This is a genomic window from Pedobacter sp. 01N310, assembly GCF_056399805.1.
In genome coordinates, this window is sequence record NZ_JBFTSB010000004.1 from 346030 (window position 1) to 436533 (window position 90504).

87 protein-coding genes are annotated in these 90504 nt (G+C 38.5%); 57 read left to right on the top strand and 30 right to left on the bottom strand.

Features of this window, described 5'->3' with window-relative positions:
• Nucleotides 1-343: 343 nt before the first annotated feature.
• On the bottom strand, nt 344-1933 hold the full coding sequence (locus AC1DNH_RS11440; protein ID WP_477578288.1) for a pseudouridine synthase: 1590 nt from the start codon (nt 1931-1933) through the stop codon (nt 344-346).
• 263 nt (nt 1934-2196) lie between these two features.
• Here AC1DNH_RS11440 and AC1DNH_RS11445 point away from each other — a divergent pair, with 263 nt between their 5' ends.
• From AC1DNH_RS11445 to AC1DNH_RS11475, 7 genes are all read left to right on the top strand, one after another.
• The gene (locus AC1DNH_RS11445) at nt 2197-2979 is read left to right on the top strand and encodes a lytic transglycosylase domain-containing protein (protein ID WP_057931183.1); all 783 of its coding nucleotides are present in this window, start codon (nt 2197-2199) and stop codon (nt 2977-2979) included.
• A 342-nt stretch (nt 2980-3321) separates the two neighbouring features.
• The gene (locus AC1DNH_RS11450) at nt 3322-4368 is read left to right on the top strand and encodes a 2Fe-2S iron-sulfur cluster-binding protein (protein ID WP_477578290.1); all 1047 of its coding nucleotides are present in this window, start codon (nt 3322-3324) and stop codon (nt 4366-4368) included.
• A 391-nt stretch (nt 4369-4759) separates the two neighbouring features.
• Nucleotides 4760-7657 (top strand): excinuclease ABC subunit UvrA, encoded by a 2898-nt coding sequence (uvrA, locus tag AC1DNH_RS11455; RefSeq protein WP_477578292.1) that lies wholly within the window; start codon nt 4760-4762, stop codon nt 7655-7657.
• 179 nt (nt 7658-7836) lie between these two features.
• The gene (locus AC1DNH_RS11460; RefSeq protein WP_477607658.1) at nt 7837-8604 is read left to right on the top strand and encodes a TatD family hydrolase; all 768 of its coding nucleotides are present in this window, start codon (nt 7837-7839) and stop codon (nt 8602-8604) included.
• A gap of 342 nt (nt 8605-8946) precedes the next feature.
• Nucleotides 8947-9966, top strand: coding sequence for an asparaginase (locus AC1DNH_RS11465; protein WP_477578341.1), 1020 nt, complete (start codon nt 8947-8949; stop codon nt 9964-9966).
• A 584-nt stretch (nt 9967-10550) separates the two neighbouring features.
• The gene (locus AC1DNH_RS11470; RefSeq protein ID WP_477578339.1) at nt 10551-11963 is read left to right on the top strand and encodes an MBL fold metallo-hydrolase; all 1413 of its coding nucleotides are present in this window, start codon (nt 10551-10553) and stop codon (nt 11961-11963) included.
• Between the two features lie 126 nt (nt 11964-12089).
• Nucleotides 12090-13058 (top strand): YpdA family putative bacillithiol disulfide reductase, encoded by a 969-nt coding sequence (locus tag AC1DNH_RS11475; protein WP_477578337.1) that lies wholly within the window; start codon nt 12090-12092, stop codon nt 13056-13058.
• A gap of 97 nt (nt 13059-13155) precedes the next feature.
• On the opposite strand, the gene AC1DNH_RS11480 is transcribed toward AC1DNH_RS11475, so the two are convergent.
• From AC1DNH_RS11480 to AC1DNH_RS11490, 3 genes are all read right to left on the bottom strand, one after another.
• Nucleotides 13156-13677: a hypothetical protein gene (locus AC1DNH_RS11480; protein ID WP_477578335.1), complete on the bottom strand. Its 522-nt coding sequence runs from the start codon at nt 13675-13677 to the stop codon at nt 13156-13158.
• Between the two features lie 120 nt (nt 13678-13797).
• Nucleotides 13798-14493, bottom strand: coding sequence for a hypothetical protein (locus AC1DNH_RS11485; RefSeq protein WP_477625388.1), 696 nt, complete (start codon nt 14491-14493; stop codon nt 13798-13800).
• 9 nt (nt 14494-14502) lie between these two features.
• Nucleotides 14503-15498 (bottom strand): alpha/beta hydrolase, encoded by a 996-nt coding sequence (locus AC1DNH_RS11490; protein ID WP_477609186.1) that lies wholly within the window; start codon nt 15496-15498, stop codon nt 14503-14505.
• A gap of 287 nt (nt 15499-15785) precedes the next feature.
• Here AC1DNH_RS11490 and AC1DNH_RS11495 point away from each other — a divergent pair, with 287 nt between their 5' ends.
• The 5 genes from AC1DNH_RS11495 to AC1DNH_RS11515 all read left to right on the top strand — a co-directional run bounded on the left by AC1DNH_RS11495 (nt 15786) and on the right by AC1DNH_RS11515 (nt 21579).
• Nucleotides 15786-16757: a polyprenyl synthetase family protein gene (locus tag AC1DNH_RS11495; protein WP_477578330.1), complete on the top strand. Its 972-nt coding sequence runs from the start codon at nt 15786-15788 to the stop codon at nt 16755-16757.
• Nucleotides 16757-17812, top strand: a complete 1056-nt coding sequence (locus tag AC1DNH_RS11500; RefSeq protein ID WP_477578328.1) for a TerC family protein — start codon at nt 16757-16759, stop codon at nt 17810-17812. Before AC1DNH_RS11495 ends, AC1DNH_RS11500 begins: the two co-directional genes overlap by 1 nt.
• Nucleotides 17813-18304: 492 nt before the next feature.
• Nucleotides 18305-19753 carry a M20/M25/M40 family metallo-hydrolase gene (locus AC1DNH_RS11505; RefSeq protein ID WP_477578327.1) on the top strand — a complete coding sequence of 483 codons (1449 nt, stop codon included), beginning with the start codon at nt 18305-18307 and terminating at the stop codon, nt 19751-19753.
• Nucleotides 19754-20347: 594 nt separating this feature from the next.
• Entirely contained in the window at nt 20348-21184 is an 837-nt protein-coding gene (locus AC1DNH_RS11510) for a M23 family metallopeptidase (RefSeq protein WP_215125341.1), read from the top strand.
• A gap of 5 nt (nt 21185-21189) precedes the next feature.
• Nucleotides 21190-21579 carry a bactofilin family protein gene (locus AC1DNH_RS11515; protein ID WP_477578325.1) on the top strand — a complete coding sequence of 130 codons (390 nt, stop codon included), beginning with the start codon at nt 21190-21192 and terminating at the stop codon, nt 21577-21579.
• Nucleotides 21580-21629: 50 nt separating this feature from the next.
• Here AC1DNH_RS11515 and AC1DNH_RS11520 read toward each other — a convergent pair whose 3' ends face one another.
• Complete coding sequence (locus AC1DNH_RS11520; protein ID WP_116252700.1) at nt 21630-22058, bottom strand: CBS domain-containing protein; 429 nt, start codon at nt 22056-22058, stop codon at nt 21630-21632.
• A gap of 361 nt (nt 22059-22419) precedes the next feature.
• Between AC1DNH_RS11520 and ahcY the strand changes: the two genes are divergently transcribed.
• The gene (gene ahcY, locus AC1DNH_RS11525; RefSeq protein ID WP_029277793.1) at nt 22420-23736 is read left to right on the top strand and encodes an adenosylhomocysteinase; all 1317 of its coding nucleotides are present in this window, start codon (nt 22420-22422) and stop codon (nt 23734-23736) included.
• Between the two features lie 308 nt (nt 23737-24044).
• A complete protein-coding gene (locus AC1DNH_RS11530) occupies nt 24045-24386 on the top strand; it encodes a DUF6370 family protein (protein WP_477578322.1) in 342 nt (113 codons plus the stop codon).
• 290 nt (nt 24387-24676) lie between these two features.
• Here AC1DNH_RS11530 and AC1DNH_RS11535 read toward each other — a convergent pair whose 3' ends face one another.
• Entirely contained in the window at nt 24677-25657 is a 981-nt protein-coding gene (locus AC1DNH_RS11535) for a polysaccharide deacetylase family protein (protein ID WP_477578320.1), read from the bottom strand.
• 60 nt (nt 25658-25717) lie between these two features.
• Here AC1DNH_RS11535 and AC1DNH_RS11540 point away from each other — a divergent pair, with 60 nt between their 5' ends.
• Nucleotides 25718-25840, top strand: coding sequence for a hypothetical protein (locus AC1DNH_RS11540; RefSeq protein WP_262890336.1), 123 nt, complete (start codon nt 25718-25720; stop codon nt 25838-25840).
• Between the two features lie 139 nt (nt 25841-25979).
• Here AC1DNH_RS11540 and AC1DNH_RS11545 read toward each other — a convergent pair whose 3' ends face one another.
• The gene (locus tag AC1DNH_RS11545) at nt 25980-26360 is read right to left on the bottom strand and encodes a GtrA family protein (protein ID WP_029277767.1); all 381 of its coding nucleotides are present in this window, start codon (nt 26358-26360) and stop codon (nt 25980-25982) included.
• Between the two features lies 1 nt (nt 26361).
• Nucleotides 26362-28002 (bottom strand): ArnT family glycosyltransferase, encoded by a 1641-nt coding sequence (locus tag AC1DNH_RS11550; protein WP_477578317.1) that lies wholly within the window; start codon nt 28000-28002, stop codon nt 26362-26364.
• 83 nt (nt 28003-28085) lie between these two features.
• On the opposite strand from AC1DNH_RS11550, the gene AC1DNH_RS11555 reads away from it, so the two are divergent.
• The 3 genes from AC1DNH_RS11555 to AC1DNH_RS11565 all read left to right on the top strand — a co-directional run bounded on the left by AC1DNH_RS11555 (nt 28086) and on the right by AC1DNH_RS11565 (nt 30710).
• On the top strand, nt 28086-28802 hold the full coding sequence (locus AC1DNH_RS11555) for a pyridoxine 5'-phosphate synthase (RefSeq protein WP_477578315.1): 717 nt from the start codon (nt 28086-28088) through the stop codon (nt 28800-28802).
• A 97-nt stretch (nt 28803-28899) separates the two neighbouring features.
• Nucleotides 28900-29790 carry an EamA family transporter gene (locus AC1DNH_RS11560; RefSeq protein WP_477578314.1) on the top strand — a complete coding sequence of 297 codons (891 nt, stop codon included), beginning with the start codon at nt 28900-28902 and terminating at the stop codon, nt 29788-29790.
• A gap of 356 nt (nt 29791-30146) precedes the next feature.
• Nucleotides 30147-30710, top strand: a complete 564-nt coding sequence (locus AC1DNH_RS11565; protein WP_477578312.1) for a hypothetical protein — start codon at nt 30147-30149, stop codon at nt 30708-30710.
• 223 nt (nt 30711-30933) lie between these two features.
• Here AC1DNH_RS11565 and AC1DNH_RS11570 read toward each other — a convergent pair whose 3' ends face one another.
• Nucleotides 30934-31782, bottom strand: coding sequence for a hypothetical protein (locus AC1DNH_RS11570; RefSeq protein ID WP_477578310.1), 849 nt, complete (start codon nt 31780-31782; stop codon nt 30934-30936).
• Between the two features lie 343 nt (nt 31783-32125).
• Here AC1DNH_RS11570 and gcvP point away from each other — a divergent pair, with 343 nt between their 5' ends.
• Nucleotides 32126-35002 carry an aminomethyl-transferring glycine dehydrogenase gene (gcvP, locus tag AC1DNH_RS11575; protein ID WP_477578308.1) on the top strand — a complete coding sequence of 959 codons (2877 nt, stop codon included), beginning with the start codon at nt 32126-32128 and terminating at the stop codon, nt 35000-35002.
• Nucleotides 35003-35542: 540 nt separating this feature from the next.
• Here the strand turns inward: gcvP and AC1DNH_RS11580 are convergent.
• The gene (locus AC1DNH_RS11580; protein WP_477578306.1) at nt 35543-35797 is read right to left on the bottom strand and encodes an eCIS core domain-containing protein; all 255 of its coding nucleotides are present in this window, start codon (nt 35795-35797) and stop codon (nt 35543-35545) included.
• Between the two features lie 107 nt (nt 35798-35904).
• The gene (locus AC1DNH_RS11585) at nt 35905-36354 is read right to left on the bottom strand and encodes a hypothetical protein (protein ID WP_477578304.1); all 450 of its coding nucleotides are present in this window, start codon (nt 36352-36354) and stop codon (nt 35905-35907) included.
• 318 nt (nt 36355-36672) lie between these two features.
• Between AC1DNH_RS11585 and AC1DNH_RS11590 the strand changes: the two genes are divergently transcribed.
• The gene (locus AC1DNH_RS11590) at nt 36673-37260 is read left to right on the top strand and encodes a YceI family protein (protein ID WP_477578302.1); all 588 of its coding nucleotides are present in this window, start codon (nt 36673-36675) and stop codon (nt 37258-37260) included.
• Between the two features lie 265 nt (nt 37261-37525).
• Here AC1DNH_RS11590 and AC1DNH_RS11595 read toward each other — a convergent pair whose 3' ends face one another.
• Nucleotides 37526-38293 carry an MBL fold metallo-hydrolase gene (locus tag AC1DNH_RS11595; protein ID WP_477578300.1) on the bottom strand — a complete coding sequence of 256 codons (768 nt, stop codon included), beginning with the start codon at nt 38291-38293 and terminating at the stop codon, nt 37526-37528.
• Nucleotides 38294-38305: 12 nt separating this feature from the next.
• The gene (locus tag AC1DNH_RS11600; protein ID WP_477625389.1) at nt 38306-39652 is read right to left on the bottom strand and encodes a Fic family protein; all 1347 of its coding nucleotides are present in this window, start codon (nt 39650-39652) and stop codon (nt 38306-38308) included.
• 141 nt (nt 39653-39793) lie between these two features.
• Here AC1DNH_RS11600 and AC1DNH_RS11605 point away from each other — a divergent pair, with 141 nt between their 5' ends.
• The 10 genes from AC1DNH_RS11605 (at nt 39794) to AC1DNH_RS11650 (ending at nt 48893) form a co-directional block, all read left to right on the top strand.
• A complete protein-coding gene (locus tag AC1DNH_RS11605; protein ID WP_477578296.1) occupies nt 39794-41119 on the top strand; it encodes a sulfatase-like hydrolase/transferase in 1326 nt (441 codons plus the stop codon).
• 102 nt (nt 41120-41221) lie between these two features.
• Nucleotides 41222-42922: a single-stranded-DNA-specific exonuclease RecJ gene (gene recJ / locus AC1DNH_RS11610; protein ID WP_477609594.1), complete on the top strand. Its 1701-nt coding sequence runs from the start codon at nt 41222-41224 to the stop codon at nt 42920-42922.
• Nucleotides 42923-43010: 88 nt separating this feature from the next.
• Nucleotides 43011-43751: an LPS export ABC transporter ATP-binding protein gene (lptB, locus tag AC1DNH_RS11615; RefSeq protein ID WP_057931148.1), complete on the top strand. Its 741-nt coding sequence runs from the start codon at nt 43011-43013 to the stop codon at nt 43749-43751.
• Nucleotides 43752-43909: 158 nt separating this feature from the next.
• Nucleotides 43910-45433: a GH3 auxin-responsive promoter family protein gene (locus AC1DNH_RS11620; protein WP_477581721.1), complete on the top strand. Its 1524-nt coding sequence runs from the start codon at nt 43910-43912 to the stop codon at nt 45431-45433.
• 165 nt (nt 45434-45598) lie between these two features.
• The gene (locus AC1DNH_RS11625) at nt 45599-46225 is read left to right on the top strand and encodes a DUF2306 domain-containing protein (protein ID WP_477581719.1); all 627 of its coding nucleotides are present in this window, start codon (nt 45599-45601) and stop codon (nt 46223-46225) included.
• Nucleotides 46226-46245: 20 nt separating this feature from the next.
• On the top strand, nt 46246-47130 hold the full coding sequence (locus tag AC1DNH_RS11630; protein ID WP_477581717.1) for a YARHG domain-containing protein: 885 nt from the start codon (nt 46246-46248) through the stop codon (nt 47128-47130).
• An 18-nt stretch (nt 47131-47148) separates the two neighbouring features.
• The gene (locus AC1DNH_RS11635; RefSeq protein WP_477625390.1) at nt 47149-47583 is read left to right on the top strand and encodes a YkvA family protein; all 435 of its coding nucleotides are present in this window, start codon (nt 47149-47151) and stop codon (nt 47581-47583) included.
• Nucleotides 47564-47884, top strand: coding sequence for a DUF2752 domain-containing protein (locus AC1DNH_RS11640; RefSeq protein ID WP_477581713.1), 321 nt, complete (start codon nt 47564-47566; stop codon nt 47882-47884). Before AC1DNH_RS11635 ends, AC1DNH_RS11640 begins: the two co-directional genes overlap by 20 nt.
• 8 nt (nt 47885-47892) lie before the next feature.
• Nucleotides 47893-48381 carry a CCC motif membrane protein gene (locus AC1DNH_RS11645; protein WP_477581711.1) on the top strand — a complete coding sequence of 163 codons (489 nt, stop codon included), beginning with the start codon at nt 47893-47895 and terminating at the stop codon, nt 48379-48381.
• A gap of 101 nt (nt 48382-48482) precedes the next feature.
• Nucleotides 48483-48893: a BrxA/BrxB family bacilliredoxin gene (locus tag AC1DNH_RS11650; RefSeq protein ID WP_029275606.1), complete on the top strand. Its 411-nt coding sequence runs from the start codon at nt 48483-48485 to the stop codon at nt 48891-48893.
• A 233-nt stretch (nt 48894-49126) separates the two neighbouring features.
• On the opposite strand, the gene cdaA is transcribed toward AC1DNH_RS11650, so the two are convergent.
• Nucleotides 49127-49918 (bottom strand): diadenylate cyclase CdaA, encoded by a 792-nt coding sequence (gene cdaA / locus AC1DNH_RS11655; protein ID WP_029275607.1) that lies wholly within the window; start codon nt 49916-49918, stop codon nt 49127-49129.
• Nucleotides 49919-50191: 273 nt separating this feature from the next.
• Nucleotides 50192-51046 (bottom strand): dihydropteroate synthase, encoded by an 855-nt coding sequence (gene folP, locus AC1DNH_RS11660; protein WP_477608294.1) that lies wholly within the window; start codon nt 51044-51046, stop codon nt 50192-50194.
• 99 nt (nt 51047-51145) lie between these two features.
• On the opposite strand from folP, the gene AC1DNH_RS11665 reads away from it, so the two are divergent.
• The 5 genes from AC1DNH_RS11665 to AC1DNH_RS11685 are packed head-to-tail and all read left to right on the top strand — an operon-like array spanning nt 51146 to nt 54912.
• A complete protein-coding gene (locus tag AC1DNH_RS11665; protein ID WP_477608292.1) occupies nt 51146-51691 on the top strand; it encodes a DUF1599 domain-containing protein in 546 nt (181 codons plus the stop codon).
• 37 nt (nt 51692-51728) lie between these two features.
• Nucleotides 51729-52880 carry a BT_3928 family protein gene (locus AC1DNH_RS11670; protein ID WP_477625391.1) on the top strand — a complete coding sequence of 384 codons (1152 nt, stop codon included), beginning with the start codon at nt 51729-51731 and terminating at the stop codon, nt 52878-52880.
• A 2-nt stretch (nt 52881-52882) separates the two neighbouring features.
• Nucleotides 52883-53938 carry an ABC transporter permease gene (locus AC1DNH_RS11675; protein ID WP_477608288.1) on the top strand — a complete coding sequence of 352 codons (1056 nt, stop codon included), beginning with the start codon at nt 52883-52885 and terminating at the stop codon, nt 53936-53938.
• A gap of 3 nt (nt 53939-53941) precedes the next feature.
• On the top strand, nt 53942-54388 hold the full coding sequence (locus AC1DNH_RS11680; RefSeq protein ID WP_477583962.1) for a DinB family protein: 447 nt from the start codon (nt 53942-53944) through the stop codon (nt 54386-54388).
• 20 nt (nt 54389-54408) lie between these two features.
• On the top strand, nt 54409-54912 hold the full coding sequence (locus tag AC1DNH_RS11685) for a shikimate kinase (RefSeq protein ID WP_477583960.1): 504 nt from the start codon (nt 54409-54411) through the stop codon (nt 54910-54912).
• 50 nt (nt 54913-54962) lie between these two features.
• Here AC1DNH_RS11685 and crtD read toward each other — a convergent pair whose 3' ends face one another.
• Genes crtD through AC1DNH_RS11700 form a run of 3 tightly spaced genes read right to left on the bottom strand, consistent with a single transcriptional unit; the run spans nt 54963 to nt 58652 of the window.
• Entirely contained in the window at nt 54963-56441 is a 1479-nt protein-coding gene (gene crtD, locus AC1DNH_RS11690; RefSeq protein ID WP_477583958.1) for a 1-hydroxycarotenoid 3,4-desaturase CrtD, read from the bottom strand.
• A 4-nt stretch (nt 56442-56445) separates the two neighbouring features.
• Nucleotides 56446-58149, bottom strand: a complete 1704-nt coding sequence (locus AC1DNH_RS11695) for a M28 family peptidase (RefSeq protein ID WP_477583956.1) — start codon at nt 58147-58149, stop codon at nt 56446-56448.
• A 44-nt stretch (nt 58150-58193) separates the two neighbouring features.
• Entirely contained in the window at nt 58194-58652 is a 459-nt protein-coding gene (locus AC1DNH_RS11700; protein ID WP_057931136.1) for a DoxX family protein, read from the bottom strand.
• Nucleotides 58653-58865: 213 nt separating this feature from the next.
• Between AC1DNH_RS11700 and AC1DNH_RS11705 the strand changes: the two genes are divergently transcribed.
• The 3 genes from AC1DNH_RS11705 (at nt 58866) to AC1DNH_RS11715 (ending at nt 61034) form a co-directional block, all read left to right on the top strand.
• Complete coding sequence (locus AC1DNH_RS11705; protein ID WP_029275619.1) at nt 58866-58976, top strand: hypothetical protein; 111 nt, start codon at nt 58866-58868, stop codon at nt 58974-58976.
• A gap of 140 nt (nt 58977-59116) precedes the next feature.
• Nucleotides 59117-60526 carry a 23S rRNA (uracil(1939)-C(5))-methyltransferase RlmD gene (gene rlmD / locus AC1DNH_RS11710; RefSeq protein ID WP_477625392.1) on the top strand — a complete coding sequence of 470 codons (1410 nt, stop codon included), beginning with the start codon at nt 59117-59119 and terminating at the stop codon, nt 60524-60526.
• A gap of 100 nt (nt 60527-60626) precedes the next feature.
• Nucleotides 60627-61034, top strand: coding sequence for a hypothetical protein (locus AC1DNH_RS11715; protein ID WP_215125380.1), 408 nt, complete (start codon nt 60627-60629; stop codon nt 61032-61034).
• A 149-nt stretch (nt 61035-61183) separates the two neighbouring features.
• On the opposite strand, the gene AC1DNH_RS11720 is transcribed toward AC1DNH_RS11715, so the two are convergent.
• Nucleotides 61184-61888, bottom strand: coding sequence for a head GIN domain-containing protein (locus AC1DNH_RS11720; protein ID WP_477585358.1), 705 nt, complete (start codon nt 61886-61888; stop codon nt 61184-61186).
• Nucleotides 61889-62080: 192 nt separating this feature from the next.
• On the opposite strand from AC1DNH_RS11720, the gene AC1DNH_RS11725 reads away from it, so the two are divergent.
• The gene (locus AC1DNH_RS11725) at nt 62081-62587 is read left to right on the top strand and encodes a phosphoribosyltransferase family protein (RefSeq protein ID WP_029275623.1); all 507 of its coding nucleotides are present in this window, start codon (nt 62081-62083) and stop codon (nt 62585-62587) included.
• A 133-nt stretch (nt 62588-62720) separates the two neighbouring features.
• On the opposite strand, the gene AC1DNH_RS11730 is transcribed toward AC1DNH_RS11725, so the two are convergent.
• Nucleotides 62721-63266: an REP-associated tyrosine transposase gene (locus AC1DNH_RS11730; RefSeq protein WP_477585356.1), complete on the bottom strand. Its 546-nt coding sequence runs from the start codon at nt 63264-63266 to the stop codon at nt 62721-62723.
• A 207-nt stretch (nt 63267-63473) separates the two neighbouring features.
• Between AC1DNH_RS11730 and AC1DNH_RS11735 the strand changes: the two genes are divergently transcribed.
• The 7 genes from AC1DNH_RS11735 (at nt 63474) to AC1DNH_RS11765 (ending at nt 69456) form a co-directional block, all read left to right on the top strand.
• Nucleotides 63474-64193: a 1-acyl-sn-glycerol-3-phosphate acyltransferase gene (locus tag AC1DNH_RS11735; RefSeq protein ID WP_477625393.1), complete on the top strand. Its 720-nt coding sequence runs from the start codon at nt 63474-63476 to the stop codon at nt 64191-64193.
• The gene (locus AC1DNH_RS11740) at nt 64190-65287 is read left to right on the top strand and encodes a glycosyltransferase family 2 protein (protein WP_477585267.1); all 1098 of its coding nucleotides are present in this window, start codon (nt 64190-64192) and stop codon (nt 65285-65287) included. The genes AC1DNH_RS11735 and AC1DNH_RS11740 overlap by 4 nt, the downstream gene beginning before the upstream one ends.
• Nucleotides 65257-65931 (top strand): carotenoid biosynthesis protein, encoded by a 675-nt coding sequence (locus AC1DNH_RS11745; RefSeq protein ID WP_477585266.1) that lies wholly within the window; start codon nt 65257-65259, stop codon nt 65929-65931. Before AC1DNH_RS11740 ends, AC1DNH_RS11745 begins: the two co-directional genes overlap by 31 nt.
• Nucleotides 65932-65943: 12 nt before the next feature.
• Nucleotides 65944-66792: a 4-hydroxy-3-methylbut-2-enyl diphosphate reductase gene (locus AC1DNH_RS11750; RefSeq protein WP_057931126.1), complete on the top strand. Its 849-nt coding sequence runs from the start codon at nt 65944-65946 to the stop codon at nt 66790-66792.
• Between the two features lie 158 nt (nt 66793-66950).
• On the top strand, nt 66951-67625 hold the full coding sequence (locus AC1DNH_RS11755; RefSeq protein WP_477611515.1) for a fatty acid desaturase: 675 nt from the start codon (nt 66951-66953) through the stop codon (nt 67623-67625).
• Nucleotides 67626-67931: 306 nt separating this feature from the next.
• Nucleotides 67932-68942: a ferrochelatase gene (hemH, locus tag AC1DNH_RS11760; protein WP_477625394.1), complete on the top strand. Its 1011-nt coding sequence runs from the start codon at nt 67932-67934 to the stop codon at nt 68940-68942.
• Between the two features lie 7 nt (nt 68943-68949).
• A complete protein-coding gene (locus tag AC1DNH_RS11765; protein WP_477608276.1) occupies nt 68950-69456 on the top strand; it encodes a gluconokinase in 507 nt (168 codons plus the stop codon).
• On the opposite strand, the gene AC1DNH_RS11770 is transcribed toward AC1DNH_RS11765, so the two are convergent.
• The gene (locus AC1DNH_RS11770; RefSeq protein WP_477582445.1) at nt 69434-70681 is read right to left on the bottom strand and encodes a 3-deoxy-D-manno-octulosonic acid transferase; all 1248 of its coding nucleotides are present in this window, start codon (nt 70679-70681) and stop codon (nt 69434-69436) included. The genes AC1DNH_RS11765 and AC1DNH_RS11770 overlap by 23 nt on opposite strands.
• A 205-nt stretch (nt 70682-70886) precedes the next feature.
• Between AC1DNH_RS11770 and AC1DNH_RS11775 the strand changes: the two genes are divergently transcribed.
• Genes AC1DNH_RS11775 through AC1DNH_RS11795 form a run of 5 tightly spaced genes read left to right on the top strand, consistent with a single transcriptional unit; the run spans nt 70887 to nt 75525 of the window.
• Complete coding sequence (locus AC1DNH_RS11775; RefSeq protein WP_477608278.1) at nt 70887-72197, top strand: UDP-glucose dehydrogenase family protein; 1311 nt, start codon at nt 70887-70889, stop codon at nt 72195-72197.
• A gap of 1 nt (nt 72198) precedes the next feature.
• A complete protein-coding gene (locus AC1DNH_RS11780) occupies nt 72199-73188 on the top strand; it encodes a UDP-glucuronic acid decarboxylase family protein (protein WP_108197729.1) in 990 nt (329 codons plus the stop codon).
• A 1-nt stretch (nt 73189) separates the two neighbouring features.
• On the top strand, nt 73190-74212 hold the full coding sequence (galE, locus tag AC1DNH_RS11785; protein WP_477582449.1) for a UDP-glucose 4-epimerase GalE: 1023 nt from the start codon (nt 73190-73192) through the stop codon (nt 74210-74212).
• Complete coding sequence (locus AC1DNH_RS11790; protein WP_131032079.1) at nt 74213-74770, top strand: hypothetical protein; 558 nt, start codon at nt 74213-74215, stop codon at nt 74768-74770. It abuts the gene before it with no gap.
• 17 nt (nt 74771-74787) lie between these two features.
• The gene (locus tag AC1DNH_RS11795; protein WP_477581189.1) at nt 74788-75525 is read left to right on the top strand and encodes a tyrosine-protein phosphatase; all 738 of its coding nucleotides are present in this window, start codon (nt 74788-74790) and stop codon (nt 75523-75525) included.
• Between the two features lie 256 nt (nt 75526-75781).
• Here AC1DNH_RS11795 and AC1DNH_RS11800 read toward each other — a convergent pair whose 3' ends face one another.
• Entirely contained in the window at nt 75782-77011 is a 1230-nt protein-coding gene (locus AC1DNH_RS11800) for an ABC transporter permease (protein ID WP_477608282.1), read from the bottom strand.
• 102 nt (nt 77012-77113) lie between these two features.
• A complete protein-coding gene (locus AC1DNH_RS11805; protein ID WP_477581186.1) occupies nt 77114-77467 on the bottom strand; it encodes a HesB/IscA family protein in 354 nt (117 codons plus the stop codon).
• 92 nt (nt 77468-77559) lie between these two features.
• Here AC1DNH_RS11805 and AC1DNH_RS11810 point away from each other — a divergent pair, with 92 nt between their 5' ends.
• The 3 genes from AC1DNH_RS11810 (at nt 77560) to dnaA (ending at nt 81731) form a co-directional block, all read left to right on the top strand.
• A complete protein-coding gene (locus tag AC1DNH_RS11810; protein ID WP_477581184.1) occupies nt 77560-78090 on the top strand; it encodes a DUF7935 family protein in 531 nt (176 codons plus the stop codon).
• A 109-nt stretch (nt 78091-78199) separates the two neighbouring features.
• Nucleotides 78200-79747 (top strand): acyl-CoA mutase large subunit family protein, encoded by a 1548-nt coding sequence (locus AC1DNH_RS11815; RefSeq protein WP_477608284.1) that lies wholly within the window; start codon nt 78200-78202, stop codon nt 79745-79747.
• Nucleotides 79748-80300: 553 nt separating this feature from the next.
• Nucleotides 80301-81731 (top strand): chromosomal replication initiator protein DnaA, encoded by a 1431-nt coding sequence (gene dnaA, locus AC1DNH_RS11820; protein ID WP_029275646.1) that lies wholly within the window; start codon nt 80301-80303, stop codon nt 81729-81731.
• 129 nt (nt 81732-81860) lie between these two features.
• Here dnaA and AC1DNH_RS11825 read toward each other — a convergent pair whose 3' ends face one another.
• The 5 genes from AC1DNH_RS11825 to AC1DNH_RS11845 all read right to left on the bottom strand — a co-directional run bounded on the left by AC1DNH_RS11825 (nt 81861) and on the right by AC1DNH_RS11845 (nt 84855).
• Complete coding sequence (locus AC1DNH_RS11825; RefSeq protein ID WP_477581178.1) at nt 81861-82409, bottom strand: NUDIX hydrolase; 549 nt, start codon at nt 82407-82409, stop codon at nt 81861-81863.
• A 39-nt stretch (nt 82410-82448) separates the two neighbouring features.
• The gene (locus AC1DNH_RS11830; protein WP_477581176.1) at nt 82449-82838 is read right to left on the bottom strand and encodes a hypothetical protein; all 390 of its coding nucleotides are present in this window, start codon (nt 82836-82838) and stop codon (nt 82449-82451) included.
• A gap of 125 nt (nt 82839-82963) precedes the next feature.
• Nucleotides 82964-83743: a TPM domain-containing protein gene (locus AC1DNH_RS11835; RefSeq protein ID WP_215125400.1), complete on the bottom strand. Its 780-nt coding sequence runs from the start codon at nt 83741-83743 to the stop codon at nt 82964-82966.
• 3 nt (nt 83744-83746) lie between these two features.
• Nucleotides 83747-84190, bottom strand: coding sequence for a TPM domain-containing protein (locus AC1DNH_RS11840; protein WP_477581172.1), 444 nt, complete (start codon nt 84188-84190; stop codon nt 83747-83749).
• Between the two features lie 83 nt (nt 84191-84273).
• Entirely contained in the window at nt 84274-84855 is a 582-nt protein-coding gene (locus tag AC1DNH_RS11845) for a LemA family protein (RefSeq protein WP_039480897.1), read from the bottom strand.
• Between the two features lie 457 nt (nt 84856-85312).
• On the opposite strand from AC1DNH_RS11845, the gene AC1DNH_RS11850 reads away from it, so the two are divergent.
• Genes AC1DNH_RS11850 through AC1DNH_RS11860 form a run of 3 tightly spaced genes read left to right on the top strand, consistent with a single transcriptional unit; the run spans nt 85313 to nt 87759 of the window.
• Nucleotides 85313-86854 carry an NAD(P)/FAD-dependent oxidoreductase gene (locus AC1DNH_RS11850; protein ID WP_477581169.1) on the top strand — a complete coding sequence of 514 codons (1542 nt, stop codon included), beginning with the start codon at nt 85313-85315 and terminating at the stop codon, nt 86852-86854.
• 33 nt (nt 86855-86887) lie between these two features.
• On the top strand, nt 86888-87355 hold the full coding sequence (locus tag AC1DNH_RS11855) for a DinB family protein (protein WP_477581167.1): 468 nt from the start codon (nt 86888-86890) through the stop codon (nt 87353-87355).
• 44 nt (nt 87356-87399) lie between these two features.
• Nucleotides 87400-87759 carry a CoA-binding protein gene (locus AC1DNH_RS11860; RefSeq protein WP_477581165.1) on the top strand — a complete coding sequence of 120 codons (360 nt, stop codon included), beginning with the start codon at nt 87400-87402 and terminating at the stop codon, nt 87757-87759.
• On the opposite strand, the gene AC1DNH_RS11865 is transcribed toward AC1DNH_RS11860, so the two are convergent.
• Together AC1DNH_RS11865 and AC1DNH_RS11870 are read right to left on the bottom strand one after the other, a co-directional pair.
• Nucleotides 87756-88865 carry an acyloxyacyl hydrolase gene (locus tag AC1DNH_RS11865; protein WP_477625395.1) on the bottom strand — a complete coding sequence of 370 codons (1110 nt, stop codon included), beginning with the start codon at nt 88863-88865 and terminating at the stop codon, nt 87756-87758. The genes AC1DNH_RS11860 and AC1DNH_RS11865 overlap by 4 nt on opposite strands.
• Nucleotides 88865-89830, bottom strand: coding sequence for a lipid A deacylase LpxR family protein (locus AC1DNH_RS11870; RefSeq protein WP_477625396.1), 966 nt, complete (start codon nt 89828-89830; stop codon nt 88865-88867). The genes AC1DNH_RS11865 and AC1DNH_RS11870 overlap by 1 nt, the downstream gene beginning before the upstream one ends.
• Nucleotides 89831-90504 lie beyond the last annotated feature (674 nt).

Below are 90504 nucleotides of genomic sequence, written 5' to 3' on the forward strand. Positions count from 1 at the left end.
AAATTAATTTCCATTTAATAAACCGTTTTCATTGTTCTTAATTTACTTTGGAATCGTAAAATGTAATTTGCAATTGAGATGCAATAATGTTGGGCTATCCTCAAATTGGACTATACTACCATTGATGGATTCCAAAGAACGGTCGTCTTTCCCGCGCAGGCGGGAATCTTAATGCAACCTACAAACCCAACTAAGGCATTACGATTCCCAATCAAGTTGAGAATGACGATGCGTGGTACCTGTAATATCCACTCCAATGTTTTTCTGAAAAAATTGATTGCTCAGGATAACAATTTTTTTTAATAAGCAACAAAAAAGGCAACCATTGGTTGCCTTTTACGTATTATTTTATCAGATGTTTAATCTGGATCAATTCATGATCTTCAAGATAGCGCCATCTGCCACGTGGTAAATCTTTCTTAGTCAGATTACCATATACTACACGGTCTAATTTTTCTACATTGTAACCCAGGTGTTCGAAAATACGACGAACAATTCTGTTTTTACCACTATGGATCTGGATGCCGATTTCTTTTTTGGTTCCACCCGCAACGTAAGAAATGTTATCGGGTTTAATCAATCCGTCTTCCAGCTCTAAACCAAAAGCAATTTTGTTTAAATCGCCTTGTGATAAAGCTTTATCCAGCTCAATATTATAAATTTTGGTGATACCGTTTTTAGGATGCGATAATTTATCTGCTAAATCACCATCGTTTGTCATCAACAATAAACCTGTTGTATTACGGTCTAAACGGCCAACTGGGTAAATACGCTCGCGGCTCGCCTTGTCAACCAATTGCATTACGGTACGGCGTTCTTGTGGATCGTCGGTAGTGGTGATGTAATCTTTTGGTTTGTTTAATAAAACGTAAACTTTTTTCTCGCGTTTCAATAGCTCGCCGTTATAACGTACTAAATCTTTCGCTGGATCAACTTTATGTCCTAATTCGGTAATGGCTTCTCCGTTTACGGTAATAATGCCGGCAGCAATTAGCTCATCAGCTTTACGGCGAGAGCAGATACCTGCATTTGAAATATATCTGTTAAGGCGAATTAAGCCTTTCTCTTCATTTGTTTTGCGGCCTTGGGCAATTACAGTGCGCTCTGGGCGGTTAAACTCTGTATCTCTTGGCTGAGCATCCTCGCGTTTTCTAAACGGACGGGTATCGCCTTCTCTCGGTTCTCTAGGTTTTACATCTCTTGAACTTCCAGCACTTGGCTTGAAATCATCAGATTTGCCTCTTGATTTGTAATCTTTATAGCCACCTTCTCTCGGTTTGAAATCTCTTGGTCCACCATCTTTCGATTTGAAATCACGGTCTCCCGTTCTTGGCTTGTAATCTCTTGATCCGCCTTCTCTAGGTTTAAAGTCGCGGTCGCCAGTTCTCGGTTTAAAATCTCTCGAATCTCCATCCTTAGATTTGAAATCGCGTTCTCCTGTTCTTGGCTTATAATCTCTTGCACCACCTTCTCTTGGTTTAAAATCTCTGTCTCCTGTTCTCGGTTTGTAATCTCTTGATCCTCCCTCTCTCGATTTGAAATCACGATCTCCAGTTCTTGGCTTGTAATCTCTCGATCCACCTTCTCTTGGCTTGAAACTGCGGTCTTCTGATTTTGAGTTGTTATCTTTTGATTTAAACTCGCGGTCTCCAAATTTGAAACCTGTTGATTCTCCATCTTTCGATTTAAAATTACGGTCTCCTGTTCTTGGCCTGAAGTCTTTTTTGTCTCCGAAAGATTTTGATTTGAAATCTTTACCCTCTGAGCTTCTAGGTTTGAAGCCGTCTTTAGAATCGGATGATTTTTTGAATTTGCTGTCTTTGTCGTCTGATCTTCTTCTCTCAGACCCGGCCGAACTACTTCTGCCTTCTGTTTTCCGACTGCCTGGTTTGGACTTGTCATCCCGACTGTTCCTGTTGTTTTTATTTATCATGATACGCTTTTAGCCGCATTAAAAATGCGGGTTGCAAATTTATGAAAAATTGATGAACATAACAATTTTAAGAGCGAAAAAATTAGATAAAAAAATAGCCTCTAAAATAGGAAAATTACGCTGAAAATCAAAATTTAAAATCCACGTTTAAAGTGCTTTAGGGGCTGATTTTTGGGGTTAGTTTTGTAACTATTTGATAATGTGCTTATTATTTTTTACCTTTGCCAACGTTTTTATATAAGTTCACCAAAAAAAGGAGGAAAATGTTAAAGAAACACATCGTACCATTTGCGGTAGTGGCAACACTATTTATCTTGGCAAAAGTGTTCGCTTACCAAATGCCCTTAGCACAAAAAAGTCTTTTAAAAGAAGAAAAATTAAACACTACAATACCCAAATCTGATAGCCTGGAAGTTGAAAATGCGGAAAAGCCGCTATCTTTAATGGCACAGTTAAATTTTGCCGAAGAAACCCTGCCGTTAGGCGATAAAAAGGTAGAACGCAAAATGAAAAAAATCCTTGCAGCACACACTTACGGAAATACCCAAACCAATAAATTGCATGCAAAAGCAGCAAAATGGTTTCCTGTAATTGAGCCTATTCTTGCTGCCTACGGAATTCCAAACGATTTTAAGTATTTGGCCCTGGTCGAATCTGGAATGGCGGAAGGAGTTTCTCCAAAAGGTGCAGCCGGAATCTGGCAGTTTATGCCTGGCACAGCCCGTACCTATGGATTAAGAGTAAACGGAAATGTTGATGAACGCTATAATTTGCGTAAATCGACCATCGCTGCCTGCAAATACATTAAAGAAATGTATAAAGGTTTAGAAAGCTGGACATTGGTAGCTGCGGCTTACAATGTTGGCGACGGACGTCTGCGCAAGCAGATCAATAATCAAAATCAAGACAATTACTACAAAATGAAGCTGAACCGCGAAACCGGAGGCTATGTTTATAAAGTGATTTCTATGAAACAGATTATGGAACATCCGAAACGTTACGGTTACGAAAAACCGAGAGTATTATTGGCCTACAACGCCGAATAATATAATTAAGATAAAGACAAGCATTTGGTAAGGCGTCCCGGTTTTAAATCGGGACGCTTTTTTTATGAAGGCGATTGCACAGATGTTGGATTACACAAATTTGTTTTGCTAACCAATGAACCAATGGCAAATAAACCAATGAACTTTATTGCCACGGAAACACCGAAACCACGGAGTTGTTTTTCTGCACGGTGCTAACTAATGAACAAACGGCAATTGAACCAATAAACATTTAGCCACGGAAACACAGATTAGCACGGAGATACTTCTGCATTATGCTAACCAATGAACTAATGACCAATGAACGATTGAACTAATAAATCAATTTCCTTTCTTTGTATTATGTTCAAACTGCGCATCAATAAAATCATAAATCAGCCTGGTGATAATATTACTTTTCAGTTTGAGGAGGTAGATCAACAATATCCAAAGTATTTGGCAGGTCAGTTTATTTCATTGATTTTTCAGGGAAAACATAAGGAAATAAGGCGGTCGTATTCTTTTAACAGCTCGCCAGATGTGGATGAGCCTTTGGCTATTACAGTAAAAAGGGTAGAAAATGGAGAGATTTCGAGATTTTTACACCATAAAACTTCGGTAAATGATATTCTATTGGCGCAAGAGCCTCAAGGGATGTTCTGCTACTTGCCAGAAGAAAACCTGAAACGCGATCTTTTTCTGTTCGCTGCAGGAGTGGGGATTACTCCATTATTCTCGATTTTGAAAACAGCATTGGTGCGTGAGAAAAAATCGTTGGTTACACTGGTATATAGTAACCGATCAATGGAGGATGCATTATTTTATGATGAGCTGAACGAATGGCAAAAGAAATATCCGGATAGGTTAAAGATTGTTTGGGTTTTCAGCAATAGCAAAAACCTAATGACGGCCCGCCTAAACAAATTCTATATCGAAAAGCTACTCAAAGAACATTTGCATTTTGATCGGAATGATGCGCTGTTTTACAGCTGTGGCCCGATAATTTATATGGATTTATGCCGGATTACTTTGCTGGGCATGGGTTTCGATATCAAACAGATTAAAAGAGAAACCTTTGTATTGCCAGAAGATGAGGTGGATGAGGATGATGGTTCGGCAGAAAAGCTTGTCGATAAAAACACTTATTCGGTAATTTTAAACTTTAGAGGGGAAACTTATAACCTTGAAGTGCCCTGGCCAAAAAGAATTTTAGATGTTGCGCTGGAAAATAAAATCAAACTCCCTTATAGTTGTCGCGGGGGTGTATGTAGTACCTGTGTGGCCAATTGCACCAAAGGTGGGGTAAGGATGGATTACAATGAGGTGCTTACTGATGATGAGTTGGAAAGAGGCAGGGTTTTGGTTTGTACCGGACATCCGACAGAGAATGGAACGACGATAGAGTGGTAGGTTGGTTTATTAGCCATTGGTTCATTGGTTCGCATGGTGCCCACAGGTGTGTCGTCATCTCGAGCGGAGAGCAGCGGAGTCGAGAGATCTTTTTTAAGATGCTTATTAGGTTGCATTGGGTAAGGAGCTTAAAATTTTAAAAGTTCTCTAAAAATACAAAACCATTGTATCGTTTACAGCGTTTGTGAAGTATGGCGAAAACTTTTTTTAGCCTTTTAATCTGTATCTTCTGTTTACGTCTGATTTCCTACGAAATAGAAGTCGACATTATGACAATTAATCCTTAATCAAGATTGCATTAGACTTTCATTTTGATAAAATTTTTAGCATTTTTGCGGATTGAAATTTTGTCTTTTGAAAGGCTCAATTTTGCCTCCAACTTTTAATAAATATGAGCAATAAATCTATCGACCTCGGCGAGCAAAAAGATGTAGAAGTATATGGTGCGAGGGTACATAATTTAAAGAATATAGATGTCAGTTTTCCACGCAACCAACTTGTTGTAATAACAGGGTTAAGCGGAAGCGGTAAATCTTCGTTGGCTTTTGATACCATTTACGCGGAAGGACAGCGCCGCTATATGGAAACATTTAGTGCCTATAGCCGCCAGTTTATGGGCGGGATGGAGCGCCCTGATGTAGATAAGGTTTCGGGATTGAGCCCGGTTATTGCCATTGAGCAAAAAACCACCAGTAAAAACCCGCGCTCTACCGTAGGTACCATTACCGAGATTTACGATTTTATGCGTTTACTTTATGCACGTGTTGCCGATGCCTATTCGTACAATACTGGCGAGAAGATGGAGCGCATGAGCGAAGACCAGATCCTGCAGAATATCTTTAATAAATTTGATGGTGTTGCAGTAAATATTCTTGCGCCTGTTGTTAAAGGTAGAAAGGGGCATTACCGCGAGCTTTTCGAGCAGATCCGTAAACAAGGCTATGTAAAGGTTCGTGTAGATGGAGAAATAAAGGATATTTCTGCTAAAATGCAGGTAGACCGTTATAAAATTCACGATATCGAAGTGGTGATTGACCGTTTGATCATTGATGTGAAGGATAAAAAACGCTTGCTAGATTCGTTGCAGATTGCGATGAAAATGGGTAAAGGTGTGATCAAAATCAGCGATAAAGATAATAACGTTGCGCATTTCAGTAAGTTTTTGATGTGCCCAACCACAGGTATTTCTTACGATGAACCTCAACCGAACAGTTTTTCATTCAACTCACCATATGGTGCCTGCGAACGTTGTGACGGTTTAGGTTATATCTTCGTGGTGGATAAAGAATCAGTGATTCCAAACCCAAAGCTGAGTATTTTAAACGGTGGTTTGGCTCCATTAGGCGAATATCGTGATATCTGGATGTTCCAGGTATTAAAAGCGCTGGCCAAAAAATATAATTTCTCGCTTTCTACCCCAATTGAAAAACTGGGTGATGATATCATCAATATTATCCTAAACGGTACACACGATCTGATCAATGTGGCTGTTGAGTACAATAAATGGAACGTTCAGAATTATAATATCACTTTCGATGGTATTATTAAAATGCTCGAAGAGCAGAACGAAAAACGGGGTGAGGCTGCGGTTGATGATATGGAAACTTTCCGTAAACTGAAAACCTGTCCGGAGTGTAACGGCGCACGACTTAAAAAAGAAAGCCTGCATTTCAAAGTTGATGGCAAGAACATTTTCGAACTGTCATCAATGGATATTTTCAACCTGAATATCTGGTTCGAAAAAGTAGATGAACGACTTACCGACCGTCAGAATATTATTGCAAAGGAAATTTTAAAAGAGATTAAAGCCAGGATCGGTTTCTTAACAGATGTTGGTTTAACCTATTTAACGCTCGATAGGACAGCCCGTACGCTTTCAGGCGGTGAGGCACAACGGATCCGTTTGGCTACGCAGATCGGTTCTCAATTGATGAATGTAATGTACATCCTCGATGAGCCAAGTATCGGTTTGCACCAGCGCGATAACGAACGTTTAATCAATGCGCTTAAAAATCTCCGTGATCTTGGAAATACCGTTTTGGTGGTAGAACACGATAAGGACATGATTCTGGAGGCCGATTGGGTAATTGATGTTGGTCCTGGAGCAGGTATCCACGGCGGAACGGTAGTTGCAGAAGGAACTGCCGCACAGATCCTGAAGTCGAATACCTTAACTGCCGATTACCTGAACGGCAAAAAGAAAATTGAAACGCCAAAAGTCCGTAGAAAAGGAAATGGACATAAATTGTCTATCATAAAAGCTACCGGGCATAATTTAAAAGAAGTTTCAGTAGATTTTCCTTTGGGTAAATTTATTGCCGTAACCGGAGTTTCGGGTAGTGGTAAATCGAGTTTGATTACCGAGACTTTATATCCGATTTTAAATCACCATTTCTTTAGGGCGAAAAAACAACCTTTGCCTTACGAGAAAATTAACGGATTGAAAGAAATTGATAAGGTAATTGAAATCGATCAGGCACCTATCGGCAGAACACCTCGTTCTAATCCATCTACTTATACCGGAGTCTTCTCCGACATCAGAAACTTGTTTGTACAGCTGCCCGAGGCCAAAATCCGTGGTTACAAACCCGGCCGTTTTTCTTTTAACGTAAAAGGTGGCCGTTGCGAAACCTGTCAAGGTGCTGGTTTAAAGGTGATTGAGATGAATTTCTTGCCTGATGTACAGGTGCCTTGTGAAGAATGTGGTGGAAAAAGATATAATAGAGAAACCTTAGAAGTTCGTTTCAGGGGAAAATCGATCAGTGATGTGCTGGATATGAGTATCGAAGATGCCTGTAATTTCTTCGAAAATATCCCGATCATCTATAGGAAGATCAAAACATTGAAAGATGTTGGTTTAGGTTATATCACTTTAGGACAATCATCGGTTACTTTATCGGGTGGCGAGGCGCAGCGGGTTAAATTGGCTACAGAGCTTTCTAAAAAAGATACCGGAAAAACCTTCTATATTTTAGATGAGCCTACAACAGGGCTCCACTTCGAAGATATTAATGTGCTTTTAGGCGTATTGCAAGAACTGGTTGATAAAGGAAATACGATTTTGGTAATTGAACACAATTTAGATGTGGTTAAAGTTGCCGATTGGGTGATCGATTTAGGCGAGGAAGGCGGTGCTGGTGGCGGAAGGATTTTATTCGAAGGTACACCAGAAGGTTTAATCCAGAACCCGATCAGTTTAACCGGAAAGTTTTTGAAAAAGGAAATGGCTTTAGAGTCCGAGGTCGGCAGTTTGAAGTCTGAGGTCAAAGCGTCTAAGAAGAAGAAATAGTCTGAGGTTGGAGGTCAGAAAGACCGAGATTACAGGTTTTAAGCGATCGTCACCCTGATCCGATAGCTATCGGATTTGTTTCAGGGTCTTTATGTACAAATAGATGCTGAATCAAGTTCAGCATGACGAACAACTTAAGCCCCATTTCAATCGTACATTACCCATTTTACATTATAAACATGCTTTTTACCGATACCCATACCCATTTATATTACGAGCAGGATGCCGAGAAACAAGCGCAGTTAATGGAACGCTGTTTCGAGAATAACGTTAACCGTTTATTTTTGCCTAATGTTGATGTAAAATCAATTGCCATGATAGATGATCTGGTGGCGAAATATCCGGCAAATTGTTTTGCAATGGCAGGTTTACATCCTTGTGATGTGAAGGAAGATTATCTTGCTCAATTGGACGAAATTTACAATAGCATTTCCGGTCGGAAAATTTATGCCATTGGTGAGATCGGGATCGATCTGTATTGGGATAAAACTACCTTGGCCATTCAGCAAGATGCTTTTCGCAAACAGATTGGCTGGGCAAAAGATTTAGGTTTGCCGATTGTGATCCATTGTCGCGAGGCTTTTGATGAGGTTTTCGAGTTACTGGAAAGTGAAAGGGACGAAAAACTGCGCGGTATTTTTCATTGTTTTACTGGTAATTTAGCGCAGGCTAAACAGGCCATCGACTTAAATTTTTATTTAGGCATTGGTGGTGTAGTTACCTATAAAAAAGCTGGATTGGATCTGGTATTATCAGAAATTCCTTTAGCTAATGTAGTTTTAGAGACTGATTCACCTTATTTGGCGCCAGTTCCTTTCCGTGGAAAGCCTAATGAAAGCAGTTATTTGATTTATATTGCCCAAAAACTGGCCGATATTTATGGCACTCCTATTGAAGAAATTGCGGATGTAACCACAGAGAATTCGAAGAAAATTTTTGGGGTTTAAATGTTATTATCCTTATTCGGCAAATTTTAGCGGTTCGTCATTCCCAACTTGATTGGGAATCGTAATGCAATAGCTTTAAGATTCCCGCATGCGCGGGAATGACGCTTAAGTTTTAGATTCTGTCGTTGTAATTTTTATTTTAGCATCTTTCTTTCTGGATCCTGAAACAAGTTCAGGATGACGACAATATTGTATTTCTTTTATTTTAAAATAAGCACATAAAATTTATCATTTTGACAATTTTTTAGCGTTTTTTAGCTTTTTTGTTGCTAATTTAAAAATATCGTCCGATCATTTGTAAATTTTTAGTTTCTTTGCGGTGAGCAACCTTCACCCAACCAAATGACCAAAATACTTATAATTTATACCGGCGGTACTATCGGTATGGTTAACGATCCTACAAATGGGATGTTAATTCCATTTGATTTTCAGCAGATAAAAGAAAACGTTCCTGAGTTAAACCGTTTAGACTACGATTTAGATGTGCATTCCTTCAATCCGGTATTGGATTCTTCAAACATGGATCCTGAAATATGGAAAACATTAGCCGAACTCGTTTATCATAAATACGATCAGTACGATGGTTTTGTTATTCTCCACGGATCTGATACCATGGCCTTCACCGCATCGGCATTGAGTTTTATGCTCGAAAATCTAGCTAAACCAGTTGTTTTAACCGGTTCGCAACTCCCTATTGGCGAAATCAGGACTGACGCCAAAGAGAATTTAATTACCGCTCTAGAGATTGCAGCAACCAAAGAAGATGGAAAAGCACTTTTTCCAGAGGTTTGCATTTATTTTGATTCCCAGTTATTTAGGGGCAATCGCTCTATAAAGTACAACAGCGAAAAGTTCGAAGCTTTCCGTTCGCCAAATTACCCGATACTTGCCGAAGCGGGCGTTCACCTGCAGTTTTACAGAAATTATATTCTTAAAGCACCGAAAGGAGAATTAAAATTACACACCAATTTTAATTCTAATATCGGGGTGCTGAAATTATACCCTGGAATAACGCCACAGGCGGTTCAGGCGATTACAGATTCTAAGGTAGACGCCATTATTTTAGAAACTTTTGGCTCAGGTAATACAACAACCGCACAATGGTTTTTAGATAGTTTGCGTCAGGCTATTTTGAATGGAAAGATAATCATCGATATCTCTCAGTGTAAAAAAGGATCTGTACAATTGGGACGTTACGAAACCAGTAGAGAATTGTTGAAAATGGGCATTTTAAGTGGCTACGACTTAACTTTCGAGGCTACAGTTACAAAGCTAATGTTTGTAATGGGCTTGGGCTTGTCAATAGAAGAAAGCCGAAAATTAATGGAAGAATCGCTAAGGGGTGAATTGACTAAAGATTAGTGCTAGTCGGGATTTGTAATCCCGTTTACAGAACTACGGATTTAATCCTGAAGTGTAGGGTTATTTTCATCGTTTTTGGAAATGATGGGTTCTGTTATAATGGCACGCTTAGTCCTGCTACCGCTTCAAGCCCTTCCCGATGAATCGGGATACCTCAGTCCGGGCTTTACGCTTTATCAGGTTTAGCAACATGGGTCGTTGCATAAATTCTGAAATTGCGATAGATCCGCGTTAGGGATTGTAAGGGTTTAGTACCGATTAAGCATCTGTTTTTATTTAATCACGGTATGCTTGCTTGTTTCACAGGTCTTCATCGGTACCGGAGCGAAGCGCAGCCCTGAAAAAGCCCGACCCTTTCCCGATTCATCGGGATTAGGGTAACGCCCAAATCAATTGCAGTTGACAATTCTCAGTTAGCAGTTTTGCATTACAGTAAGTAAAACTTCTGCAATTATGACCGACATCATTTCGGTTATAAGTATTTAGCGCTATTTTTGCTGTAATAGATCCGTCATGCTGAACTTGTTTCAGCATCTTTCTGGTAAGACCCTGAAATAAATTCAGGGTGACGTTGCGAAGAAAACATGAAAATAGAACAAATATATACAGGTTGCCTGGCAGAAGCCGCTTATTACATCGAAAGTAATGGCGAAGCTGCAATTATTGATCCGCTAAGAGAGGTTGGAACGTATTTAAAGAAAGCTGAAAAAGCAGGAGCCACCATTAAATATATTTTTGAAACGCATTTTCATGCCGATTTTGTTTCCGGACATGTAGATCTGGCAGAGAAATCTGGTGCCGAAATTATCTATGGCCCAACCGCTAAAACCGGGTTTAAATCGCACATTGCCAAAGATGGTGAGCAGTTTAAAATTGGAAACGTAACCATTACCGCTTTACATACTCCCGGGCATACTTTAGAATCGACTACTTATCTGCTAAGAGATGAAAATGGGAAAGATCACTGCATTTTTAGTGGCGATACCTTATTTATTGGCGATGTTGGTCGACCTGATTTAGCGCAAAAAGGCCATTTAACCATGGAAGATTTAGCGGGAATGCTTTACGATTCGTTAAATGAAAAAATAAAGCCCTTAGCTGATGATGTAATTGTTTACCCGGCGCATGGTGCAGGTTCTGCCTGTGGCAAAAGCATGAGTAAAGAAACTTTCGATACTTTAGGGCACCAAAAGGAAGTAAATTACGCTTTAAAAGCCGAAACAAAAGAGCAATTCATTGCAGAAGTAACAGATGGCATTTTGCCACCACCACAATATTTTGCTAAAAATGCTGCCATTAATAAAGGTGGGGTGGAAAGTATTGATGAGGTTTACGAGAAAGGATTAAACGCTTTAACCCCGCAAGCTTTTGAAGATACTGTAAACCAAACAGGGGCAATTATGCTCGATACCCGCGATCCGCAGGTTTTTGCAAAAGGTTTTATTCCAAATTCGATCAATATTGGCCTTAACGGACAGTTTGCACCCTGGGTTGGTGCTTTGATTACCGATTTACAGCAGCCAATTTTACTGATTACCGATCAGGGTAAAGAAGAAGAAACCATTACCCGCTTAACCCGCGTAGGATACGATAGTACCATAGGCTATTTAGATGGTGGTTTCGAAAGGTGGACAGATGCTGGTAAGGAAATCGATACTATTGAATCAATCTCTGCCGAAGCATTTGAAACAGCTAGTCTTAACGGCGAAATTACAGCACTTGATGTACGCAAACCAGGTGAATATGAAGCAGAACATCTGGAATTTACGCTGAGCCGGCCGTTAGATTTTATTAACGACTGGACTGGCGAGATTAATCCAAAATCTACCTATTATATTCACTGTGCAGGTGGCTACCGATCAATGATTGCTGCTTCCATCTTAAAATCACGTGGAGTAGAAAATGTGATTGATGTTGCAGGCGGTTACGGCGCAATTAAAAATACCGGTTTAAAAAGAACCGATTTCGCCTGCCCAAGCAAAGCAATGAAAGTTTAATAAATAAAAGAGATCGTCATTTCGAACGGAACACAGTGCAGTCGAGAAATCTATGCTAACAGATATCTCCATTCCGCGGTGCTGCAGTCGAGATGACGACCACTCTTTAAGCGAAATAAAAACTGGATGTCTGAAAATCAAAATCATTACGACGTATTAATTATCGGTGCTGGCCCAATAGGGATGGCCTGTGCAATAGAGGCGCAAAAAGCAAACTTAAGCTATGTAATTGTAGAGAAGGGTGCTTTGGTGAACAGTTTGTTTAACTATCCGGTGTTTATGACCTTCTTTTCTACTTCTCAAAAGTTAGAAATTGGAGGAGTTCCTTTCGTAACCATCAGTCCGAAACCTAACAGAAATGAAGCGGTTGAGTATTACCGTCGTGTGGCCGAAAAATTTGATTTAAATATCCATCTTTTTGAAAGCGTAAAACAAGTTGTTAAAAAGGATCATGATGTTTTCGAAATTAATACCACTAAAACTAATTATACGGCCAATAATGTAATTGTGGCTACTGGTTTTTATGATGTGCCATTGTTGATGAATGTTCCAGGAGAGGATTTGCCAAAAGTAACGCATTATTATAAGGACCCGCATTTATATGCATTTCAAAATGTGGTAGTGGTTGGCGCCAATAACTCGGGCGTAGATGCTGCTTTAGAAACGTATCGGAAAGGTGCAAATGTAACTATGGTTGTACGCAGCTGCGATCTTGGCCCTCATGTGAAATATTGGGTGCGCCCGGATATACAGAACAGGATTAAAGAAGGAGAAGTTAAAGCACTTTTTAACTCCGAATTGATTGAAATAAGGGAAGGCGAGGTAGACATTAAAACACCCGAAGGAATAAAAACCATCCCGAACGATTTTGTAATTGCAATGACCGGTTACCAACCGGATTTCGGAATGCTGAGGAAATTCGGCATCGAACTGCCCGAAACACTTTGCCCGGTTTATAACGAAGAAACCATGGAAACGAATGTGAGAGGTTTGTATTTGGCTGGTGTAGTTTGCGGCGGACTAGATACCCACAAACTTTTTATCGAAAATTCTAGGGTACACGCCGAAATGATTGTAAAAAATATTTTGAGTTAAATTTCTTACGAAGTTTAGCCAGGGGATAAGCGATGGAATAACTTCGTAAGTCTTACATCCACGTAAAAACTTCCGAAGTCTTCTGCACTCTAGGCTTTTAGACTTCTGAAGTTAATTGATTATTTTTTGAGCTTCCCCATTTATAGGTTACAGATAGCATCATAGAAACTACTATAATTTGAAGTATAAGCACAGCTTTAGATACGATCGTTAAAATAGTGAAGTTTTGTTCATATTGATTGATTTCTGGTTGTGCAGACAATGGCGGGTAAATCGTCCAGCCGTTAATATTGTGGTATGGATTAAAGAAAGGCAGAAGTTGTACTGCTATGGAAGCTAGCAGGATTAAAATAAAGCCTAAAAAGAAAATAAATGAGCGTTGAATTTTTCTGCAAAATGAGTGTTTAAGCTCTTTAAAATAGTAAACGAAAAAAGAAATAATAATGAAAAAGAATATCAATAAATGCTGTTTTTTAATCACGAAATAGGTGTCGTGAAGATTGATGTCAATGGAATTGCTAAAAAGGGTTTTTCCAAATATGCAGAAGCCGATAATTATGCTAATTGCAATGCAAGCTAAGAGCCATAAAATTTCCTGCAATAATGGTTTGTTTTTCATAATGAGCGAGATTTAGATTTGTTTAATAAATATACAATATTAGCCGTCATGCTGAATTTATTTCAGCATCTATATAGTAGTAAATAGCCCGATCTGAATTAAATCAGGAAATGGTGGCGATTATTGTTCTAAATATTTTTGCAACTCATATTTATCTCCAGAATATGACTCCATTAATTTTTGAACATTTTGAAATATTTTTTTTGCTGGTTCTTCATGATCATGGATCAATCTGAATACATTTCCACGTTTGTTAACGGCGATATAGTTTCCGTCTTCCATATCTAAAATGGTGTAATAATATTTTTCGTCGAGCTCAATTTCTATAGTATCTTCAATTTCTAATAAGTTTTTTTGCTCTTCGCTAACATTAGAAAGGATTTTTTTAAGTTTTTTTTCGTCCGTGTTTTTTAAGATGAAATCTTCTTTATACAAGTTATTAATCCTGAGTTCTGATAATTCATACTCACTTCTTAGTGTTGTGTTAAGTGGTAGGGAGATATCTTGAATGAGATTATAGGAAATTGTTAATCTTATTGGAATATAAGTTCCTGTTTGTTTGTTTAACACTTCAACCCCTGTTAAAAAGAAATGTTTTTTATGTTTCGCTCTGTTTCGCTCATAATAGAAATTATCCGTGCTTTGATGTAAAATATATATTGTTTTATCTGCAAGCTGCCCTGCTGTGCTGAATGTCCAATGCAGATAATTGTCTGCCATCTCAGGAAAATCGTTTGCTAGCAACATTACGATATTCTCTTCCAATTTTTGTATGTCTTTCTTAAATCTTCGCGCCTTTAAAAAGTTGATTATCATTTCTCAAATTTAATGATGAACAGTTATTGCCAACGTACTCCCCACAAAACTTTCAATAGCCTTTTCTACACTTGGTAAATCCTTCGAAGTAATATACGATCCCATTACGTGATTCCCTGCGTTTGGTATGGCTTGTTTTCTTTTTAAATTATTAGGTGTACCCAGTTCATCGAACATTTTCAGCATAGCATCTACACGGACTACAGGATCTTGTTCGAGTTCATTTTTGTAATAATAGAGCATTAAAACAGGTTGTTTTACTTTTTGGAAAGTCGTTTTTACCATACTGCTCTCAATAAACTCTTCCAGCTCTACCAGAGATTCGAGGCGGTAATTGGTATACCAGTATTTTTTATATTCGTCAGTGCGATCGTCTACTTTGCGTTCATCGCCACCCACCACTTTTCGGGCAATCTGTAAACCCCATGGGTTATTCAAAAGCCATGCATTTTTATCGTTAATGGCCACATTTGGCGACAATAAAATTAAACTGTTAATTTCAGGATAGGTGGCCGCTAGTTTTAAAGCGACAGTTCCTCCGGTAGAAGTACCCACTAAAATCACCTTTTTGCCTAATTTTTTACCGATGGCATAAGCCTGTTTACTGGTTTCCCAAAGGCGGTCGGCAGTGAAATATTGCATAGGTGCAAGTGTATCAATGCCATGGTCGGCCAAACGCGCTAAGTATAAATTGGCATTTAATTCTTTGGCCAGATTTAGGTAAACGGGGTTTCCTTCTGTTTTTGATGCCGAAAAACCATGCAGGTAAACAATGGCATACTCGGTTTGCTTGTGGAGGGGATCGGCCCAGATGATTTCGGCTTCGTTACCCGGTTTTATTTTGTGCATCGATTCTATGCTGGCCACATAACGGTCTAAATCTTCCAGATCGGGCACCTGTGTGAGTTCTTTGTTATAAACCGGCTTTTTGGGTTTTGGCCCCAATAAGTAGCCTGCAACAATTAATGCCGAAAGGCCGATAAGTACTTTGTAGCGTTTTTTCATCTATGGCTCAGCTAATATTAGTTTAAATGTAAAATTTGAAATTAAATAAAGCTAATCTTTTTGAGGAATTAGTTATGATACTGAGTGGCTATTACCTGCACTAACCCATAATGTTAAACCTGATGGCGCCAAATAGCCCACAGCCTGAAGGCGAGGACTATGGGCTATAGCAGGAGCAAAAGATGTTAAAGATTAAGCTATTGCTTTTCAAATCCTTAATAATACGATTGTACATTACCTTTTTATGGGAAATTAGCTTAAGTTTGCAATCAAAATTTTTCGACTTAATGCCGGGAATCGAACAGATAAAAACACCTATTGCTACTGATATTAAAGCGTTTGAAAAAACCTTTAAAGAATCTATGCATAGCGACGCACCGTTGCTGGATAGGATTACCCATTATATTGTAAAGCAAAAAGGCAAACAAATGCGGCCGATGTTCGTATTTTTTGCGGCTAAACTATGCGGTGGCATTACAGAATCAACCCATCGCGGGGCTGCTTTGGTAGAGCTTTTACATACGGCTACTTTGGTGCATGATGATGTGGTAGACAATGCTTACGAACGCCGCGGCTTTTTCTCTATCAATGCTTTATGGAAAAACAAGATTGCCGTTTTGGTTGGCGACTACCTGTTGGCTAAAGGATTGTTGCTTTCAGTAAACAATAACGAACACCGTTTGTTACAAATTGTATCGGAAGCGGTGAAACAGATGAGCGAGGGTGAACTGTTGCAGGTAGAAAAGGTGCGGAGGATGGATATTTCGGAAGATTTATATTTTGATGTGATCCGACAGAAAACCGCTTCTTTAATTGCTTCTTGTTGTGCTGCGGGTGCTGCTTCGGCAGGTGCTGATGATGAAACGATAGAAAAAATGCGTCTGTTTGGCGAAAAAGTAGGGATTGCCTTTCAGATTAAAGACGATACCTTCGATTTCGGTACTGATGATGTAGGCAAACCTTTAGGTATTGATATTAAAGAGAAGAAAGTAACGCTGCCTTTAATTTATGCACTGAATAAAGCTGAAAAAACTGAGCGTAAAAAAATAATTAACCTGGTGAAAAACCACCAGGACGATCCGGTTAAAATTCAGCAGATTATAGATTTCGTAAATGCCCACGAAGGTGTGTATTACGCGAACCAGAAAATGCTGGAGTACCAAAAGGAAGCATTTGATATTTTGCACAGTTTTGAGGCAGGCGAAGCACGAACTGGTTTAGAACAACTTGTACTGTACACCACTGAACGTAAAAAATAATGGGTAACGAATTACTTTTTAGCTTAGGTTTTCTTCTTTTTATTGTGTTGATTCTTGCTTTAGACCTTGGTCTATTTAGCAGAAAAGAACATGTGGTGAGCTTAAAACAGGCTGGAGTAATGAGTTTGATTATGGTGGCTTTGGCTATCGGTTTTTACTTTATCCTGTTAACCGAGGGGCATCAGCTACATGGAATAAAAGATTTTGCACACCTGCAAGAAATTGTAACGCGACACCAGCATCACATTAAATTAATCCCTGATGATTTTGAAGGAAGTTTAGCGATTTATAGGCAAAACCTCGGCTTAGAATTTTTAACCGGCTATGTAATTGAATATGCACTTTCTGTAGATAATATCTTTGTGATCGTACTCGTTTTTTCAGCCTTTGCCGTTGAAGAAAAATATTATCACCGTGTATTGTTCTGGGGTATTTTGGGTGCCATTATTATGCGTTTCATCTTCATTTTTGTTGGTGCAGCATTAATTGCAAAATTTGCCTGGATACTCTATTTGTTTGGCGCTTTCCTTGTTTTTACTGGGGTAAAAATGTTCTTTAGCAAAGATGAAGATGATAAGATTGATCCGGAAAATCATCCAGTGGTTAAATGGGCCTCGAAAATATTTTCTATCCATCCAAAGTATGAGGGCAAAAAATTCTTCGTAAAAATTAACCATAAAACACTGGTGACACCTTTATTTTTGGTACTGCTGATTGTTGAGTTTACTGATCTTTTATTCGCTGTCGATTCTATCCCTGCTATTTTTGCGGTAACAAAAGATCCCTACATTGTATTTTTCTCTAATATTTTTGCCATCATGGGTTTACGTTCCATGTTCTTCCTGTTGGTGAATATCATCCATAAATTTCACTATTTAAAAACCGGATTGGCCGTATTATTGGCCTTTATCGGGGTTAAAATGTTGGGGCATACTTATCTGGAGAAATGGGGTTTCACTACTGAGCATTCGCTTATCATCATATTGAGTATCTTAGTGATGAGTATTGTAGCTTCATTGGTGTTTCCTAAGAAAAAGGCGCATGTGCAATCTTAGTTTACCATTAAAGGTTTTTCCCAAAATTATTCTGATCACCTGAGTCACCTGAGGGCATTTAAGCTTTTTGTGGTGTAAAGTGCTAAGTGGCATAACTGCACTTTGCTGTGCGGCCTAGCAGATTTTCGTAGGAAAAAGAACAAAAATCTTTGCAGTTTCACCAATACTTCCACAGGCCAAGGCAGTGTTAAGCGAGTGTGGTGGCAACGAAGTTAGGAAAGAGCCTATAGACTGCCGCAATTGAGATTTTTGTAGTTTTTTACAAGAAAGGATGCAAGCCTTGATCTTTTGTTTCTTTTCTATCAAGAGAAAAGAAAGAGCCCATCGGCGGCGGTGAGCCGAAGCACGGTTGTGCATGGGGAAAAGACTGCTAATCCTTTGTCTTAGGATAAAAAATATACTTATCTGCTATTACTCAAAAGCAAAATATACGTTACAGCTAGTAATCTCTAGCTAAAATTTGTACTTTCAACAACTAAACTATTATTCCTAATGAAATATCTTTTCGCTGCAGCGCTTCTTTGTACCGCTTTATTTGTAAATGCCCAGGATAAATTCGGTGATGTTTTTGCCAAAATCAATGCTGATGTACAGCAAAATTCAAAAGCTTATCAAACACTTAAATATGAAACCGAAACTATCGGTCATCGTTTAACAGGTTCTACAAACGGCGCAAAAGCAGAGCAATATGCTTTCGATTTATTAAAATCTTACGGTTGTGAAGTGAAGTTTCAACCTTTCGAAGTAGAAAGCTGGGCAAGAAAAACAATCAGTGTAGAAATTGGTGCTGATAAAAACAGTCTAACCAAAATGAAGGCTGTTACTTTAGCACATTCACCGGTTAGTGCAGACGTTACTGGCGAGATAGTAGATGCAGGTAATGGATTGGAGGCAGATTATCAAGGCAGTCCTGAGAAGTTTAAAGGTAAAATTGCATTGATTTATCTTGGTGTATTACCAGGCTCTTCGGCTGGAACAAAGTCATTACACCGCTCAGAAAAGACGGCCATTGCCACAAAATATGGCGCAATAGGTGTCATCATCATCAATACCGTAAAAGATGGCGTACTTTTAACTGGAACAGCTTCGGTAACGGGTAAATTGATCTCTATTCCTGCTATTTGTATTGGACTGGAAGACGGTACAGCTTTGAAGGAAAAAATTAAATCACAGCCACAGATCGCGCATATTGCCATGACCAATTTCTCGGGTTTGATTAAAGCGAGAAACGTAGTGGCAACTTTTAAAGGAACTGAATTGCCTAAGGACAAAATTGTAGTCGGTGGACATTTAGATAGCTGGGATTTAGCAACCGGTGCAATCGACAATGGAATTGGCTCTTTTGCTATTATGGATATGGCACGTACCTTTAAAAAGCTGCATTTAAAAACCAAACGTACCGTAGAGTTTGTACTGTTTATGGGCGAGGAGCAAGGTTTGTTGGGTTCCAAAGCATACATCGATCAGGCTAAAAAAGACAAAACATTAAACCAGGTTAAGTTTATGTTGAACTATGACATGACCAACGATCCGAAAGGTTTTTCTACCTCACGATCAGAAATGAAAGATTTGTTTACGGCCTGGGGAGCTGATATTGTAAAAATTGATACCGGTTTTAAAAACTTGTTTAATGCTGGTGCAGGTTTACACAGCGATCACCAACCGTTTATGCTGGAGGGGATTCCTACTGGCGGTGGTTTTGGTGGTAAACTGCCAAACAATTCTGGTCCATTTTATCACTCAGACGGCGATAGTTTTAAACTGGTTGATGAGCAGGAGCTTAAAAATACAGTGCGTTACAGCGCCATGTTAACTTACGCTTTAGCCAATACACCGAAAATTCCAGTTGGTGTTCAGGGCGAAGAAGAATTGAGGGCTTTCTTAGAATCGCAGAACCTAAAGGAGCCTTTGAGTATTGCCGGTGAGTGGAGGTGGAAATAATTTCATAGATTTTCCTGCCTCTTTCCTTACGGGGTGATTACACTGATGTTGCCTGCGGGTTGATTACACAGATGTAGGGATTACACAGATTTTTTACATAGTTAACTTACGTAAGATAATTCGTCATTTCGACCGTAGTATTCCAAAGGAACTCCTTCGGAGGAGAACCCGAAGGCTCTGCGAAGCAAAATCTTTGTGAGAACTGCCTTAAAAGATTTCTCGACTTCGCTGCGCTCGAAATGACGGAAATAAGTTACCTGTAGAGTTGTCATTTCGACTGATGGTCATCGATTTAAGCATTTGTTTTTATTATTTATGGTATGCTTGCTTCACAGGTTTCATCGGTAGCGAAATGGAAGAATCTTTCTTTGTGTTAGCGCTCGTTTTGAACCATTGCTAAATAGTTGTACGGCGAAAGCCACTTAAATGTTACACATCCGGCTTTATTCGTTTAAGCTATATAGTAACTGTTAATTTAACGTTTAAAACATGTGTTTTTACGGTATAGCTAATGTTAAACTTCAACTTTGTGTTTGACTATGTGGTTGTTAATCATATATTTGTTTTAGTCCCAAACAAAAAATCTGAGTAAAAATGAACAGAAAACGGAACAAAACAACCGTAATTTTTGTAAATAATAATCAAAGTTCAAGCAAGCCAATCCAAGTTCCAACAGGATACATTGTACATTGGAAAAAGTATATTTTAGGCGTTTTAGGATTATTCTTAATACTTATATCCAGCATATTTTACCTGATCCGTAGTAATTCGAGTGTAGAATTAGCCAAGAGTAAACTCGAACTGGCGCTTTTAAAAAGTAAAGACAAACTATCTGTTATCGATACTTCTTCCCTAAAAAAGCATTACCAATCAATCGATAAAAAACTGCTTACCATCAATAAATACCTAAAAGCAAGAGGATTAAAGCCAATTTTAACGGGCAATGAAGGGGGAGAGCAAAGTGATGATATTTTATCGGCTGAAGAGATCGGCGAGTTTTACGACAACTACCTGAGTAAAATTGCCTATAACGTGGCCTATACGCCTATGGGTTATCCACATTTAGGTACAATCACATCCGGGTATGGGCACCGCGAAAACCCTTTTAGTGGTGAAAATGTGGAGACACATAAAGGACTTGATATCAGGGCCAATTATGGCGACATTGTTAAATGTACAGCGAACGGTAAGGTGATTTTTGCTGGAAGGCGTGGTGGTTATGGCAATTGCATCGTAATTAAACATGGTAATGGTTTTGAAACCTACTATGGTCACCTTTCTAAAATTTTGGTAAAGGTAGATGAGGATGTGATTGCTGGCAATAACATTGGCAAAGCGGGTTCAACCGGGCGGTCAACTGGCCCTCATTTACATTATGAAGTGCATAAAAATGGTAAAGTTATAAATCCAAGATCCTTTTTAACCTTATAAGAAACATGTTCAAGAAAAACAATCAGATTAAAGACTTAAATCAACAAGAGATTTCGACTATCATAGGCCTCGGCTTTACCATTACAGGCGAACTAAAAGGAAAAGCAGTTATAAGGATCGATGGAACTGTAATTGGCAATGTAAATGTTGAAGGCGGTGTTGTTTTAGGTGAAAAAGGGATGATTAAAGGCGACATTCAAACAGGTTCAGCCATTATTTATGGAACCGTTAACGGAAATGTTAAAGCCCAAAACCTGGAAATAAAAAAGACAGGTAGGGTTAATGGCGATATTAAAACAGAGGCCATTGAGATTGAGCTAGGCGCACAATACAATGGAAAACTCGAAATGCACCAATCAGGCAAAACTGAAGATAAAGTAGCTGTAAAAGCGTAGGCCTCATTTATTGGTTGGTGTCTCACCAACCAACATAATCCAACTCAGCATTAACCACTAATGTAGCTTTCCAATTGCGAAATGGTCTGTTTTTGATCTGCAATGATAAACTTTACCACATCACCGATTGAAACCATTCCTTTTACTTCGTCGTTTTCTACAACTGGTAAATGACGGATGTGTTTATCGGTCATCAGCTCCATGCAGTAATCAATACTGTCGCTTAAATTAATGGTGATCGGACTGGCCGTCATCGCTTCTTTAATCAAGGTATCTTTTGATGATTTGCCTTGAAGGATGATTTTCCTGGCATAATCGCGTTCCGTAAAAATGCCATGAAGCCGATCATTTTCCATGACCAATACCGCACTGATGTTCTTTTCTGTCATTACTTTTAAGGCATCTAAAACAGAAATATTTTCTGATACCGAGATAATCCGTACCTGTTTGGTATCTAACAAGTGTTTTACGCTTTTCATAAAACTTAATTTGGTTATAACAATTTAAGAAATAATTAGCTGTAAATCAAAGTTTTATTTTATGTTGTTCTCAGCTTTACAAACAACGCACAGTTTTATATATGCTAAACCTGGCAGGAATGGCAGCCTCCGTCCCGATTTTACATCGGGATTCATTGGAGCTATGATATATGGCAGGACCGAAGCTGAGCTAAGAACTATAGGACTTGCTTTTCAAAAAATAGCTAAGACATGAAGTATTGGGACTTGTAGTGAAAATAGAAGTACTATTTTACAATCTGTAAACTTGCTTGTACTTTTAATTATTTGGCTTTCACAAAGGGATGTGGTAACTTTGCATTTCATTTTAAAACAAATAATTATGTCATCAGTAGAGACTTCTTATATCCCTTACAAAGTTAAGGACATTTCACTGGCAGAATGGGGCCGTAAAGAAATCGGATTAGCCGAAGCAGAAATGCCAGGTTTAATGAGTTTACGTAAAGAATTCGGTCCAACACAACCGTTAAAAGGTGCGCGCATTGCAGGTTGTCTGCACATGACCATCCAAACGGCTGTATTAATCGAAACATTAACTGCACTGGGTGCTGAAGTTACCTGGTCATCTTGCAATATTTTTTCTACTCAGGATCACGCTGCTGCTGCAATTGCTGCTGCTGGTATTCAGGTTTATGCCTGGAAAGGTTTAAACGAAGAAGAATTCGATTGGTGTATTGAGCAAACTTTACACTTCGGTCCGGAGCAACAACCATTAAACATGATTTTGGATGATGGTGGCGATTTAACCAATATGGTTTTTGACAAATACCCTGAGCTGATTGCAGCTATTAAGGGTTTGTCAGAAGAAACTACAACTGGTGTTCACCGTTTGTACGAAAGAATGAAAAACGGAACATTGCACTTACCTGCAATTAACGTTAACGATTCGGTTACTAAATCTAAATTCGATAACAAATACGGATGTCGTGAGTCATTGGTTGATGCGATCCGTCGTGCAACTGATGTAATGATGGCTGGTAAAGTGGCTGTTGTTTGTGGTTATGGCGATGTGGGTAAAGGTTCTGCAGAATCTTTAAGCTCGCAAGGTGTACGTGTTATTGTTACCGAAATTGATCCGATCTGTGCTTTACAGGCTGCAATGGAAGGTTACGAAGTTAAAAAATTAGCTACTGCAATTAAAGAAGCTGATATCGTAGTAACCACTACCGGTAATTGTGATATCGTTCGCGAGCAACATTTCAGAGCATTAAAAGATAAAGCGATTGTTTGTAACATCGGTCACTTCGATAACGAAATTGATATGGCTTGGTTAAATGGCAATTATGGCGATACCAAAGTGGAGATTAAACCTCAGGTTGATAAATACACCATTGATGGTAAAGATGTAATCATCCTGGCCGAAGGTCGTTTGGTTAACTTAGGTTGCGCAACTGGTCACCCAAGTTTTGTAATGAGTAACTCATTCACCAACCAAACTTTGGCTCAATTGGAGCTTTGGACCAACACTGGTGCTTACGAAAACAAGGTTTATACTTTGCCTAAACATTTAGATGAAAAAGTAGCACGTTTACACTTAGAAAAAATCGGTGTAGAATTAGATGTTTTGGATCAACACCAGGCTGATTATATCGGTGTACCGGTAGAAGGTCCTTTCAAAGCAGATACATACAGGTACTAGTTCAGTTTACAGTTTTCAGTTCGCAGTAACTGAAATTTAATAATATCAAAGGGATGTGCAAATTGCATGTCCCTTTTTTTATTCCCTCCGATTCATTGGAGGAGTGCCTGCAAGGCGGGGTGTCACTAAGTCTGGGTGAGTCTCCTATTTTTTGAAAACGTTGGTTCCTGTTCTCTTCGGAGGTTTCAGTCCTGCTGTACACTTTATCCCGATAGAAGAATCGGGATGTTCGTTTCCATCAGGTTTATTTTACAAAGAATTGTGGTTCTTTCGCCCTTGAAAACTTACATTTGAAAAAAGAAGAAATGATGAAAAAGTTAATATTTGCTTTAATTCTTTGTGTATTTGCGTTTTCTGTAAATGCCCAAACCACGCCTCAAAAAGCTGCATCAGCAAAAGTAATCACCAAACAAACGGTAGATATTGCTTGCGGCGAATGCCAGTTTAAAATGAAAGGTAAAGACTGCGAGTTAGCAGTAAAAATAGATGGTAAATCTTATTTTGTTGATGGAAAAGGGATTGATGATTTTGGCGATGCCCATGGCGAACATGGTTTTTGCAACGCCGTGAGCAAAGCGGAAGTTACTGGCGAAATCGTGAACAACCGCTTTAAGGCGAAAGAAATAAAGTTATTGCCGGTTAAGAAATAGTTTTACCGCAAAGAAGGCAAAGTTTTTCGCAAAGATGCGCTAAGGATGATTTAAAACTATTTGAACCTAGCTTTGTGTTCTTTGTGCCTTTTTGTGTGCGCTTTGTGTTTAAAAATGCAGTAGATGTTTTAAGGTGAAAGAAATAAAGTTATTGCCAGTTAAGAAGTAGGTTTACCGCAAAGAACGCAAAGCTTTTCGCAAAGAGGCGCTAAGAATGATTTAAAACTATCTGAACCCAGCTTTGTGTTCTTTGTGCCTTTTCTTTGTGCTCTTTGCGGTTAAAAAGCAGGCTATTCAAATTCCTTTTCTAGCCCCTCTCTTAAATCGAAAAGTAGCCATTGTTTGCTTTTCACATCTGCCTGTCTGGTTTTTAGCAACTGGATGAAATCTTTCACCCCGATTTCTTCATTCCCGTTGCCGTGGATCAATACAATACTGCCCGTATTCGGCTGTTGTCCTTTTGCCAGCCAGGCATCACTGCCAATAGGAATTAATCCGTAGGCCTCGATCTTTTCTACAATGGTCTTATCCGATACCAAGCCGGGGAAACGGAAAAATACAGATGGCGTTAAACCATTTTTGAGCATCAGTTTTTCATTCTCCAATACCTCGACATCTAAATTGGTTCCAGAGGCCAATAGAAAGTTTTCAGCTAAGGGTAACTTATTTACTTCGTGGTTGTAGGTATGGTTTACCCAGGTGATATTTAGTTCCTTTTTCTCTACCAGACTTTTCAGCCAGTTCAAGTCATCTTGATGTTTCAGCATCCATTTGCCAGAAACAGAAATCGCGAGTGGCGCAGGCTGTTCTATCTTTTTAAATTCATCAAAAACAGATTGAAAAATAATCCTGTCTAAAGCCTTGTGCGAGGGACAAAGGTCGATCGTTAAGGTAATCCCCTTTTCGTTCGGGATGGCATGATCTATCCCTGCATTTTGAAGCTGTAGATCTTTAGCTGCCGCTGCTTCTATTGATTTAATATAAGCTGTGTTTTTGAAAATCGCCAATACATTTTGAAACTGTAAGCTGCTTGTGGTATAATTACTGGCCAGATCTACTTTGTTATCTAAAGTTTCTGGATTCACCAGCAATAAATATTTTTGATTATTTGCGGAAAAACTTCTAACTGCAATCAGCTTTTCGTTATCGCGGGCGGCTGTAGCAAAGTTTACCTTGTAGCGTTTGATATCATCAAAATTTTGTGCAAAAACTTTAATACTAAAAAAGCAAATGGAAAAAATAATGAGAAGCAATGATTTAGATAACTTCATATTTCCTTATTTAAAATCTTTCTAATTTAAGCCAAATCCATTATCTTTACAAACATCGCCATGAACAAAGAAAAAGTAAAATTATGGTTTAAGCGGGTGGGGCTGGTTGGGTTTTTATTCTTCCTGATTAAAGGATTAATATGGCTTGTAGTTTTCTACTTTATTGGCAAAAACGTTACCTAAATAGTTCATTTGTTCACTGGTCATTCGTTTATTAATGCCATACCAATTACATAATTAGTCTTCTAAGTCAAGCGTCATCCTGATCCGATAGCTATCGGATTTGTTTCAGGATCTGTTTCGAAAGTATTCCAAAACTTTTCTATCTAAAAGTAAATAACATATTCGCGAGGAAATTCCACACAAAAACAATCACTATTGCAAAGAATTTGGCTACGTAAAAATTGGTTCCGTTTTTCCTTTGGTGGAACAGGTAAATGATAAAGGTGTTTAGTCCTAAACCGATTAAACTCACCACTAAAAACTTGCTAAATTCGGTTCCCCAATGCGTATTGGTACTTTCGAAAGTCCAAACCCGGTTAATCAGATAATTATTGGTTACCGCCAAAGTAAAGCCGATGGCATTAGAAATATATTTATTTATTTTAATCTTTTCCTTACACAACCAGGTCGCGCCGAAATCTATTGCCATCCCGAGGAAACCTGTTAATCCAAATTTTAAAATGCGGAAGAATAAATCCATGTTAATGTATTTTAACCAAATAAAATCGCTCTAAAACCTGAGGGCGTGTTTTTGCGTTTAAAAATTTACCTGTGAGTTTGGTGGTATGAAAATATTCAAACGATTTTAGAACTTCAGCATGGTATTCACTTTTCAATTTTGTTAATTCCTGTTCTGGAATGTATATAACCAAGTCTTTTAGGTGCTTTGATTTGTCGAGATCGGTATAATTATGAATATATTTTACTTCACCAGGGGCATAAAAATCAAAAGAAAACGCATCTATATAATTTAATACTGCAGGTTTAGCAGTAGGGTAATTTTGCTTTAACCAATTACCTGCCTGCATACCCGATTGATATTTTAAAAGGGCCGGGTAGAAAAAAATGAAGAGAAATATCATTAAACCAACAGATAAAAATGCACTTCTGGCAATGATGGTTTCCAATAAAATGCCTTTAAATAGTAAGAAAGAGATGGCGAGAACAACAATCAGGATGCCGATAATTAAATATGGGCTTTCAAATCCAAAGAAAAAGGCTAAGACAGAAAGTAAGGCAATAACCAAAATGAAAATGATGTTCTGTATAATGAAGAAGGTTTTTAAACCGTTGCCACCAAGCTTCCTTAAGTACAAGGCTGTGATGATCGAAAACTGAGGAAAGATGATCAATATATAATGCGGCAACTGAAATTTAGAAAGCGAAAAGATCAGAAAAGTAACCGCTGCACTTGCCCAGATCATAATGCTTTCGGGCGCTAAAGCTATTCTATTTTTTCTTTTGAATAGATTTACAACGGCCGTATAAAATAATACAGACCAAGGAAGGAATGCCCAAAGGGTAGTGTGTAGAAAAAAGGAAATATCCCCTTTGCCTTTAATTGGACCATTGTTAAAAAACCTTCCGAACTGACTGTCCCAAAAGAAAAATTTTAAACCCGAAACACCGGTTCTTTCAAAAACGATTTTTTCGGGATGCAGATCGAATTGTGTGTAAAGTGAATACAGCTCAGGGGTAATAAAAATAAAAATCAAAAGAATGGCGATATACCATTTTGGTTTTAAAAGCTGACGGTACTGTTTTGTAAGCAACCAGTAGATAATAAAACCGGCAAATACAGGAATCAATACAAAAATTCCTTTGATCAATATCGCGCAGGCCGCAAAAAATGAACCTGCTACAATGTGCCAGAAAGAATTTTGATGTGCTTTATAATAATGGTAAATAGATGCTAATGTAAAAGTGGTAATATAAATTTCGGCCCTAACATCAAATGTAGAGGTGATGATATGCAAGGCACTTAGAAAAATTACCGCACTGATCAATCCGGTTTTTTCATCGTATATATCTTTGGCTAATTTGTATAAATACCACGCACCCAGTAAACCGAACAGAAATGATGGTAACTTATAGGCGAAGGATGAGATTCCAAAAATTTTAAAGGATGCTGCAGAAATCCAAAAAGTGAGGTGAGGTTTGTCCAACCAGTCGGCCCCACGGCCATAAAGGTTAAACCAATCTTTAAACAGGATGATGTTTTTAGACATGGAAGCATACAATGCGCCATCGGGCTCCATCACGCCACCAAAAAGTGCTGGTATACTCGCAATTGCAAGTAAAACGATCAGGAATTTATATAGTGTTGTATCTTTTAAGTTCATTTACAAGAAGCAAATATGAGCAAAAAAAAGTCAAATTTTTTTAAGGTTTAAGATTAACAGAGGCAAAGCCTTATCTTTGCTTCATGACAAAGTTATCGGTTAATATCAATAAAATTGCTACACTTCGCAACAGTCGCGGGGGTAATAATCCTGACCTGGTTAAGGTTGCATTAGATTGCGAACGTTTCGGTGCACAGGGAATTACCGTGCATCCAAGACCTGATGAACGCCATATCCGTTACCAAGATGTTTACGATTTAAAGGCTGTTATTGCGACAGAATTTAATATTGAAGGAAATTGCAGAGAAGATAAATTTGTTGATCTGGTTTTGGCCAACAAACCTGCTCAGGTTACATTAGTGCCTGATGCCGAAGGTCAGATTACTTCAAACCACGGTTGGGATACGGTTAAACATAAAGACTACCTGAAAGAAATGGTTGCCGTTTTCCAGAAAGAAGGCATCCGCGTTTCTATTTTTGTAGATCCGGTTGTAGAAATGGTTGAGGGTGCTGTGGAAACCGGAACAGACCGGATTGAATTATATACCGAGGCTTATGCACATAATTATTTTGCCGATCGCGAAAAGGCAGTAGTGAGTTACATTGCTGCGGCACATCATGCCAACAAATTAGGCTTGGGAATTAACGCGGGGCATGATCTGGATTTACACAACCTACATTATTTTGCGCAGAGCATCCCAGGTTTATTAGAAGTTTCAATTGGTCATGCGTTAATTAGCGATGCACTTTATTTAGGTTTGGAAACCACCATTCAGAAATATTTACAACAATTGGTTTAGTTTTTAACCACAAAGTACACTAAGAAGTGCACAGAGAAACAGAGCCTCTGCGTACTCGGTGAAAGACTCTTTTCCTCTGTGGTTAGATAATATAAATATGTTAAAAGGAATTCTCCTTGTTTTTTTTGGTGCCTGCAGTTTTGGTATCCTCTCTACTTTTGTTAAACTGGCTTATCATGAAGGTTATACGCTGGGTGATGTTACAGGGGCTCAGGCTTTCTTTGGTGCCGTAATTTTATGGGTACTATTTTTCTTTCAAAGCAGAACCGCTGGTTATAAAGCCAAAACAATTATCATTAAAACACCTTGGTGGAAAATGGTGCTGGCAGGAACATGTACTGGATTAGTGAGCGTGTTTTATTATCAATGTGTAAAACTTGTGCCAAATTCGGTAGCCATCATTTTGTTAATGCAGTTTATCTGGATGAGTATTTTAATGGAATACCTCGTCTTTAAAAAGAAGCCCACAGGCTTACAGCTCCTGGCAATCCTGTTGGTCTTAGCTGGAACTGTTTTGGCCAGCGGAATGGCTGAAACAAGTATCAAGACCATGGATTTAAAAGGGATTGGTTTCGGTTTGTTGGCTGCAATTTCTTATGCAGGCTTTTTGCTACTGAGTGGCCGGATTGGAAATGAATACGCTCCATTGCAAAAAAGTGCCTTGATGATTACCGGTGCCTGTATATTGATCTTCATTATTTTTCCGCCAATATTCTTGTTTAACGGTGCTTTAAATGGTAGTTTATTAAAATGGGGATTGATTATCTCCGTTTTCGGTACGGTTATTCCGCCTTTATTCTATGCAGAAGGCGTACCCAGAATTGGAACAGCCATAAGTTCGATATTAAGCGCCGCAGAGTTGCCCGTTGCTGTGATGATGGCGGGTTTTGTGTTACAAGAGCAGGTATCGTTTTTAAGGTGGGTTGGCGTTGTGGTAATTTTATCAGCGATGGTTTTGCCGAATTTAAAATATCTAAAAAAGAAGTAATCTCGTTTTTACCACAAAGTACACAGAGTGAAGGCACAGAGGGCACAAAGCCGGGCCATTATTTTTAACAATTAAGGATGTAGGGTGCCTGAAATCTCTGTTCTCTCTGCGAAAACTTAGTGCACCCTGTGGTTTTATATTGGTTGTATATCAAAAAGAAATAATCTCGTTTTTACCACAAAGTACACAGAGTGAAGGCACAGAGGGCACAAAGCCGGGCCATTATTTTTAACAATTAAGGATGTAGGGTGCCTGAAGTCTCTGTTCTCTCTGTGAAAACTTAGTGCACTCTGTGGTTTATATTGGTAGCATATCAAAAAATTAAATATCTTTAAAAAAGCATAAAGCATATACACATGAAAAAACTTACTATTTATATTTTATCCTTTATCATCGTCGGATTAGCCGCATGTAAAACCAAAACGACCATCAATCAGGACGAAGCTGCTGAGGTAATTACAGATTATTTAAAAGCCAATCCCGAATATAAAACCGCCAGGTTTAATTTTGGGGAGATCAAATTCAACAGCACAAACGACATGTTCGAGCTTGGGAAATATAAATCCTTAGCGAGTAAAGGTCTGGTTTCATTAAGTTTAAAGGAAGCAAAGAAAAAATTCTTATCGAAAGATAGCAGTTACGTTTATCAGATCACTTTAACCGATAAAGCAAGTCCGCTGGTGTTGAAACAGGATGGTGATAAGGCAACCGTAAAAGTTGTAGAATATGTTTTAGCCGATGAAAAGCCTGTAGATTTTGCACAGGTAAATTCCAGTACAGCCAAAGTTACGGTATCACTTAAAATGACAACAACAGATTTCGAACCCTTTGATAAAGACGCCAATAAAAACAGCAACTTCATTACCAAAACCTATAAATTAAAGCTGAGTAAAGACGAGGGTTGGAAGGTGCAGAAATAAGTTGAAAGAATAAAGCTAAAAGCCTAATCCCTATTGCGCCCTGTAACCTCTGTTTCTTGTAGGGCCCGATGTTTTTAAACCCGACAGCAGCGAAAATCCTTTTTGTTTGCAGTAATCTTCAGTATGACAAGAGAGTAGCAAAAAGATTGTAGCAAATGGCGGGAACAAAATGAATTTTAGCATAGCCATTGCTTTTCAAACCTATATGATATGCAAAAATTAATTACGAATTCTTTTTCCGCAGATAGGTTTTAAGCTTCTTAAAAAGATCTTCTTTTTTAGGCCTTTCCTTACCGCTATGTGTTAAATTGTTGTCGTAATGGTTTAGCAGTTCTGCAGCATAATCTTTTTGAGCTTGATTACCCGACCTTAATACCTCGATAAACCGAACGGCATTGTGATTTAAGGTGCTGTTAAATGAAACGGCATAGTATTCACTCCGTTCCGATGGATTTCTATTTTTATTGTTTTCCTCGGCGCCATTTTCTGCAAAGTAATCGGCATGAAGAATAAGCGGGTTTAATTTTTTCAATCTCTTAGTACCTTTACGCTCATTCCTCCATGGATGTTCTTTTTTATAGAGTTGGGCAAGCAGAAAATCTTTTTTCCAAAGGGTAATCTGGTGCGACATTAAATAATCTGATGCCTCATTATCGATCTCCGCAATATTAAATCCTTCGATAAAATTAATGGTTTCTTTCGTTTTGTAAACGCCAGAACTATGGAGTTTAACCTGTTGCCAGCCATTTTTAGTCGCCTGTTCGAACAGTACTGTAAAGAACCTAGGATTTACGGGTTTGCTTAACCACATATCTTCCTGGAAATAGAGTACATATTCTTCGTTTATATTACTTAACAGCGTTACCAGGCGATCGGCCCATTCGCCGTTGCCCGATTTGATGTTTGTAAAGCCATTCACATCTGCGTTTTTTACTTCTGTAGCGAAATAATAATTACATGGTATTTTAAAATCCCAGTTTTCTGAGAAAGTGTAATCAAAACCTTTATAAAGAAATTCGTAACTATCGCAGGCATGAACTAAAAGTGCGACGTTATTTTTGCAAGTTGACATAAAAGAACACAGGTAAGTAGGTTTCAAATTTACGGAAATGCTTTTTTTCTTTCCTTTGGTAGCTGATATTTTACGTTGTAGCTACTTATTGATTCGGCTCAACAGGATGCAAAAAGACTGAAGTTAACCATGGCGACAAACTTAAATTTCGGAAGAGCCATCGCTTTCCTAATAATGGGTTAATCAAATAAAAATGAACAAACGTTTGTCTTTTAGTTTGTGCATAAAATCTACCTATTTTGTCGCTTTTAACCGCAAATAATACTCCTTTTTTACACTGATATATAGCAAAATACAGCTTCGTTTTTGCTACCTTTGCACGCAAATTTATTATTCATACCGCATGAGCTTAAATATCCATTACAAGGAAGATTTTCAAAATCGTCATATTGCACCAAATGAGGCAGATACAGTCGAAATGTTGCAAGCTGTTGGCGTAAATTCTATTGATGAGCTGATTGAACAAACTGTTCCGACGGCAATTAGGTTAAAACAGCCGTTAAACTTGCCTGCAGCGAAATCAGAAACTGAATATCTTGGTGCTTTAAAACAAACTTCATTGTTGAATAAAGTTTTCAAAAGCTTTATCGGACAGGGTTATTATGATACTATTACCCCGGGTGTAATTTTACGTAACGTATTCGAAAACCCAGGATGGTACACACAATATACACCATATCAGGCAGAAATTGCACAGGGCCGTTTGCAGGCTTTGTTAAATTTCCAAACGATGGTTATCGATTTAACCGGAATGGAAATTGCCAATGCATCTTTATTGGATGAAGGTACTGCTGCTGCTGAAGCGATGTTTATGCAATATAGCTTGCGTAAAAATCAGGCTGCTAAAAAGTTCTTCGTTTCTGAATTGCTTTTCCCTCAAACGATCGATATTTTAAAAACACGTGCTAATCCTTACGGTATTGAACTGGTGATCGGAAGTCATTTAGATTTCATAGCCGCTGAAGATTTCTTTGGTGCAATTGTTCAGTATCCAGCAGGAAACGGTGAAGTTTTCGACTACAAAGACTTTGCATCGGCATTGCACAATCAAAATATTAAATTAACTGTAGTTGCCGATATTTTAAGCTTAACCTTATTAACGCCTCCGGGCGAATGGGGAGCTGATGTGGTAGTAGGTACTACACAACGTTTAGGTGTACCAATGGGTTTTGGTGGGCCACACGCTGCATTTTTCGCAACTAAAGAAGAATATAAACGTAACATCCCAGGTCGTATTATCGGTGTAACCATTGATAGTCATGGCGATTATGCTTTACGTATGGCTTTGCAAACCCGCGAGCAGCACATCCGTAGAGATAAAGCAACATCAAACATCTGTACCGCACAGGCATTATTGGCGATTATGGCCGGTTTTTATGCCGCTTACCATGGTCCGAAAGGATTAAAAGCTATTGCAGAACGTACTCACGGATTGGCCATCAGCTTAGCTTCTACGTTGAAAGGTTTAGGCTTTGAGCAGTTAAATTCTGCTTATTTCGATACGATCCGTTTCGATTTAGGCGATTTAAAAGGTGGTATCCATTCTGGATGTATCGATAACGAAATCAACTTAAATTATTTTGGTAACGTCGCAACTATTTCGTTCGATGAAACCAGCACTTTCGAAGATGTAGCTTTAATTGCTAAAATCTTTGCTAAAGTTAAAGCTATTGCTGCCGATCAGGTTGAAGTGGTAGAAAATGTAGAAACGGTTATCCCTGCTTCATTACAACGTACCTCAGCTTATTTAACACACCCAATCTTTAACGCACATCACTCAGAGCATGAAATGTTGCGTTATATCAAATCATTAGAAGCAAAAGATTTATCGCTTTGCCACTCGATGATTGCTTTGGGTAGCTGTACCATGAAATTAAATGCAACGGCAGAGATGATTCCGGTTACCTGGTCTCACTTTGGTCGCATCCACCCGTTTGCACCTGCTGATCAGGTATTGGGTTACTATTCGGTTTTCAATGAGCTTGATAAATGGTTAAGTGAAATTACCGGATTTGCCGCAATGAGTTTACAACCAAATGCTGGTGCTCAGGGCGAATATGCAGGTTTAATGGTTATCCGTGCTTATCACCACGATAGAGGCGATTTCCACCGTAATGTGGCGTTAATTCCTGCTTCGGCACACGGAACAAACCCTGCTTCTGCTGCAATGGCCGATATGAAAATTGTTGTAGTAAAATCTTTAGAAAACGGTAATATCGATGTTGAAGATTTAAAAGCGAAAGCAGAATTACACAAAGACAACTTATCGTGTTTGATGGTAACTTACCCATCTACTCACGGTGTGTTCGAAGAAAGCATTATCGAAATCTGCGAAACCATTCACGCTAATGGTGGACAGGTATATATGGATGGTGCTAATATGAATGCACAGGTTGGTTTAACAAGTCCGGCCAATATCGGTGCCGATGTTTGTCACTTAAACTTACACAAAACTTTCTGTATTCCTCACGGTGGTGGCGGTCCAGGTATGGGCCCAATCGGTGTGGCGAAACACCTGGTTCCTTATCTTCCAGGTCATGCCGTGGTTGATATTGATAAAGGAAAATCTATTTCCGCAGTTTCATCTGCACCTTGGGGTTCGGCTTCGATTTTGATTATCTCTCATGCATATATCGCAATGATGGGTGCTGAAGGATTGACCAATGCTACTAAATATGCTATTTTAAACGCAAACTATATGAAAGCGCGTTTGGAGCAACACTATCCGGTGCTTTATTCAGGTGCTCAAGGCCGTTGCGCACATGAGATGATTTTAGATTGCCGTTCGTTCAAAGCTTTCGGAATCGAAGTAACTGATATCGCAAAACGTTTAATGGATTATGGTTTCCACGCACCAACGGTTTCTTTCCCGGTTGCGGGTACTTTAATGGTTGAGCCTACCGAATCGGAGCCTAAACATGAGTTAGACCGTTTCTGTGATGCCTTAATCGCGATTAAAAACGAAATTACCGCTGTAGAAAATGGTACTTTAGATAAAACTGATAACCCATTAAAAAATGCACCTCATACGGTTTCGGTAATTACCGCTAACGAATGGGATCATGCATATAGTCGTCAAACAGCTGCGTTTCCACTTCCTTATGTGTTAGAGCGTAAGTTCTGGCCTTCAGTTGGTCGTGTTAACGATAGCCATGGTGATAGGGCATTAATCTGTGCTTGTCCGCCGATTGAGAGTTACTTAGAAGAGATCGTTCCTTAATAAGGTAGAAGGCGGGAAGGTAGAGGGTTTAAGGTTTTCCTTTCCATCGCCTTAATTACTCCCAATCGTCATTGCAAGGAGGTACGACGAAGCAATCTATTTAGATAAATCATCTGCAAGTTTTATGGATTCATTTCATAAGGCTTGCAGATTTTTTTTTTGGAAATGAATGTCACTTTTTCATCGGAGGCGGCAGTCCTGCCATTCACTTCAATCTTTTTGTGGTTTCTGCTCTCGTTATCGTCATTGCTAGGAGAAACAACGAAGCAATCTTTTACTGTAAGTGCAAACAAAAAGGATTTTCGCTACTGTCAGGTTTATAAAGGAGGGGACTGGGTGGGAAACCAATTCAGAACGAGCGGTATTTAACTTAGCGGGTGCAATAATATAAATCGCGGGTAAGTTAATATAAATCACGGGTGGGTTAATGTAAATCGCGGGTGCGTTATTATAAAAATAAGGTCCGTTATTGTAAAAAGCGGATGCATTAATATAAAAGCCAAACGCAGTAATATAAAAAGCGGGTGCTTTATTTATAATTTAAAGACCAGCTGCTTTTGATCCCATTTCATCGGCTTCTTTTTCTAAATCAGCATCGTCGTTAACTGTTATATCGGAATTTAATTGTGTTGTTGGTTTAACTCTACCTTGTTTTTGCTGTACCACATGCCATGCCTCATGCGGTAAATGCGCTTCTTCATTAGCAGCTAAATGAACATCAGTACCATTCGCATAGGCCAAAGCATTTAATTGTGCAGGTTTATCCGAATTCAGATGTACCGTCACTCCATTCATCGAAATGCCCGAATTGCTTCAATGCCATTTTTTAAATTATCGGGTAGATTTTTTTTTGCCATGATTTAGTTGCCGATTTCAATGCCTTTATAGATCAAGGATTCTTCTTATTTTAATAAACCTTCAGAATTTACATTGTATCCTAAAATTTTAATCTGGTCGTTTTCTGCAGTTAAAGTAACTGTTTCTTTTGCTTGAAATTTTGCCCTTTCTACAATATAATAAAGCACGTAACGCGCTGATGCATTCGAACCTCTTATCACTTTCGTTTCCCAGTGATCTAGTTTTTTGCTTTCTATCTCGCCCAGCTTGTTGGCAGTTCCGGTTAAATAATCATTTAATTTTTGTGCGTTGGTTACTGCTTTAAATTGATTGCTAAGAAGATGGCTTAGATTTTTCAAATCATTTTTCTCAACAAAAGTATAAAACTGATCCGCTACTTTCTCCGCATCTTTTTTATCTTCCTCGCGGTTTAAATAAGTGCTGTTGAAATTACAACTGCTTGCAATAAGTAATAAGCTGAATAAATATAATGAAGCGTAAATTTTATTTTTCATGAGCATTTAATATTATTTTCTAAATATAGAAGATTATTTTTTCTATGAACAGTATAGAATAAAATTAAGCATGATAGGTAGGTAATAAATATTTGCATTTTTTAGGCGATGCCAAGGAAACCCTCTACCTTAAACCTTCCGCCTTCTATCTTTCTATATTCACATTAAAAAGTAAACAAATTAAACCATTGCTATATTTCTGCAGTCAATAGAATGATTTTAAATAAATCCGATTATTTTTGAAAAAACTTAACATAGGTCAATAACAAGAGATCGGGAGTTAATCTATATTTGTATCAAATTATAAAAAACCAGAAAATGAAATTAAAAATTAGCTCAATTTTTTTATTAGTGGCAGTTGTAGCATTGTCAGCTTTTAAAAACCCTACTAAACCAGTAACTTATACTGTAGATGCAGCAAAATCAACCATTACTTGGGTTGGTAAAAAAGTAACAGGTTCTCACAACGGAACTGTAGCTTTACAATCAGGTACCTTAGCCGTTAACGGTAAAAGTGTAACTGGTGGTACATTTGTAATTGATATGGCTTCAATTAAAGATGCTGATGGAAGCGCTAAATTAGAAGGTCACTTAAAAGCAGACGATTTCTTCGGTACAACTAAATTCCCAACTTCAACTTTCGTAATTACTAAAGTTGCTGGTTCAGGATCAAACGTAACTGTATCAGGTAATTTAACCATCAAAAGTATTACTAAACCATTAAGCTTCCCTGCAACTGTAACGGTTAATGCAGATGGTACAGCTTCGGCTTTAGCAGGTAAAATCGTTGTTGATAGAACTAAATATGACATCAAATACGGTTCTAAATCATTCTTCGATAGCATTGGCGACAAAGCAATCGATGATAACTTTGAATTAGCTGTTAAATTGGTAGCTAAGAAATAAACTTCACTCAACCCTCCCCTTAATGGAAGGACTTGAAATGCAAAAGGTCTCGATATTTATCGGGACCTTTTTTGTTATGTGCCAGCTGAAGCGGGCAACAATGAATGATTGGTAAGTAAATCAGGTGAAGATGAATTTGATTGTGGTTCGGCTTTAGCCAACCACGATTTAAGAAAATAATAAATCGCCTTTTAGCCTCAGTATACTAAATCCACCATAGGTCTGTTTCCCCTAAACCCTAAACCCTAAACCCTAAACCCTAAACCTACCTAATCCTAAATCCACCTTCAATTGCATCAACAAAACCAGTTGCAGCACTTTTACCATGGTAGAATAAACATTCCCAGTTTTCCTCAGCAGCACTTTTACCAAATTCTTTGCGTAATTCCATCGCCTTGCGACCATCGAAATCGTATTTGGCAATAAAATTTTTAACCAGTTCTTCTGGCTCGGGTAGCACGTCACCTCCAAAAAATATCTTTTGTTTACCTTCGGTTAAAAGGAAAACCTGGTGGTTGGGACAGTGTGCACCCGTAAATTCGTAAGAAATGGTTTCATCTAATGCGCCATCGCCCTCTACAAATTTTAATTGTGCATTGCGTTGTACAAAATCGAAAATATCGGTATGGTAAGAAGATGAAGTGCTGCTAAATGCTGTTTCCCATTCGCCTCGGTTAATTACATATTCAGCATCAGGGAAACTTAATTCAACTTTATCGTTGCCTTGTTTGTGAATCATGCCCCCAGAATGGTCGTAGTGTAAGTGCGACATTAACACCTTGGTTACATCAGTAGGATCGAAACCTGCATTGCGGATGTTTTTATGCAAAATCAGTTCGCCATGGTCATCACTAAATCCTAAACCCGTATCAAAAAGTACGAGGTCGTTTTTCAGCTCAACCAAAAAAGGCTGAACGTTAATGAATAGCGATGCGGGTCTGTCTTTAAAATGATGTATGGCGGGGTCGAAAGGAACAAATTTCTTTGTTGCATCAACAGAATAAGTACCTTCGAATAGGGTGTGAACTTGCAAAATGTATTAAATTTAATTGTTAAGGTTTGAAGACTTTTTGATTTCTGAGATTATGTAACTCATTACAGATTTTACAATACTATTTACTTGTAGAGTTGTATAAAATTTACCATAAGCTAATTCCATGAGGTTTAATGCTTGGTGTTCATCATGAGCTTGATAGGAATTTTCATCGAAGTATATGTCGAGATTATATTTAATATTTATTTCCTTCTTAGAATTTTTTAATGTTGCACATTCGAAATATAAATGACAGGTATTAATTTTAAAATCATTTAAAGTTACGGTGGATAATTCCGCTTTTTCAATATCAATCCCCCAATTTTCTTCATCAGAATTTACATAATCGATAGTAATCCAGCTATGAAACTCATTAAAAAGGTCTTTTATTTTGCCGAATTTATTATCTAATTCTAAATAAAGAGGTATAATACTTTTTTGCATTGTCTCCGATATGACAGGATAAGTTTTTCCCTTGTCAAACTCGCCAGGTATCTGTTTTAGATCCTGTTTCAGCAATTCTAATTCCTTATCCAAATCATCATCCTCATCAATATCTTCCCCTTGGGCGGCTTTAATACTCAAATCTAAGCTCCATAAAAGCTGATTGCCGATATATTCAACAAAAGCACTTAAATCTCCAGTATCTGCACGGTTTAATGCAGCCAGATAATCTTTTTTTGCTGCACTTTTAATAACCACTAAGGGCAGGTTGTTTTTTGCAAAAACATAATTCATTAAAAGCCTTGCCGTTCTACCATTACCATCATCAAATGGATGAATTCGTACAAAACGGTAATGTAAAAGAGCCGCTAAAAGAACTGGGTTTTCTTTTTCGTTATTTTCATTAAACCAGGCCACCAATTCGGCCATTTCATTTGAAACATCAGCTGGGGCAGTATAATGGAAAATTTCCCCATTCGAAAGCCTTACTGAATTTGGTGTTTTTTTGTATTCACCTGGTATAATCTGCTTACGCGTATCTTGTCCATCTGCTGTTATGGCATCTTTCCAAAAAGGTTTAACCAAGATTTTTGCATTTAAATCTCTTATGAAATTTTCCAATAAAGGTCTTTCTGTTTCGGCTGCTTCTTCCTGGATCATGCGCAAAGCAACATCATGTGCCTGCATTTCCTGATACTCACGATAATCGTGCGTTCCTTCTGTTTGATCAAAAATTAATAATAACTCCGTTTCCCCATAGGTTAGGGTATTGCCTTCTAAATGATTGGAATTAAAATTAAATTCTAAACGAAACTTCTTATCAAGCTTAGTTTGATTTTCAGCGCTTAAAGGCTTTAAAGAATTAAGCAGTTCTGATTTTTCTTTAATTTCGGATAGCAAGTTTTTAGAAAGCATGGCAAAGATTTAACTTTTAATGAAAGATGTTAAATTAAGAATAATCTATAAACAAAGGTAACAATCTAAACTTGAGTATTTGTTTTGGTAAAAGCTTGGATACTTCCTTTTTTTGTAAAATATGATGCTTAAATTTCAGGCATGAATCTCCGAATCTTAATTTTTATGCTGGCTTGTAGTTTTTCGATACAGCTAAAAGCACAGCAAAAACCAAACGTAATTATTGTATTGGCTGATGATATGGGTTATGCTGACATTTCTTGTTATGGAAGTCCGCTGATCAAAACGCCATTTTTGGATGGAATGGCTACGAAAGGAATAAAAGCTACAAACTTCGTAACCACCTCACCAACCTGTACGCCATCGAGGGCATCTTTGCTCACCGGAAGATACTGTAGCAGGATGGATTTACCATGGCCAATAGGTCCGGGCGATAAACGTGGTATGCCTGAAGATGAAATTACTATTGCACAGATGCTTAAACAATCAGGCTATGCTACCGCTTTGGTCGGTAAATGGCATTTGGGCGATCATGGTGTTTCGCTGCCAAATAAAAAGGGTTTTGATGAGTTTTATGGGCTTTTATACAGCCACGATTATAGAGCGCCTTATGTTAAAACTGATACAACAATCAAGATATTTAGAAATACCAAACCAGAAATATATAAACCGCACGATAGCATTTTAACGAGTTCTTACACCCGCGAATCGATCAAATTCATTAAACAAAGTGCTACAGCTAAGAAACCATTTTTTCTCTACCTGGCGCAAAATATGCCACATTTGCCTGTTGCTTTTGCGGCACAAAAAAGTAGAAAAACACCTTCTGCCGGTGGTGAACTTGGCGATGTAATCGAAGATATGGACGCCGGTTTAGCTGCTATCTGGAAACAGGTTGTCGCTTCCGGACAGGCAGACAATACCATTTTTATCTTCACCAGCGATAACGGTCCGTGGATTAATGCGCCACAGCGCATGTACGAGGATGGTTATACCAAATTTTACCATGTTGGCTCCGCAGGAATTTTTAGGGGTTCGAAAGGGATCTCTTACGAAGGTGGCCATCGCGTTCCATTTATTGTGTATTGGAAAGGGCATACCCTTAACAATACCCAGTTAACCAAGCCCATTTCAAATCTGGATGTTTTTCCTACACTGGCCGAATGGACTAAGAGTAAATTACCTCAAAAAGTGTACGACGGGGAATCTATTTCAGCCTTGCTAACCAGTAAAAACAATACTAAACCTCACCGCCCGATTTATTACCACAATTATGTTTTAGAAGGCGTAAAAGATGGCGACTGGAAGTTGAGGATTACCAGAAAAGACAATAAAGAACTTACCGAACTTTACAATTTATCGTGGGATCCGGCAGAACGTGTGAATTTAATTGATGATGCAAAATATGCGAGTCAAAAGGCATATCTGATCAAGCTTTATCAAGAATATCCCGGAAATTCGAAGTAAAATTTAACTTTTTGTTTTTAAAGGTTTTGTTCGTCCACCTGTTAGATATTGCCTCCATCATATCCAATTAAAATGTATATTTACTGTTCGGAGACAGAATAAATGGAAAAAAGATGGGTGCTGGCATCAGATTGCAATGATGCTGCGATAACAAAAATAGCAGAACAACTTAATATAGATCGCTCACTTGCACAAATACTCGTACAACGGAATATTTGTGATTTCGATCAGGCCAAAGATTTCTTCAGGCCAGATCTTGACCATCTTCACGATCCTTTTTTAATGAAGGATATGGATGTTGCAATCGCCCGCATTGAAACTGCATTATCCAATCACGAAAAGATACTGATCTATGGCGATTATGATGTAGATGGTACAACTTCAGTTGCACTGGCTTTCAGTTTCTTTTCGCAGCTCACTAAAAACATCGAATATTATATTCCCGATCGCTATTTAGAAGGTTACGGCATTTCTACGGCAGGGATTGATTATGCCAATGAAAATGGGTTCTCTTTAATTATTGCCTTAGATTGTGGAATAAAATCTATCGATAAAATTGATTACGCCAACAATTTAGGTGTCGATTTCATTATCTGCGATCACCATTTACCTGGAGATGAACTACCTCAGGCTATTGCCGTTTTAGATCCTAAACGCGCTGATTGCCCATATCCTTTTAAGGAACTGGCCGGTTGCGGTATAGGCTTTAAACTTGCACAGGCATATGCGCAAAAACATCAGCTCCCTAAAGAAACTTATCTGCAGTATTTAGATTTGGTTATGGTAAGCATAGCTGCCGATATTGTTCCGGTAGTGGGGGAGAACAGGATTTTAGCCTATTACGGCTTAAAAAAATTGAATTCCAATCCATGCGAAGGTTTACGTGCCCTAATGGAAGTTTCGGGCAAAACCGAAAACTATAGCATTACCGATGTGGTTTTTACCTTAGGTCCGCGGATTAATGCCGCCGGAAGGATAGACCATGCTAAACATGCAGTTGCCATGTTGCTTTGCCAGGTAGATGGAAATGCATTAGAGCAGAGTGAACTGATTAATCTTAAAAATACTGAGCGTAAAACCTACGATCAGGACATTACCCGCGAGGCTTTGGCTTTAATTGGCGAAAGCGATATCCTGATCAACAAAAAAACTACCGTTGTATTTAACGAAAACTGGCATAAGGGAGTAATCGGGATTGTGGCCTCGCGTTTAACTGAAAAATATTATCGCCCAACAATCGTATTAACAAAATCTAACGGACATGTGGCAGGTTCCTGCCGATCGGTAATTGGTTTCGATCTGTACGAAGCTTTAAGCGGTTGTGCCGATTTATTGGATCAATATGGCGGGCATAAATTTGCCGCAGGCTTAACCATGCAACAGCATAATGTAGATGCCTTTGCAGATAAATTCGAAGAAATTGTGTCGGCCAGTATTACAGAGGAGTTGCTTACGCCGATGATCAGGATTGATGCCGAAATCGAGCTGGCGCAGATAGATGGTAAATTCTATCGTGTTTTATCGCAGATGGGACCCTTCGGGCCAGAGAATATGGCGCCTATATTTGTTACCCATAATGTATATCTTGCACAGCAAGCCATGGCTGTTGGCGCAAATCATTTAAAAATTAACATAAAACAACAAAATTCGCCTATTTTTGAAGGCATTGCATTTGGGTTGGCAGAATTTCAAAATCTTTTACAATCAAAGGTACCGTTTTCGGTTTGTTATACGTTAGAGGAAAACGTGTGGCGTGATAAGAAACGTTTGCAATTAAATATTAAAGGAATAAAAGTTAATTAACTATAAAATAAATTCGTCATGCTGAACTTGTTCAGCATCTAATTATAAAGATCCTGAACTAAATTCAGGATGACGGAGCAATCAATATATGATATTAAGAGCCGAAAATCTGGTTAAAAAATATAAACAGCGTACTGTTGTAAACAATGTTTCTTTTAATGTAAGTCAAGGGGAAATTGTTGGTCTTTTAGGCCCGAACGGTGCCGGAAAAACAACCTCCTTTTACATGATTGTTGGTTTAATTAAACCAAACGAAGGCCGTATCTTCTTGGAAGAAGAAGATATTACCGAAGATCCGATGTACCGCAGGGCACAAAAGGGGATCGGTTATTTAGCTCAGGAAGCATCTGTTTTTAGAAAACTTACCGTAGAAGATAATATCCTGGCCATTTTGGAAATGAGCAAATTGACCAAGGAAGAACAGCGTGATAAACTCGAAGAATTAATAAACGAGTTTAGTTTACATAAAGTGCGTAAAAACCGTGGCGATTTATTGTCAGGAGGTGAACGCCGCCGTACCGAAATTGCACGTGCCTTAGCCGCTAACCCTAATTTTATCTTATTGGATGAACCTTTTGCAGGTGTAGACCCAATTGCGGTAGAGGAAATCCAAAGTATTGTTGCTAAACTGAAACACAAAAACATAGGCATTTTAATTACCGATCACAACGTGCAGGAAACACTGTCGATTACCGATAGGGCGTATCTGCTTTTTGAAGGTAAAATTTTAGAACAGGGTGTTCCAGAGGTGTTGGCTGAGAACGAGATGGTAAGAAAAGTTTATCTTGGATCGAACTTTGTGCTGAAACGTAAGAAATTTGATGTTTAATATTAACCAATTCTTATTCCGGATTTCGGGAATGAAGATGATAAACACAGCTAAAATTATTTCAGGTAAAAAGATCGGATTATTGTTGCAACAAAAACAACAGTATCTGTGTTTATCTGTCAATATCTGTGGTAAAAATCAGCAGTTTATTTTTTAATATGGCATTTGTAAATTCAATTTTTACCTGGTTAATGAAAAAGCGGATCCACCAGATCGAGCTTTTTATGAAATATCCATACGATGTTCAGGAAGAGTGGTTCCATAACTTGATTGATAGTGCCGAAAATACCGAATGGGGCAAACTTTACGATTATAAATCAATCTTAACTCCACAACAATATCAGGAACGTGTTCCGATCCAAAACTACGATACCTTAAAGCCTTATATTGAGCGCATGCTTAATGGAGAACAAAATATTCTGTGGCCATCAGATATCAAGTGGTTTGCAAAATCATCGGGTACCACAAGTGATAGGAGTAAGTTTATTCCCGTTTCTCCAGAATCATTGGAAGAATGCCACTTTAAGGGCGGAAAGGATATGCTCTCTATCTATTGCAATAACCGTCCCGATAACCAGATGTTTACCGGAAAAGGTTTGGTTTTAGGTGGAAGCCATCAGGTTAATCAGTTAAACGAAGATTGTTTTTATGGCGATTTATCTGCCGTGCTGATCAAAAACCTGCCAATCTGGGCCGAATATTACCGTACGCCAGATATGTCTATCGCATTGATGGATAATTACGAAATTAAGATGGATAGAATGGCTGAGGCCACCATCAACGAAAATGTAACCAGCATTTCGGGTGTGCCCACCTGGACCATCGTACTGGCCAAAAAGGTGCTCGAACTTACGGGAAAGCAGAATTTACTGGAAGTTTGGCCAAACCTCGAATTGTATATCCATGGTGCGGTAAACTTTGCCCCGTATCGCGAACAGTTTAAACAGCTCATCCCATCCGATGAAATGTATTATCTGGAAACTTATAATGCCTCCGAAGGGTTTTTTGGGATTCAGGATCAGGATAACTCAGAAGAGATGCTGCTGATGCTGGATTATGGTATTTTCTATGAATTTGTGCCGATGGAGAATATCTGTGAAGAAAATCCTAAAGCATTAATGCTGGGTGAAGTAGAGCTGCATAAAAATTACGCCATCGTAATTTCTACAAATGGTGGTTTATGGCGTTATATGATCGGCGATACCATTCAATTTACCTCACTTTCTCCTTATCGTATTAAAATTACCGGACGTACCAAACACTTTATCAATGCCTTTGGCGAAGAAGTGATCATCGACAATGCAGAACAGGCCTTAACCAAAGCTTGCCAGGAAACCGGAGCCGAAATTAAAGATTATACCGCCGGACCAATTTATTTTAAAGATGAAAAAGCAGGGGGGCACGAGTGGATCATAGAATTCGACAAACAACCTAACGATTTTGAAAAGTTTGTAGATATTATGGACAGCACATTACGTGCGGTGAATTCCGACTATGATGCCAAACGTTTTAAGGATATGGCTTTAGCCCGGCCAAAAGTGCATAATGCCCCCGAAAATACTTTCTATAATTGGTTAAAGGCAAAAGATAAACTCGGTGGACAGCATAAAGTGCCGCGTTTAGCCAATGAGCGAAAATATGTTGATGATATTTTGGAGATGATGAAATCTTCTTCAATTTAATAAAACTCATTTAGACATGTCAGTCTGAGTCTGTAGAAGACTTTATAAAGGCAATCAACAAGCTCAATGTGACTTTAGTATATTTGATAACGCTGCTCTATAATGAAAAACATCCTCATCTTTTTTACGCTTAGGATCATGAGTTATTCCTGTTTAACAAAATAGATGAAAAGCTTCAGCTATAAACGTGTGGCCTGGCTATTGTTTTTTGCCTATTTCTTTGTGTTAATGGTACAGATTACTTTACGGTATATCCCATTGAATAGTGAAGTGTCTTTTCTGCAGATTAAACAGACTGAAGTTTCAGGGATCAAAGCTTATCTTCCCATATTTTACTTCCACGTCTATAGCGCCATACTTGTACTACTGGCTGGTTTTACGCAGTTTAATCCTAAAATTTTAGCTAAATATCCTAAAATACATAAATGGTTGGGCTACTTGTATGCAGGCTTCGTATTGTTACTTGCTGCGCCCTCTGGTATTTTTATCGGCTGGTTTGCAAATGGGGGATTAATGGCTAAAACCTCATTTATTATTTTAGGCGGTTTGTGGTTCTGGTTTACCATAAAGGCAATTCTGCTTATTTTAAAAAGAAAAATAATAGCCCATAAAAAGTTTATGTACCGTAGTTTTGCTTTGGCAACCTCTGCGATAACTTTAAGGCTATGGAAAGTTATTTTAGTATATTTATTTCATCCAGCCCCAATGGATGTTTACCAGATTATCGCCTGGTTAGGCTGGATACCCAATTTGTTAATCGCCGAATGGCTGATCAAAAAGAAATTTATTTGACCTTAAAATATATACTATCGATGAAAAAAATCTTATTATTCGCTCTGATTCCCTTTTTGATGCTATCATGCAGAGACACTAAAAAAACAAAAAAAGAAAAAGCAACAGGCATTGCACAGCAGGAAATCCACAAAGAACTTTACGGTTTTTGGGTAGGCGATTTTTACACAACAGATGAGTTGGAATATGAGGGAGATATGTCTGATGCTGTCAAAAAACTGAATATCAATATAAAAAAAATAACTAAAGATACGGTGATTGCACAAAGCGTGGTTTCTGGCAACAGCCGCCCGTTATTGGGTAAAATATCAGAAGATGGTGGTAAAATTACCTTCGTTCTGGATGAACCTGGTACTGATAAATACGATGGGAAATTTGAAATTACCCTTGTTGGCGACACCTTAATTGGTAAATGGAACGCTTATAAAAAGGACCTGAAGTGGCCAGGAAAAGAATTTAAGTTGTTAAAAAAAGCTTTTGAATATAATGCCAGCCGTATGTTGCCAACCGAAATGGAATATGTAGATTGGAGCGATCACAAAATGGTAGAGCGGTTAGATACCCTTGAAGATGGAAGTATAGATTCGTTAGGAGCCAATACTTTTTACAGAAGCGCATCCGAACAGATTTTTAAATTAAATGCTTCAACTACTACACTTAAAGAAGAAGATCTAAAGAATTTAAGGAAGCTTGATCTGCAGATTATCAAAAACACCATTTTCGCCAGACATGGTTATGCCTTTAAAAAACAGACTTTCAGAAATTTTTTCGATCCTGTAGAATGGTATGTGCCTGTTAAAAACAATGTTGATAACGATTTAACGGCTATTGAGAACAAAAACATTAAACTATTAGATCGCTTTACCAAATATGCCGAAGACAATTATGATGCTTTTGGCCGTTAATTTGTAATATCGTTAACTATGAAATTGAATAGGGAGAAAATACTGGGTTTCTTTAAAAAATCGCAAAGTAAAGCTTCGGTGATCTTAAGTGATAAGACCAAAGCCAGCAATACGATTAAAGATGCATTGGGAAAGGCAGTAACCAATAAAGGTGATCTGGAAGGTGTTTGGTCGAAACTGGTGCTGTTGTTTGCCGTATCTAAAGATTACGTGAACGGCGATTATACCGAAATTCCAAAAAGATCTATTATTGCTATTTTGGGTGGTTTGGTTTACTTTTTGTCTCCAATAGACGTGATCCCTGATTTTGTGCCGGTTTTAGGTTTTGTTGATGATATCTATATCTTAAACCTGGTGTATAGGCAAGTGCTTAAAGATCTGGAGAAGTACAAAATATGGAAAGATGCGCAGATCAAATTTATTGGCGATATAGATGGCTCAACCGCAACATAATTTTCTCGATTGGATAAGCGAGCATCTTTTTACTTGTCCGTTTAGAGCCCATTTTGGATTCGATTGCCCAGGCTGTGGCTTTCAGCGTTCGGTTTTGGCTTTATTTAGGGGCGATTTAATCGCATCATTTAAGTTTTATCCCGCAACAATTCCACTCATTTTTGTCGTAGTATTTACCATTGTTCACCTTAAGGTCGATTTTAAGTTTGGGGCACAGTTGATAAAAATCGTTTTTGCAAGTGTTGCAGTAATTATTTTAATGAATTACATTTACAAAATATACACTCACCAATTGATCTAAATATAGCTATGTCAGAAGAACAGGAAACCCCTCAAGAAAATAAACCGATTGATCTTTCAAAAGATAAAAACCCAGAACCTGCACCATTTGAACCGTTAGGTAATGGTCCGGTAACCCCACCTCCATTTCAGCAACCACCACCATTTGGACAGTTTGGAGGAGGTTTTGGTCAACAAAGTTTACCAAACTCAACAATTGTACTTGTATTAGGAATTCTTTCCATTGCATTTTGCTGTTGTTATGGTATTTTGGGACTGATTCCGGCAATCATTGCATTGGTTTTAAGTAAAAAAGACAAGGCTTTGTACGCAGTTAACCCTGCTATTTACAGTTTAAGTTCATTTAAAAATTTAAATGCGGGAAGAATTTGCGCAATTATAGGTTTGGTTCTTAATATTTTATCATTGCTTTATTATGTTGCCATTATTGTGATATTTGGCATGGGGATGTTAAGTGATCCACATAAAATGCAAGAAATCTTAAAAGGTTTAGAATAAGGGCCATTTTAATTTTACCTTAAAAATATAAATCGAATGGTGCATACCATTCGATTTTCTTATTTTTGTAGCATTGAAATTGTAAATAAAAAACTAAGATAATGTATCCAGAATATTTAGTAGAGCCAATGCGTAAGGAATTAACTAACGTAGGTTTTCAAGAATTAAAAAACGCAGAAGACGTAGATCAAGCGATTAAAGGCGAAGGAACTGTGTTGGTAGTTGTAAATTCGGTTTGCGGTTGCGCAGCAGCAAATGCACGTCCGGCCGCAAGAGCAGCAGCAGCACACGAAAAACACCCTGATAAATTGGTTACTGTTTTTGCAGGAATGGAAAAAGAAGCGGTAGATCAGGCTAGAAATTACATGATGCCCTTCCCTCCATCTTCTCCGGCAATGGCGTTATTTAAAGATGGTAAATTGGTTCACATGATCGAACGTCACCAGATTGAAGGCCGTCCGGCACAAATGATCGCTGATAACCTGATCGGTGCTTTTGAACAATACTGCTAACGGTTGATTGCACAGATTGAGGGATTACACCGATAAAGGGTGATTTAAATAATAATGAAATGGTGGGTGGAAACATTCACCATTTTGCGTTTATGGGGCTTGTGAAGATGATTGGGTTTTACTTAGTTATCTTCTACTTAATCGTCATGCTGAATTTATTTCAGCATCTTTCTGCCATTAGACCCTGAAATAAATTCAGGGTGACGACACGAATAAATCCTCACCTGTGATTACTAAAAATCCTTATTCAGCAATTTCTCCAACTCCCCAAACGAAACATTCATTCTTACCCTGCCTTGTTTGGCATACGATATTTCTCCGGTTTCTTCTGATATAATTACTGCAACAGCATCAGTCGTTTCAGAAACGCCAATACCCGCACGGTGCCTTAACCCAAACTGAGAGGGCAACTGGTCGTTATCCGTCAAAGGCAAAATACAGCTCGCACTTTTAATTTTGTTCTCCGAAATAACCACGGCACCATCATGCAGCGGACTGTTTTTCTGAAAGATACTTTCCAGCAAACGTTTCGATATTTTGGCGTCAACAAGTTCACAGCTATTGGCGAAAAATTGCTCATCGTAAAATTTAACGAATACCATTAATGCGCCTGTACGCGTTTTTTTCATGCTTTTACAGGCATCAATAATTGGTTTTATGCGGGTTAAATTATTCCTTTCAATTTCTTTTCTGCCAAATAAATATCCCCACCAGGCCTTATTCTTTTGTAAAAAAGCATTTTTTCCGATCAGCAACAAAAAGCGCCTGATCTCTGGGTGAAAAATTACAATCAATGCAATAATCCCCACGCTCATAAATTTCTCTATGATGGCCGTGAGTAATTTCATATGCAAAGCATCAACAATATGATAGAATATTGCGATGATGAGCATCCCAACGAGTAGGTTAACAGCTAAGGTATTGCGGATTAGTGTATATACGTAATAGATTAAAAGTGCTACGAGCACGATGTCTACCACGTCGGTAATGGTGAATTTTACGAAATCAAAATCTAATCCTTTCATTAGTGGCAAGATAGCAAAACGGTTTTCAGTTTACAAGCAAGATAGGTTAACTGTTTAAATTGGTTAATTGTTTTTTAAGGATCGTCACCCTGAACTTGTTTCAGGGTTTTTACTCCAAAAATAGATGCTGACCACGGAGTAGCTACAAGACAATTGAAAAAAATATTTCTACTTGTAAAACAAGTTCAGCAGGACGAATCTGCCAGAAGTCTGCGCCCTGCCTCAATTTAATATTGGATCAGAAACTATAATCAAATAATCGACCAATCGAAATTAGTCATACAGCATCCCAACTAACTTCACGCATTCTATTGCTTCCCTAACATCATGTACCCTTAAAATGCCCGCTCCTTTTTGTAGCGCAATGGTATTGAGTACCGAAGTTCCGTTCAGGGCCTCTGCTGCCGAAGTGCCAAGGGTTTTATAGATCATTCCTTTACGCGAGAAGCCCACTAAAATGGGGAGTTTGAAAATTTTAAAAGCTTCCATTTGGTTAAGCAGCTCATAATTATGTTCGATTGTTTTTCCAAAGCCAAAACCAGGGTCAATAATTACGTCGTGAACATGAAGTGCCTTAAGCGCCGCAACTTTTTTCGCCAGGTAATCAATTACTTCCAATAACACATTGTCGTAAACAGGGTTTTGCTGCATATTTTGAGGAGTACCCTTCATGTGCATCATCATATAAGGTACCTGTAATTTAGCCACCGTTTCGAACATCTGTTCGTCCATATCTCCAGCGGCAATATCATTAATGATATGCGCACCGGCAGAAATCGTTTCCTCCGCCACTTTCGCCCTAAAGGTATCAATAGAAATAACCGCTTCGGGAAATGCTTTTACTAAACTTTCTACCACGGGCACCAAACGGTCAACCTCTTCACTGGTAGAAATATCTTTAGCGCCAGGCCTTGATGAGTATCCGCCGATATCAATAAATGTAGCGCCTTCATTAATGAACTGGGCTGCTTTGGTTAAAGCCTCGTCTATCGATTTTGTGCGGCTATTGCTGTAAAAAGAATCCGGGGTGATATTTAAAATACCCATCACTTTTGGGCGGCTTAAATCGATAAGCTTACCTTTAATGTTTAAGTTTTGCTTGGGCTCAAAAAAGTTTTTTTCTGCCATAATAAACCCTTTCGGGATTTGGGTTTCGCTTTAAAAATGTATCTTTAGCTTTTGTTTTTTCAGGACAAAAATACACTAAAAACTAAATAATTATTGGCTTTGGCACAAACAAATACCTCTACCGAATTTGATGAAGTGATTGCAGTTTGCAGATCATTATTTTTAAAAAAGACTAAAGATTATGGCACTGCATGGCGGATTTTAAGACCAAGTTCGATAACCGATCAGATTTTTATCAAAGCACAACGCATCCGTACGCTCGAAGAAAAAAAAGTAAGTAAAGTAGGAGAGGGTGTGATATCTGAATACATCGGGATTGTAAACTATTGTATTATCGCCATGATGCAGCTCGAACTGACCGAAAGTGATCCGAACGAGATGCCTTATACCGAAGTTGAAAAAAGATTTGAAGAAAAGGTAACGGAAACGAAAGATTTAATGTTTGCCAAAAACCACGATTATGGTGAGGCTTGGCGCGATATGCGCATTAGCTCGTTAACCGATCTGATTTTGATGAAAATTTTTAGGGTAAAACAGATAGAAGACAACGAAGGGCAAACCCTGGCTTCGGAGGGCGTTAATGCAAATTATCAGGATATGTTGAACTATTCGGTTTTTGCACTGATCAAACTCGGCGTTAAATAAATAGCGTAATAGCCTTTAAAAAAATAGATACATACAGATGCGAAACATACTTTTAAGATTCTCCAGGATTTTTGTCGGTGCTTTATTCATATTTTCAGGATTGATCAAAGCAAACGATCCACTTGGCTTTGGCTATAAACTACAGGAATATTTTGAAGTTTTTCACATGAATTTCCTGAGTGGAATGGCCACTGGTATTGCTATTTTACTTTGTACTTTAGAAATTGTTCTCGGTGTCTTATTGCTATTGGGTTTCTGGAGTAAAAAGGTAGCCTGGGGTTTATTGCTTCTCATCATCTTTTTTACCCTGCTCACATTTATATCTGCAGCGTTCAAAGTAGTTACCAGTTGTGGCTGTTTTGGCGATGCCATTCCGCTTACCCCATGGCAGTCGTTCAGTAAAGATCTGATCCTTTTAGCGCTGATCATTGTTATTTTCTTAAACAAGAACCTGATCCAGCCTTTATTTAAAAAAGAAACCACTCAAAGAAATATCGCTATTGCAGTAACGGTTATATCTTTAGGTTTTGGCTTGTACACTTACAATGTTTTGCCGATTATCGATTTCCTGCCTTATAAAGTTGGTGCACATCTTCCATCATTAATGGTGATTCCTCCAGGAGAAAAACCAGATGAATTTGAGATCATGTATCACTTAAAGAACAAGAAAACCAATGAAGAGAAAGATATGAGCGATAAAGCCTATCTTAAAACAGAGATATGGAAGGATAACAATTGGGAAATTATCGGTGAACCGGCAAAAAGGCTGGTTAAAAAAGGTTTTGAACCTAAAATCAAAGACCTGAACATTACAGATGCTTCGGGTACCGATTATACCAAGGAACTGATCGAAAACCCTTATTATAATTTGATCTTTGTAGCCTACGATCTTCATGCTACCAACGAGGCCGCTATTGGTAAATTGAACGCCTTGGCTTTAAACGCTACGCAGCAGTTTAATATCCGTACGGTATTGCTTACTTCCAATTCGGCTCAGGATGCACAGGTCTTTATCAAAAAGAATAACCTGTTTTCGGAGGTTTTTTATGCCGATGCCGTACCTTTAAAAAGTATGGTTAGGGCAAATCCTGGCGTTTTATTGATGAAGAATGGAGTGGTAATCAATAAATGGCATTTTCACAACGTACCCACTTTCGACCAACTCAGTCGAAAATATTTCGATAAATAAATATGATCGGATACGCGCTAAAAAAACTGATGTATGGACTGCTGGTGATGGGCGGTGTAATATTGGTTGTTTTTGTGCTGTTTAATATTTTACCTGGCGACCCTGCACGGATGACGATGGGGCAAAGGGCCGATGTACAATCGCTCGAAGCAGTTCGTAAAGAATTTGGTTTAGACCGGTCCAAACCTGTTCAGTTTGTTTTATACATTAATGATTTATCGCCAATTAGCATTCTTGATAACGATAGTACCAATCAACAGAAATATCACTACACAAAACTGATGGCCTTTGATAAAAAGGCGCTGGTGATAAAATGGCCTTATCTTCGCAGTTCCTACCAGACCAAACGTGATGTAACAGCTATACTTTCTGAAACCGTACCGAATACCTTCATTCTTGCGCTAACAGCGATGATTTTCGCCACCATAATCGGTGTGTTTTTAGGCGTGCTTTCAGCAGTTTATAAAGATTCATGGATTGATAAATCGGCCAATGCATTTGCCATTCTGGGTATATCAGCGCCTTCTTTTTTTGCGGGGATTATTATTGCCTGGCTTTTCGGTTTTGTACTGAGCAATTATACTGGCCTAAAAATGAGCGGCAGCTTATATTCTTACGATCCCTTTAATGGTGAAGTATTAACCCTAAGAAACCTATGGTTGCCAATGGTTACCCTTGGTTTGAGACCTTTGGCGATTATTGTACAGTTAACCAGAAGTGCAATGCTGGATGTTTTGGCGCAGGATTATATCAGAACTGCAAGAGCCAAAGGCTTAAGTAGAAATGCTATAATTTATAAACATGCTTTAAAAAATGCTTTGAACCCAGTAATTACAGCTATTTCAGGATGGTTTGCCTCATTGCTGGCGGGTTCTTTTTTTGTAGAGTACATTTTCGGGTATAACGGATTAGGCAGAACAACTGTAACCGCTTTAGAAATGTCTGATTTTCCGGTAGTGATGGGTTCTATTCTTTTTATTGCCTTCGTATTTGTAGTCATCAATATTCTGGTTGATATTTTATATGCTTATGTTGACCCAAGAGTTAAATTAAGTTAGGTTATGCGCGAAGAGGAAATTATAAATTATACTGAGCTTGCCGATCAACGCATCATCGAAATATTTAAGCTTGCAACAACCGAAATGCCCGATGCTGAGCGCTTGTTTAGCCATGTACTTAATGCCCAACATATATGGGCGCAACGGATTTCGGGCAAGAAACCACTTTATGGTGTTTGGGATATTCATCATAAGGAAAACTTTGAGCGTATTGCTGCTGAAAATTTTAGATTGATCAGGGCGGTATTGAAAAAGAGTTCTTTAGATAAGAAGATTTTGTACAGCAACACACAAGGTATTGAGTACGAAAACCGATTGGATGAAATTTTATTTCATTTATTTAATCATTCTACTTATCATCGCGGACAGGTTGTAACTTTATTGAAAAAAGAAGGTTTTACGCCACCTGTAACCGATTATATTATGTTAAAACGCGACCATTTATTGTAGGTCGGTTAAATAAAACACACATGAAAATTTTCCTTATCGGATACATGGGCTGCGGCAAAAGTACAAAAGCTAAACAGCTGGCACATCGTTTAGAATGCCCTGTGATTGATCTTGACGCCGAAATTGTTTCAAAAACAGGTAAAAGTATTGCCGAATATTTTGCCGAATATGGAGAAAGTGGCTTTAGGGATTACGAAAGCAAAATGCTTAAAACCTTCGATTATCCAGAAACCTGTGTGGTAGCTACTGGAGGCGGATTGCCATGCTTTTTCGATAACATGGAATGGATGAATGCTAACGGTGAAACCGTTTATTTGCAAATGGAGCCGGCGGCTTTGGTATCACGTTTACATAACCGTCAAAAACGTCCCTTAATTAAGGATCTGGATGATGAACAGCTTTTAGAATTTATTAAAGAGAAACTCAAAGAACGTGATCCTTTTTATACCAAAGCTAAGTTGATTGTAGACGCATTTGACCTGGACGGGGAAAAGTTGGAAGAAGCGATTAAAAATAATCGGTAGATTTTCTTTGCCAATAAACAATTTGCTTTAGATAAGATTTCCCCTAAACCCTAAACCCTAAACTCATCGTCAATTATCTTAGCTGATAACAACGCAAGGGGAATGCCTCCGCCCGGATGCACGCTACCCCCACAGAAATATAAATTTTTAACTTTCGAACTGAAATTGGAATGCCTTAAAAAGGCAGAAAACTGATTGTTGGAACTGTTGCCATACAGAGCGCCTTGATAAGAACCGGTTTTGCTTTCAATGCTTCTGGGGTCTAAAATCTGCTCACAGATAATATCTTTTTCAATATTTCTGTTTAACAATCGACTGATCTTTTTGATAATATTTGTCCTGGCTTCTTTAATCAACACATCCCATTTTTGACCATTATTGGCAGGAACGTTTATCATTACAAACCAATTTTCACTATCTGTAGGCGCATCCCCTCTAATGTGTTTGGCGCTGATATTAATGTAAACGGTGGGGTCGCTGCTGATGGTTTTATCTTTCCATATGGCATTAAACTCCTTTTGGTAATCTTCAGCGAAAAAGATGTTGTGCAGGCCCATATCGCTGTAATTCCCATCCATGCCCCAGTAAAAAATCAAAGCAGAGCTACTCCGTTCCTGGTTTAATAATTTTTTAGGTTGAGCTATGTTTTTAAGCAGGTTTTTATAAGTAAACCAGACGTCGAGGTTCGAAACAACAACGTTAGCTTTATAGGTTTTATCGTTAACTTTTACGCCCTGTACTTCGGATTTAGGTTTATTAGAATATATAATTTCCTCCACCTTTTGATTGTAATGAAGCCTTATTCCCAACCCTTCTGCCAATTTTACCAGGGCAGTAACAATACTATACATCCCGTTCTTTGGAAGGAAAGCTCCATAGTGGTACTCGAAATGTGGAATTATATTCAATGTGGCCGGTGCCTGATAGGGATCGGAACCATTGTAGGTGGCATAACGGTTAAAAAGCTGCGCTATTCTATCGTCTTTAAAGAACGATTGGTTTGCTTTTGCCTGGGTTCTAAAAGCATCAATCTGGCCAAAACGGAATATAGATTTTAAGGTGTCCCAGTGCAGGTAGCTTTTAATTTTATGCAAACTTCTTTCCAAAAATACACGGTGGGTAACATCGTAAATGGTTTTGCTTTTGTTTAAATAGCGCTCAACCTCTTTTGCAGTTGAAGCTGTTTTTTCTTCTATTTCCTTGGCAAGTTCATCGAGATCTGCACTTGCGTTTAACCTTAAGCCATCTTCGTAAAAATAACGGCAAATTTCTTTTAGTTTTAGATATTCAAAATAATCTTCAGGGTTTTTGCCTGCCAGTTTGAAGAGTTCATCCACGTACTGGGGCATGGTAAAAAGGCTCGGTCCGGCATCAAACCTGAAACCGTTCATTTTTATTTCTGTCAGCTTACCTCCAGGTTTTGAATTAGCTTCAAAAACATCAACCTCATAGCCCTTTAAGGAAAGACGGATTGCCGATGCAATGCCCGCAATTCCGGCACCGATAACTATTGCTTTTGGTTTAGGCATCAATCTACTTTAACTCCTCTAAATATAGCTTCGTTTGCTTTTCGATCTCGTTGGTGGCAAACTTAATGGCCGAACCAACTCTGGTGGTTTCGGATTTTACAGGCATCTTGTTTACCGTTGCCAAAGCATCAGTATACCATTTGGCCCACACTTCAATAATGTGTTTCTCATCCGTTGCGGTTTTCCCTTTTGCAATTTCCTTTTTGCTCAGTTCAAATTCAGTTTTTAAGCGGGTTAAAGCATCAGTTTTAACTTTCGAGATTGTGGCTATCGCAGTATTTTCATCTGCAGAAATTAAAGTATAGGCAGCAGTTAAACCACTTATCCCAACATTTTTCATTTCGGTTGGCGAAACCTTATCAATCCTGTCGTTATCCGTATGGTAGAAAACATCGGTAAAGTGCCACATCAATAATCCTGGAATTTTATTTTGCAAAAATGGTGTGTGGTCGCTGCCACCTTCGAACGGATTATAATTAACTGTCCAGTTGGCAAATTTGCCCTGTGCTTTACAGATATCGAAGATAAAATCGTTAAAATAATGCGGAAAAAGATCTTTTTCAGTAACATCGCCAGCGCCCCATTCGGTATGTTTATCAGCTCCCCTTGTCCAAATGGCCGATGGATCAGGCATTTTTTCAATCAGGAATGAGCCGCCGGTTTTTTTAGTGTCCTCGCCAACCATATCCAAACTCATTCCCCACATAATGCCTTTGGCCCGGGTGGTATCTTCGGTAATATATCTTCTTGTTGATACAATTTCGTCGCCCCATAAAAAAGTGAGGCTACGCTTCGGACTTATCTTTTTTGCCTGATATAATGCTGCTGTTAGCCTTGCCATTTCTGCTAATGTACCAACACCACTTGCATTATCATTTGCGCCAGGCTCCTGAACATGGGCACTGAACACAAAACGTTCATTAGGATTTACATTGCCTTTAACATTTGCTACTATGGTTAATTCTTCGGAGGGGTAAATTTTAGTCTGAATACTTACTCTTAATTTAGTCTCGCCTTTTAAACAGGCTGCTTTTAATTTTTCTTTAGCAGCATAAGATAAAAGCAAGGTCCATACCTCACTATTGGCTTTCATGCTCCCAAATTGGATAGAAGTTTGGTGTACCTCTGGTTGGGTGTACTTTGGCATCGAATAGCCCAGCACACCAATGGCTCCCGCTTTTGTGGCTATTTGAAGCAAACGTGACGGACTGTTCTCAGAAAAAAGGATTTTTCCTTTAAGGTCCATTTTCTCTATTTCGGCAGGTAATACGTTGGCAATGTAAACCACATTAGCTGTAACACCTCCTGCAGCTGTTGATCCGCAATTGATTGGAATCATATTGCGGTTAGTTTTATAAGAGATGAGTGGTTTTGTTTCGCCAACGATATCAATATTGGCATCAACAGGTTCCCAGGTATTGTTTTTCATCGCTCTTTTTTCGATGCGATAAGTTAAAGGAGCCTCAAATTCATCCTGCTTCTGTTCTACAAAACCGGCCTTTTTAAGGATATTTTCTACATAATGGATACTGGCATTAAAGCCTGTGTTACCGGGTACGCGAAAGTATTTTTCTACAAAAGCAGTTGTTTCATAAGCGTTTTTTTCTAGGAAACCAGCCCGCGTTAGCGTGAAATATTCATCTGTCGAATTTTGTGCGTAACATCCCAATCCCGCAAAAAGCAGTGCAAAAAGTATCTTCGTTTTCATGATCGTTCGTAAAAGCGAAAGATACTAAGAATATTTAATGTTGTTTAGGCGTACCGCTTGCCAGTTTTGCGTTTCAACCCTTCATCAACCGATAATGGGCCTGAACCTACTACCCAAAACATGATGAGCAGAAACAAGACCAATACCGAAAACCACAATTCCGAATTCGGTGTGGAGAAACCCGGCGTAAGGTTAACGAAAAATACCGCAAACAATAAGATTGGAATCTGAATTACAACGGCAAAGCGGGTAACTAAGCCTAAAGTAATTAAAACACCCCCAACCAAATGCGCAAATGCAACAACATGAATGGCGACACTGATGAGCATGCCCGAAAAACCAAATACGTTGTTTTGTGTAATCATGTTCTGAAGAACCGAAGTGTCGCTAACAAAAGAAACACCTTTTCCAAAAATGATCAGGCCAAGTACAATCCGAAGATAATCTAGCCATTTTGAGTGATGAACATCTCCCCAATGTTCAATTTTACGGATAACGTTCATAATGAACCTCCATTTTTATGTGAATGATACTTTAAGTTACGGATTTTTATTTGGTTATCAAATAAGGAACTGAAAATCAATTGATCGCAATTGTAGTTGTTGTAAAGGGAATGATTTAACCTTTTGATGTAAAATTAACATAAAATTAATTTATACCGTTTTGGTTTTTGGTATGAATTTAGTATTATTGCTTAAATAGATAGGTTTTTTATCATGAGCAAAGAAATATTAGAGTTTTCTGTACTGGTGGATGAAAAATTTGACCTAAAATTTAATTGGTTAGATGGCTTTTGGGGCGCGGCATTTAAATTTTTTGGAAAATAATTTTTAAAATCAGGGTTCCATTGCCGGACAGTTCTTGTTCGAGTAGGATGATTATGGCCAATCTTTTGATTAATTGGTTTTTAAACCCTATACCTTTCTGTCCTTAACCTTTAACCTCTTTTTTCTATATTTGCAAAATAATGAGTAGAAGAAAACCTGGTACGGTAACTATTGTTCCAAACGTACATATAATCGATATTGCTGAAGAGGGAAAAGGTGTTGGCAAGGCTGACGAATTGGTCATTTTCGTTGATAAAGCCGTTCCCGGTGATGTGGTAGATGTCCGGTTGACCAAAAAGAAAAAGAATTTTGCTGAAGCAATCATCGATCAGCTTCATGAAAAATCAGCGTTGCGTACTGATCCTTTCTGCCCTCATTTCGGAACCTGTGGCGGTTGCAAATGGCAGCATATGGGTTACGATGCTCAATTAAAGTTTAAACAGAAAAATGTTGAGGCAGCTTTACAGCGTTTAGGTAAAATAGATACCTCAGGAACTGAACCGATTTTAGGCTCAGAAAAAAACAGATATTACCGAAATAAATTAGAATTTACTTTTTCGAACAAACGTTGGTTGGAAAAAACCGATGTAGAACGCGATGAAGATTTTGACATGAATGCACTGGGTTTTCACGTACCATTGCGTTTTGATAAAATTTTAGATATCGAGCATTGTTATCTACAGGATGAGCCTTCTAATTCGATCAGAAACGCAGTACGTAAATATGCCTTAGAAAACGACCTGTCGTTTTACGATCTGCGTAACCATGAAGGCGTTTTGCGTAACCTGATTATCCGTACTTCTAGCACAGGAGAGGTGATGGTTGCCGTGGTATTTGCTTATCCGGAACAGACACAAGTTGATGGCTTGATGGGGTTCCTTAAAAATGAATTTCCACAGATTACCTCTTTGCTGTATATCGTTAACCAAAAAAAGAATGACACTATTTTCGATCAGGATGTGGTGGTTTTCTCCGGTCGCGATCATATTTTCGAAGAAATGGATGGCATCCGTTTTAAAATTGGAGTGAAATCTTTTTATCAGACCAATTCTGAACAAGCCTTCGAACTATATAAAATCACCAGAGATTTTGCCGGATTTAAAGGTGATGAATTGGTTTATGATTTATACACTGGTGCTGGAACGATTGCAAATTTTATTGCCAAAAACGTAAAGCAGGTAGTTGGGGTAGAATACGTGCCAACCGCTATTGAAGATGCAAAGTTTAATTCAGCGTTAAATGGCATTGATAATACGGTTTTTTATGCCGGAGATATGAAAGATATTCTTACTTCAGAATTTATCCTGGCGCATGGTAAACCAGATGTGGTGATTACCGATCCGCCACGCGCTGGTATGCATGCAGATGTAGTACAGAGATTGCTTGAAATGGAGTCTGAAAAAATTGTCTATGTAAGCTGTAATGCAGCCACACAGGCAAGAGATTTAGAATTATTGAAAGAAAAATACGATGTGGTGCGAATTAAACCTGTAGATATGTTTCCGCACACGCAACACGTAGAAAATGTAGTATTGTTAAGGTTAAAGTAATAAAATGATTGAGTGAGAGAAAGATTGAGTGACAGAATGGGGCAATTTGCCTTTAACATTCAACTATTCACTCATTCAAAATTCAATTATTAGTTAAGGTATGGATAGAGAAGAATTATTAGGCGCAACGCCCGAAGAGAACGGAACACCACAAAAAAAGCAGGAAAGTCCGCTGATAAGTCTAGAAAAAGATTTAGAATTTTATGCTGATGCGATTAAAGAAGTAGCAATCGAGATTATGGTTGAAGGCATTTCTGCCCACCCAATTTTTATTGCGCATCAACATGAGGTGAACATTGGCGAACTTATCTTAAACAAAGAAGAACTTAATACCGACTGGACAATACAAGCCTCTACGTTAGAAGAATTTGTAGAAAAAGGAATCATTAGCAAGGAAAAAAAAGAGCCCTTCTTAAAAGTGTATAAAAAACCAGAAGATTTTATGTGCGTATTCGTAATTGTTCCTGAAGGTGCCAACTTTATTTACTATCCGTACAAAAAAAGGTAGAGGATAGAAAGGCTGAAGGTTAAAGATTCCCCCTACAGCCTTTAATGACCTGAATCGGTGTAATCATTCTGTCAGTTAAATCTTTTATAAAAGAAAAACGCCGCATTGTATCCACAAAGCAGCGCGTTATTATTAACTAAACTAAACTTTTAATTTACGTGGTGTACATCTCCACTTTTTGAGCTTGATGTTTTTTTGAGTGAAGCATTTCCCTTATAACTTACATCGCCACCACCACTTGCACTGGCCTCTAAGCCTTTATTTACATAAAGATTTACATCAGAACCACCAGAAGCCTGCACCTTTGCATAATCTGTAATTAATTCATAAGCATCGATATCACTACCTCCACTAGATTGAATGGTCATATTTTCTGCTTTGCCTTTTAAATCGAGATCACTGCCACCGCTTGATTGAATAGATAGATCGTTGCAAACAACCGTTAATTTTAAATCCGATCCTCCTGAAGAGCGAATAGCAAGTTTATCTGTTTTAATTTGGTTTTGTGTAAAAACATCCGATCCGCCCGATGCTGCAATTGCATTTAGGGTTTTAAAACTTACATAAGCTTTAATGGTGCGGTTTTTAAACATGCCGCTCCATTTGATGCCGTCTTTAAATTTTATGGTAACATTGCTGCCGTTCTGCTCAACAACAATATCTTTTAATGTTTCAGAATCAGATTTTATACTCACACTTTCGCTACCGCCCTGAGTGAGGTATAGATCTATTCCACTGCTTACTCCAATGCTATTGAAGTTTTTAACGGTAAAGCTTTTAGTATCCTGCGCCTTAGCCATGTAGCTGGTTATTATGATAAACAAAATGGCGGATGATTTGATAAGGGTTTTCATAGTCGTTTTTTCGTTAAATGATTTGAAGCTATTATTACGCAGCATTTGGGCAACGATGGCTTCGATTTTGTGTTTTGGTTATAGATTAGACGCATCTCTGATGAAAACGTTGCAAACAATTCAAATTATTTTTCAAATAGTTTGAATTTCATCCTTAAAATCGTTCTTTTTGTATTCAATCCTTTTTATACAATGGCATCGCAATTACTTATTCTCAACAAGAAACAAATTCAGCAGAAAATAGATCGTATCGCTTATCAGATTTTGGAAGATAACCTGAATGAGAAAGAAGTGGTGCTTGCCGGTATTTGGGACCGTGGTTACAAACTAGCGCTACGATTAGAAAAAGTGCTTAAAAAGATTTCGGGCTTTAAACTAACTTTACTGCGTATCGATCTGCAGAAAGAAAGCAGCAAATTGGTAGCTTCGACAGATTTAGATGAAAGCCATTGGAAAAACAAGGTGATCATTATTGTTGATGACGTATTGAACAGCGGTAAAACCCTTGCTTATGGCTTGGGTGTTTTCTTAAATACGCCGCATAAAAAAATCCGCACCGTAGTTTTGGTTGATCGAAGCCATAAAATTTTCCCTATTGCCACCGATTTTGTTGGTCTTGAACTGGCTACTATATTAAAAGAACATGTAGATGTGGTAATGGATGTGGAAGGTGAAGAAGATCGGGTTTATTTGAGCTAAAATTATAGAGATAATAGCACATTGCAAATGTGCATCTTACGAATCCTCGTTACAAGCGAGGACTATAATTCATCTGTGCTATCGTCCTCGTTTGTAACGAGGATGCACGAGAATAGCGATTTTATCGCTTTTTTTAAATCAATTCAATTTTCACCAAACCTTTAATTCCAGCATAATCTTTAGCGCTACTGTAAATGTATTGCTCGGGAGATTCAACAATACCAGCTTTAACAGGATTATCATGGATATAATGTAGTTTTTGAAAAGCATCGATTTCTTGTAATTCGATAGGATGATTGTCGTCTTGCCAGATTTTGTGATTTTCTGCCCTATTGGTCTTTCTAGCTTCGAAACTAAACTTATCTAAAAGCCAATCTCTCCTACTTTCAGGTATCTCTTTAATGGTAACAGCCAATTGCTTCGAAGTGAATTTTTTAAAATCTCTCAAAAAATCAGACATTGTATTTGGCTCTTTACATCTTCCAATAAAATGAATGTGATTCGTCATCAGAACCCAACCATTTAATATTAATCCTTTATTCTCGATACAGTGATTTAACGAATCGACAATTATGTTTTTATATTCTGGTCTTGTAAATAAGTCTATCCAACCAACTATTGTACATGTTATAAAATAAGCCTGATTTTGATCAGTAATTATATATCTGCTTCCTCCCATAATCAAATAAGATTTTTTAATGTCTTTAAGTTATTATCCTCAGTTGTAATGAGGATGTTTGGGAGATCTACTCGTAAATATAAAGAAATAATATTCTGTATTGCAAATTTGGATCATCGTCCTCGTTTGAAACGAGGATGCCAGAGAATAGCGATTTCATCGCTAGAAATACAAATAAATTTTTGAAACTATTACACCACATTGCAAATGTGGATCTCGCTAATCCTCGTTACAAACGAGGACTATAGCCGTCTTAAAGAAACCACATTTGCAATTAACCTCAATTTTTTGCAATTTCCCGAAATGTATCAGCCTAGAAAAAATAATTTGATCTTCAGCTTTTTCTCCTGGTACATCCAGTTTATCATCAAAAAAGATTTTGCGGCATTCAATTACGATGGAGTGGAAATCAAACAAGACGCTTCTATTCTAATTTTAGCCAATCATTTTAGCTGGTGGGATGGTTTTTTCCTCTTTTACATCAACAAAAAAGTATTTAAGAAACAATTTCATGTTTTAGTGAATGCCGAAAACTATACTAAAGTTGGTTTTCTAAAGTATCTTGGTGCTTTTGCGGCCGAAAATAAAGGTAAAGATGTTTTAGAAACGCTTAATTATGCAGGCAAACTGTTAGATAACCCCGCAAATTTGGTACTTGTATTTCCCCAGGGCAAATTATATTCGAACCACCTCAAAAATATCAGTTTCGAAAAAGGAGTGATGCAGATGATCAATGCCAGTCAGAAAAAAATCAATATTATTTTTGCCGCCACCTTTATTGATTATTTTGCGGAAAGAAAGCCTTCAGCTTATACTTATTTGCAGCATTGGGAGAACGAAGAATATGTGAGCTTGCAATTGCTGAAAAGTGCCTATAATAAACATTACGATCAATCGGTTGTTAAACAAACTCAGCTAATTGAATGACAATTTTTATTTACGCCGTTTTAATTTTCCTGGTGATCCGGTTTTCGGTTACTGTTTTCAATTTCCTTTCTAACCCTAAGTTGCCGAGAGTGGTTAAACACTATCATGATAAGGTTTCGATCCTAATTCCTGCGCGAAATGAAGAAGCAGATATTTTAGAACTACTCGTTTCGATAAAAAATCAGGATTACTCCAATTATGAGGTTATTGTTTTAGATGATAACAGCGATGACAATACTTATGAGGTAGTCGAAAAATTTTGTCTCACAAACCCGCAATATAAAGTGGTACGCGGGAAAGCGTTACCTCAAAACTGGCTTGGAAAAAACTATGCGTGCCACCAGCTTAGCGAATTGGCTACAGGGAAATATCTTTTGTTTATCGACGCAGACGAATCAGTAAAAAGAGGATTGATCAATAGCCTGATCAACCGGATGGAAATCGGAGGCCTGGCTTTGTTAAGTGTTTTTACCAACCAAACTATAAAATCGATAGGCGAGTGGTTAACAGTGCCCTTAATGCATTTTATACTGCTAAATTTATTGCCTTTGCGATTGGTTAAACTTTCGAAAAATCCAGCATTTTCAGCAGCAAGCGGACAGTGCATGTTTTTTAATGCCAATAATTACAAAGAAAACCATTGGCATGAGCGGGTTAAACACCAGGTTGTGGAAGATGTGGAGATTATGAAGTTGGTAAAACAAGAAAAATTTAATGCAGAGGCCCTTTTAGCCAACAGACTGATCTATTGCAGGATGTACAAAAATTTAGGCGAAAGCTTAAACGGTTTTAGTAAAAATTTACTGGCGGGTTTTGGTAATAACATCATAATATTATTACTTTACCAGCTTTTGGTAACTGTAGGGCCAGTAATTTTAATCTTAAACTTTAATATTGCTTTACTTGTATTACCATTAACTTTAATAGTATTAAGTAGAATGATGATCTCCTATTTATCGGGACAAAATGTTTTGATAAATCTGATTTTACATCCCTTACAGATGTTGTTCTTCTTAATAATTTCATTCATTTCTATAAAAAAACATATTTTTAAAACGAGCACATGGAAGGGCAGAACGATCAAAACGATTTAAAGGTTAAAAGGATTGCAGTTGCAATAATTGTCGTTTTTCATATGGTTGGCTTGCTTGGCTTCTTAATTCCTGCTGCCCAGCCTTATTTTATCAAACTGGTTCCCTTTCATTTGTTGCTGATGTTTGCCGTAATTGTTTTTTCGTACAATGCCGATGTGAAACGTTTATTATTACTGGTTTCGGGTGTATTTCTCTGTGGCTTTTTAGTCGAGGTACTGGGCGTGCATACCGGAAAGATATTTGGCAGCTATTATTACGGCGATACATTGGGCTACAAAGTTGCTGCGGTTCCATTACTAATGGGTGTAAATTGGGTAATCCTTATTTTCAGTGTTGGACAAATGATGAAAAGTATGAAAATCAGGCATAGTATTCTGGCTTCTGTTCTCGGCGCTTTTATACTGGTAGGTTTCGATTTCTTTTTGGAACCTGTGGCCATGAAATTTAACTACTGGCAGTGGGACTGGCATGAAATCCCTGTTCAGAATTATGTAGCGTGGTTTATTGTTTCTGTAATATTGTTAAAGTTTTATTATGCTTTGGGCTTAAAGCAACAGAAACATATTGGTACTGTAATGTTCGTTTCACAGCTAATCTTTTTTGTTGTCTTATACATGACAACCGGAACAAATATTTTTGCTTAATTTTGTATCGCAATGGGTTACAACTTACAGGTTAACATCGATAAATCATCAGGCTTTTGCTTTGGCGTAGTATATGCCATAGAAATGGCCGAAGATATTCTGGATAATGAAGGTTATTTATATTGCCTTGGCGATATTGTGCATAATGATGAAGAAGTAGAGCGTTTAACCAATCGTGGATTAAAAATCATCGATCACGAAGTATTAAAAAACTTAAGGGACGAAAAGGTTTTAATCAGGGCTCATGGTGAGGCGCCATCAACCTATCAACTGGCTTTAGAAAATAACCTGACTTTAATAGATGCTTCATGTCCTGTTGTGCTGAAATTACAGAATAGGATTAAAAATTCACATGATGACGATGAGCAAGTACTTATTTTTGGTAAGCACGGGCACGCCGAGGTAATCGGATTACAAGGTCAAACAGATGGTAAGGCAATTGTTTTTCAGGATCTGGCCGAGCTGGATAATGTAGAATTGCCTGCTAAATTTACCCTATATAGCCAAACCACTAAAAGCACCGATAAATTTTATCACATTAAAGATGAATTATTGAGCCGTGGTTATGAAGTTAAGGCTAACGATACCATTTGCAGGCAAGTATCTAACCGTTACGAAGAGCTGGAAGATTTTGTAAGTCATTATGATAAAATCGTTTTCGTATCAGGCAAGAAATCTTCTAATGGAAAAGTGCTATACGATGTTTGTAAAAAACACAACGATAATTCTTATTTTATTTCGAATGTTGAAGAGTTAGATCAAACCTGGTTTAACGAAAATGATAAAGTTGGCATCTGCGGTGCTACTTCTACACCAATGTGGCTGATGGAAAAGGTTAAAGCCGCTTTGGAAAAATACTAGATTTATCATGAGAGGCGTCGCCCTGACCTGTAGCGTAGCGGAAAGCTACGAAGTAAACCGAGCTTTAAGCGAGCTCACCGAAGGTAATTTAGTTCAGGGTCTTTATGACGGAGAAAGATGCTGAACTAAATTCAGCATGACGAAATAAATAAAAGCCATTGAAAACGATAAGCCCACATACCGGAATTCTGGTTGCGTTAACCGTAATTGTCTGTTGGTTTGTTTCTCTTTATTTCTTGCTTACATGGAATTTTGCCTGGAGCAATCCCTTGGTTTATCTGATGATTGTTGTTCAGATGCATTTGTATACAGGTTTGTTTATTACCGCCCACGATGCGATGCACGGAACGATATCGCCAAACCAAAAAACAAATAATTTTATTGGCTATCTTTCCGTTTTTCTCTACGCAGGTTTTTTTTATAACCGTTTGTATGCGAAACATCACCAGCACCACCGTCATGTACACAGTGAAGAAGATCCTGATTTTGCGCCGTATGGCTTTTGGAAATGGTATTTCCGTTTCATGCTGAATTATATCACGATAATTCAATTGGTAATTATGGCCATAGTTTATAATGTGTTGAAAATCTGGATTGATGAAAAGAACCTGCTGTTGTTTTGGGTACTGCCATCCTTATTAAGCACTTTTCAGTTATTTTATTTCGGAACCTATTTGCCGCATAAGGGGGAGCACGATAATGAATATCATTCTTCTACCTTACAGAAAAATCATTTTGTTGCCTTTATTACCTGTTACTTTTTTGGCTATCATTTAGAACATCACCAAAAACCAGGTATGCCTTGGTGGCAACTGCATAAAATGAAGCGATAGTCGAGGTCGTTGTCTCAGATGGTAACATCTGACGCAAAATCAAATCTTTTCTGGTTCCGAATGAATATCCGTGGTGTTGGATGTTACCATCCGACACTAACTAATTTCCAAATAATATTTTACTTGTTCGAATTGCCAGATAGTAACATCAAACAGCATGCTGATGAATTTGCAGGCTATTGCTCGATAGCTTGTGGAAGTATGAAATAACACTTTTTGACTAAAAAATGTTTGCAATCACATTTTAAGCATAGGGAAAAAACAATAAAAAGGCGATATTTGCGCCACGAAACATATTCTTTATAAATGAGCAAAAAGGGGATTTTACTGGTAAATTTAGGAACACCTGATAGTCCGGCAACGGCAGATGTTAAAAAATACTTAGATCAATTTTTAATGGACGAGCGGGTAATCGATATCCCTAAGTTGAACAGGACATTATTGGTTAAAGGTATTATTGTTCCTTTCCGTAGCCCTAAAACAGCAAAATTATATAAAGAAATCTGGAATGAAAATGGCTCACCGCTTTTGTATTACAGCAGGCTACAGGCTAAAATGCTGCAGGAAAGATTGGGAGACGATTATCATGTAGAGCTGGCCATGCGCTACCAAAGCCCATCTGTTGCATCGGCGTTAGCCAATTTAAAAGCCGGTTTGGTAGAGAGCATTCAGGTTATCCCGATGTTTCCTCAATATGCCTCTGCAAGCACCGGCTCGGTAATGCAACTGGTAATGGAGCTGGTGAGCAAATGGCCAACGGTTCCGCCAATATCATTTGTTAATTCATTCCATGATAACGAACTGATGATTAAAGTTTTTGCAGAAAATGCTAAAAAGCATCAGGTAGAAAGCTACGATCACGTGTTGTTCAGCTTCCATGGCTTACCTGAACGTCAATTGTTAAAATGCGATCATACTGGAAGTTACTGTTTGAAAAGCGCCGATTGCTGTCAGACATTAAACGATACCAATAAATTCTGTTATTCTGCACAAGGACATGATACGGCCAGATTAATTGCCAAAGAATTAAATCTCTCAAAAGATCAATATACCGTTTGTTTCCAATCGCGCTTAGGGAAAGAGCCATGGGTACAACCCTATACTACCGATGTGTTGAAGAAATTAGCTGGCGAAGGCAAAAAACGTCTTTTGGTTTTTAGCCCTGCTTTTGTGGCCGATTGTCTAGAAACGCTTTACGAAATCACGGTAGAATATCACGAAGAGTTTAAGGCTTTGGGTGGTGAACATGTTCAGTTGGTAGAAAGTTTAAACGATAGTCCGGTGTTTATCGAGGCTTTGGCCGGAATGGTTAAATAGTTTAAATATGGCGAGCTTTATTATTTTAATGGGCGTTTCGGGAAGTGGTAAAACAGTAGTTGGTAAAGCTTTGGCCCCGAGAATAAATGCTGAATTTATAGATGGCGATAACCTGCATTCGCAACGTAATGTAGATAAAATGGCTGCAGGAATTCCTTTAACGGATGCAGATCGTTTAGATTGGCTGCAATTGATTGCGAAAGTTGGCCGCGAACATGTTGCTGATGGTACAACATGCATTATTGCCTGTTCTGCATTGAAAAGATCTTACCGCGATTTGCTAAGAACAGATAATACATCAATCCGCTTTGTTTATTTAAAAGGAAATTTCGATTTAATTCACGATCGGATTGCTAAGCGATCTCATCAGTACATGCCTTCTAGTTTATTAAAAAGCCAGTTCGAAACATTGGAAGAGCCTCATACTGATGAACACGATGTGATAACGGTTTCAATTGATCAGGGTATTCCCCAGATTGTGGAAGAAATTGTTAAGGCTGATCTGATTTCGTAATCATCGAAATAATCTGATCGGTTGCCCCTTTTTTATCTGTAACATATCTTTTGGCCTGCGCTGCGGCATCTTCATTTTTGGCAAAATCCTCGAAAGCACCGATTAATTCCTCAACAGTAGAAATGCTTTTGGCCGCACCTATGGCAATTAGATCTTTGGCTTCCTGAAATTTATCGTATTTCGGGCCGAAAATTACAGGCAAACCAAACGCTGCAGCTTCTAAAGTGTTGTGTATTCCCGTTCCAAAACCGCCGCCAATATAGGCTACGTTTCCATATTGGTAGAGAGAAGAAAGCATGCCGATGTTGTCGATTATTAAGATTTGAGATTTAAGATTTGAGATCTGAGAATTGTGAGTCTCCCCTTTAGCACTGAAAACTGAAAGCCGCACACTGCCAGCTGAAAACTGTTTCTCGATACTTTCAATATGGCTTTCGTGGATCTCGTGTGGCGCGATAATAAACTTCCAGTTAGGATATTTTCCAGGTAAAGCCGATAATATTTTTTCATCTTCAGGCCAGGTACTTCCACAAACTAATGTAGGAGAGTTGCCGATAAAGCTTTCGATCAGGCTAAGCTGTTTTGGAGATTGCGCATTTTCATAAACACGGTCGAAACGGGTATCGCCATTTATGGTTACATTATTTAGCCCAATCGACTTTAAAAGATTTTCGCTCTCTTTGTTTTGCACAAAAAAGTAAGTAACAGATTTTAAAATATTGCGGTAAAAGCCGCCGTACCATTTAAAAAAAGCCTGACTTTCTCTAAAAATCCCAGAAATCACATATAAAGGAATGCCCTGATCTTTTAATTGCTTAAAATAGAAATGCCAAAATTCGTATTTGGTGAAGATGGCCATTTCCGGATTAATGCTTGCTATAAAACGTTTGGCATTAGCTGCGGTATCGATAGGGAGATAAAATACATCTGCCAGGGCATAATTTTTCCTGATTTCGTATCCTGAAGGCGAAAAAAAAGTAACTACAATTTTCTTAGCAGGATAAAGGGTTTTTAATTTTTCTAAAACTGGCCGGCCCTGCTCAAATTCGCCCAAAGAAGCAAAATGAAACCATATGTGTTTTTCGCTCGGATTAATTTTCTGAGCAATTTGTGTGTAGCTATTTTTACGGCCGTTTATAAACAGTTTAGCTTTAGGATTGAATAATGAAAATATCCTGATAAGCAAAGTGTAAAGCCGAATTCCGATTATGTAAAGCAAAAGCATTCGTGTAATTTCATATCTTCGTGCCAAGATAAAACGAATATATTTAAAAAGCTTAAAAATATATGGAGTCCTCACGGTTTGGCCTATCTTTCAATACAATAAATAGGCAGATTATGATTGCTTCATTGCAGCTAAAATAACCGAGCTTGCGAGCTCATTAAAACTGATAAAAAACAATTTAATATTGTTTAATAAATTATAACAGATGAAGATAGCCGTTATTGGTACCGGATACGTAGGTTTAGTTACCGGAACCTGTTTAGCAGAAACAGGAAATGATGTAATATGTGTTGACATTAATGAAGCGAAAGTAAAGCAGATGCAGGCTGGTGAAGTACCAATTTACGAGCCTGGTTTAGATCTTTTGTTCCATAGAAATATAGAACAGGAAAGGTTGACTTTTACAACAAATCTTGCAGATGCAGTAAAAGATGCGCAGATTATTTTTATGGCTTTGCCAACGCCTCCAGGTGGAGATGGTGCTGCTGATCTTTCTTATATTTTAGGCGCTGCAAAGGATATTTCAAAACTGATTACCGAGTATAAGGTCATCGTAAATAAATCTACTGTTCCGGTTGGAACGGCCGATAAGGTAAAGGCTGTTTTTGCCGAAAATACTTCGATTGAAGTAGATGTGGTATCCAATCCCGAGTTTTTAAGAGAGGGTGTAGCAGTTGATGATTTTATGAAACCTGACCGCGTGGTTTTAGGAACTAAAAGCGAAAGAGCGAAAAAGCTGATGGCTGAATTATACGGTCCTTATGTACGTCAGGGGAACCCGATTCTTTTTATGGATGAGCGTTCTTCTGAATTGACTAAATATGCGGCAAACTCTTTCCTCGCCACCAAAATTACCTTCATGAACGAGGTTGCCAACCTTTGCGAACTCGTAGGTGCTGATGTTGATTCGGTAAGAAGGGGCATAGGCTCTGATGACCGTATCGGTAAACGTTTCCTTTTTCCAGGGGTAGGTTACGGCGGTTCATGTTTCCCTAAAGATGTTCAGGCACTGGTAAAATCATCTGATGATTATGCCTACGATTTTCAGATCCTGAAATCGGTAATGGAGGTTAATGAAAGACAAAAAACAATCCTGGTTGACAAAGTGCTTAAATACTATAAAGGTGATATCAAGGGCAAACATTTTGCACTTTGGGGACTTGCTTTTAAACCAGAAACCGATGATATCCGTGAGGCACCGGCCTTATATATTATTAATGCGCTGGTTAAGAACGGCGCAACCGTTGCCGTGTTCGATCCGGAGGCAATGGCCAATGTTAAAAATGTTATTGGCGATCAGGTAAATTATGCTAAAAACCAATACGAAGCTTTAGAAGGTGCTGACGCCCTGTTGATTGCAACAGAATGGTCGGTTTTCCGTAACCCTGATTTTGAGAAAATCGACAACATCTTAAAAAATAAAGTGGTTTTCGACGGTCGAAATTTGTACGATTTGCAAAAAATGATCGATCTTGGCTATTATTATAACAGCATAGGTAGAAAACTAATAGATTAAAATGGGTCAGAAGAGAATATTGATTACAGGTGCAGCCGGATTTTTAGGTTCGCATCTTTGTGATCGTTTTGTGAAAGAGGGTTATCACGTTATCGGAATGGATAACCTGATTACAGGCGATATGGCAAATATCGAACACCTGTTCAAGCTGGAGAATTTCGAGTTTTATAACCACGATGTTTCCAAATTTGTACATATTCCAGGTAAACTTCACTACATTTTACACTTTGCTTCACCTGCAAGTCCGATCGATTATCTTAAAATCCCGATCCAGACACTTAAAGTAGGTTCATTGGGTACCCATAATCTTTTAGGCCTTGCCAGAAATAAAAATGCAAGAATGCTGATTGCCTCAACTTCAGAAGTATATGGCGATCCAAATGTGAATCCTCAGCCAGAGGAATATTGGGGTAACGTAAATCCGGTTGGTCCGCGTGGCGTTTACGATGAAGCCAAACGTTTTCAGGAAGCAATCACCATGGCCTACCATACTTTTCATGGTGTAGAAACCAGAATTGTAAGGATATTTAACACTTATGGCCCTAGAATGCGCCTGAACGATGGACGTGTTTTACCTGCTTTTATCGGACAGGCTTTAAGAGGCGAAGATTTAACTATCTTTGGCGACGGAAGTCAGACACGCTCTTTCTGTTATGTTGATGACTTGATCGAAGGAATTTATCGTTTATTGATGAGTGATTATGCGCAGCCGGTAAACATTGGTAATCCGGATGAAATCACCATCAAGCAGTTCTGCGAGGAAATTATCAAACTTACCGGCACCACGCAGAAAATTGTTTATAAAGAACTTCCTCAGGATGATCCTAAACAGCGCAGACCAGATATTACCAAAGCGAGAGAGATATTAGGATGGGAGCCAAAAGTTGGCCGTGCTGAAGGATTGAAGATTACATACGAATATTTTAAATCATTGCCTGCAGAGGCTTTGGAGAAGATAGATCATAAAGATTTTACCACATTTAACCGTTAAAATGGCAAAAATATTAGTTACTGGTGGAACAGGATACATAGGTTCGCACACAGCAGTAGAGTTACATAACGCAGGATACGAAGTCGTAATTGTCGATAACCTTTCTAACTCGAACATCAAAATTTTAACCCAGCTTCATGCCATCACTGGCAAATGGTTCGATTTTCATGAAATCGATCTACAGGATGATAGAGCAGTTCAGGAATTTGCAGAAAACCATACCGATATTGATGGAATTATCCATTTTGCAGCGTCAAAAGCTGTTGGCGAATCGGTAGAACAACCCTTAAAGTATTATAAAAACAATTTTTACGGTTTAATTAACCTATTAACTTCGTTTAACAGGAAGATAAATTTTGTGTTTTCTTCATCTTGTACCGTTTATGGTCAGCCAGAAACTTTACCAGTAACTGAGGCTGCACCAGTACAGAAAGCTGAATCTCCTTACGGAAATACCAAGCAGATTGCCGAAGAAATATTAGCAGAAACAGCTGCAGTAACACCTGATTTAAATATAATCGCTTTGCGTTATTTTAACCCGGTTGGTGCACACGAAACCGCTTTAATTGGCGAATTACCTAATGGTGTTCCTGCCAATCTTGTCCCTTTCATCACCCAATCGGCTATTGGCAAACGTGGTCCGATTACGGTTTATGGCGACGATTACAATACTCCTGATGGTTCTGCCATCCGCGATTATATCCATGTGGTTGATTTGGCAAAAGCACACGTTGCAGCGATTAAGAAACTGGAAGAAGGAAATCCTAACGGTAATTACGATGTTTTCAATATTGGTACCGGTAAAGGCTCTTCAGTTTTAGAAATTATTGCAGCTTTCGAAAAAGTGAATGGAGAGAAGCTTGAGTATAAAATCGGTCCAAGAAGGGCAGGAGATATTGTTCAGATTTATGGCGACGTTCAAAAATCGAATAAAGAACTGGGCTGGAAAGCCAATCTTGATATCAATGAGATGATGCGCTCTGCATGGGAGTGGGAAAAATACATCAAGGCTAACCCTTTTTAAATGAAGTTATCGGAGCACAAGGATCTAAAAACTGCTATAACAGAATTGCCTGTCAAAGAAAAAGACAAGCTATTGCTGCGTTTGGTGGCCAAAGATAAAGTGCTTACAGAGCATCTTCATTACAAATTATTAGAAGATGAAACCGATTTAGAAGATCGGAAGGAGAGGATTAAAGCCGATGTGGAAGAACAGATTCTGGAATTGAAAAAACTAAATGCCAAAGAGGCATTGGTAAAGGTTCGGAAGATGATCACCTCGGTTAATCATTTTTATAAAGTGACTAAAGATCCGGTTGGTGAGGTAGAATTGAAACTGTTTATCCTCAATGCCATCCCTTTTGATTATAAGAAATCAATTTTTGGTTATCGCGATTTTATGATGCTTTTCAGTATATTTTACTTAAAAACTGTCGCGGTAACCATAAATAAATTCAAAAAACTGCACGAAGACCTGCAGTTTGATTTAAGTGAAGACTTAAATAATTTGCTCGATAAAATCTATTCCTCTAAATTAGCTGGTGCAGCAGAGGCAAGCAATTTGCCAAAAGAGATAAGTTAAAGCTATGATCTACCATTATGTTCGGATTATTTAAAAAGAAGAAAATAGCACCCGAATTTAATTTCTCTGGTATCGGAACAGATATGCATTCGCACATTATTCCGGGGATTGATGATGGCGCACAAACACTTAAAGATTCTTTCCTTTTGGCCAAAAGATTTAAAGCTTTAGGTTATAAGAAACTGATTGCTACTCCGCATATCATGGCCGATTATTTTCGAAATACGCCAGATACCATCAATCGTGGATTAGACACGTTAAGAAAAGGCTTACAGGAAATCGAACTCGATCTGGAGGTTGATGCCGCTGCCGAATATTATCTGGATGAAACCTTGGAGAAAAAAATCAGACAGAAAGAGGTTTTAACTTTTGGGAATAATTATCTTTTGTTTGAATTATCATATATAAACGCCCCTCAGAACCTGATCGATTTTATAAAGATGATGCAGGATGCCGGATACAAACCGGTGCTGGCTCATCCTGAGCGTTATCCTTACTACTACAATTCTTTCGAAAGCTATCATCAGATCAGAGAAACAGGCTGCCTGTTGCAGGTAAACGGTATTGCTTTAACAGGTTATTATGGCGCTGGTGCAAAAAAAGTAGCAGGAGAAATGGTCGAAAATCACATGGTCGATTTTGTAGGCAGCGATATGCATCATTTAAAACATGCTGCAGCGCTCGAAGATAGCCTTAGCACGCCCTTAATGCAACAACTGCTTACCCAATCTCAATTGAATAACGCATTGCTTTAGGGTTCATTGGTTCATTTGCCATTAGTTCATTTGTCCGGGCATATTGCACATCTTGATTGGTTCACTGTCAATAGTTTGATAGTTCATGGCTTAGTTGCTTCAGCAGATGAGGGTTCGCAAATCGTTTGTACTATTAATTGATTTTAACAGGTTACTATTTATCATTTTGGCTATTAACCACTGAACTATTGAGCCTCTAGGCTATCAGCCATGAACTAATGAACTATTGACCAATCAACTAGTGAACCAACAAAGCCTATTCGTACCTCAAGGCCTCTACAGGATCTAGTTTTGACGCTTTTTTAGCAGGATAATATCCAGATAGGATTCCTACAAATACACATAATACAAAACCACCAATAATAAATAACCAGGGAATTAAGAATGCGCCACCCATGGCCAGTGAGATGAGATTCCCTAAAACTATTCCCAGAAAAATACCCAGGGCACCACCCATTAAACAGATTACTACGGCCTCGATCAAGAACTGGCGGCGAATTACCTTCGGGTTTGCGCCGATGGCTTTACGGATACCAATTTCGCGTGTACGTTCAGTAACCGAAACGAGCATGATATTCATTAAGCCGATTGAGGCTCCAATTAGGGTAATAACTCCGATGGCAACACCACCAATAGCCACAAAAGCCAGATTTTCGAATAAAGTTTGAGCAATGGCATCACTCTTGGTAATCTCGAAATTATTGGTTTCGTTCACCTTAACCTTGCGGATATTTCTGAATAGTGCAGTAGATTCACCAATAATGTTTTCCTGCATCTCATTACTGGGTACCATTACTGTTATGGTGTAAGATGGATTGGCATTGGCGTTAATCTGTTTGGCTTTTAGCAAAGGCACATAAACAGCCCTATCACCGCTAAAGCCCATACTCGATCCTTTTTTCTCTAATATGCCAACAATTTTAAAACGGTTATTACCTACATTGATCAGTTTGTCTAAAGGATCGGAGCCTTTAAATAATTTTTCAACTACTTCGCCACCAACAATACAAACGTTGCTTCCGAGCTGTATTTCAGAAACACTAAAATTTCTTCCTTGTGATAAATTTAATCCCTGAGAGGCTAAACCATTTTCATCTATACCCTGAACATTGATGTTGGGATTGGTTTTTAAACTCCCGTATTTTATAGTAGAACCACCGCTGGCAAAAACACTTACGGCAACAGTTGCAGGTGTATTCAGACTATCTTTAAATTTAACGGCATCTTCGTAGCGGATGGCTTTAAAAGGTTTTGGGCGTTTGCCATTGCCAATTCTAATTCCTGTACCGCGGTTTCTGATGGTGAAAGAGTTTGCCCCCATGCTACTAAATGCATCAGTCATACTTTTCTTTACAGCATCAAGAGTGGTTAAAATCCCAACCAAAGCCATTAAACCAATGGCAATAATTAAGGCGGTAAGCATAGTACGCAAGCGGTTCGCTTTAATAGATTCTAATGCCAGTCTGATGTTTTCTCTGTAATTCATTTAGTATTGCGATAAGCGTTTGGCGGGCAAAGCTTGTAAAAATAAAAAAAGTCCCGATGTTTAGACAAGGGGACCGCACTATATGTTACAATAATATTTTATTTATGCCGAGAAACTCGTGCCACAACCGCAGGTGCTGGTTGCGTTAGGATTAACGAAAGTGAAACCACGTGAATTTAATCCATCTTGCCAATCGATCATCATGCCCATTAAGTACATCTGGTGTGCTTTGTTCATGAAAACCTTAATGCCGTCAATTAAATACTCCTGATCGCCTTCTTTTCTCTGATCGAAACCTAAAATATAATTCATGCCAGCGCAGCCGCCACCTTCTACGCCAACACGTAATCCGTAATCTTCACTTATCTCCTGCTGATCCTTTAATTTATATAACTCTTTGGCTGCTCCTTCAGAAAAAGTAACTGGTGCAAATGCTGTATCAACTGTTGTGCTCATGTTATTTAAATTTTATCTGTTACAAATATAAATAATAATGCACATTTTTGCTTTTAACGGTCCGTTAATATTACCGTAATTAAACAATACTTATGAATACCCAACAAATTTTAGTTGATATAGTGATCTTATTTGCAGGCATTTTCATTGCACTAATGGCTGTTTATTATATTTTAAAGAACGATATCCAGCGTTTCTTTAACTTAAAAACCATCGAGCTAAACAAAGAAAGCCGGGCGCATATTTTGCCCTTGCGCTTACAGGCTCACGAGCGTTTAATCCTATTTATCGATCGTATTAACCCTGCAAATTTGCTTGTTCGCCTGCATCAGCAAGGAATTGCCATTGCTACGTTGCAAGCAGGTATTTTAAATGAAATCCGTTCGGAGTACCAACATAATATTACCCAGCAGTTGTATGTAGATAGTGTAACCTGGGGTGTGGTGCGTAAATTAAAAGACGATACCATTGCCATGATTAACAATGCAGTACAAGGTTTACCTGCTGATGCAAATGGAATTGAGTTGAGTAAAGCAATTTTACAGCACATGGCCAGTATTGATGAAAACCCTTACGATTTAACCATCGAACTGATCAAAAAGGATATTCACCAACTTTTTTGATGTGGTTAATTGTTTCGGTTGGTTAACTGAAATATGCACAGTTAACCAATTTCAACAGTTAAGCAACTTTGCTGCACTAATGAACCAATGACCATTGAACTAACCAATTATGAGCGAAAAAAAGTATACCACCACTTCAGGTATTGAAATAAAGGCGCTGTATACCGAAGCGAAGCCAATGGAAGAGCTGCCTGGAGAATTTCCATTTACCAGGGGAATCCAGAAGGATATGTACCGCGGTCGCTTGTGGACGATGAGGCAGTATGCTGGTTTTTCAACTGCTGAAGAATCGAACAAGCGTTATCATTATTTATTGGCTCAGGGAACAACAGGTTTATCTGTTGCTTTTGATCTTCCAACACAAATCGGTTACGACTCTGATCATGAAATGGCTGATGGAGAGGTTGGTAAAGTGGGGGTGGCTATCGATTCGTTAAAGGATATTGAAATTTTATTTGATGGTATCGAGCTGAAAAACATCACGACTTCGATGACGATCAATGCTACTGCTTCAATTTTATTGGCCATGTATATTGCGCTGGCTAAAAAACAAGGCGCAGATTTAAAACAGATTTCGGGGACGATACAGAACGATATTTTAAAAGAATATGCTGCAAGAGGCACATATATCTATCCGCCAAAGCAATCCATGCGTTTAATTACCGATATTTTTGAGTTCTGTAGCAAAGAAGTGCCAAAGTGGAATACCATTTCTATATCTGGCTACCACATTCGTGAAGCTGGATCAACCGCTGTACAAGAACTTGCTTTTACATTGGCTAATGGAAAAACCTACCTAAAAGCCGCTTTAGATAAAGGTTTAGATATTAATGTATTTGCGAAGCGGTTATCGTTCTTCTTCAATTGCCATAATAATTTCTTTGAAGAAATAGCGAAATTTAGGGCCGCAAGGCGGATGTGGGCGAAAATTACCAAAGATTTGGGTGCTGCAGATGAAAAAGCGCAGATGTTAAGATTTCATACCCAAACCGGAGGCTCAACCTTAACGGCGCAACAACCTCTAAACAATGTAATCAGGGTAAGCAATCAGGCTATGGCTGCCATTCTTGGCGGAACTCAATCCTTACATACCAATGGTTATGATGAAGCACTTTCGCTTCCAACCGAATCGGCTGCAAAAATTGCTTTGCGTACTCAACAGATTATTGCCTTCGAGAGTGGTGTTACCGATACCGTAGATCCATTGGCTGGATCGTTCTTTGTAGAAAGCTTAACCGATGAAGTAGAAGCTGCTGCCTGGGCTTATGTCGATCGGATAGATGCCATGGGTGGCTCGGTTAATGCCATCGAAAGCAACTATATGCAAAATGAGATTGCTGATGCAGCTTACCAGTATCAGAAAGAAATCGAAAATGGCGAAAGAATCTCTGTAGGTGTAAATAAATTTACCCAGGAAGAAGAAGGCCTGACAGAGGTTTTTAATATTGATGATTCAATCCGCAAACTGCAATCTGAAAAATTAGAATATTTAAAAGCAACCCGCGATGGAGATGCTGTAGAAAAAGCATTGCAAGAGTTGGATGAAGCTGCAAAAGGCGAGAAAAATTTGATGCCGTTGATTATAGATGCCGTTGAAAAATATGCTACACTCGGCGAAATTGCAGATGTGTTTAGACGGACTTTTGGCGTTTATTAATAAACTTAACCCTCGTGGTTTTTGCACTTTATTTCAGGATAAAATTAAAGGGACTTTGCTTTTAATTATGTCTTGATAAAATGAACGAATATTTTGTTCATTGATCCTAAAATAATGAGTTAAGCTGTCGTAAAATTCATACAACAATAAGGCGAAATGAAATAATCTAATATTAATTTAAACGATCTGCTTAAATTAATATTAATTTATTTATCTTATGGCTTTGATTCTCAGTTTATTCGAGATTAAAAAAGACTAAAACGCTTAACTAGTGCCTAAAATGGCTTAGATTTTGCTTTTTCAACAGCTATTCGAAGTGATGGGGATGTATTGATGTTAAATTATGGTTAATGTGGATAACCAGTGTTAATAAATAGTTATCAACATAAAAAATTGAGGTTAAGCGGGCTACTATATTCCTTATCAGTACGTTACGATTTATTTGAAATTTTTGTTTAAAATGTTGATAATTTTCTCAATATTCGTAGTCCCTAAACGGACCATCCCTTTAATTCGAATAGGCACTGTAAACCAATAAATTATAGAAATCGCAATGGAAAAAACTTGTACAGAAGTATGGAAGAACTGTCTTCAAATTATTAAGGATAACATTCCGAGCCAAAGTTTCAAAACTTGGTTCGAGCCAATAACAGCCCTTAAATTGGAAGGTAAGGTTTTAACTATACAGGTGCCAAGTTTGTTCTTTTACGAATGGCTTGAAGAACATTATGTAGGCTTGCTTCGCAAGACTGTAAAAAAACAACTTGGAGAGGATGGCAGGTTGGAATATAACATCGTTGTAGATAAATCATCAAACAGCGGTAATCCTTATACTACCAATATGCCCTCAAATGGAAATGGAGCGGAGGCAAAGGTACAATCGATGCCGATTCCGGTTTCCATTAATAAGGATATTAAAAACCCATTTATTATCCCTGGATTAAAAAAATTAAATGTTGATCCACAATTAAACTCTAACTATACTTTCGAAAATTATATTGAGGGAGATTGCAACCGCTTGGCGCGTTCTGCAGGTTACGCTGTAGCTGCTAAACCAGGAGGTACATCTTTTAACCCGCTAATGATTTACGGAGGAGTAGGTTTGGGTAAAACGCACCTGGCGCAGGCAATCGGTAACGAGATTAAACGCAGCATGCCAGATAAATTGGTGATTTATGTAAGCTGTGAGAAATTCTGTCAGCAGTTTGTAGATTCATTAAAAAACAACACCATTAACGATTTCGTTAATTTTTACCAGGCAATGGATGTGATCATTATGGATGATGTACACAACTTTGCTGGTAAAGAAAAAACACAGGATATTTTCTTCCATATTTTCAATCACCTTCACCAATCGGGCAAACAGGTAATCTTAACATCTGATAAAGCACCGAAAGATTTAGCTGGTTTGGAAGAGCGTTTGTTAAGCCGTTTTAAATGGGGTTTATCTGCAGATTTACAGATTCCTGATCTGGAAACACGTATTGCCATTTTAAGAAAGAAAATGTATGCTGATGGTATTGAGTTACCAGGTGAGGTGGTAGAATATGTTGCACACAACATTGATAACAATGTGCGTGAGTTGGAGGGGGCTATGGTATCTCTGTTGGCACAGGCTACATTGAATAAAAAAGAAATTGATTTAGCCCTTGCTAAGCAAATGCTAAAGAACTTCATTAAAAATACTTCTAAAGAAATTTCAATGGAGTACATCCAGAAATTGGTTTGCGAGTATTTCGAGGTTCCTGTTGATATGGTTAAATCGCAAACACGTAAACGAGAAATTGTTCAGGCACGTCAGATTTCGATGTACCTTTCTAAAAGTCATACTAAATCATCGTTGAAAACAATTGGTGCTTTCTTCGGTGGCCGCGATCACAGTACCGTAATCTACGCTTGCCAAACTGTAGAAGATTTAATCGATACCGATAAAAAGTTTAAAGCTTACGTACACGATATCCAAAAGAAATTAAAAATGAGCTAAACTAAGTTCAGGAACTGAAAGGTAGAAGGGTTTAAATAAAATCTTTCGTTCATGTTCAAAAGTTTATGCAAAAAACAAAGGCCCGATAAAATATCGGGCCTTTGTTTTGATGTGTTTTTTAAGAAAAAATTAAAGTTTTTCCACTTCAGCTAAGCCATATAATAAGGCCGCAACATGTAATGCCTGGGCTATTTTATTGTCTTTTATCAGTTGCTTTACTTCCTCAACAGTATATTCTTCAACATTTAATATTTCATGTTCATCTAAATGCTGTTCATGCGTTTTAATACCACCAGTTAAGAAGTAGGTAAAGGTTCTGTTGTTTGACGTTGCCGGATTAGGGTAAAGCTCGGCAATAAGTTTGCAGGTTTTAAAGCTGTAACCTGTTTCTTCTAGGAGTTCACGTTTAACTGCAAACTCAGGCGCTTCATTACCATCAATTACACCACCTGGAACCTCGAGTGAAACAATATCGGCTGCATGGCGGTACTGGCGCACCATGATTATTTTTCCCGCTTCTGTAAGTGCAATTGCATTAACCCAGTTCGGATACTCTAAAACATAATAATCGTCTTTTATAATGCCATCGGGAAGTTTAACCTCGTCTACCCGTAAGGTAGCCCACTTTTCTCTTACTAAATATTTAGAGGCAATTTTCTGCCACTTTTCTATAATCATTTATTTACATTGTTTTGTTTAGTGCCATGCGCGTGGCGTTTAGCGCAAATACTGTTGTATCGTTTTCTGACGGTGCAAGTTTACCAAATGTACGATCTTGTGCCGATCTGACAGGTATTGATAGACTAGATTCAGTTTTGGCGCGATCATTTGGTTTCTATTCTGACTCACACCCATTTCGTAATATAAGAATTCGCTGAGCGAGTCGAGTTTTTCGGGAGGGAGGTCGCCTTCGGCTAACCAGTTTTCAAAAACCGAAAGATCTTCATTTTCAAGAATTTCTTTTGGCAATTGAAAGCCGCCTTCCATGGTTTCGTCAAAAAGCTGATTGGCTTCAGCCAACTTGCCTTCTAACTTTAAGCCCATAATACGGGCCAAAACCTGTGCAAGTTTCTGTATTTCTGCTGTAATTAAATCTCTTCTGTACATTATTGTTGTAATGTTTTAATCTGTTGGAAAGTTGTAACGTTCAAAAAGGAACAGATTCTAACTTATGGACTATGGACTATGGACTATGGACTATGGACTATGGACTATGGACTATGGACTATGGACTACCAGCTTCCGCTGCTTCCACCACCGCCAAAGCTTCCTCCGCCAAAACCACCGAATCCACCGCCGCCTCCACCAGAAGAACCGCCTCCCCAGCCACCGCTACTTCGGCCGCCACCGCCACCGCTTCCAAAAAGCATTGCCCAGAACAAAGCGTTAGATGCACCCCGACCGCCAATTACTTCGCTACCGCCTCCGCCACCTTTTCTCATGATGATGATGATGACGATTACAATAATGATAATAATTACGATACTGCCACCTCCGCCACCTTTCTTTGAAGAAGTTTTAGGACTATCATTTTTATATTCGCCTTTGGTATATTTTATAATCGAAGTAGTACCTTCATCTAAGCCGGCATAATAATTTCCGGCTCTAAAATTGGGTTTAATATCGTTATCAATAATACGCTTGGCATAAATATCGGGCAATGCGCCTTCCAAGCCATAACCTGTTTGGATAGAAATTTTTCGATCGCCAACAGCCACAACGATCATAATCCCGTTGTTTTTGCCACTTTGGCCAACTCCCCATTTTCGGCCCAGCTCAACGGCGTATTCGTTAATATCATAATCGCCTACCGATTTTAATATCGCTATGGCAATCTGTGTTGATGACGAATCATTAAAAGCCACTAATTTAGTTTCCAGTTGCTGTTTTTGATCGGCTGATAACACATTAGCGTAATCATTAACCAAAGTATTGGGTTTCTCTGGAAAATCCTGTGCGAAGGCGAAAGTGAATAATAAACTCAGTAACGAGAAAAGGAATATTTTCTTCATCGCTTATTTCTGCTCTAGATTGTCCATAAAAACGATATCATTTGGCAATTCATTAATGTCGCCTTTTTGAGGAGGGAAGAATAAGGCTAGTTTTTCTCCGGCCAATGCTACTCCCGCAATAATGCCATCAGCTAAATTGCCTTTTGCAAAGTGTGCAGTCATCGCTATTTTGGATGTTTCCCAAAAATTTTCTGGTACTACCTGGTTAATACCTACATCGCCAATAATGGCAAACTTATGATCGGCATGCGCCAGGTAAATCAGCACCCCATTTCTTTTGGCTGTTTTGTCCATATCCAGCTTGGTAAAATACTCGATAGCTTTTTCGTATGGGTCACCCGCGCAGTGTTTATCAATAGCAATCCTAATTTCTCCAGATGTAGCTCTTTCTGCATCTGAGATCGCGTTTGCTATTTTTTCTTGTTCAATATCTGAAAATAACGACATGTGCTTATTTTGTATGAAGTAAAAAGGGTAATAAATGTTTAGTTAATAAACATTCACTACCCTTATATATTGTGTTGAGAATATTAAAATTCTACTTTAGGTGCATCTTTTGCGGTAGCATCGGCCTCGAAATACCCTTTAGGTTTAAAGCCGAACATGCCAGCTGTTAAATTGGTTGGGAACGATCTGATTTTGCCATTATACTCTTGCACAGCGTCGTTAAAATCTTTACGGGCAACGGTAATCCTATTTTCGGTGCTTTCTAACTGCGCCGATAAATCACTGAATTGCTGTGTAGCCCTTAGTTCAGGGTAATTTTCGGTAATCGATAATAATTTACCCAAAGCCTGGCTCAATTGTCCCTGAGCAGCCTGGTATTTTTGGATGTTTTCTGGTGTCAGTTCATCAGCTTTAACCGTCATCTGTGTTGCTTTTGCACGTGCTTCGGTTACGGCAGTTAAAGTACCCTGTTCAAATTTGGCCGCTCCTTTTACAGTAGCTACCAGGTTCGGAATTAAATCTGCTCTTCTTTGATATTGGGTTTGCACAGTTCCCCATTTCGATTTAACGTTCTCATCAAGTTTAACCATGCTGTTATATCCGCATGAACTTAAAGTGCTCACTGCAATAACTGCAGCTAAAATTCCAAATATTAATCTTTTCATTTTTATGGTTTTTGTCTTTTTAATAGAATTGATTTATGGTCAATTTACGAATTAGATATCAAATTGCATGCCTTTGTTACAGTTTCGGTATTTATCTGACAGGTTGACAAGCCACTCATTGAATTTAATGAGATTAAATTGGTGTTTTTTTGTTTTATAGCGCAGTGCTTTTCGCTTTTTTTTTGCTGGTCCAGCTCCGATCGTGGCTAATTTACTGTGGTCGCGGCACGGAAAACCAACATAGGAGTTCAGAAATAACCTAATTAAACCCGATCGAACGGATCCCGACGTAAAGTCGGGAGGAGGTAGAGCTGGAAGAAAAAGACCTATGGATACTGCAATTGCTTTCTGAGTGTACAAATATTTTTTATATGGTTTCAACAGAATGGTAAATCACATTAATTATTCTTGATAGTTGCCTATCTTTGTACTGTTCGGGATAAAAACCTGACATGATATGCAAAAAGACATCGAAATTACGCTGCTCCCGCACGAGGTAGAGCAAACAGAGGTGATTAACCAGAAACTGGCTGAAGCGCTAAAATTACCTGGATCAAGAATTAAAGGCTATGAAATCCTGAAAAGATCGATAGATGCCCGTTCGAGAAAAGTATTATTCAGACTTCAGGTAAAGGTTTTTGTAGATGAGGAAGCCATTCCCGAAGTATACACCATTAACTATAAAAATGTAAGCGACGCAAAGCCTGTGATTATTATCGGGGCTGGTCCGGCCGGGTTATTTGCAGCTTTGCAGTGTATCGAGAATGGATTAAAGCCCATTATTATCGAACGTGGTAAAGATGTAAAACAGCGTAGGAGAGATTTGGCTGCCATAAACAAGCAGGGTTTGGTGAATACAGAATCTAATTATTGTTATGGTGAAGGTGGAGCCGGAACCTATTCGGATGGTAAACTGTATACCCGTTCCAATAAACGGGGCGATATTAATAAAGTGCTTCAGGTTTTTGTAAACCATGGGGCAGAAGCTGATATTGCTATCGATGCCCGTCCACATATAGGTACCAACAAACTTCCGCATATTATTACTTCCATAAAAGATACGATCCTGAATGCTGGGGGCGAGGTGATGTTCGATAGTCGTATGACTGATATTTTGATCGAATTCGGAAAAGTAAAAGGAATTGAGATAAATTTTGAAGAAAAGTTGTTAGCCGATGATATTATCTTGGCAACTGGTCATTCTGCAAGAGACGTGTACGAATTGTTGAACAGTAAAAATATCCTGATTGAGGCTAAACCATTTGCTTTAGGCGTACGGATTGAGCATCCTCAGGAAATTATTGATTCAGCCCAGTATCATTGCGATATTAGATCGGAGTTTTTACCTCCAGCGTACTACAGTTTGGTGGAGCAGGTTGGTGCCCGTGGGGTGTTTTCTTTTTGCATGTGCCCTGGAGGTATTATCGCACCTTGTTCTACGGGCGAAAATGAAATCGTGGTAAATGGCTGGTCGCCATCTAAACGGAATAACCCTTATGCCAATTCAGGAACGGTGGTACAGGTTACCTTAAACGATGTTCAGGGTTACGATCCGCTTAGAATGTTGCATTTCCAATCGGAGATTGAGAAAATGGCTTTTGAGGCCGGTGGTGGAAACCTGGTTGCTCCGGCCCAGCGCATGGTTGATTTTGTGAACAATAAATTATCGATCGATTTACCAAAGAACTCCTATCTTCCCGGTACCAAAAGTTCTATGCTCGACAATATTTTACCCGATTTCGTATCGGATAGCTTACGCGCGGCATTACCCTTGTTTGGGAAAAAGATTAAGGGATACTATACAAATGAAGCTATTTTGGTAGGGGTAGAGAGTAGAACATCATCACCGGTTAGAATTCCGAGAGATAAAGAGACTTACCAGCACCCTCAGGTAAAAGGTTTATATCCTTGCGCAGAAGGCGCAGGTTATGCCGGTGGAATTGTATCTGCAGCAATAGATGGTATTAACTGTGCAAATGCAATATTAAACGCATCTTAACAAACTTTATATTGCCCCAATTGTTGTTTGGGTATGTTTAATATCACGAATGAAATTAAAAAGGCATTTAATGGCGATGCCTGGCATGGTAACCATGTAATGCAAACCTTAAATAATGTTAATCCTGAAAGTGCGTTTAGCCATTTTGTGCCAGGGGCGCATTCTATTGCCGAAATCGCCCTGCATTTAACTGCTTGGACAGAAGAAGTTACCTCAAGATTGAGTGGGAAACCTGCTGCAGAACCCGCAATGGGCGATTGGCCAGTGCCCGAAAGTAGAACGCCTAAAGCCTGGGAGCGCATTATCTTTAATTTTAAAATTGCTAATGAAGAACTCATCCGCTTGTGCGAAAGCATAAAAAATAACCAATGGAATGATGAAGTAAAAAGTGAGCGGAACCCGGCGTTGGGAACAGGCGTAACCAATGCAGAGCTTTTAAGTGGTTTGGCACAGCACCATGCCTACCATTCTGGTCAGATCGCTTTACTTTCTAAATTTTAATGGCTTAATTAACCTGTAATCAATAAATCTTTGGAATCACCTTTATGAAGAAGACACTTATTATCGGCGCGTCGCCAAACCCATCCAGATATGCTTATAAAGCAGCCAATATGCTCAAGCGCTTCAATCACGAAATTGTTAACGTGGGCATAAAAAAAGGAGAGGTTGCAGGCATAGAAATTGAAAAACCGGATCAGATCCACACCGATATAGACACCATAACTTTATATATTGGCCCACCTCTACAGGCGCAATATCACGATTACATCCTGGCAACAAATCCCAAACGGGTAATTTTCAATCCAGGAACTGAAAATTATGAGCTGGAAAAATTATTGAATCAGCACAATATCGAACCAGTTGAAGCCTGTACTTTAGTATTGCTAAGCACAGGGCAGTATTAAAATCTATATACCACGCCCCAGTTTACGTAATCAGCCTGCGCAAAGTGCATATAGGTTTTGGCCTGTAAGCCAATGTGCGGCGTAATATTAAAAGTAGGTCCGAAGGTCCAATACCAGGTCGCTTTATCCATCAATCTATTGTAGTGGATGTATTTTCCAATCTGTGCTGCAACGGTTATGCGCCATAAGTTGATATCAGCACCAATACTGATTCCGGTACRCCATTTATCATACGAAGTGCCATAGTTCTGGAAGGTTGCTCCATAATTATCCGGGTCAAATACGGTAAAATAATAAACGGCATCAGCACCGGCCTTAAGCGACATCACATCATTCAGGTAAAAATTGTAACCTGCATATAACCCGCTTTTGAATAAACCTTTTGTTCTATCGCCAAATACCCCCCTTGCGCCTAAACCCGCACTAAGCTCAATTGAATTACGCTGTAAAGTGGTGTAGGTGCTTTTCCGCTCAGTAGTTAATGTTTTTGGGTTGTTTAGTTTAAGTCCGATGTAAACATTTCCGGTGTTCAAACCCCCATTGGGTACAGTAGCTCCACCATTCGATACGTGTAAAAAACCTAAACCTACTAATAGATCCGCATATTTACTCATTGGCAGCTCCATTCCTAAATCTGCTTTAATGGTTTCATTAATCGGGCTTCCCAAAAATCGGTTTTTGGTATTCTTAAAGTAATACTTGTTCGTGTAGCCCAAGCCAACGCCTGGCGTAAAATTAAATTTAGCTTTTCCGACTTTGAATAGCTGAAAATCCATCTGTGCCACTAAGCCATATACCTGCCCAAAAGCATTGGCCGAAGTATCCTTTGTACCTTTCAGCTTGCTCAGGTCCCTAAAAACAAATCCGATCCCGTAAGATCTGGCACCACCAAATCCTATCCATTTATCGCTGTTCTGGCTGATGTCTTTAAAATATGCCGCATCAAACCCCGTAATCTGATCCTGAAACAGATGTCCCTGATCATTATTTACATGTGTGCCAAATATGGGCTTAATAATAATCGAATGATTTTCGGGAGCAATTTGAGCCTTAGCAAATGCGCAGCCCGTAATAACGAAAATAAGAGAGAGTAGTTGTTTTTTCATTAGCTTTTACTAAAACGGTAAGCAAGACTATAAAAGGCATAACGGTAGCCAGTGGCACTATTTTTAACTTCGTTCGAAGTAAAGGTAGCCGTATAATTGGCTGTCCAACGCGCAATGGCGAAGGTTAAGCCCACCTGTGTGGTAAAAACAACAGGTTTGGGTTTAAAGGTGATCGGCCCTTTATCATTCAAAAATAATCCGCCCTGCAAACTCGAATCGAAAGCAATGGCATGTAACTGAGGACTAACGGAAAGGAAAAGTTCGTACTTGCGTTGCGCTTTGTTCGGATGGTTGTTGCTCACCAAGCTGTTAAAAGCCGATGAACCATCCATATCGTTAAATCTGCCCAGGCGTAACATTGCGCCGAGATTGGCTTTTGTAATCACATTACCAACTGCTGCTGAAGTTGTTCCTGTAATATCGAATATTTTATTGTTTGTGCTCATTAAAAGCTCGTTGTATTCTACACCTAGGTTTAATGTTGGTTCGCTGTTTAAACCGTATTCCCATCCTTCAATCTGATTTTGACCAACCAGCTTATGAAATGCTTTTTGAAACTCTTCACCCAAAGCATCTTTTCCCGTAAGTCCAATCTGCGCAGAAACCTTAAGCATCTGTTTATTTACGTAAAACCGACTATAATTTGCCTCGCCATAAAGGTATGCCGTAAAAGGGCGGTCGTGTAGGGCAGGGTTTGGCACAAAGCTGTAATATGGATTGTATATTTTTTGGCCAAGCTCAAATCCGATAATCTCTTTGCTTCTCCCTGCTTTTAAATTCTCTCCATTCAGGGCATGCCTATATTTAATAAAAGCACCATTTGTATAATAACGGTCGCTTGTAATATCAATGTAGGCATCATTCTCAGAGATAATGACAAGCTCGTTTTTATAATTTTGCGCATAACCGATTTCCGCTACGCCGATAAATAGCAGAGAAAGGTATAGTTTGAGCATCAACTTCATTTATATGGATGGTTTAATAAAGCCATAAAAGTATTAATTATTGTTCAAAAATTCGATACGATGCCTGCCAATTGCACACGAGTCTTCTGAAGTTTCAATAGGCATAGGCGTTGGAAAACGTCGAAAGTCTATTCAGGCCACACAAGTTATTCCTACATTATATAATATAAGATTGCTTTTGTTTTTAGGAAAGGCAGGTTCTGTGCTACTATATAGGTTTGTTCCCGCTATCCGCTTTATCCCGATGAAAACCTGTGAAACAAGCAAGCACACCAAAATATAACACAAACCGGTGCTTAAATCGGGATGCCCGCTGCAATCGGGTTTATTCTGCAGGGTCTTCCGAAGTTTTAAACGGCCGGGCGCAGGTAAAACTCCGTAAGTCTGGGAAGCGCAGCCCGACTAAAACAGGAGTTCCCCTAAAAAGTTTTGCTGTCCTTAAAACTTTTTCCTGTTGAAAACCATGGAGTTACCTTGGATCTTCGGATAATCCTTAAAAAATCTTTGCGGTAGTGTTAATTTTTTCTACTTTTGCATCCCGCTTCGGAGGAAGGGTTTTGAATGAAAGGATGGCACAGGGATGATGAGAGCGGGATTTATTTTAAAATAAATGTTGCGGAAGAGGAAAAGATTGCTACCTTTGCAGCCCGTTCAGGAATGACGGAAAGCTGAAT

What these genes read in the sequence shown, in the direction of transcription:
- AC1DNH_RS11705 (WP_029275619.1), top strand. Translation starts at nt 58,866, where the DNA reads ATGAGCAAAGAAATATTAGAGTTTTCTGTACTGGTGGATGAAAAATTT.
- AC1DNH_RS11805 (WP_477581186.1), bottom strand. Translation starts at nt 77,467, where the DNA reads ATGAGCACAACAGTTGATACAGCATTTGCACCAGTTACTTTTTCTGAA.
- AC1DNH_RS11550 (WP_477578317.1), bottom strand. Translation starts at nt 28,002, where the DNA reads ATGAACTTAAAAGATACAACACTATATAAATTCCTGATCGTTTTACTT.
- AC1DNH_RS11850 (WP_477581169.1), top strand. Translation starts at nt 85,313, where the DNA reads ATGCAAAAAGACATCGAAATTACGCTGCTCCCGCACGAGGTAGAGCAA.
- rlmD (WP_477625392.1), top strand. Translation starts at nt 59,117, where the DNA reads ATGAGTAGAAGAAAACCTGGTACGGTAACTATTGTTCCAAACGTACAT.
- AC1DNH_RS11815 (WP_477608284.1), top strand. Translation starts at nt 78,200, where the DNA reads ATGAGCGAAAAAAAGTATACCACCACTTCAGGTATTGAAATAAAGGCG.
- AC1DNH_RS11695 (WP_477583956.1), bottom strand. Translation starts at nt 58,149, where the DNA reads ATGAAAACGAAGATACTTTTTGCACTGCTTTTTGCGGGATTGGGATGT.
- AC1DNH_RS11635 (WP_477625390.1), top strand. Translation starts at nt 47,149, where the DNA reads ATGAAATTGAATAGGGAGAAAATACTGGGTTTCTTTAAAAAATCGCAA.
- AC1DNH_RS11545 (WP_029277767.1), bottom strand. Translation starts at nt 26,360, where the DNA reads ATGGATTTATTCTTCCGCATTTTAAAATTTGGATTAACAGGTTTCCTC.
- AC1DNH_RS11570 (WP_477578310.1), bottom strand. Translation starts at nt 31,782, where the DNA reads ATGTCAACTTGCAAAAATAACGTCGCACTTTTAGTTCATGCCTGCGAT.
- galE (WP_477582449.1), top strand. Translation starts at nt 73,190, where the DNA reads ATGGCAAAAATATTAGTTACTGGTGGAACAGGATACATAGGTTCGCAC.
- AC1DNH_RS11795 (WP_477581189.1), top strand. Translation starts at nt 74,788, where the DNA reads ATGTTCGGATTATTTAAAAAGAAGAAAATAGCACCCGAATTTAATTTC.
- crtD (WP_477583958.1), bottom strand. Translation starts at nt 56,441, where the DNA reads ATGCCTAAACCAAAAGCAATAGTTATCGGTGCCGGAATTGCGGGCATT.
- AC1DNH_RS11740 (WP_477585267.1), top strand. Translation starts at nt 64,190, where the DNA reads ATGACAATTTTTATTTACGCCGTTTTAATTTTCCTGGTGATCCGGTTT.
- AC1DNH_RS11630 (WP_477581717.1), top strand. Translation starts at nt 46,246, where the DNA reads ATGAAAAAAATCTTATTATTCGCTCTGATTCCCTTTTTGATGCTATCA.
- AC1DNH_RS11490 (WP_477609186.1), bottom strand. Translation starts at nt 15,498, where the DNA reads ATGAAAAAACGCTACAAAGTACTTATCGGCCTTTCGGCATTAATTGTT.
- AC1DNH_RS11670 (WP_477625391.1), top strand. Translation starts at nt 51,729, where the DNA reads ATGCGAAACATACTTTTAAGATTCTCCAGGATTTTTGTCGGTGCTTTA.
- AC1DNH_RS11480 (WP_477578335.1), bottom strand. Translation starts at nt 13,677, where the DNA reads ATGAAAAACAAACCATTATTGCAGGAAATTTTATGGCTCTTAGCTTGC.
- AC1DNH_RS11580 (WP_477578306.1), bottom strand. Translation starts at nt 35,797, where the DNA reads ATGAATGGAGTGACGGTACATCTGAATTCGGATAAACCTGCACAATTA.
- AC1DNH_RS11800 (WP_477608282.1), bottom strand. Translation starts at nt 77,011, where the DNA reads ATGAATTACAGAGAAAACATCAGACTGGCATTAGAATCTATTAAAGCG.
- AC1DNH_RS11605 (WP_477578296.1), top strand. Translation starts at nt 39,794, where the DNA reads ATGAATCTCCGAATCTTAATTTTTATGCTGGCTTGTAGTTTTTCGATA.
- recJ (WP_477609594.1), top strand. Translation starts at nt 41,222, where the DNA reads ATGGAAAAAAGATGGGTGCTGGCATCAGATTGCAATGATGCTGCGATA.
- AC1DNH_RS11855 (WP_477581167.1), top strand. Translation starts at nt 86,888, where the DNA reads ATGTTTAATATCACGAATGAAATTAAAAAGGCATTTAATGGCGATGCC.
- AC1DNH_RS11640 (WP_477581713.1), top strand. Translation starts at nt 47,564, where the DNA reads ATGGCTCAACCGCAACATAATTTTCTCGATTGGATAAGCGAGCATCTT.
- AC1DNH_RS11735 (WP_477625393.1), top strand. Translation starts at nt 63,474, where the DNA reads ATGTGGATCTCGCTAATCCTCGTTACAAACGAGGACTATAGCCGTCTT.
- AC1DNH_RS11535 (WP_477578320.1), bottom strand. Translation starts at nt 25,657, where the DNA reads ATGAAGTTATCTAAATCATTGCTTCTCATTATTTTTTCCATTTGCTTT.
- AC1DNH_RS11750 (WP_057931126.1), top strand. Translation starts at nt 65,944, where the DNA reads ATGGGTTACAACTTACAGGTTAACATCGATAAATCATCAGGCTTTTGC.
- AC1DNH_RS11715 (WP_215125380.1), top strand. Translation starts at nt 60,627, where the DNA reads ATGGATAGAGAAGAATTATTAGGCGCAACGCCCGAAGAGAACGGAACA.
- AC1DNH_RS11870 (WP_477625396.1), bottom strand. Translation starts at nt 89,830, where the DNA reads ATGAAGTTGATGCTCAAACTATACCTTTCTCTGCTATTTATCGGCGTA.
- AC1DNH_RS11450 (WP_477578290.1), top strand. Translation starts at nt 3,322, where the DNA reads ATGTTCAAACTGCGCATCAATAAAATCATAAATCAGCCTGGTGATAAT.
- AC1DNH_RS11600 (WP_477625389.1), bottom strand. Translation starts at nt 39,652, where the DNA reads ATGCTTTCTAAAAACTTGCTATCCGAAATTAAAGAAAAATCAGAACTG.
- AC1DNH_RS11515 (WP_477578325.1), top strand. Translation starts at nt 21,190, where the DNA reads ATGTTCAAGAAAAACAATCAGATTAAAGACTTAAATCAACAAGAGATT.
- AC1DNH_RS11495 (WP_477578330.1), top strand. Translation starts at nt 15,786, where the DNA reads ATGCCGGGAATCGAACAGATAAAAACACCTATTGCTACTGATATTAAA.
- AC1DNH_RS11505 (WP_477578327.1), top strand. Translation starts at nt 18,305, where the DNA reads ATGAAATATCTTTTCGCTGCAGCGCTTCTTTGTACCGCTTTATTTGTA.
- AC1DNH_RS11685 (WP_477583960.1), top strand. Translation starts at nt 54,409, where the DNA reads ATGAAAATTTTCCTTATCGGATACATGGGCTGCGGCAAAAGTACAAAA.
- AC1DNH_RS11745 (WP_477585266.1), top strand. Translation starts at nt 65,257, where the DNA reads ATGGAAGGGCAGAACGATCAAAACGATTTAAAGGTTAAAAGGATTGCA.
- AC1DNH_RS11540 (WP_262890336.1), top strand. Translation starts at nt 25,718, where the DNA reads ATGAACAAAGAAAAAGTAAAATTATGGTTTAAGCGGGTGGGGCTGGTT.
- AC1DNH_RS11645 (WP_477581711.1), top strand. Translation starts at nt 47,893, where the DNA reads ATGTCAGAAGAACAGGAAACCCCTCAAGAAAATAAACCGATTGATCTT.
- AC1DNH_RS11790 (WP_131032079.1), top strand. Translation starts at nt 74,213, where the DNA reads ATGAAGTTATCGGAGCACAAGGATCTAAAAACTGCTATAACAGAATTG.
- AC1DNH_RS11825 (WP_477581178.1), bottom strand. Translation starts at nt 82,409, where the DNA reads ATGATTATAGAAAAGTGGCAGAAAATTGCCTCTAAATATTTAGTAAGA.
- AC1DNH_RS11555 (WP_477578315.1), top strand. Translation starts at nt 28,086, where the DNA reads ATGACAAAGTTATCGGTTAATATCAATAAAATTGCTACACTTCGCAAC.
- AC1DNH_RS11625 (WP_477581719.1), top strand. Translation starts at nt 45,599, where the DNA reads ATGAAAAGCTTCAGCTATAAACGTGTGGCCTGGCTATTGTTTTTTGCC.
- AC1DNH_RS11485 (WP_477625388.1), bottom strand. Translation starts at nt 14,493, where the DNA reads ATGATAATCAACTTTTTAAAGGCGCGAAGATTTAAGAAAGACATACAA.
- AC1DNH_RS11500 (WP_477578328.1), top strand. Translation starts at nt 16,757, where the DNA reads ATGGGTAACGAATTACTTTTTAGCTTAGGTTTTCTTCTTTTTATTGTG.
- AC1DNH_RS11830 (WP_477581176.1), bottom strand. Translation starts at nt 82,838, where the DNA reads ATGTACAGAAGAGATTTAATTACAGCAGAAATACAGAAACTTGCACAG.
- AC1DNH_RS11460 (WP_477607658.1), top strand. Translation starts at nt 7,837, where the DNA reads ATGCTTTTTACCGATACCCATACCCATTTATATTACGAGCAGGATGCC.
- AC1DNH_RS11560 (WP_477578314.1), top strand. Translation starts at nt 28,900, where the DNA reads ATGTTAAAAGGAATTCTCCTTGTTTTTTTTGGTGCCTGCAGTTTTGGT.
- hemH (WP_477625394.1), top strand. Translation starts at nt 67,932, where the DNA reads ATGAGCAAAAAGGGGATTTTACTGGTAAATTTAGGAACACCTGATAGT.
- AC1DNH_RS11470 (WP_477578339.1), top strand. Translation starts at nt 10,551, where the DNA reads ATGAAAATAGAACAAATATATACAGGTTGCCTGGCAGAAGCCGCTTAT.
- AC1DNH_RS11845 (WP_039480897.1), bottom strand. Translation starts at nt 84,855, where the DNA reads ATGAAAAGATTAATATTTGGAATTTTAGCTGCAGTTATTGCAGTGAGC.
- AC1DNH_RS11700 (WP_057931136.1), bottom strand. Translation starts at nt 58,652, where the DNA reads ATGAACGTTATCCGTAAAATTGAACATTGGGGAGATGTTCATCACTCA.
- AC1DNH_RS11445 (WP_057931183.1), top strand. Translation starts at nt 2,197, where the DNA reads ATGTTAAAGAAACACATCGTACCATTTGCGGTAGTGGCAACACTATTT.
- AC1DNH_RS11565 (WP_477578312.1), top strand. Translation starts at nt 30,147, where the DNA reads ATGAAAAAACTTACTATTTATATTTTATCCTTTATCATCGTCGGATTA.
- AC1DNH_RS11810 (WP_477581184.1), top strand. Translation starts at nt 77,560, where the DNA reads ATGAATACCCAACAAATTTTAGTTGATATAGTGATCTTATTTGCAGGC.
- AC1DNH_RS11530 (WP_477578322.1), top strand. Translation starts at nt 24,045, where the DNA reads ATGAAAAAGTTAATATTTGCTTTAATTCTTTGTGTATTTGCGTTTTCT.
- AC1DNH_RS11775 (WP_477608278.1), top strand. Translation starts at nt 70,887, where the DNA reads ATGAAGATAGCCGTTATTGGTACCGGATACGTAGGTTTAGTTACCGGA.
- AC1DNH_RS11650 (WP_029275606.1), top strand. Translation starts at nt 48,483, where the DNA reads ATGTATCCAGAATATTTAGTAGAGCCAATGCGTAAGGAATTAACTAAC.
- AC1DNH_RS11720 (WP_477585358.1), bottom strand. Translation starts at nt 61,888, where the DNA reads ATGAAAACCCTTATCAAATCATCCGCCATTTTGTTTATCATAATAACC.
- gcvP (WP_477578308.1), top strand. Translation starts at nt 32,126, where the DNA reads ATGAGCTTAAATATCCATTACAAGGAAGATTTTCAAAATCGTCATATT.
- AC1DNH_RS11730 (WP_477585356.1), bottom strand. Translation starts at nt 63,266, where the DNA reads ATGGGAGGAAGCAGATATATAATTACTGATCAAAATCAGGCTTATTTT.
- AC1DNH_RS11835 (WP_215125400.1), bottom strand. Translation starts at nt 83,743, where the DNA reads ATGAAGAAAATATTCCTTTTCTCGTTACTGAGTTTATTATTCACTTTC.
- AC1DNH_RS11590 (WP_477578302.1), top strand. Translation starts at nt 36,673, where the DNA reads ATGAAATTAAAAATTAGCTCAATTTTTTTATTAGTGGCAGTTGTAGCA.
- dnaA (WP_029275646.1), top strand. Translation starts at nt 80,301, where the DNA reads ATGGAAAAAACTTGTACAGAAGTATGGAAGAACTGTCTTCAAATTATT.
- AC1DNH_RS11465 (WP_477578341.1), top strand. Translation starts at nt 8,947, where the DNA reads ATGACCAAAATACTTATAATTTATACCGGCGGTACTATCGGTATGGTT.
- AC1DNH_RS11780 (WP_108197729.1), top strand. Translation starts at nt 72,199, where the DNA reads ATGGGTCAGAAGAGAATATTGATTACAGGTGCAGCCGGATTTTTAGGT.
- folP (WP_477608294.1), bottom strand. Translation starts at nt 51,046, where the DNA reads ATGGCAGAAAAAAACTTTTTTGAGCCCAAGCAAAACTTAAACATTAAA.
- AC1DNH_RS11520 (WP_116252700.1), bottom strand. Translation starts at nt 22,058, where the DNA reads ATGAAAAGCGTAAAACACTTGTTAGATACCAAACAGGTACGGATTATC.
- AC1DNH_RS11510 (WP_215125341.1), top strand. Translation starts at nt 20,348, where the DNA reads ATGAACAGAAAACGGAACAAAACAACCGTAATTTTTGTAAATAATAAT.
- AC1DNH_RS11840 (WP_477581172.1), bottom strand. Translation starts at nt 84,190, where the DNA reads ATGTCGTTATTTTCAGATATTGAACAAGAAAAAATAGCAAACGCGATC.
- AC1DNH_RS11675 (WP_477608288.1), top strand. Translation starts at nt 52,883, where the DNA reads ATGATCGGATACGCGCTAAAAAAACTGATGTATGGACTGCTGGTGATG.
- cdaA (WP_029275607.1), bottom strand. Translation starts at nt 49,918, where the DNA reads ATGAAAGGATTAGATTTTGATTTCGTAAAATTCACCATTACCGACGTG.
- AC1DNH_RS11440 (WP_477578288.1), bottom strand. Translation starts at nt 1,933, where the DNA reads ATGATAAATAAAAACAACAGGAACAGTCGGGATGACAAGTCCAAACCA.
- ahcY (WP_029277793.1), top strand. Translation starts at nt 22,420, where the DNA reads ATGTCATCAGTAGAGACTTCTTATATCCCTTACAAAGTTAAGGACATT.
- AC1DNH_RS11765 (WP_477608276.1), top strand. Translation starts at nt 68,950, where the DNA reads ATGGCGAGCTTTATTATTTTAATGGGCGTTTCGGGAAGTGGTAAAACA.
- uvrA (WP_477578292.1), top strand. Translation starts at nt 4,760, where the DNA reads ATGAGCAATAAATCTATCGACCTCGGCGAGCAAAAAGATGTAGAAGTA.
- AC1DNH_RS11860 (WP_477581165.1), top strand. Translation starts at nt 87,400, where the DNA reads ATGAAGAAGACACTTATTATCGGCGCGTCGCCAAACCCATCCAGATAT.
- AC1DNH_RS11770 (WP_477582445.1), bottom strand. Translation starts at nt 70,681, where the DNA reads ATGCTTTTGCTTTACATAATCGGAATTCGGCTTTACACTTTGCTTATC.
- AC1DNH_RS11680 (WP_477583962.1), top strand. Translation starts at nt 53,942, where the DNA reads ATGCGCGAAGAGGAAATTATAAATTATACTGAGCTTGCCGATCAACGC.
- lptB (WP_057931148.1), top strand. Translation starts at nt 43,011, where the DNA reads ATGATATTAAGAGCCGAAAATCTGGTTAAAAAATATAAACAGCGTACT.
- AC1DNH_RS11620 (WP_477581721.1), top strand. Translation starts at nt 43,910, where the DNA reads ATGGCATTTGTAAATTCAATTTTTACCTGGTTAATGAAAAAGCGGATC.
- AC1DNH_RS11725 (WP_029275623.1), top strand. Translation starts at nt 62,081, where the DNA reads ATGGCATCGCAATTACTTATTCTCAACAAGAAACAAATTCAGCAGAAA.
- AC1DNH_RS11585 (WP_477578304.1), bottom strand. Translation starts at nt 36,354, where the DNA reads ATGAAAAATAAAATTTACGCTTCATTATATTTATTCAGCTTATTACTT.
- AC1DNH_RS11475 (WP_477578337.1), top strand. Translation starts at nt 12,090, where the DNA reads ATGTCTGAAAATCAAAATCATTACGACGTATTAATTATCGGTGCTGGC.